This is a genomic window from Providencia sp. PROV269, from assembly GCF_028477785.1.
Lineage (GTDB): Bacteria > Pseudomonadota > Gammaproteobacteria > Enterobacterales > Enterobacteriaceae > Providencia > Providencia rettgeri.
In genome coordinates this window covers 287,741-403,083 of sequence record NZ_JAMPLV010000002.1, presented here as the reverse complement: position 1 = coordinate 403,083, position 115,343 = coordinate 287,741, and the positions used below count along the sequence as shown (strand labels likewise).

111 protein-coding genes and 3 tRNA genes (2 of these 114 running past the window's edge) are annotated in these 115,343 nt (G+C 38.9%); 47 read left to right on the top strand and 67 right to left on the bottom strand.

The window, feature by feature from the left end; genetic code table 11:
* The 4 genes from PR683_RS03265 to PR683_RS03250 form a co-directional block, all read right to left on the bottom strand.
* On the bottom strand, positions 1 to 1,468 hold the beginning of the coding sequence (locus PR683_RS03265; RefSeq protein ID WP_161769673.1) for a TrlF family AAA-like ATPase. It extends 1,616 nt beyond the left edge of the window; only the first 1,468 of its 3,084 coding nucleotides appear in the window; it begins with the start codon at positions 1,466 to 1,468; its stop codon lies beyond the left edge, outside the window.
* 324 nt (positions 1,469 to 1,792) lie between these two features.
* Positions 1,793 to 3,295 (bottom strand): hypothetical protein, encoded by a 1,503-nt coding sequence (locus PR683_RS03260; RefSeq protein WP_226891791.1) that lies wholly within the window; start codon positions 3,293 to 3,295, stop codon positions 1,793 to 1,795.
* Between the two features lie 371 nt (positions 3,296 to 3,666).
* A complete protein-coding gene (locus tag PR683_RS03255; protein WP_196723364.1) occupies positions 3,667 to 4,773 on the bottom strand; it encodes a hypothetical protein in 1,107 nt (368 codons plus the stop codon).
* Positions 4,774 to 4,857: 84 nt separating this feature from the next.
* A complete protein-coding gene (locus PR683_RS03250; protein ID WP_048608170.1) occupies positions 4,858 to 5,055 on the bottom strand; it encodes a helix-turn-helix transcriptional regulator in 198 nt (65 codons plus the stop codon).
* A 268-nt stretch (positions 5,056 to 5,323) separates the two neighbouring features.
* Between PR683_RS03250 and PR683_RS03245 the strand changes: the two genes are divergently transcribed.
* The gene (locus PR683_RS03245; protein ID WP_048608172.1) at positions 5,324 to 5,920 is read left to right on the top strand and encodes a hypothetical protein; all 597 of its coding nucleotides are present in this window, start codon (positions 5,324 to 5,326) and stop codon (positions 5,918 to 5,920) included.
* An 11-nt stretch (positions 5,921 to 5,931) separates the two neighbouring features.
* On the opposite strand, the gene PR683_RS03240 is transcribed toward PR683_RS03245, so the two are convergent.
* The 5 genes from PR683_RS03240 to PR683_RS03220 form a co-directional block, all read right to left on the bottom strand.
* Positions 5,932 to 6,453, bottom strand: a complete 522-nt coding sequence (locus PR683_RS03240) for a hypothetical protein (RefSeq protein WP_196723363.1) — start codon at positions 6,451 to 6,453, stop codon at positions 5,932 to 5,934.
* Between the two features lie 70 nt (positions 6,454 to 6,523).
* The gene (locus PR683_RS03235; protein ID WP_166686489.1) at positions 6,524 to 6,958 is read right to left on the bottom strand and encodes a DUF2787 family protein; all 435 of its coding nucleotides are present in this window, start codon (positions 6,956 to 6,958) and stop codon (positions 6,524 to 6,526) included.
* Between the two features lie 279 nt (positions 6,959 to 7,237).
* Positions 7,238 to 7,555: a hypothetical protein gene (locus tag PR683_RS03230; protein WP_166686488.1), complete on the bottom strand. Its 318-nt coding sequence runs from the start codon at positions 7,553 to 7,555 to the stop codon at positions 7,238 to 7,240.
* Between the two features lie 9 nt (positions 7,556 to 7,564).
* Positions 7,565 to 7,948: a hypothetical protein gene (locus tag PR683_RS03225; RefSeq protein WP_166686487.1), complete on the bottom strand. Its 384-nt coding sequence runs from the start codon at positions 7,946 to 7,948 to the stop codon at positions 7,565 to 7,567.
* Positions 7,949 to 8,006: 58 nt separating this feature from the next.
* Entirely contained in the window at positions 8,007 to 8,291 is a 285-nt protein-coding gene (locus PR683_RS03220; RefSeq protein WP_163837154.1) for a helix-turn-helix domain-containing protein, read from the bottom strand.
* 137 nt (positions 8,292 to 8,428) lie between these two features.
* On the opposite strand from PR683_RS03220, the gene PR683_RS03215 reads away from it, so the two are divergent.
* Entirely contained in the window at positions 8,429 to 8,845 is a 417-nt protein-coding gene (locus PR683_RS03215) for a hypothetical protein (protein ID WP_140171336.1), read from the top strand.
* A gap of 61 nt (positions 8,846 to 8,906) precedes the next feature.
* Positions 8,907 to 9,704: a DNA translocase FtsK gene (locus PR683_RS03210; protein WP_166686485.1), complete on the top strand. Its 798-nt coding sequence runs from the start codon at positions 8,907 to 8,909 to the stop codon at positions 9,702 to 9,704.
* 130 nt (positions 9,705 to 9,834) lie between these two features.
* Here the strand turns inward: PR683_RS03210 and PR683_RS03205 are convergent, their stop codons facing one another.
* Positions 9,835 to 10,728, bottom strand: coding sequence for a hypothetical protein (locus tag PR683_RS03205; RefSeq protein ID WP_272581670.1), 894 nt, complete (start codon positions 10,726 to 10,728; stop codon positions 9,835 to 9,837).
* Between the two features lie 951 nt (positions 10,729 to 11,679).
* On the opposite strand from PR683_RS03205, the gene PR683_RS03200 reads away from it, so the two are divergent.
* Positions 11,680 to 13,671, top strand: a complete 1,992-nt coding sequence (locus PR683_RS03200) for a DEAD/DEAH box helicase (RefSeq protein WP_272581669.1) — start codon at positions 11,680 to 11,682, stop codon at positions 13,669 to 13,671.
* A 32-nt stretch (positions 13,672 to 13,703) separates the two neighbouring features.
* The gene (locus PR683_RS03195; RefSeq protein ID WP_166686483.1) at positions 13,704 to 14,306 is read left to right on the top strand and encodes a hypothetical protein; all 603 of its coding nucleotides are present in this window, start codon (positions 13,704 to 13,706) and stop codon (positions 14,304 to 14,306) included.
* 540 nt (positions 14,307 to 14,846) lie between these two features.
* Here PR683_RS03195 and PR683_RS03190 read toward each other — a convergent pair.
* The gene (locus PR683_RS03190; RefSeq protein WP_123382012.1) at positions 14,847 to 16,460 is read right to left on the bottom strand and encodes a GMC family oxidoreductase; all 1,614 of its coding nucleotides are present in this window, start codon (positions 16,458 to 16,460) and stop codon (positions 14,847 to 14,849) included.
* A 456-nt stretch (positions 16,461 to 16,916) separates the two neighbouring features.
* Between PR683_RS03190 and PR683_RS03185 the strand changes: the two genes are divergently transcribed.
* A complete protein-coding gene (locus tag PR683_RS03185; protein ID WP_110731894.1) occupies positions 16,917 to 18,095 on the top strand; it encodes a calcium:proton antiporter in 1,179 nt (392 codons plus the stop codon).
* Positions 18,096 to 18,164: 69 nt separating this feature from the next.
* Here the strand turns inward: PR683_RS03185 and PR683_RS03180 are convergent, their stop codons facing one another.
* Positions 18,165 to 19,058 carry a LysR family transcriptional regulator gene (locus PR683_RS03180; protein ID WP_110731893.1) on the bottom strand — a complete coding sequence of 298 codons (894 nt, stop codon included), beginning with the start codon at positions 19,056 to 19,058 and terminating at the stop codon, positions 18,165 to 18,167.
* A 124-nt stretch (positions 19,059 to 19,182) separates the two neighbouring features.
* Here PR683_RS03180 and PR683_RS03175 point away from each other — a divergent pair, with 124 nt between their 5' ends.
* The gene (locus tag PR683_RS03175) at positions 19,183 to 20,832 is read left to right on the top strand and encodes an alpha-keto acid decarboxylase family protein (RefSeq protein ID WP_164529350.1); all 1,650 of its coding nucleotides are present in this window, start codon (positions 19,183 to 19,185) and stop codon (positions 20,830 to 20,832) included.
* 38 nt (positions 20,833 to 20,870) lie between these two features.
* Here the strand turns inward: PR683_RS03175 and PR683_RS03170 are convergent, their stop codons facing one another.
* On the bottom strand, positions 20,871 to 21,851 hold the full coding sequence (locus PR683_RS03170) for a Gfo/Idh/MocA family protein (RefSeq protein WP_196719534.1): 981 nt from the start codon (positions 21,849 to 21,851) through the stop codon (positions 20,871 to 20,873).
* A 464-nt stretch (positions 21,852 to 22,315) separates the two neighbouring features.
* On the opposite strand from PR683_RS03170, the gene PR683_RS03165 reads away from it, so the two are divergent.
* The 3 genes from PR683_RS03165 to PR683_RS03155 are packed head-to-tail and all read left to right on the top strand — an operon-like array spanning position 22,316 to position 26,304.
* The gene (locus PR683_RS03165) at positions 22,316 to 23,038 is read left to right on the top strand and encodes an IclR family transcriptional regulator (RefSeq protein WP_004910559.1); all 723 of its coding nucleotides are present in this window, start codon (positions 22,316 to 22,318) and stop codon (positions 23,036 to 23,038) included.
* A 25-nt stretch (positions 23,039 to 23,063) separates the two neighbouring features.
* Positions 23,064 to 24,479, top strand: a complete 1,416-nt coding sequence (locus tag PR683_RS03160; protein ID WP_272571252.1) for a YfcC family protein — start codon at positions 23,064 to 23,066, stop codon at positions 24,477 to 24,479.
* A gap of 4 nt (positions 24,480 to 24,483) precedes the next feature.
* The gene (locus PR683_RS03155) at positions 24,484 to 26,304 is read left to right on the top strand and encodes a CocE/NonD family hydrolase (RefSeq protein ID WP_272568456.1); all 1,821 of its coding nucleotides are present in this window, start codon (positions 24,484 to 24,486) and stop codon (positions 26,302 to 26,304) included.
* Between the two features lie 74 nt (positions 26,305 to 26,378).
* Here the strand turns inward: PR683_RS03155 and PR683_RS03150 are convergent, their stop codons facing one another.
* From PR683_RS03150 to PR683_RS03115, 8 genes are all read right to left on the bottom strand, one after another.
* Positions 26,379 to 27,524 (bottom strand): ABC transporter substrate-binding protein, encoded by a 1,146-nt coding sequence (locus tag PR683_RS03150; RefSeq protein WP_109911294.1) that lies wholly within the window; start codon positions 27,522 to 27,524, stop codon positions 26,379 to 26,381.
* A gap of 18 nt (positions 27,525 to 27,542) precedes the next feature.
* The gene (locus tag PR683_RS03145; protein WP_109911293.1) at positions 27,543 to 29,666 is read right to left on the bottom strand and encodes a TonB-dependent receptor family protein; all 2,124 of its coding nucleotides are present in this window, start codon (positions 29,664 to 29,666) and stop codon (positions 27,543 to 27,545) included.
* Positions 29,667 to 29,922: 256 nt separating this feature from the next.
* Complete coding sequence (locus tag PR683_RS03140; RefSeq protein WP_272571253.1) at positions 29,923 to 30,777, bottom strand: dimethyl sulfoxide reductase anchor subunit family protein; 855 nt, start codon at positions 30,775 to 30,777, stop codon at positions 29,923 to 29,925.
* Between the two features lie 11 nt (positions 30,778 to 30,788).
* The gene (locus PR683_RS03135) at positions 30,789 to 31,331 is read right to left on the bottom strand and encodes a DMSO/selenate family reductase complex B subunit (RefSeq protein ID WP_004264054.1); all 543 of its coding nucleotides are present in this window, start codon (positions 31,329 to 31,331) and stop codon (positions 30,789 to 30,791) included.
* A 13-nt stretch (positions 31,332 to 31,344) separates the two neighbouring features.
* A complete protein-coding gene (locus PR683_RS03130; protein WP_210782621.1) occupies positions 31,345 to 33,927 on the bottom strand; it encodes a molybdopterin-dependent oxidoreductase in 2,583 nt (860 codons plus the stop codon).
* Between the two features lie 28 nt (positions 33,928 to 33,955).
* Positions 33,956 to 34,645 (bottom strand): TorD/DmsD family molecular chaperone, encoded by a 690-nt coding sequence (locus tag PR683_RS03125; protein WP_109911290.1) that lies wholly within the window; start codon positions 34,643 to 34,645, stop codon positions 33,956 to 33,958.
* A 10-nt stretch (positions 34,646 to 34,655) separates the two neighbouring features.
* A complete protein-coding gene (locus PR683_RS03120) occupies positions 34,656 to 35,999 on the bottom strand; it encodes a radical SAM protein (protein WP_123382020.1) in 1,344 nt (447 codons plus the stop codon).
* 648 nt (positions 36,000 to 36,647) lie between these two features.
* Complete coding sequence (locus PR683_RS03115; protein WP_115167334.1) at positions 36,648 to 37,121, bottom strand: Lrp/AsnC family transcriptional regulator; 474 nt, start codon at positions 37,119 to 37,121, stop codon at positions 36,648 to 36,650.
* Between the two features lie 160 nt (positions 37,122 to 37,281).
* On the opposite strand from PR683_RS03115, the gene PR683_RS03110 reads away from it, so the two are divergent.
* Positions 37,282 to 37,893 (top strand): LysE family translocator, encoded by a 612-nt coding sequence (locus PR683_RS03110; RefSeq protein WP_117161969.1) that lies wholly within the window; start codon positions 37,282 to 37,284, stop codon positions 37,891 to 37,893.
* Here the strand turns inward: PR683_RS03110 and PR683_RS03105 are convergent.
* Positions 37,890 to 38,456, bottom strand: coding sequence for a HutD/Ves family protein (locus tag PR683_RS03105; RefSeq protein WP_226537837.1), 567 nt, complete (start codon positions 38,454 to 38,456; stop codon positions 37,890 to 37,892). The genes PR683_RS03110 and PR683_RS03105 overlap by 4 nt on opposite strands.
* 95 nt (positions 38,457 to 38,551) lie before the next feature.
* On the bottom strand, positions 38,552 to 39,976 hold the full coding sequence (locus tag PR683_RS03100) for an aminotransferase-like domain-containing protein (RefSeq protein ID WP_004910542.1): 1,425 nt from the start codon (positions 39,974 to 39,976) through the stop codon (positions 38,552 to 38,554).
* A gap of 247 nt (positions 39,977 to 40,223) precedes the next feature.
* Here PR683_RS03100 and PR683_RS03095 point away from each other — a divergent pair, with 247 nt between their 5' ends.
* From PR683_RS03095 to zinT, 5 genes are all read left to right on the top strand, one after another.
* Positions 40,224 to 41,561 carry a cytochrome ubiquinol oxidase subunit I gene (locus tag PR683_RS03095; RefSeq protein ID WP_109911286.1) on the top strand — a complete coding sequence of 446 codons (1,338 nt, stop codon included), beginning with the start codon at positions 40,224 to 40,226 and terminating at the stop codon, positions 41,559 to 41,561.
* Positions 41,551 to 42,561, top strand: a complete 1,011-nt coding sequence (gene cydB / locus PR683_RS03090) for a cytochrome d ubiquinol oxidase subunit II (RefSeq protein ID WP_123382021.1) — start codon at positions 41,551 to 41,553, stop codon at positions 42,559 to 42,561. The genes PR683_RS03095 and cydB overlap by 11 nt, the downstream gene beginning before the upstream one ends.
* A gap of 4 nt (positions 42,562 to 42,565) precedes the next feature.
* Positions 42,566 to 42,697: a DUF2474 domain-containing protein gene (locus PR683_RS03085; protein ID WP_004264009.1), complete on the top strand. Its 132-nt coding sequence runs from the start codon at positions 42,566 to 42,568 to the stop codon at positions 42,695 to 42,697.
* A gap of 213 nt (positions 42,698 to 42,910) precedes the next feature.
* Complete coding sequence (locus PR683_RS03080; RefSeq protein ID WP_004910533.1) at positions 42,911 to 43,750, top strand: siderophore-interacting protein; 840 nt, start codon at positions 42,911 to 42,913, stop codon at positions 43,748 to 43,750.
* A gap of 217 nt (positions 43,751 to 43,967) precedes the next feature.
* Complete coding sequence (zinT, locus tag PR683_RS03075) at positions 43,968 to 44,612, top strand: metal-binding protein ZinT (protein WP_109911338.1); 645 nt, start codon at positions 43,968 to 43,970, stop codon at positions 44,610 to 44,612.
* 74 nt (positions 44,613 to 44,686) lie between these two features.
* Here the strand turns inward: zinT and phoH are convergent, their stop codons facing one another.
* The 4 genes from phoH to PR683_RS03055 all read right to left on the bottom strand — a co-directional run bounded on the left by phoH (position 44,687) and on the right by PR683_RS03055 (position 48,492).
* Complete coding sequence (phoH, locus tag PR683_RS03070) at positions 44,687 to 45,472, bottom strand: phosphate starvation-inducible protein PhoH (protein WP_004910528.1); 786 nt, start codon at positions 45,470 to 45,472, stop codon at positions 44,687 to 44,689.
* A gap of 495 nt (positions 45,473 to 45,967) precedes the next feature.
* Positions 45,968 to 46,942, bottom strand: a complete 975-nt coding sequence (locus PR683_RS03065; RefSeq protein ID WP_442959607.1) for an endonuclease — start codon at positions 46,940 to 46,942, stop codon at positions 45,968 to 45,970.
* A 276-nt stretch (positions 46,943 to 47,218) separates the two neighbouring features.
* Entirely contained in the window at positions 47,219 to 47,689 is a 471-nt protein-coding gene (locus tag PR683_RS03060; protein WP_004910523.1) for a threonine/serine exporter, read from the bottom strand.
* Positions 47,680 to 48,492 carry a threonine/serine ThrE exporter family protein gene (locus tag PR683_RS03055; protein ID WP_004910522.1) on the bottom strand — a complete coding sequence of 271 codons (813 nt, stop codon included), beginning with the start codon at positions 48,490 to 48,492 and terminating at the stop codon, positions 47,680 to 47,682. The genes PR683_RS03060 and PR683_RS03055 overlap by 10 nt, the downstream gene beginning before the upstream one ends.
* 199 nt (positions 48,493 to 48,691) lie before the next feature.
* Between PR683_RS03055 and PR683_RS03050 the strand changes: the two genes are divergently transcribed.
* Positions 48,692 to 49,333: a TetR/AcrR family transcriptional regulator gene (locus tag PR683_RS03050; RefSeq protein ID WP_004910519.1), complete on the top strand. Its 642-nt coding sequence runs from the start codon at positions 48,692 to 48,694 to the stop codon at positions 49,331 to 49,333.
* On the opposite strand, the gene PR683_RS03045 is transcribed toward PR683_RS03050, so the two are convergent.
* On the bottom strand, positions 49,330 to 49,728 hold the full coding sequence (locus PR683_RS03045) for a hypothetical protein (protein WP_231136489.1): 399 nt from the start codon (positions 49,726 to 49,728) through the stop codon (positions 49,330 to 49,332). The genes PR683_RS03050 and PR683_RS03045 overlap by 4 nt on opposite strands.
* Positions 49,729 to 49,974: 246 nt before the next feature.
* On the opposite strand from PR683_RS03045, the gene PR683_RS03040 reads away from it, so the two are divergent.
* Complete coding sequence (locus PR683_RS03040; protein WP_036958707.1) at positions 49,975 to 50,268, top strand: DUF5339 family protein; 294 nt, start codon at positions 49,975 to 49,977, stop codon at positions 50,266 to 50,268.
* Positions 50,269 to 50,321: 53 nt separating this feature from the next.
* Here the strand turns inward: PR683_RS03040 and PR683_RS03035 are convergent, their stop codons facing one another.
* From PR683_RS03035 to sra, 7 genes are all read right to left on the bottom strand, one after another.
* Positions 50,322 to 50,759: a universal stress protein gene (locus PR683_RS03035; protein WP_004910514.1), complete on the bottom strand. Its 438-nt coding sequence runs from the start codon at positions 50,757 to 50,759 to the stop codon at positions 50,322 to 50,324.
* 170 nt (positions 50,760 to 50,929) lie between these two features.
* Positions 50,930 to 51,265: a hypothetical protein gene (locus PR683_RS03030; protein WP_004910512.1), complete on the bottom strand. Its 336-nt coding sequence runs from the start codon at positions 51,263 to 51,265 to the stop codon at positions 50,930 to 50,932.
* A gap of 125 nt (positions 51,266 to 51,390) precedes the next feature.
* A complete protein-coding gene (locus tag PR683_RS03025; protein ID WP_004910510.1) occupies positions 51,391 to 51,819 on the bottom strand; it encodes a universal stress protein in 429 nt (142 codons plus the stop codon).
* 114 nt (positions 51,820 to 51,933) lie between these two features.
* On the bottom strand, positions 51,934 to 52,371 hold the full coding sequence (locus PR683_RS03020; protein ID WP_004910509.1) for a hypothetical protein: 438 nt from the start codon (positions 52,369 to 52,371) through the stop codon (positions 51,934 to 51,936).
* A gap of 80 nt (positions 52,372 to 52,451) precedes the next feature.
* Complete coding sequence (locus PR683_RS03015) at positions 52,452 to 53,381, bottom strand: Gfo/Idh/MocA family protein (protein WP_109911283.1); 930 nt, start codon at positions 53,379 to 53,381, stop codon at positions 52,452 to 52,454.
* A 330-nt stretch (positions 53,382 to 53,711) separates the two neighbouring features.
* Complete coding sequence (locus PR683_RS03010) at positions 53,712 to 54,491, bottom strand: YaeF family permuted papain-like enzyme (protein ID WP_196718502.1); 780 nt, start codon at positions 54,489 to 54,491, stop codon at positions 53,712 to 53,714.
* A 226-nt stretch (positions 54,492 to 54,717) separates the two neighbouring features.
* Positions 54,718 to 54,906: a stationary-phase-induced ribosome-associated protein gene (sra, locus tag PR683_RS03005; RefSeq protein ID WP_004910503.1), complete on the bottom strand. Its 189-nt coding sequence runs from the start codon at positions 54,904 to 54,906 to the stop codon at positions 54,718 to 54,720.
* A 284-nt stretch (positions 54,907 to 55,190) separates the two neighbouring features.
* Here sra and PR683_RS03000 point away from each other — a divergent pair, with 284 nt between their 5' ends.
* On the top strand, positions 55,191 to 55,835 hold the full coding sequence (locus PR683_RS03000; RefSeq protein ID WP_272581667.1) for a glutathione S-transferase family protein: 645 nt from the start codon (positions 55,191 to 55,193) through the stop codon (positions 55,833 to 55,835).
* A 48-nt stretch (positions 55,836 to 55,883) separates the two neighbouring features.
* Here PR683_RS03000 and PR683_RS02995 read toward each other — a convergent pair whose 3' ends face one another.
* Positions 55,884 to 56,225 carry a hypothetical protein gene (locus tag PR683_RS02995; protein WP_181937006.1) on the bottom strand — a complete coding sequence of 114 codons (342 nt, stop codon included), beginning with the start codon at positions 56,223 to 56,225 and terminating at the stop codon, positions 55,884 to 55,886.
* A gap of 363 nt (positions 56,226 to 56,588) precedes the next feature.
* On the opposite strand from PR683_RS02995, the gene PR683_RS02990 reads away from it, so the two are divergent.
* From PR683_RS02990 to PR683_RS20375, 3 genes are all read left to right on the top strand, one after another.
* Positions 56,589 to 57,284, top strand: coding sequence for an aspartate/glutamate racemase family protein (locus tag PR683_RS02990; RefSeq protein WP_272571255.1), 696 nt, complete (start codon positions 56,589 to 56,591; stop codon positions 57,282 to 57,284).
* 333 nt (positions 57,285 to 57,617) lie between these two features.
* Entirely contained in the window at positions 57,618 to 57,854 is a 237-nt protein-coding gene (locus PR683_RS02985; protein ID WP_117161971.1) for a helix-turn-helix domain-containing protein, read from the top strand.
* A 92-nt stretch (positions 57,855 to 57,946) separates the two neighbouring features.
* Positions 57,947 to 58,183 carry a CatA-like O-acetyltransferase gene (locus tag PR683_RS20375; protein ID WP_226537835.1) on the top strand — a complete coding sequence of 79 codons (237 nt, stop codon included), beginning with the start codon at positions 57,947 to 57,949 and terminating at the stop codon, positions 58,181 to 58,183.
* A 135-nt stretch (positions 58,184 to 58,318) separates the two neighbouring features.
* Here PR683_RS20375 and PR683_RS02980 read toward each other — a convergent pair whose 3' ends face one another.
* Positions 58,319 to 58,459 carry a hypothetical protein gene (locus PR683_RS02980; RefSeq protein WP_162598825.1) on the bottom strand — a complete coding sequence of 47 codons (141 nt, stop codon included), beginning with the start codon at positions 58,457 to 58,459 and terminating at the stop codon, positions 58,319 to 58,321.
* Between the two features lie 261 nt (positions 58,460 to 58,720).
* On the opposite strand from PR683_RS02980, the gene ttcA reads away from it, so the two are divergent.
* On the top strand, positions 58,721 to 59,635 hold the full coding sequence (ttcA, locus tag PR683_RS02975) for a tRNA 2-thiocytidine(32) synthetase TtcA (RefSeq protein ID WP_004910491.1): 915 nt from the start codon (positions 58,721 to 58,723) through the stop codon (positions 59,633 to 59,635).
* Between the two features lie 259 nt (positions 59,636 to 59,894).
* Here the strand turns inward: ttcA and zntB are convergent, their stop codons facing one another.
* Both zntB and PR683_RS02965 read right to left on the bottom strand, forming a co-directional pair.
* On the bottom strand, positions 59,895 to 60,878 hold the full coding sequence (zntB, locus tag PR683_RS02970) for a zinc transporter ZntB (protein WP_004910490.1): 984 nt from the start codon (positions 60,876 to 60,878) through the stop codon (positions 59,895 to 59,897).
* A gap of 351 nt (positions 60,879 to 61,229) precedes the next feature.
* A complete protein-coding gene (locus PR683_RS02965; RefSeq protein WP_196719544.1) occupies positions 61,230 to 62,852 on the bottom strand; it encodes a peptide ABC transporter substrate-binding protein in 1,623 nt (540 codons plus the stop codon).
* A 705-nt stretch (positions 62,853 to 63,557) separates the two neighbouring features.
* On the opposite strand from PR683_RS02965, the gene tpx reads away from it, so the two are divergent.
* A complete protein-coding gene (gene tpx, locus PR683_RS02960; RefSeq protein WP_004910486.1) occupies positions 63,558 to 64,061 on the top strand; it encodes a thiol peroxidase in 504 nt (167 codons plus the stop codon).
* Between the two features lie 78 nt (positions 64,062 to 64,139).
* On the opposite strand, the gene PR683_RS02955 is transcribed toward tpx, so the two are convergent.
* The 8 genes from PR683_RS02955 to pspA form a co-directional block, all read right to left on the bottom strand.
* Entirely contained in the window at positions 64,140 to 64,514 is a 375-nt protein-coding gene (locus tag PR683_RS02955; RefSeq protein WP_042851578.1) for a hypothetical protein, read from the bottom strand.
* A 322-nt stretch (positions 64,515 to 64,836) separates the two neighbouring features.
* Positions 64,837 to 66,396, bottom strand: coding sequence for a transcriptional regulator TyrR (gene tyrR, locus PR683_RS02950; protein ID WP_004910482.1), 1,560 nt, complete (start codon positions 66,394 to 66,396; stop codon positions 64,837 to 64,839).
* A 239-nt stretch (positions 66,397 to 66,635) separates the two neighbouring features.
* The gene (locus tag PR683_RS02945) at positions 66,636 to 67,691 is read right to left on the bottom strand and encodes a YcjF family protein (RefSeq protein ID WP_272581666.1); all 1,056 of its coding nucleotides are present in this window, start codon (positions 67,689 to 67,691) and stop codon (positions 66,636 to 66,638) included.
* On the bottom strand, positions 67,688 to 69,085 hold the full coding sequence (locus tag PR683_RS02940; RefSeq protein ID WP_196718504.1) for a YcjX family protein: 1,398 nt from the start codon (positions 69,083 to 69,085) through the stop codon (positions 67,688 to 67,690). Before PR683_RS02940 ends, PR683_RS02945 begins: the two co-directional genes overlap by 4 nt.
* Positions 69,086 to 69,167: 82 nt before the next feature.
* On the bottom strand, positions 69,168 to 69,347 hold the full coding sequence (locus PR683_RS02935; protein ID WP_109911275.1) for a hypothetical protein: 180 nt from the start codon (positions 69,345 to 69,347) through the stop codon (positions 69,168 to 69,170).
* A gap of 82 nt (positions 69,348 to 69,429) precedes the next feature.
* On the bottom strand, positions 69,430 to 69,786 hold the full coding sequence (gene pspC, locus PR683_RS02930; protein ID WP_109911274.1) for an envelope stress response membrane protein PspC: 357 nt from the start codon (positions 69,784 to 69,786) through the stop codon (positions 69,430 to 69,432).
* The gene (gene pspB / locus PR683_RS02925; protein WP_004910474.1) at positions 69,786 to 70,016 is read right to left on the bottom strand and encodes an envelope stress response membrane protein PspB; all 231 of its coding nucleotides are present in this window, start codon (positions 70,014 to 70,016) and stop codon (positions 69,786 to 69,788) included. The genes pspC and pspB overlap by 1 nt, the downstream gene beginning before the upstream one ends.
* An 80-nt stretch (positions 70,017 to 70,096) precedes the next feature.
* Positions 70,097 to 70,762 carry a phage shock protein PspA gene (gene pspA, locus PR683_RS02920; RefSeq protein WP_164528911.1) on the bottom strand — a complete coding sequence of 222 codons (666 nt, stop codon included), beginning with the start codon at positions 70,760 to 70,762 and terminating at the stop codon, positions 70,097 to 70,099.
* A gap of 270 nt (positions 70,763 to 71,032) precedes the next feature.
* On the opposite strand from pspA, the gene pspF reads away from it, so the two are divergent.
* From pspF to sapF, 7 genes are all read left to right on the top strand, one after another.
* The gene (gene pspF / locus PR683_RS02915; protein ID WP_164528912.1) at positions 71,033 to 72,049 is read left to right on the top strand and encodes a phage shock protein operon transcriptional activator; all 1,017 of its coding nucleotides are present in this window, start codon (positions 71,033 to 71,035) and stop codon (positions 72,047 to 72,049) included.
* Positions 72,050 to 72,543: 494 nt separating this feature from the next.
* Positions 72,544 to 73,149 carry a hypothetical protein gene (locus tag PR683_RS02910; protein WP_004910472.1) on the top strand — a complete coding sequence of 202 codons (606 nt, stop codon included), beginning with the start codon at positions 72,544 to 72,546 and terminating at the stop codon, positions 73,147 to 73,149.
* A 361-nt stretch (positions 73,150 to 73,510) separates the two neighbouring features.
* A complete protein-coding gene (sapA, locus tag PR683_RS02905; RefSeq protein WP_042851809.1) occupies positions 73,511 to 75,196 on the top strand; it encodes an ABC transporter substrate-binding protein SapA in 1,686 nt (561 codons plus the stop codon).
* Positions 75,193 to 76,158 (top strand): putrescine export ABC transporter permease SapB, encoded by a 966-nt coding sequence (gene sapB, locus PR683_RS02900; protein ID WP_004910469.1) that lies wholly within the window; start codon positions 75,193 to 75,195, stop codon positions 76,156 to 76,158. Before sapA ends, sapB begins: the two co-directional genes overlap by 4 nt.
* Positions 76,145 to 77,035 carry a putrescine export ABC transporter permease SapC gene (gene sapC / locus PR683_RS02895; RefSeq protein WP_004910466.1) on the top strand — a complete coding sequence of 297 codons (891 nt, stop codon included), beginning with the start codon at positions 76,145 to 76,147 and terminating at the stop codon, positions 77,033 to 77,035. Before sapB ends, sapC begins: the two co-directional genes overlap by 14 nt.
* Positions 77,035 to 78,030, top strand: a complete 996-nt coding sequence (gene sapD, locus PR683_RS02890) for a putrescine export ABC transporter ATP-binding protein SapD (protein WP_004910464.1) — start codon at positions 77,035 to 77,037, stop codon at positions 78,028 to 78,030. The genes sapC and sapD overlap by 1 nt, the downstream gene beginning before the upstream one ends.
* Positions 78,031 to 78,834 (top strand): putrescine export ABC transporter ATP-binding protein SapF, encoded by an 804-nt coding sequence (sapF, locus tag PR683_RS02885; RefSeq protein ID WP_004910462.1) that lies wholly within the window; start codon positions 78,031 to 78,033, stop codon positions 78,832 to 78,834.
* Between the two features lie 58 nt (positions 78,835 to 78,892).
* On the opposite strand, the gene PR683_RS02880 is transcribed toward sapF, so the two are convergent.
* Entirely contained in the window at positions 78,893 to 79,759 is an 867-nt protein-coding gene (locus tag PR683_RS02880) for a DUF817 domain-containing protein (RefSeq protein ID WP_042851575.1), read from the bottom strand.
* Between the two features lie 306 nt (positions 79,760 to 80,065).
* Between PR683_RS02880 and gstA the strand changes: the two genes are divergently transcribed.
* Positions 80,066 to 80,671, top strand: a complete 606-nt coding sequence (gene gstA, locus PR683_RS02875) for a glutathione transferase GstA (RefSeq protein WP_004910457.1) — start codon at positions 80,066 to 80,068, stop codon at positions 80,669 to 80,671.
* 54 nt (positions 80,672 to 80,725) lie between these two features.
* Here the strand turns inward: gstA and pdxY are convergent, their stop codons facing one another.
* The 4 genes from pdxY to anmK all read right to left on the bottom strand — a co-directional run bounded on the left by pdxY (position 80,726) and on the right by anmK (position 85,054).
* Positions 80,726 to 81,589, bottom strand: a complete 864-nt coding sequence (pdxY, locus tag PR683_RS02870; RefSeq protein WP_164528913.1) for a pyridoxal kinase PdxY — start codon at positions 81,587 to 81,589, stop codon at positions 80,726 to 80,728.
* 233 nt (positions 81,590 to 81,822) lie between these two features.
* Positions 81,823 to 83,097: a tyrosine--tRNA ligase gene (tyrS, locus tag PR683_RS02865; RefSeq protein ID WP_109911271.1), complete on the bottom strand. Its 1,275-nt coding sequence runs from the start codon at positions 83,095 to 83,097 to the stop codon at positions 81,823 to 81,825.
* A 161-nt stretch (positions 83,098 to 83,258) separates the two neighbouring features.
* Positions 83,259 to 83,912 carry a pyridoxamine 5'-phosphate oxidase gene (gene pdxH / locus PR683_RS02860; protein WP_004910451.1) on the bottom strand — a complete coding sequence of 218 codons (654 nt, stop codon included), beginning with the start codon at positions 83,910 to 83,912 and terminating at the stop codon, positions 83,259 to 83,261.
* Between the two features lie 20 nt (positions 83,913 to 83,932).
* On the bottom strand, positions 83,933 to 85,054 hold the full coding sequence (gene anmK, locus PR683_RS02855) for an anhydro-N-acetylmuramic acid kinase (protein WP_109911270.1): 1,122 nt from the start codon (positions 85,052 to 85,054) through the stop codon (positions 83,933 to 83,935).
* A 533-nt stretch (positions 85,055 to 85,587) separates the two neighbouring features.
* On the opposite strand from anmK, the gene PR683_RS02850 reads away from it, so the two are divergent.
* A complete protein-coding gene (locus tag PR683_RS02850; RefSeq protein ID WP_004910448.1) occupies positions 85,588 to 86,055 on the top strand; it encodes a glycine zipper 2TM domain-containing protein in 468 nt (155 codons plus the stop codon).
* A gap of 446 nt (positions 86,056 to 86,501) precedes the next feature.
* Here the strand turns inward: PR683_RS02850 and slyA are convergent, their stop codons facing one another.
* Entirely contained in the window at positions 86,502 to 86,936 is a 435-nt protein-coding gene (gene slyA, locus PR683_RS02845) for a transcriptional regulator SlyA (protein WP_109911336.1), read from the bottom strand.
* A gap of 535 nt (positions 86,937 to 87,471) precedes the next feature.
* A complete protein-coding gene (locus PR683_RS02840; RefSeq protein ID WP_004910445.1) occupies positions 87,472 to 87,711 on the bottom strand; it encodes a DUF1289 domain-containing protein in 240 nt (79 codons plus the stop codon).
* A gap of 166 nt (positions 87,712 to 87,877) precedes the next feature.
* Here PR683_RS02840 and gloA point away from each other — a divergent pair, with 166 nt between their 5' ends.
* Positions 87,878 to 88,285, top strand: coding sequence for a lactoylglutathione lyase (gene gloA, locus PR683_RS02835; protein WP_004910442.1), 408 nt, complete (start codon positions 87,878 to 87,880; stop codon positions 88,283 to 88,285).
* Positions 88,286 to 88,412: 127 nt separating this feature from the next.
* Entirely contained in the window at positions 88,413 to 89,057 is a 645-nt protein-coding gene (rnt, locus tag PR683_RS02830) for a ribonuclease T (protein ID WP_110731883.1), read from the top strand.
* A 99-nt stretch (positions 89,058 to 89,156) separates the two neighbouring features.
* Here rnt and PR683_RS02825 read toward each other — a convergent pair whose 3' ends face one another.
* Positions 89,157 to 89,504, bottom strand: a complete 348-nt coding sequence (locus PR683_RS02825; protein ID WP_004910439.1) for a Grx4 family monothiol glutaredoxin — start codon at positions 89,502 to 89,504, stop codon at positions 89,157 to 89,159.
* Positions 89,505 to 89,983: 479 nt separating this feature from the next.
* Between PR683_RS02825 and sodB the strand changes: the two genes are divergently transcribed.
* Positions 89,984 to 90,562 carry a superoxide dismutase [Fe] gene (sodB, locus tag PR683_RS02820; protein ID WP_110731882.1) on the top strand — a complete coding sequence of 193 codons (579 nt, stop codon included), beginning with the start codon at positions 89,984 to 89,986 and terminating at the stop codon, positions 90,560 to 90,562.
* Positions 90,563 to 91,002: 440 nt separating this feature from the next.
* Positions 91,003 to 92,028, top strand: coding sequence for an HTH-type transcriptional repressor PurR (gene purR, locus PR683_RS02815; RefSeq protein WP_004910435.1), 1,026 nt, complete (start codon positions 91,003 to 91,005; stop codon positions 92,026 to 92,028).
* A gap of 9 nt (positions 92,029 to 92,037) precedes the next feature.
* On the opposite strand, the gene punR is transcribed toward purR, so the two are convergent.
* On the bottom strand, positions 92,038 to 92,943 hold the full coding sequence (punR, locus tag PR683_RS02810) for a DNA-binding transcriptional activator PunR (protein ID WP_004910433.1): 906 nt from the start codon (positions 92,941 to 92,943) through the stop codon (positions 92,038 to 92,040).
* Positions 92,944 to 93,065: 122 nt separating this feature from the next.
* Between punR and punC the strand changes: the two genes are divergently transcribed.
* From punC to PR683_RS02795, 3 genes are all read left to right on the top strand, one after another.
* Positions 93,066 to 94,292: a purine nucleoside transporter PunC gene (gene punC, locus PR683_RS02805; protein WP_110731881.1), complete on the top strand. Its 1,227-nt coding sequence runs from the start codon at positions 93,066 to 93,068 to the stop codon at positions 94,290 to 94,292.
* Positions 94,293 to 94,603: 311 nt separating this feature from the next.
* Positions 94,604 to 95,362, top strand: a complete 759-nt coding sequence (locus tag PR683_RS02800) for a helix-turn-helix transcriptional regulator (protein WP_226537834.1) — start codon at positions 94,604 to 94,606, stop codon at positions 95,360 to 95,362.
* Positions 95,363 to 95,386: 24 nt separating this feature from the next.
* Positions 95,387 to 95,659 carry a putative quinol monooxygenase gene (locus PR683_RS02795; protein ID WP_004910428.1) on the top strand — a complete coding sequence of 91 codons (273 nt, stop codon included), beginning with the start codon at positions 95,387 to 95,389 and terminating at the stop codon, positions 95,657 to 95,659.
* Positions 95,660 to 95,872: 213 nt separating this feature from the next.
* Here the strand turns inward: PR683_RS02795 and PR683_RS02790 are convergent, their stop codons facing one another.
* Positions 95,873 to 96,538 (bottom strand): riboflavin synthase, encoded by a 666-nt coding sequence (locus tag PR683_RS02790; protein WP_004910425.1) that lies wholly within the window; start codon positions 96,536 to 96,538, stop codon positions 95,873 to 95,875.
* 276 nt (positions 96,539 to 96,814) lie between these two features.
* Here PR683_RS02790 and PR683_RS02785 point away from each other — a divergent pair, with 276 nt between their 5' ends.
* From PR683_RS02785 to PR683_RS02760, 6 genes are all read left to right on the top strand, one after another.
* Positions 96,815 to 98,188 carry an MATE family efflux transporter gene (locus PR683_RS02785; protein WP_004910423.1) on the top strand — a complete coding sequence of 458 codons (1,374 nt, stop codon included), beginning with the start codon at positions 96,815 to 96,817 and terminating at the stop codon, positions 98,186 to 98,188.
* A 158-nt stretch (positions 98,189 to 98,346) separates the two neighbouring features.
* Positions 98,347 to 98,423, top strand: a tRNA-Val gene (locus tag PR683_RS02780).
* A 30-nt stretch (positions 98,424 to 98,453) separates the two neighbouring features.
* Positions 98,454 to 98,530, top strand: a tRNA-Val gene (locus PR683_RS02775).
* Positions 98,531 to 98,561: 31 nt separating this feature from the next.
* Positions 98,562 to 98,638 (top strand) — tRNA-Val (locus PR683_RS02770).
* Between the two features lie 418 nt (positions 98,639 to 99,056).
* Positions 99,057 to 100,469 (top strand): pyruvate kinase PykF, encoded by a 1,413-nt coding sequence (gene pykF / locus PR683_RS02765; protein ID WP_004910422.1) that lies wholly within the window; start codon positions 99,057 to 99,059, stop codon positions 100,467 to 100,469.
* 416 nt (positions 100,470 to 100,885) lie between these two features.
* Positions 100,886 to 101,122 (top strand): major outer membrane lipoprotein, encoded by a 237-nt coding sequence (locus PR683_RS02760; protein WP_004263789.1) that lies wholly within the window; start codon positions 100,886 to 100,888, stop codon positions 101,120 to 101,122.
* Between the two features lie 97 nt (positions 101,123 to 101,219).
* Here the strand turns inward: PR683_RS02760 and PR683_RS02755 are convergent, their stop codons facing one another.
* From PR683_RS02755 to ydiJ, 9 genes are all read right to left on the bottom strand, one after another.
* Complete coding sequence (locus tag PR683_RS02755) at positions 101,220 to 102,284, bottom strand: L,D-transpeptidase family protein (protein ID WP_004910418.1); 1,065 nt, start codon at positions 102,282 to 102,284, stop codon at positions 101,220 to 101,222.
* A gap of 389 nt (positions 102,285 to 102,673) precedes the next feature.
* Positions 102,674 to 103,090: a cysteine desulfuration protein SufE gene (sufE, locus tag PR683_RS02750; protein WP_004910417.1), complete on the bottom strand. Its 417-nt coding sequence runs from the start codon at positions 103,088 to 103,090 to the stop codon at positions 102,674 to 102,676.
* A 33-nt stretch (positions 103,091 to 103,123) separates the two neighbouring features.
* Complete coding sequence (gene sufS, locus PR683_RS02745) at positions 103,124 to 104,362, bottom strand: cysteine desulfurase SufS (RefSeq protein ID WP_209101399.1); 1,239 nt, start codon at positions 104,360 to 104,362, stop codon at positions 103,124 to 103,126.
* A 5-nt stretch (positions 104,363 to 104,367) separates the two neighbouring features.
* Positions 104,368 to 105,675 (bottom strand): Fe-S cluster assembly protein SufD, encoded by a 1,308-nt coding sequence (gene sufD, locus PR683_RS02740; RefSeq protein ID WP_196723493.1) that lies wholly within the window; start codon positions 105,673 to 105,675, stop codon positions 104,368 to 104,370.
* Positions 105,650 to 106,396: a Fe-S cluster assembly ATPase SufC gene (gene sufC, locus PR683_RS02735; RefSeq protein ID WP_272581665.1), complete on the bottom strand. Its 747-nt coding sequence runs from the start codon at positions 106,394 to 106,396 to the stop codon at positions 105,650 to 105,652. Before sufC ends, sufD begins: the two co-directional genes overlap by 26 nt.
* Before the next feature lie 45 nt (positions 106,397 to 106,441).
* Entirely contained in the window at positions 106,442 to 107,941 is a 1,500-nt protein-coding gene (gene sufB, locus PR683_RS02730) for a Fe-S cluster assembly protein SufB (RefSeq protein WP_109911264.1), read from the bottom strand.
* A gap of 16 nt (positions 107,942 to 107,957) precedes the next feature.
* The gene (sufA, locus tag PR683_RS02725; protein WP_004910405.1) at positions 107,958 to 108,326 is read right to left on the bottom strand and encodes a Fe-S cluster assembly scaffold SufA; all 369 of its coding nucleotides are present in this window, start codon (positions 108,324 to 108,326) and stop codon (positions 107,958 to 107,960) included.
* A 409-nt stretch (positions 108,327 to 108,735) separates the two neighbouring features.
* Positions 108,736 to 109,152, bottom strand: a complete 417-nt coding sequence (locus PR683_RS02720; RefSeq protein ID WP_109911263.1) for a hotdog fold thioesterase — start codon at positions 109,150 to 109,152, stop codon at positions 108,736 to 108,738.
* Positions 109,152 to 112,205, bottom strand: coding sequence for a D-2-hydroxyglutarate dehydrogenase YdiJ (gene ydiJ / locus PR683_RS02715; RefSeq protein ID WP_109911262.1), 3,054 nt, complete (start codon positions 112,203 to 112,205; stop codon positions 109,152 to 109,154). Before ydiJ ends, PR683_RS02720 begins: the two co-directional genes overlap by 1 nt.
* A 256-nt stretch (positions 112,206 to 112,461) precedes the next feature.
* Between ydiJ and ydiK the strand changes: the two genes are divergently transcribed.
* Positions 112,462 to 113,577: an AI-2E family transporter YdiK gene (gene ydiK, locus PR683_RS02710; protein ID WP_109911261.1), complete on the top strand. Its 1,116-nt coding sequence runs from the start codon at positions 112,462 to 112,464 to the stop codon at positions 113,575 to 113,577.
* A 711-nt stretch (positions 113,578 to 114,288) separates the two neighbouring features.
* On the opposite strand, the gene ppsA is transcribed toward ydiK, so the two are convergent.
* A protein-coding gene (gene ppsA, locus PR683_RS02705; protein ID WP_109911260.1) for a phosphoenolpyruvate synthase crosses the window boundary here: on the bottom strand, positions 114,289 to 115,343 show its 3' portion. Its footprint extends 1,324 nt past the window's final position; the window shows 1,055 of its 2,379 coding nt (coding positions 1,325–2,379); its start codon lies off the right edge, out of view — the gene reads right to left on this strand; its stop codon occupies positions 114,289 to 114,291.

Sequence of the window (115,343 nt, the reverse complement as noted above, 5' to 3'; positions counted from 1 at the left end):
GAACAGTATCATCAGCGTGAGAAAATATTACAGCACGAAGCTCTTTTTCAAACGCGTCCGATTTCCCAGATACATGAGCATTACAAAGCTCTTCAAAATGCCCTTGGGGGATATATTTAACTAGCTCTACACTTTCGATTGTTGGGTTATCATTTAGGTTTTTTTCCATCTTCTGACCATCAGCCCATGTAGACTCAGCCATGAAATGTTTAGCTGGCTCACCAGTTTTTCCTCTAAAACGATTCTCTTTCAAGAATGAAAAATGGTGGTTTTGCTTTGAGTTTCCTAGCAAAGCGGTGATATCCGCCAACGCGCTTTTACCACTTCCTTTATTTCCAATAATTGCTACTAAATCAGGATTTAAACTCAGCTCAGTTTTATTAAGCCACTCGTCAACAAGAACAGATCCTACAACTTTGTTTATTTCTATTTTATCAATAAACAGGCTTCTATTAGAATTGAGAAGTTTAATTTTAGGAGGTTGCTCTCCAATATACGAGCGCTTGGCAGGCTCTTTAATTGTTTGCAGTAGACCTTCGAAAGTTGGGTTGGCTTTAATCCAAGTGACTTTTCCAGATGGGTAATCTCCATAACCTCGTTTATCATTATTACCAAGCTCACCTACAAAACAGTGTGCATCACTTCCAGATACTGCCAGTCTCGGGATGTTGTTAAGAGCAGTTTGAAATTCATTAATCCAACCAGAGTTTTTATCTGTCTTTATTCCAGAAAATGCTTCCCATAGACTAATATTTCGCGTTTCGAAAATAGGAGATGATTTAAAGAGACCTAATACATATGCGTAGTGCTCATTTCTCTCTATTTCAGTGAGTCCATCACTGGTATCAAAAGGCATAAAACCAATTGCCCGATTATCTTTGACTTTAGAAATAGCTTGCTTATAGCTATCACAATTTAGCTCAGCCATTATTGAGCCTGCCGCCAAAGCATAAGAATCATCTTCTACGATTTTATCTTTATCCAAGGAGTGATGCTTCAGTTTATCGGCAGGAACAGAGCGAGCGTATTCTCTCAATGCGTTATTTGAAAGTTTTCTAGCAGGTTGACCGGGAAACTCTATTAGAAGGTCTGACATAAAGTCCATTAATTCTTGGTCATCAATTTTGTCAGAAAACAAAACGTGAGCATTCAGTCGCCCTTTCATTGGAGCCATTAACCGTAACTCAATGCCAGGGAAAACTGTCTTTTCTAACTTAGGTGCACCTGTTTGGGTGAGTCTACGCTTAAGAGCAAACCAACCATCAAATGTCCAATAATCCATAATCGCAAATACAGCTGGTTCCGCAGCATTTAAGGCATGAATCATTTCATCGACAAGAGCTATATTCTCAGGACAGTCGCGGTCAGCCTTAAATCGTTGTCCATTCCAGTGAAACGATGCAGGGGTATGTATATGAAGATCCCACTTCCGCCACTCAGAACCACGATTATATTTTAGAACCGTCATATAAAATCCTTATCATTCAACTAATGCTAAAAATAGATGTGCACGCATTGAGTATGCGTAAATTAATGTATGAGACACTACATCGCTTTTTCTAAACTTACAACATGTTATAGGCACAATTAATATTTGCATTTAGAATTAATGTGGGTGTATCTGTGTAACAGGCACCGGCGGTATTCTGGACAGGATTGGATATTTTCAGGGCTTAAGATTTGGTGATTAATTGAACTCACAGCACAGAACTGCCACTTAATTAAGTATGATTCTGTGCCATGGAGATAGTACCAGCCAATCCCCCAAATTAATTTTAATTCCGATTTACTACTAGCAGCTATGCTTGCAGTCAATCTCCAAATACTCGTGTTTCCAATCACCATCAAGCTCATGTAAGCTCACAAATCCATCGTGTTCTAGTGCACAGACACCGTTGTGCGAGCTTACATAATCATAAACTGCCCTGCTCTCTAAGCCTTGAATCATATGGGCGAGTAGCTTACGTCGCATCACATCACGACGCCACGCCTTCCACTCCCCATTTTTTGTTTTTCGCTTTGTGGTATTGAATGGCTGCCCAACCGCATTCACGACAGAAAGCCCATACCTATTCCCCTTTCCTATTTTTAGATACTCGTCAAGGAGCTGATTTATGCTTTCCCATAGCTCTGTTGTCTCTAATTTCCAATGTTCCAGTATTTCTGATACATAATCGTTGGAATAGAGCTTTTGTAGCTTTTTCACCATACTTCCCTTCGCTGACAAACTGACAGAGCCTGCGTTAAATATAGTACCGTAGCGGATAGTTTTAACGAGATTATCATCTACCCCTAGCGTGTCTTTGATAAAGTCGGTTTCTAATACTGATAGCGAATCGGTGCTAATACCGTATTTCTTGAACTGTTGCTCTAGAATAGCCAATTGGCACCCTTTAATATCATAATTGTACCCGTTGGCTAAACATGCCCATTTCATCTTGCTGGGTAAATATTGAAAACCTGTACCTATCTCAAAAGAACGGCTACCCACTTTGGCTGTTTTATACGCTTGTCGATACTCAACGATTAGCGGCATTTCACTCATCACCTTGACGCCCACATCCATCAAATGAGAGATAAAATTAAAATAAAAGCTCTTATTCTTTGCAGTAGGATGGTCATTACAATATTCTTGTAGTTTATCAAGGTTGATCGGTAATGCTTCGAGTTGTTGATACACACCGATAATACGCTGTCTAAAATTGGCATTTTCGATGGCTCGTTTCGATGTTTTATGCTTAGGAGGCTTTACATTATAAGAGCTTTTTAACATCAATTCATACAGTGTTTCGGGTTTCTTACGCTTATCAAAAATATTCGTCAAATAGGTATAGCGATCTGTACGTTTAAGATAATCCTTTCGTTTACCGGGAAATAAGGCTTTAAGGACACTTTTAGATAAAGCAAATTCTCGGCACTTATGGATTCCATAGCTATGTTGGATAATCTTAATAATTTTAGCTTGTTCTAAGCACTCTAAGCCGCGTTCTATGCCTAAATCGCGACTTTGCTTAAAAATCATAGGGAATTTCTCTTTCCCCAGTTCAGCGGAAAATGGCACAGAGTACGTCCACTTTTTATCTCCTTTAAACCTCGCTTTTTTCTTCGTATTTTTGCTAACCGTCGCACTACAGATAATATGCTGTAAGAATAAGGCAATTTCACTGTAATATTGAGGTTTATGACGTTGATCGACGGTATTATCAAAAGGAACGCTCAAAACAATCGCTTTATAGGCTTCAACTGTAGCTTCTGTGACAAGAATGTTATCTTTGGTGATATATGCTGCTGTCATTTCAATTTACCATGTTGTTAATAGTAAATTGAATTACGCAAATGCATTTTTAATGGGGTTACCGCTACCCCCATTTTTTAGTAGATGATTAGAAAAACCGAGAAAGCGTCAAATACCCGTGCCAGCTACTCAAAGCGATCAGTTAAGACCAACAACTCGCGGTCTAGGCGAAAATAGCTAATCCCAATATCCCCATACTATAGCCATATATAGATAGCGTTATTATTCATACACATTATGCTTATGATGCTTGCTAAACTTGCTGTTATGCTGGTAACCAGCATTGATATATATTCATAATATTGTTATATGTTGAGCCGCCACACTATACTGCCGCAGCGACCCAACACCATCACCCTAAATGCGGGTTATTAATACCCGTGTTTGAGAGCCCACTTTTCACGTAAACTCTTCTGCCAAAGAGCTGGAACTCCGAGAATGCCGAGCTTCTCAACCAATAAATGAAAGTCGCACCAAATTTCATCTTTATCGAAAAGATCAAATTGATTGCTTTTCAATCTATTGTCTAGACGTTTAAAGATTTTTTTAACCTCATTTGGGTAGGTTTCCTTCACATAATCGCGTAACTCAGGTAATGTCTTGTTCGACAGTAGCGACTCCCAATCTAAATCCCCTTCTTTGGTGCGCAATGGCTTTTTATAGAAACCAATACGTTCCAACAAATTGTGAAGATTGCGAATATCTCGTAATAATAACGCTTTACTTCTCGGTTTATAACGAACTTCTAAGCGCAGGAAACGACGGTAATTCTGTATTTCGCGCCAATTAGCGGTTATCAGTTGTATGTCGCCATCACTAAGAGAGTCTAAATCATCACCAACATCCAGCTTCTCATAGCACGCGGCATGATACTCTGATTTATTGCTACCAAGCCGTTGCCCTTGAAACTCGTCTTCACTTGAGTAACGTTCGCCACAACATGCCCCCTTAAAACCAATATGATAGTCTGAGAGACGCATATCATATATGTCTAAAGCATAATCAATGCGAGTCACCCATGCGCTTTTCAATATTTTATATAGATACTTACCTAGGCGCTTCTTCTTTCCTAAATAAAGAACTAATTTATTAATATCATCAAAAGAAAAATGTTGAGGACTGAATTCAAATCTAACAGCACCTCTTCCTTGATATTTATCTGTTTTCTTGAAATCGATTTCAGTCGGCATATAATAAATCATAAATGCTTGCTTCGGATTATATTTGTTTTTTATTTTAATTTGATAGCGATACAATTTCTTAATATATTTACTTTTCGTTTTTCGTCTTTTCATTGAATAAATAGGATTACCTTTCATCTTATTTAGCCTATCGAACAATTCATCGGTATCATCAATTTCAAGATCACCTACAATGCTAAGTTTATCTATCCTTTGCATCATTTCGTAATGACCTAATTCATGAGGAATAGCAATTGATTTCTTCAAATTATCAAGCTTCTCTTTAGAGATAGACATAGCTACCTCCATTACTCACTTGTTCACTATTACTCTGTATATCATAATATAAAGGGGCTAACGCAGGCTTACAGAGCAGCATAGTTATTGCCCCCCTTTTTTTACGCATTTTTCATACCACTGATTTATTTGACTAGCTTTCCAACGAACCGAGCGCCCAGATGCAGTCAATGAATATTGCGCAGGAAAATCCCCCGCCTTAATCCAACGGTATAAGGTCGCGCGTGAAACCTGAGTGATTTCTAAAACTTGTTTGAGAGTCAAAAATGTATCTTGTTGCATAACTAATCCTTAATCGTAATGCATCACGACGATGCGATTAGTTTTTACAACCTCTCAGGCCAAGGACTTTGTGACGGTCACAAAAATCAAAAAGTTAAATTAAGTGACGGTCACAGTGATCTTCTGAAATAAATCTGCTAAAATTTTTTAAAACTTTAGTGACTGTCACAAGAAATCAAGTCTTCTATAAATTATGACAGTCACAATTACTGGTGTACTTTTAGTAAGTCACTGAAACATTGAATGACAGTCACAAAGGAAATTCGTTATGGCAAACCCAAGAAAAGGCAAAAAGAAAGATGATCGCGAAAGAGCGGAAGAAAGCAGAAATAACAGGAAGGAGGATTTAGGTCCACCATTTACCATTAATATGCAAGATAAAAATAAAACAAGATTAAGGGAAATCTGTGTTTATTTTGGACATAATGGAATGATGGAAAGAGAAAAAGCCACAGGACGAATTTTCAGTCAAACAATTATGAATGTTGTCGACTACTATTATATTACCTCAATCATTAACCCTAAAAATGAAAACAAAAAATTATTAATAAAAACATTTAAAATTATCTGGAAGCTTGCTACTTTTAAAAATAACAATTTAGTTCTTAAATATAAACACTTACTTATTATTAAGAATAAAAATCTTGATGAGAAAATCAGTCTCATAAAAAATGAAAAAGAGAGAAAAAAAGTTGAAGAAATACTGAAATTAATCGCAAAAAAAATGACTGAAAAAGGATATTATATCCCTCCATATTTATTTAATAATAAGTTTAATGGAAGAGGTAAAAACGAATGGGAACCTAAGGATGTTTTATATTTATTAGATACTCAAGATGTTATCAGTAAAATACAAAAAATGTAAAAGCTATCTACTTATAAAGGTGATATTTCAACCCAATATAATGATTCACTATACAACCGCCGTACCTTGTTACCCCTTAATCCATAACGGGCGCGGCTCACTCTTTCTTGCTGGTGGCTATCAAAGAAATAGAGATATTCACTATCCATACGCTCCACCAGCGACCAATGCCACTGATCACCCAGAAGGATAAGCCGACGTGACGTTGTATGAGCGTCTAAGAATACCTGACAAGCAGACAGTATTTTTTGTGTGGTCAATCCATCTTTGTAACGAAATGGCGTGGTGACGTGTAGAGGGGCTTGTGATGGGTATTTTGAGGTTAGGCGCTTAATCAAGTAATCCATTTCAGGAATATCAATACCTTGGGTTAAACACTTGTACAGTGACCAGTATTCGCTGTATTCACGCAAAAGATAATTAAATAACGGGCGGGGCTTAATGCGGTCGCCATAGAACCATGTACTCATATTCACCAGACTGTAAATCCCACAGAGGCAATCTAAATCCCCTTGCTTGGACGGTATCAACATCAACTCAAACCTTCTATTGATTGTACTGTACTTAATGGAATCACCAGCGCTGGTATTATTTTTTAATTAATTAGTGGGTTTCCCACTGAATACTGACTTCATAACATTTCATTTTGTGGTATTGAATAAAATTACGTTGCCACAGTTCAAACAGTGCTCCGCCCTCTTCTTCATCAATATCCCCCATCATAAAATGATAAACATAACCTTGCGACCAACAAATATCGAGTTCCTTTTCAAGCTCAGGATAATAGTTCCCCATGAATGAAAAATCAGTCACATAATCAAACTGCCATTGCTCATGCTGCCGCAACAAACGTATTTCGACAGGATGGAAGCCGCCTGTTTCAGCACTATACAATGGGTCTCGAAAATTTAAGGTAACCGCCCGAATAAGAGTTAAATCAATCGCTGAGTTAATGACTGAATTATCCAGTTCATTTAATAACAATTGGCTAAATACTTGTGCGATAGGCAAGCGTAGCCCTGACTGATGAATAGTCATATAAAGCTGCCTTTAAATAAAAAAGTGGAAATAAACTGTTAAGCACAGCCCAATCATATTTGGGTGTAGTGCCATGCTTATATTTTACCATAACCACTAGCAAAGTAAAGTTTTTTATTGTTTATAATCAGATGGTTACATGCATTTGGCCATCATTGCTATTTTGATGTACCTATCGTGATTTTTATTTATGGCGGGGAATATTGATGTAGAAAGTGAATGAAAGAATAGAAACGTCAAAAGGTAAAATGCCAACCTAATAATAGGCTGGCATAACGATTAACCGTTGAGTAACGTCACAACAAAACTTTTTTTATCATCCGTGACCTGCACGGAATAAATTACCGTGACAGCGCCTGCTTTTCCCGTTGCTTCGGCAGCACAGAGATAAACGCCTCGTTGTGTATTTTGACGTTGCGTTCGCACATTCTCAAGCTGCTCATACATTGCCCAACCGACATGTTGATTGACCACTTGTAACGCTAATGCTTTTGCACCATCACTATTACAATTAACAGTGCTCTCATTACATCCCGTTAAACCAACCATCGCAGTTAATATGCTAAATTTCATCCACTGGTTAAGTTTCATTTTCACATTGTCACCTTACAGCAGAAAATTTACGGTTATTCCTGCTAATATATCGAGTGCAATCACCACCAACGCCACGTAATACCACGCTCGACGATTCGGTATTTTCACGATAAAGTAAAAACAGCAAACATCCCAAATGAGAATCAATGCTTCCACTTTATTTAATGTCACCTTTTTAGTAATAAAAAATTCAACGATATTTAAGAATAAAATCGGTAAAAACCAAAATAGCCAAAAGGTTTTTGCTAATCCAAAGCCACCACTTAACAAACGCTGTTTAAATAAAGCCGGATCATTTAATCCTTTCGCATCGTTTTCTTCTCGGATTTTTTGCAATTTATTTTTGATAGACATGAGTGTTCCTTCAATTAAATGAATTAAGGTTTTTTTTTCCATGATGTTGACGCCAGAATGGGTGTAATGCCTTACCGATAGGCAAAGGTAAATATTTAGGCTATTTCAATGACCTTCTATGATTATTAGATGGTGATTTACTGGCGTAACGACTCGGCCATATTGTTTCAGGAGCCGTGCCAATCACATCCGCAATGATCTGTTCAGCTCTTGGGTACGCTCTCTCTAGCGCATTATTTAACGTCCGAGAAGAAAGACCGTGCTCACGAGATAATTGCGCTAGTGTGACCCCTTTTTTATGCAAAGCCGCCACAATATCCGCACGGTGCCAATCCGCAGCGCTTCCTTTTCGGGGCTTTTTTTGAGATGCTACAGGGTTAGACATAGTAATAACTCCACTGTTTAATTCCTCGTCTATTAAAAACCAATTAAAGGGAATTATCAATAGATATCTTTATGATTTTAACATCTTTCTAGTGCGGTTATTTTATCCTTTTGATATGTATGGAATTTATAAAAATCATGACTGATAAAAAACAACTAACTGAAATGGATAATGCGCCCAAGCTCTGGTTTACCAGTGGGGAGCTAGCTGCTATAGGAAAAGAAAAAGCTGACGATCCAACACGTTACCCTGAATATAAAGATATGGATATCCCTACCACCGCGAAAGGCGTTAGAGTACGCCTAGAGTCAATCACAGCTCTTCATCCCCACTTTCGCAAGAAGAACCCTAATAAGCGTGGCGATCTCTATCATATTGATGCATTTAAGGTGATCCTAAACACGGATGAAAAAGAGCTCATCAAGCAAAACACGCTATCTTCTGAAAGTGCAGATCTTAACCTTTTACTTGAAATCTACAAATCACTGTCAGTTGAGAAAAGAAAAGCGTTATTAAAGAATGCGCTCACAATGAAACAGGAAGATTTGGATTAGTATCTTTTGATACCTTTTGCTATTTTAATAACTGTATTTTCGTCACTGACTCAGAGGCATTATGCAGTTATCTCACCACAACACGTTAGACAGCAGCTATGACCCATTGACAGCTAAAGCCATTGATTATGTCATTCTCATTAGCAGAGCGTCACCGAGACGTTTACAGCGCCATTTTCGGATAGGATTTCACCGTGCTGAACGCATTATTTATCAACTTGAATATTTGGGTGTGGTTACGCCTTTGAATCAGTATGATTATCGTGAAGTGCAGGGATACCCAACTCACTACCGATCTTTTGATGCATCAGCCTTTGCAGCACCTATTGAGACAGCACAGACACCATTATTCACTGATTCACCACTAGATCCGCAATCCCTAGAATACCGTTGCTTGATTCAAGCTATCGTCTGGCAGCGTATTGTGGTCTGGGTCGAAGAAATCGAGATTGAGGGCGGTACAGCCAATATCTTGAAATCTGTTTCGCCGTTTGAATACCTGATTGATACCCACAGCGATGACATTTATCAGGATACACTCCGCAACAACGCCAGTTCTTACCGTTTCCTTGCCACGCTGCGTCCTGAAACTCCATTGGACGTGTTACGACAACATGGACGAATTAGTTATCAGCCCTGTTGGAAACTTCCTCGTATAGCACAGGAAGAGTGGCAAGGTTTATGGGTGCTGAATGAGGCTGGCTGGGAAAGCCTAAGTGAGGAAAATATTCATCAAACAAGAGGAATTGGTGAGTGGCCTGATTTACCCCATAAAAGCATGAAACCTTTGGTGAATGGGCTGCAAGAAGATGGAGGGGATTATTTGCGATATTTGATTTATTGGAAAAGCCAAATTTAGCCTCACAATTAAATCTGACAGTCTGGTTTGAGCGATAAGCGGACATTAACGCCTTGCTCACCGGAAAATTGGGAGCGCAGCGAGTAATTTTTTCTGGGGGCAGCCACTTCTTATAAGCGGCGATAAAACCTTAAACAGGAACTAAAATGGAGTTTTCGTTCTTATATCCTTTAATTTCACTACCTTGAGCATCCGATATGGGGCCATCAGGTTTTGAATAGCCACGATACCAATCAGACACATATTCGCTGTAATCATCAATCCACGGCTGTCTAATAGAAAGCTGTTCTGGGCAGTAAATCCTGCTCTCTAGATAAACTCTTTGATTACGATCAATCAGACTTCTTGAATACATGTCCCTAATCAAACGCATGCATTTGTTATAGCTATGAATCCCATCGTTATGTCGCAAGCAAGTCAAAACATGAGCATAAGTGTTATTTAATATCTTATCTATAATTTCACTTTGCTCATTACATGTAATTGCTTTGACTTGTATACCTGCCTCAATTCTTGTATTAACAATAGTTTCCACCTCTGGCTCAGAATGCTGTTCATTCATATAATAGAATTGGATATCGAACCTGTGTGTAATGTTATATAGCTGGGGCAAGCTTTGCCTTGTAGTGATAAATCCTCTTCCAAAGGCTTTGATTTTATTTAACGAATCACTTCGTACTCTTTGCCTCTCCGTACACCATTGATAAGCGGCCTTACCTATTGTTTCCATATTGTCATTACAAAGTCTTACCAACAAGGCTTCAAATACAAAGCCTTTAAACACTGACTCACTCTGCCTTGAACGATAGATCAATTCCCCATTGCGATTAAGTTCTAAGAGTCCGGTTTCCAGTCCATCGGAAATCAATTTATTATGGTACTTTTCTTTTAAGACTCGCTTTCTCTGCTCTTTTGTCAGGCTAGGGTGAGCAGCATCTAGAAAAGTGTATGGAACTGTTAATAAATTCTTTAGCTCATCATCATTTCTGTAATCATTTCTTGATAAGAGTATTATGTCGCTCATCTACACCTCATAAGTTTATAACGTTGAGCACGAGCGAGCGAAACGCAGTGAGCGTCGCTGCGTCCGCAGTCCGCAAGTGCCGCGATGTGTTAGCCAAAAGCCTGAACAAAGCCATCTACCCTAGTGTTGGCTGCCAAACCTACCGAAAACTTTAAAAGCGATTTATGGCTAACATTTGTATATTGTGCTGGCACATTATTTTTTCTTTGGCCTGTTATTTTTAGGTTAAATCACTCTAACCATCTAAATTATATTGCTTTTCCTTCTACAATAACAAATAAAAATGTCTGATGATTTGCTCAAAGCATGCCTGTTTTATGCTTTACGTAGATAACACTGTGTATTCGTCCACATATACAATCAATGTCGACTTCTGACACGGAACGATCAAACAGAGGGGCTGGAGGTCCGTTAGGAGCGAAAAGTAGACCTGCGAAATCATTGATTCCAGCTCATTCTGAAAGTAAACCTAGTGTTGCATCGACCCGTTGAACTCACAGCGAGAAGCGGAAGTTAAATGGTTAGACGTTAGCATCGACTTACACAAGCCCAACCCTATGCTGTAGCTTTATATTTTTAAGATGTTCCTTCTCAACAACAAACATCAAGCTGTAACGAGCTCGGGTATGACTCTGGTCCAAAATCAGCACAGTGCTAAATCAGAGATCTTCATCTTTCTGGAGACTTCTCCGACAAGAGTACCGGTTTCGGACTATTTCAACGCCAATGCGATCTATTTTTCAGTATAACGGATCTTTTTCATGGCGATCTGCTTCTTTGTGAGATGGAAGAAAGACTGGAGACTTCAGTTTAGACTGGTACTGTTTTCAGGGCGAAGATCACTAATTGCATACACTTGATTGGAAGTTCCCAAAATTTGTTAGATAATAACCTATAGGTTTATCCACCAATTACGGTGGTTACTATTAACATTATCAGGTGACTAGCCGCATGCCAAATAGTTTATTTTATAATCATATAGAAAAGAGTGAATTGAATACAAATGTTATTCAAAATATCGAGGAGTATGCTGAACAAAACCCAACTGAACAGTTATACTTAATAACAGCCCCATTAGGTGAAAACAAATATAGCTACTCTTATTCAGAAAACACTATAGTAATACTTTCGCCAAAGCACAAAATAATATTCATTGATTTAAAAAATGATGAAGATGAATTTGATGAATATTACGAAGATTTTATGGAAGATGTTAATTCTATATCTGATAAATATAGGTATCAAAAACATATAGGAAGAGCTCGAAAATTAAAAGAAGGTTTCACGAGCAAGGTTACGCTAGATAACGACTTTGATTGCTCAGAAATTTTGAAAAAGAATCAACTTAATGAAGCTGATTATAGAAAGTGTGAGCTTTTGATATCATTAATTACGGGTAGTATAAATAATATAGATATGATTGGAGTTGAAACTCCAAAAACACTTCTTGAAAAAGTAAAACATAATATAATTTTATTTGATGGTGAGCAAACTCGATTTATATACAAGCAACTACCAAATAAAAGAATATCAATCCAAGGTTTGTCTGGCACGGGTAAAACCGAACTATTAATGCATAAGCTAAAAGAAATATATGCATCGGAAGATAAGATTAAAATTTTCTTTACGTGTCATAATAAAGCATTATCTCATACACTGAAAGATAGGATTCCAACGTTTTTTGACTTTATGAAAGTCGAAAAACAAATCAAATGGAATAATCAGTTGTGGGTTGATAGAGCATGGGGTTCTAAGCAAGATAAAGATTCTGGGTTATATAGTTATATCTGTGATTTTTATGGCATTCCTTTTTCAAGGTGGAGCAGAAACACTAGTTACCATGAGATCTTTTCTAAGGCATTAATTGAAATTAATAAAATTGAAGACTTGGAATATGCATTTGATTATATTTTAATTGATGAAAAACAAGACTTCCCTGAAGTATTTTTTGAGTTGTGTGAAAAGATTACTAGACATAAGGTATACGTAGCTGGTGATATTTTTCAGGATATTTTTGAAAATAACATCAAGAAAGAAGTTGAAAATGTCGACTATGTACTTAACAAATGTTACCGAACGGCACCTCGGATTTTAATGTTTGCACATGCTATTGGAATGGGACTTTTTGAGGAAAATAAACTCAATTGGTTAGAAGATAGTGAGTGGGAAAGTAGTGGTTATACTATCAATAAAAAAAACAACGAAGTGACACTCTCTCGTGATTCTATTCGGAGGTTTGAGGATTTAGAAGAAACAAAAATATCGAACATGAATATCATGAAACATGTAAATGAGTCACAAGTTATTGATATTTTAAAGTGTATTAAACAAGATAATCCAACAGTAGAATCAAATGATATTGCTATAATCATGTTAGATAAAGATAATTACATCTATGATTATATGAATCGTTTAGAGTTTAAAGTTAAAACTGAGCTTAAATGGGATGTTAATAAAGCAGTAGAGACTAAGAAAAAAATACCAAATCAATTGTTTATTTCAAACGTTAATAATGTCAAAGGATTGGAATTCCCTTTTGTTATTTGTGTAACAAAGGAAATTAAAGATAATTATACATATAGGAATAGTCTTTATACAATGTTAACCCGTTCATTTCTTCAGTCTTACTTGTTGGTTGAAAACTATGAAAAAATCCAATGCCAACTTGATGGTTTAGATATAATTAATAAACAAGATGTAATTAAAACAAAAGAGCCAAGTAAAAAAGAAAAAGAAAGAATACAGAAGCGTATTATTAAAGTTAAAAGTCAATCTAACGTCTCCTTCTATGATTTTATTAATGATATTTTAACAAGAGAAGGAATTGAAAAGAAATATTGGAAGAAGTTCATCCAATCTTTACCTGAAAGTTATAAAGAAGATTTTGATGAGGATGGGATTGTTGAATTTATTAACGATAACAAAAAGTACTACTGCAGATGATTGAGTACACATTTGATATAGATGAATCTTATATGGATAGATTTTTTAATCCGATTAAAAATAAAATCCAGATAATAGAACTATTGATGAATAGTATTAAGTATATGCTTATCAATCCGACAATTAAAGAAAGCAACGCTAAGGGTAAGATTATAGTTAGAATTGATAAAATGAGTAGAATATTTTATGTGAAATCTGATAAATATTTCTCAATTATGTTCCCATTTAACATTAAGAAAAATGAAGGCTACTCATTCAAATTTAGAAACAAGATGGAAGTTGATAGTCGAATTATATCTGAGGTTATATCATTAATAAATGAGCCGAGTTTTCATAGTGGCTGTAGCTTGGAATTTATTGAGAAAATATACTCATATCAAGAGGATAGTTATAATGAAAATTATTGGAATTTTTTGAAAGAGTTACTCATGATGGAAGATGGATATTTAAGGTATGACTATGATAAGGTTAACTATGAAAAACATGGTAAAAAAGACATACATCCCTTGCATCACTACGACTTGTTTTATGATAGCAATTCTACTTTTAAAATTGGATTGAGACAAAAAATATCAGAGGAAGATTTTTTAGACTTGCTGAACATAAAAACCGATTGTAAGTTTATTAATTGTTAGAAAATACAGAGGGAGGGACATTATCCTGTCACCGATTGAATTAGCTATATTTGTTAATTTTCTGCTGCAGGGTACCCCTCCCCGAAAAAACAATGTAGGTATAAGTAGAATATTACTCTAACCTGAATCCAACGGGGTTTCTATGAAATGATCACGTTCACCGGCAGCAAGATAATTTTCATTTACACCGATAAGTAACTTAAACTTGATCATCAATTTCCGCTATTGGCACCAAGCTGCCTGTCAGATTATGTTATACTCTATGCAATAGATTAGTGTTTTATACTGATGTAATTTTACTTTGATAATCTTATAATTACTATTTTAGCAGACACCTTGTTCTAAATGAGTACACCGCTGAGTACAAAATAAATAACTTAAAATTAAATCATTATAAATCAAAATTATACAACATAAATTTAGGTTTAATGTGTAGTACCACAATTGGTCTATAACGTACCTTAAGTTTATTGAAACAGCATAAAGCTCAGGTGTTACCTTGGTTTTATGCTATTTTTTCTATATCAGCCTATCACAAGGTTAATTTGCGTTCCTATCTTCTATAATCATCGCTGCGGCGCGTTCTGCAATCATTATCGTTGGTGCGTTGGTATTGCCACTTGGAATTTCAGGCATCACAGAACAGTCCACGACACGTAAGTTTTCAATACCATGTACACGTAACCGCAAATCAGTCACTGATGTTGTGGTATCCGTTCCCATACGACAAGTTCCCACAGGATGGTAAACCGTTTTACAAAAATTTCGGACAAACTCTTCAAGTTGAGCGTCATCATGACGTACAGAAGCAGGTGGCATTAGAACCTCTTTGCTTAGCACTTGTAATGAAGGGGAGTCCAATACATCTAAGCCAAACTTAACCGCACGTTTGCAACCTTCCATATCTTCGGGTGAGGCAAGATAATTAGCGTGAATTTTTAGTGGGGCTTGTGGGTCTGTGCTGCGCAATAAAACTTCACCACGGGACTTAGGTTGTAAGTACCCGACCTTTAATGAAAAGCCGTGGGCTGCGGGCAGAGGCTCACCAGGAACATCATCCCAGCTATCTAAAATAGGTAAAAAGTGAATTTGTACATCAGGACGGCCTTGGTTGCAGCTGTCTTTAAATGCAGCGCCTTCTAAAACGTTAGAGGTGAGCAGTCCACTGCGAAATACCATCCACTCGACCCCGTGTTTAATCGCATTTAAACCTTGGTCTGCGCCGAATAAACTTATTGGCTGCTTAGTCGTGACGTTAATTGACATATGTAGGTGGTCATGAAAATTTTTACCAACAGGTAGATTCGCATGAGTATGGATCCCCAACGAAGACAAGTGCTCCTCTGGCCCGATACCTGATAGCATCAATAATTTTGCAGAGCCCATCGCACCCGAACAGACCAATACTTCGCAACTGGCAAATGTCTCAACTTCATGACCATTTTTCCCTTGATAGGCAACACCAATCGCGCGGCCATCGCGAATGATGATACGGTTCACTTGAGTGCCAAGCTTTAATGTCAACTTATCACTCTTTTCCACTGATTTTAAATAGGTTCTTGATGTACTGGCTCTTTCTCCATTATGCGTTGTCGTCTGGTAAAAGCTTGTTCCTTGCTGGCTTTCCCCATTAAGGTCATTGACATAAGGAAGACCATGCTCTTGCGCTGCACGAATAAATGCCATTGATAATGGGTGCCGGTATCTATTTTCACTGACAGGAAGTGGGCCTTCTGTTCCATGGTATTCTCCTGTCAGGCTTTCATTACTCTCTGCCTTTTTAAACCATGGCAATACATCCGAGTATCCCCAGCCTTCACAGCCGTAATTTAGAGCCCAATTATCATAATCTTGTTTCTGGCCTCGGATATAAATCATTCCATTGACAGAACTACTTCCCCCCAACACTTTCCCTTGGGCAATTTGCATTTTACGGTTATTCGCGTGAGGCTCTGGCTCAGTTTCATAAGGCCAACTTTTTTGGGCAATAATTTTCGCCACGCCAGCTGGCATACGAATAAACAAGTGGTTATCGCTACCACCCGCTTCAATAAGTAATACTTTGGATTGCGTCTCTTGGATCAACCGAGCAGCAAGAACACAACCGGCAGAACCCGCACCTACAATAATATAATCATATTTTACTGCGCTCATTTGTCACCCCGTCAAATAAAACAAACAATCTATTTTCATTTTTTTAACAATAGCGCTTTTAATTCATTAATGTATGAACAATATTCCACATATGTGATTAAAATCAAAAATAATTTCTTATGTAATTATTATTGGCTCTTAATAAACATTGTTTATTCAAGAAAAATTTTAAGCAAAGTCAATAATTAAACCTAATCCAATCTTTATTAATAAATGAATGTTTATAGCTAGCTAATAAGTAATCTGTCATATAGAAATATCTTATTTTATCGTGTTTAAGCGAGTCACAATCCCCTTCGATGTTATCAGCGCGACTATAAAGCTTATTTCCATGCAGGAGTTGCAAGATAATAGATGAATGCTATAGTAATGACCGATTAATATTCTTTCGGCTTGAGGACGACCTCAAGTGCGTATCAGCAACAGGGACGGCCCTTTCTTCTAAAGGAAAACAATATGGGGCGCTTCTGTTTCAATAGTCCACTCATCCCGTTAACAACTTGGAGCCGGTTAATCGGCTCTTGGTTAGTCGTCATTTTCTTTATTTTAAGTGGCGAAACATTACTTAATGACAGTCTTTCTGCATTTAGTGCAACTTGGATTTTTTTACTGCTGTTCATTACAATTCTCACCGCTTCCTTTGGTGTCGTTAAAGAGGCTGACCATCTTGCTGAACAATTGGGTGAGCCATACGGAACGCTGATCCTGACTTTATCTATTGTCTTAATTGAAGTCATTCTTATTGCCTCGGTTCTACTAGGTCCCGGTGATTTTCCAACTATTGGGCGTGATTCCATATTCGCCGTGATGATGATTATCATGAACCTCGTCGTAGGTATCTGCTTACTCGCAGGTTCAGCTAGAAATGGTGAACAAGAATATAATACGCAAGGAACCAACAGTTATCTTTCAATGATCGTATTACTGACTGGTTTAGCGTTAATCCTACCAAATTATACCTCTAGCCAAGGGGAGTATTCCCATACGCAAGCCATTGGTATTTCAGGTATTACTATACTTATCTATGGTGCTTTCTTGTGGATGCAGATGCGAGGTCACCGACGATTTTTTATCCAGCCGCCTAAAGGGCTGATGAATGTCCCAGAACAATACATTTCAGCTAGCGATGCTTTGGCAGACAATAATGTCGAAAAGAAAGATAACCACGCTGAGTCAAACAAAAAAACGATTATTATTCGTTCTTGTGTGTTAATTGGGCTGATACTCCCTATTGTGTTACTTGCGCATTATTTAGCCATCGTGACTGATTACGGAATTGAAGCCTTAGGAGCACCAGCAGCAGTCGGTGGTGTCCTGATCGCCATTATCGTATTTACACCTGAATCAATCACAGCAGTAAAAGCGGCAATGAATAATGAAATGCAACGAGCGATAAACCTTTGCCAAGGCGCATTTGTCTCAACGGTAGGTTTAACTGTGCCAGCAGTATTAATTATCGGCATTATTACCGGTAAACAAGTCATTATGGGGATTTCTAACGCGGAAATTGTTTTATTCGCAATCACCATGTTACTGACTATGCTTTCATTTAATGGTCAGAAAACATCTCCCATTCAAGGCTGGATACACCTTGCCATCTTTGCTGTATTTGGGCTTATTCTATTTTATCCGTAGTGGCTGACAAAACGTGAAGGCTGCATAAGAAAATACTCGATTGGGTATCAAATTTTATGTTAGCCTCGCTCACACTTTCCTTATTCTTAACATATCCAAAGCCAAATCATGCCATGCTTGTGCACGACGGCTTTGATGGTGGTTTTTTACTGTCGCTAAAGCAATGTCGTAAGCCAATATTGGCTCAATAACTGGAATAACAGATACCCCCACTGAACTGGTGTTCTGCCACATACTGTCCGGAAGTAGCGTTATCCCTACCCCAGCTCTTACCATGGCTGTCACCAAATCTAAATGACTACTACGCCCAGAAATAGTGGGTTTTTTACCATAAACACCGCAAGCACTAACAACAAGTTCATTAATTAGAAAATCATCAGAAAAGAAAATAAAAGGCTCATCGGCTATTTCACTAAATTTAACAAATTCACGTATTGCAAGTGGATGTTGGTTGCTAACCAATAGCATTAATCGGTCGGTTGAAAAAGGGTGTACTTCAAAGCGGTCATCAGCAAAAGGTAACATCACGGCGGCAGTTTCAACTTCACCATTTAGCATTGCCTCTCGCATTTTGCGTGTACCCAACTCAAGAATTTTCAGTTCCACCTGTGGATAACGTCGGCTAAAAGCCATAATAATATCAGCAAAATAGGTCGATGCTATCACGGGTGGTAGCCCCACGGGTAGTACTCCAGATATAGGGCCTGACCTTTCCAGTAACGCTTTTTTCATACTGCCAAATTGTGAAAGAATTTGTCTAGCATGAGCCAATAAAATATCCCCTTCCTCCGTTAATTTAACGCCATCGACTTCCCTAATCAGCAAAGTATAACCAAGTTCATCTTCTAATTTTTTAATACTACGGCTAACCGCTGGTTGCGTTACAAATAAACTTTCTGCCGCGCGGCTAAAACCATTGAGCTGCACAACTTCAACAAAATAACGTAATGAACGAATGTCCATTTCGCCCCCTATAATTTTTAGTTATAGATAGAATGAGTTTAAGTGATTTCCTTTAAAGCATAATAAACGATAAAAATAATTCAACTTAGAACTATAAGCTAGACGATTAATGGAGATCAGCATGATGAATAAGACGGTTATCGAATACGTATTAGATAGACTTTACCAAATCGGTATTCACGATATTTTTGGTGTTGCTGGTGACTACGCATTCCCTATTGAAGATGCAGTATGTGAAAGTGAAAATATGCGCTGGATTGGCAACTGCAATGAACTCAATGCCTCATATGCTGCGGATGGTTATGCCCGTGTGAAAGGTGCCGCAGCGTTATCAACCACTTTTGGTGTCGGCGAACTCAGTGCCTTAAATGGTATTGCTGGCGCTTATGCCGAACATCTTCCCGTTTTTCATCTTGTTGGTATGCCAGCAAGCGGAGTTCAAAAAAAACACCGTTTAGTTCACCATACCCTAGGAAATGGTGATTTCGATGTGTTTTATCAAATGAGCCAACATTTAAGCTGTGCTCACGCTATTTTAACGCCTGAAAATTGTATTGCCGAAACAGAACGTTTAATTACAACCGCTTTACAAGAATCTCGACCCGTTTATTTAGGTTTCCCTTCTGACTATGCTGTTATGCCAATTAAAGCAGATGAAACACCTGAAACTATCACTATAAATAAAAGTCATAGCAAGTCATTATCAGCTGCGGTTACCGCTATTGTTGAAAAACTCACATCGAGTACAAAAGCCTGTATTATTCCTGGGATTTTAACGGCTCGTTTCGGCTTAACGACTGATGTTGAGGCTATTATTCAGAAAACTGGCCTACCTTATGCCACCATGTTTATGGATAAAGGGGTATTAAGCGAATCTAACTCTCAATATATGGGGATTTATAATGGAAAACTAATGAACCCTGATGTGCGAGAATTCGTCGAGAGCTGTGACTGTGTTATGGGGATCGGTGCAGTATTAACGGACTTCAACACCGGCAGCTTTACCGCAACGATTGCCCCTGAAAGCTGTATTAACATTCTTTCTGACCATGTGAAAGTGGGTTCCGCTATCTACCCGAATGTATTGATGAAAGATGTGTTAGATAAATTAAAAGAACTTGCGCCCTCACTTAACCATGCCGGGCTCAAAGCTCAAGGATTAGGATCACCGCAGCAAGGTGAAAATGGCCAAATTACCGCCTCATATTTGTACCCTCGCCTAGAAAAAATGTTCCGTAAGGACGACATTATTATTGCAGAAACGGGAACAGCATCTATGGGGTTAGGTTTTGCTTTATTACCTGAAAATGCACAATTTCACAACCAAACATTATGGGGATCTATCGGCTGGGCCACTCCCGCAGCCTTTGGTGCAGCAATTGCAGAGCCACAGAAGCGAGTTATTTTAGTGACTGGGGAAGGTTCTCACCAACTCACGGCCCAAGAGATTAGCCAGTTTGCCCGCTTTGGTTTAAAACCGATTATTTTCGTCCTAAATAATGATGGCTATTTAATTGAACGACTTCTGTGTAAAAATCCTGAAGCCTATTACAACGACTTACCCCAATGGAATTATGCACAGCTCCCCGCCGCATTAGGTTGTAATGATTGGTATTGTCAGCGTGTAACCAACTGCAATGAATTAGACAATGCGATTAAGCAGGCCGAACTATCGAACCATGCGGCCTATATTGAGGTAGTTATGGATAGATATGCCGCATCTGAGCTTGCAGAAAAACTTGGTAAATCAGTAGCATCTTTATATTCATTTTAAATTGACAAATTATGGCAGCCATTGCGCTGCCAATGTCTTTATGATGTAAATACCAGCCCTACATCGTTTCGTGATTGGTGCAATATTTTTGAGACAATTAATGCTAATTCAAGCAATTCATCGCATTTAGCATGGTTTTTACTAGCAATTTGCTCACGAAAGAATGCAAACTCATAGACCATATGATTGATTGTTGCATCCCGAGATACGTTGGATATTTCCCCATCAATACAAACCTCGACTGACTGGCAAAGGCTTGGGGCTCCAGTGATACGAATATGCCCTTTGGTGCCTTGAATAATAAAGTAACCGGGGCTCGCCGAATCTTTCGCTCCCACACAAGATGCAACTAAACGCTCAAAATGGGCCGTTAGTACCCCTGATGTATCAATTCCATTAAATCCTTTATTACAAATATAGTGGCTACTATCGGGTGCTCCCATCAAGGCTGATAACAAATAAATGTTATATAAATTAATATCATAGAGCGCACCGCCTGCTTGCTGTGGGTCAAAAGCAGCATGAATACGGCCTTGCAAATAGTCATTGTATCGACTTGAATATTGGGAATAATTACCGTGAATCACTTTGATTTCACCTATTTTATCAATGTGTTGCTTGATAAAGTGAAATTCAGGGGTATGAATAGACGTAATGGCTTCAAACAAAAAAAGCCCCCTAGTCTGTGAAATGGAAATTAACGCCTGTAACTGTTGCCAATTTGGTGTAAACGGTTTTTCGCATACCACATGTTTGTCAGCCATCAATGCATCAAAGGTATACTGATAATGTAAATGATTTGGCAAACCTATGTATATCACCTCAACATCAGGGTCTTGTAACAACTTTTGATAATCAGTATACAACTTTGCTATACCGAATTGTTGGCAAATAACCTGTCCCTTTTCAATACTTTCCGCCCGAACACACAGTGCGACTAGCTCTATCCCTTGCACCTGTATTAAAGCATCAAGAGCCGACATGATTATTTTTCCAGAACCAACCAGCGCTAGTTTCATCTCTATTATCCATTAAGAAAAGTGAATTTCATTTTGCCATAAGGCTCATTATTTAAGAAATATCTTCGATGCTTTTTGATAATCTCTGCCATTCCCGTATTTTCTCCTTAAAAATTCAATAAAAATGACACATTTTTTCACTGGAGGTTCTTTTATTTATTACTGATGTACGAGCCAATTTCACTAGGTGAACCAAATAACCGCCATAAATGACGATTAGCTTCCCATTTACAATAATTTCTATTCACGTTGTCAGCAAAACTCTCTCATTTTACGTTTTATATAACCAATTGTTTTATCTTATAAATATTTCATTTTTCTTTTTTTCACTGACATAAACCTTTTTAAAACCCTAACTCACATCACAATTTATTAACAACTCTCTTGAATCATTTTTTATTATTCTCCATGCTAATTTTATCAAATAAACCAATGGTTTACTGTATAAACCAACCGAGGTTAAGATGAAAGAGAATATTGTCACTGCCGTTGATGATGCTTTATTGTTATTGATGCTATTAGGTGAAAAAAACAATCTTGGATTAAGTGAACTTGCACGCTTATCTGGCATGAATAAATCCAAGGTATACCGTTTATTATGCACGTTAGAAAACCGTCATTTCGTGCAAAAAAATGAAAACCCAGTGACCTATCATTTAGGCCATCAATTATTAAGCTTGGGGAATTGCGCTCGCCAGCAAATAAACTATATCCAAGTCGCAGAAGTTGAAGCAGAGCAACTCCGTCAACGTTTTGATGAAAACATTCAAATGCGTATACGTGACAACGGTGAAATTTTACAAGTTCTTCATAAGCCATCAGGGCAATCACTTCAAGTACGCAGTGAAGCTGGCAATCGCCGGCCGTTAGGATCTGGAGCGTCAGGTAGAGTACTATTGGCTTACTCCCCTAAAGATGTTCAAGCACATTTTATTGAAAAGAATCCCTCAATTGAAAAATCAATTGCCACCATACGCTCACAAGGTTTTGCCATTACCCGAGGCGAATTAACCGCAGGTATCGGTGCTATTGCCGCACCTATCTTTTCACAACACGGGGAATGCATTGCTTCACTGAGCATTAGCTTACCACTAAGCCGTTTTTCTGATGAAAAAGAACAAGATATGACTGAACAACTGCTTCTGTCTGCTTTACGCATATCAAGGCAGCTCGGTTACGACTCATAATTAATACAATAAAAGAGACAACACCATGCAACCAACAAACAACACTATACAAACTCCATCGTCACCACCAGGCTGGCAAATGAATCCAGTTTTAGTAATGTTAACTATTGTTATCATTGCCTTTTTAATGACTTATTTTGTTAATTCAGGCCAATATGAGCGCGATGGTAAAAAAGTCATTCCGGACTCTTACCAAACTATCACTAAAGACATTACGTTAGAGCAATTATTAGGTACTGAAAAATCAGCAGAAGGTACTGCCGCTCCCGTCAGTTTACCTCAACTGTTTAAAGCGATCCCCGAAGGAATTGTTAAACAATCACCGCTTATTTATATGGTTCTATTCATCGGAGGAATGTTTGGAATTCTCAATAAAACAGGGGCAATAGAATCAGGGTTAGAACGGTTGCTTCACGTCACCCGAGGCAATATCTATTTGTTGATCCCTTTCTTAATGATTGTATTTTCCATGGGAAGTACCTTTATGGGGTTAGCCAAAGAGTATCTTTTGGTTATTCCCATGGTTATTGCCTTAGTGAAACGCGTTGGGTTGAATGAACTTATTGGGCTTGCCATTGTAGCGATTGCGGTTAAGGTAGGATACCTCGCCTCCATCACCAATCCATATGCACTTTCTATCGCACAACCGCTTGTTGGTCTACCGGTTTTTAGTGGTTTAAGTATGCGGATTGCAGCGTACCTTATTTTTATTACACTCGGTATTTTATTTATTTTCTATAGTATTCGTAAAACGACACTCACAAGCTATGTGGTTGAAGAACATAATCAAACCACACAATTAACCCATCGTCATAAACTTATGTTAATTGTCTTAGCTATCGGTGTTGCATTTTTAGTCTATGCATCTAATCGCTGGCATTGGAAAAATAATGATTTATCTGCTTACTATTTATTCTTAAGTGTCATTTTAACTTTTTTTAGTGGTTTAACCGCAAGTGCTGCTGCTAACGCATTTGTCAGTGGAATGAAAAAAGTCCTTATCGCAGGAGTGTTAATTGGGTTAGCGACTGCGGTCGAAATTATTCTTTCTCAAGGTAAAATTCTCGATACCATTATTCATCAATTAGTTGGACTAGTCGGTAATCACGGTCCTTATGTTTCATCATATAGCATGTTTATTTCTCAACTATTATTAGACATTGCCATTCCATCAACGTCTGGGCAAGCCGCTGTCACAATGCCAATTTTAGGCCCCGTTGGTGAAATTTCTGGTGTTTCTCCTCAAACAACCGTTTTTGCATTTTTAATGGGTAATGGGCTGACTAACATGATCACACCAACATCCAGTGGGTTATTAATCTTCTTAGCTACGGCAGGCGTAAGTTGGACTACTTGGGCGAAGTATATTTTACCGCTATTTTTAATTTTTATGGCAATCAGTATCGGCTTACTGACTATCGCCGTGACCATAGAGTATTAATAAAATGGATATGAAGAATTACCGGATAAAAATGCGTGATGGAATAATGCTATCTACCGATGTTTACTTTCCACAAACTCAATCAGCTACGTCTTTTCCCGTTATTATAGAGCGAACCCCCTATGATAAAAGCGCACCTTCTCGTTCGGAAAAAACGGTATCAGGCCAGCAAATAACACGCCAAGAAATGGCGAAATACTTCAATGAGTATGGTTTTATTGTTGTGTATCAGGATTGCCGTGGACGCTATGAGTCCGAAGGAAAGTTCACAAAATATATTAATGAAGCCGAGGATGGTTTTGATACATTACAATGGATTATGGAAAAACCCTGGTGTAATGGCAAAATAGGTTCAATGGGCCTCTCTTATGCCGCTCATACACAATTAGCAATGGCGTGTCTAAACCCACCAGGCTTACACACGATGGTGCTGGATTCCGGTGGATTTGCCAACGCCTATCAATGTGGGATCCGTCAAGGAGGCGCTTTTGAACTCAAACAAGCAACTTGGGCATTTAAACAAGCTAAACTAAGCCCACTCGCCCAGCAATCTCCTGATATTTTAGCTGCACTCGAACAAGAAAATATCCATGAGTGGTTCACAACAATGCCATGGTATCAAGGACAAACATTGCTTAAACACGTCCCTGAATATGAATCGTATTTATTTGAACAATGGGAAGAAGAGTGTTTTTCCGATTATTGGCAGAAAATCGGCATCTATGCTGAAGGCTATTATGATCAAATACCTGATATCCCAGTATTATTCATGTCCAGTTGGTATGATGCCTATGTCAGTTCAACATTAGATAACTATCATGCATTTGTTACTAAAAAACAATCACCTCAAAAATTAATCATGGGCCCTTGGCTCCATGGTGACCGCAATATCACGCATAGCGGTGACGCAGAGTTCGGTGATATCGCCGCATTTGATAACAATGTCAGTGAAAGTTGGCTTTCTTGCCGGTTGAACTGGTTTGAAGCCCACTTAAAAAATGAAAATTCCAAAAACAATCATGAAGATGTAACGATATTTATGATGGGTGGTGGAAGCGGTAAACGTAACCGACAAGGGCGTATAGAGCATGGTGGAAAATGGCTTAACTGCCATCAATGGCCTTTAGCAAATACTGAAAAAACTGCATATTATTTGTGGCCAGATAACAAATTATCTCTTCACCCCTACACTAAAACAGCCTCAATATCCTATTGTTATGACCCTAAGCACCCAGTCCCTACCATTGGCGGCGCCTTAACTTCAGGCCAACCGATATTTTGGGGAGGAGCTTTTAACCAACGTGAATTACCGCAATTTTTTGGTAGTAAACAAAATAACCTACCTCTTTCTGCCCGTTGTGATGTCTTAGTTTTCGAAACCGAAGAATTACAAACAGATGTCTGTTTAGCTGGTGAAATAGAGGTGTCGCTTTGGATCAGTAGTGATGCTTTAGATACGGATTTTACTGCAAAGCTTATTGATGTTTACCCACCTAGTGCCGATTACCCACAAGGTTATGCCATGAATATTACAGATGGCATTATTCGCTGCCGTTTTCGGCATGGATATGAGAAAAAGGAATTATTAACACCCAATGAAATTGTCGAAGTGAAAATTAAGCCCTTTGCCTGTGCAAATCGTTTCGCAAAAGGGCACCGTATCCGATTAGATATTTCTAGTAGCAACTTCCCTAAGTATGACTTCAATACAAATACAGGTAAAACTATCGCAGGTGACAGAACGTGGAAAATAGCCTGTAATAGCCTACATTTTTCTAGTGAGCACCCGTCAAAAATTATTTTGCCGGTGATCAACGAGGCTTAAACTATTATTAGCTAATAAACTATTTGCCCACTTTAGCTGCCAACAGCGCTAAAGCGGGCTACATGAGAAGATAATTATTCCGCTTGAACCCAAAACACACCATCACCTTCTAAGGCAGTGAACGTTTTATGTAAGTAATCGCTATCTGCTTGCGGATCAAGGTCTGCAAACAGCTCAGGGTGGATGAATTTTGCAATTGCTTCCACCGCAATAATATTAAATGGCGTATCATAATATTGCTGATAGAGTGCCAATACTTGTTTGTTTTTGAAGGCAGATAATGAACGAAATTTAGGGCGATCCATTAGCTTATTCAGCCTAGCCAAAGAAGTTTGTTTATTTCCGGTATATCCTAATGGCACAGAAGCACTACCTTTACGAGTGTTATCCCAATCTGCTGCCGTCATTAAATAGTAGTCCGGGTTGCTGTGAATCAGTTGTTCTTCACTGATTTCTCCCCCCATTCCAATACTGAACCATTGGGAACCTAGGTTATTTCCACCAGCTGCTTCAACAAATTCACCAAAATTGCCATTACCAAACGTTTTACAGCAATAATCTTCACCTTGGATACCAGCGGCTCGTTCAATAAATACGCTTGGACGTTGCTCTTGACTAAGTTTAGCCACTCTTGAACGGATTAAGTCTAACTTTTGCTGGTAAAACTGATTAAATGCTTGCGCTTGTTGTTCCTCACCAAATACTTGGCCCAATAACGTCATACTCGGCAGGGTGTTTTTCAGTGGATATTGTCTAAAATCGATAAAAATCACAGGTAAGCCACTTTTTTCCAATAATGATAGAGTGCCACTTTCTGTGAGCTTACTCTTTAAGCCAATATCAAAAATGAGCAAATCTGGCTGTGCAACCAACGCTTTCTCAACGCTAAAGTCCGTTGTATACGGGTTTGGGAAAACAGAGATCTTGCTTAATTCTGGGAATTTTTTACTATAAGCCACACTCAGGTCAGGCGCTTTTTTTATTAACGCATCATCCCAAGCAATAATCCCTTTTAGTGGATTTTGTGGATGTAATATATTCAGCGCAACCAAAACGCGGCTATCTGCCAGCATCACTCGAGATACCGGCGCATTCACGGTTACGTCCCTACCCGCTATATCCGTCACCGTGATAGGTGCGGATAAGCTACTAGTCGAAAATAGTAGGCTAACTACGCCAAGAATCAGCACGAATATATTGATAATTTTTCTCATTATCATTGTTTTGCCTTGTATTTATTAAAATTTTACGGATGCTTGAACATAGTAAGTTCTTGGCTGCCCCACATAGATACCATAATTATTATCCGTAGAACGTGTAAAATAGGTTTGATCAAAAAGATTTTTAATACCAGCAGATAACGTTAAATCAGATAAACTTTTACCAAAATGGTACTCACCTCGTGCATCCCATACCATATAACCGGGGATTGTTCCGTATCGACCATCCGCACTGGGTTTTGTTACATAATGGCTTGATGTTCCTGGCGATTCTTGGGTAGATTGCGCATAGGTATTTAAGTTCCATACCCAATTTCCCGTTTCATAACGGCCACCTGCGGTAAAGACCTGTCGTGAATAAAACGGTAAATCTTTATGGGCAAAGTCACCTTTTTTACTAACCGCTTTCGTGTAGGTATAGGTGCTGTATACACTGATACCATCCAATTTATCGCTCAGGTCAGACAGGTTATACCTTGCCGCCAATTCCACACCTTGGTGAGTTGTGGCGCCCAAATTTGTCCAACCCGTTGTATTTTCAACATAAAGCAGTTGGTCATCAAAATCGATATAGAATAAGGTCGCCTCAAGGGATAGCGCGGTATTATCGTATTTAGTCCCCACTTCGTAGTTATGGGCTTTTTCTGCACTTAACCCATTCGCAGGGGAATTCCCAACCCCTTTAGTATTCAATTGAAAGTACTGTAAACTGCCGAATGACGTACTCGCATTGGCAAATAGCTTCCATTCATCATCAATATGATAGATCACGGCCAGCGCAGGAAGTGGTTCGCTATAGCGCTTACTTCTATTTTGGTTTTTAAAACTATCATTTAAATGAATATTAATGTTCTCATAGCGGATCCCGGGGATCACTGTCCAGTTGCCAACATCAATAGTGTCATCAAGATAAATCGCATGGGCTTCTGTTCCACCCGATGTGTGTTGATAATAATCATTGGTACTCGGCCGCGAACTTTGAGTACCCGTTTGGTACCAATTTGAACGGTAAGCTTTTTCGTCTGCGGTCTCATTTAAATAGCGATACCCCACTGTCACTTCGTGTGAAATATCATTAAAACGGAATAATTGCGAATAACTCGGTTCAATGGCATAAGCGGTATAGTGGCGAGGGTAAGAAACTAAACGCCTTTCATTCGCTTTATCTTTATGCTCACTTTCTATGTAACTACCCCGATAACTTTTACTAAACCATGTCATTAACTCAAATTGCTTGTCATCTTCTTCATGTTTGTATTTCAATGACATATCTTGTCGATTGCCTTCAAAACGGTCATAAGGCCGTGTTGATTGGAAAGGGTCCGCATTATATTGCGCTTGAGTCAACCCTCCAGGCATACCTGACATCGCATGATAGTAATGAAAATTAGCCAGTAGTTCGTCGTTATCTGTTATGGCATAACGGGTTTTTAAAATCAGGTCATCAATATCAGTATTATCGTTGCTTTTACGGTAGCCTTGCCCGTGTAACCCTGAGTACAGCAATAGCGCTCCCGCTGAATCATCCGCTTTTGAGCCCCCTACGGACGCATCCACCAATGTCTTTAACCCACCCGTTTTAGCTCCTTGAGTTTGTAACGAAACACCCCCAGAAAAGTCTTTTGGAATAGGCTTAGTCACAAAGTTAATTACACCACCCACATTTTGTGGCCCATAACGCACAGAAGCCCCTCCACGGATCACATCAATAGATTCAATACTACCTAGTGATAATGGTGACATCGACAATTGAGGTTGACCATAAGGCGCAGCGGCTAATGGCATACCATCGAGTAAAATCGTTGAGCGCGGTGAAAGACGTGAGGTTAACCCTCGTACCCCTACATTTAAGGAAACATCGCTCCCCCCTGTCCCATTACTTTCGCGTACCTGCACACCTGGGATCCCTTTTAAAGCATCCCCGATGGTTTCACTGCCCGATTCTTTAATTTGCTGTTGAGATCTTACTGTTCGAGCACCTGGGTGATTAAATACCACCTCACCATCTTCAGTATTTTCAAGCCAATTACCTGTAACTGTAATTTGATCATTTCTTGAATTATCAACAGCGAAAACATAATAAGGCGCTAATGTAGCTGAAATTGCTAATGGTATGAGTAGTTTGCTAGTTTTTAAATTCATAAGGAATACGTAACAAAGGAGATTAAGAGCAATAATGATAATTAGAATCTTACAGATAATCAACTTAATTTACTATTTATTTTGAAATTACTCTAGCTTAATTCCTTATTATATAAAGGGTTATTGTTTTTGATTTAGAATGAAAAGAACTGAAGAAAACTAAAAAATCCGAGGGAAAATTTCCCCTCGGAGCATATTACTTAACGACATCATATGGTTAAAAGCAAAACAGATAATATTTTACTTCTAATAAGAACTAACCGCCTAGTGAGAAAAACACTACCCGACCAACTCCCTCGCCAATAAAAATACAGAGTGTTGCCAGTGACATCACGAATGTTGCATTCACATTGTGCCCATTTTTTTGACACAGTAAACGACCAACAAACAATACCCCTAATGCAATAAGTATGATTCTAACAATACTTAAGTTCACTAAACCATCAGGGAGTTCACGTGGCGTCATTCCCATATAAATCGGCTCTCCCATATTCCCTAGTAGAGATAATGCGCCCAGAAACATGAGTAAAATTCCTATAACACCCATACCTAGCGCAATTTTGACCACACGTTTTAATTGCTCTTCTTTGCCATGGCGACGTAAAGAACCTACCAGTAACAATGCCGCTACCACACCACCAAGCAATAATACCGCACCAAAGAAACTGGCGTAGGTAAATAACCCATTCCATAAGTTAAACAAGGTATTAGTGTATAATGCTGACATTGCGTACATATAGATAATACCGGCTAACGCACTCAGCAGCAGTAGCAACGCATTCGCATTTTGTTTAAGCAATAGCAGTGCGATACTGAAAAACAAGAGCGCCATATAGATTGCCGTCGCCCACACTTCACGGCTCATCCATGAGGTCGACACATGCAGCATGGTGTAAAACATGTGTAGCGGGTTACCCATATGAAATAGTGAGCCTAACAACCCAACACAGCCCAGAATAAAACTTGCTAAAATAGGCAGTTTAATAAACTGGACGCTTTGTCGGTTATTTCCGCCTTCAAGTACACGAAAATAGCACACCAATGAAACTAACAAGCACCCTACAGAAGCTTGCATAAATAAGGTGAAAACCACCAATGGAAATTCATGCATGATAATTCTCCTTATCCTTTTGTACCGACAACCAGGTTCGGTTTAGTAATACTTGAGCTAGGTAACCCTGCAATATCTGCATTCGAGCCATATTTTTTACGTAACTCACTAATTAGACCGAATTCAATCGCACGCATAGGACAAGAATCAACACACATTGGATTCCCGCCCTTTTCACGAAGATCAAGACAAGTGTCGCACTTAGTCATCATTCCAATACTGGCATCGAACTGAGGTGCCTCGTATGGACAAGCCCATGTGCAATAGCGGCACCCCACACATTTATCATGGTCGACTAATACAACGCCATCTTCCTCTCGTTTGTGCATTGCGGTAGTAGGGCAATGGCTGACGCATTGCGGGTCATCACAATGGTTACAGGCAATAGACAAATGCCAAGTCCGAGGTCGTGGATATTCACCTACTTCAATATCATACACACGACGAAAGTTGCGCCCGACCTCAAGATCATTTTTGTCTTTACACGCAACAACACAGGTTTTACAACCAATGCAAGTGGCAACATTAATATAAAATCCAACTTGTTTATCCATTTCTTATTGCCCCCTAAAAAATAATACGCTGTGGAATTGCAGCATCTGGAACTAGCTGGTCTCCATGCCATTTTTCAATATTACATAGCATCGTGTTCCACCCTGACGTCCCAAGCCCTGTAGGGACCTGAATAGTTAGCGTATTGTCGGCTCCCGCCATATCTATCCCTGTTTTTTCATCAACATTTGTCCAACTTCCATGTGGTAATGCCACCACACCCGGCTTCATCGTTTGTGTCACCAATGCGGGACGCACAATTTTTCCCTGTGGGCTCGTTATCAACACAGTTTCACCGTGTTTAATACCTAAACGTTTAGCATCAGACGCATTGATATAAATTGGACTTGGCCACTGTTCACGCAACCAAGGCACGTTATCAAGCGTGCTGTGAGAGCGACGTAAGTAGTGTGGGTTATAGATTTGGAATGGATAATCCCCTTTTTCCTTCTTCGAGAAGTCGCTAAAACTTGCCTCATAACCGCTCGCGGATGGGATATATTCAGGAATTGGAGGTAATTTCGTCCAACCACATTCATCGGCTTTTTCGACTAATGTTTGGCAGTAAATTTCGAACTTACCACTCGGTGTTGGTCGTGGATTGGCTTGAGGGTCGCGAATAAAATCTTCATAGGCAATATAACCATAGTTATCACCAGAAGTACGCTTGACTTGGTATTTCCCAACAGTAAGAAATTCGTTGAGGGTAATTCGGCCTTGCTGTGGCTTACCTGTTACTTGCCATTCATCAATATCCGCTTGGGTAATGGTGATTAATGGCTCTGTGGTCTTACCATCTTCACCAATAATCGTTGCGCCATTGAGTTTATTAAAAAATTGTTGTTTTTCCGAAACAGGAAAAACCTCATCGACATCAATCCCCAGACGTTTACCTATTTCTTTGGCAATCCACTGGTCACTTCTCGCCTCATAAAGTGGCGGAGTTACATTCACCGCAGCTATAATAACTTCGCGGTTACTTGGATTTAATATGGTTCCTTCTCGTTCCCACTCTGTCGTCACGGGTAAGACGATATCCGAATATTTAGCACAAGTATGTGGAACATATGCTGCAGTTACAATCAGTTCCACATCTTTACGATAAGCTTCAACACTTTGCGAAATATTAGCTCGTGTTTGCAGTGTCGCATTAAACGGGTGAATTATCATTTGGATATTTGCATCGACATCCCCTACACCACGTTGGCGGAATCTTTTCTCTAATAATGCACGGTTAAGCTCATTGTGATTAATTTTCAAGCTAACCGGGTTTGGGATTGAAGGTAACCCACTTGCTCCGGCCATTACGAGCCGCGTGCCATTATTTCCAGCTGCGAAGTGGCAGCTGACCCCAGTCATGCGACCAGGCCTTCCCATATGGCCAGTCATAAAGCCTAATGTTGAGAATGCTTGCACCCATCCTTCACCGTTATGGATTCGAGCAGGCGCCCAACCGGTAAGCAATGCGACTCGGTTAGTGCCGCCGATTTCACGCGCTAACTTGCGAATATCGCTAGCTGACAGACCACAAATATTAGAGGCCCACTCTGGTGTTTTAGGCTCTCCCGTGTAGGTGCCTAACAGATAATCTTTGAAGTTACCTTTTGGGTCAGCGCCTGCTGGCATATTATTTTCATCAAAACCAACCGTACAACGGCGTAAGAAATCCCAATCAATCAATGGGTTGTCAGGGCTATCCATTTCTAATAACGCAGACATGATACCCAGAGCTAAAGCATGGTCAGTACCGGGGTTGATAGGGTACCAGTCTGCATCCATTAACTCTGCCGTGGTCGTATAACTTGGGTCAATACTAATAAAGCGCGCTCCCGCTTTTTTCGCTTGATAGTAATTATAGGTTGGGCTACCAGGGCTGCTCCACGCTGGGTTTGCTCCCCACATCACGATTAACTGGGAGTTACGCATATCAAAGCGGTCATTGGTACCAAAAGTATAAAACCCTTCAAGTAACCCTAAATGCGCCGGTGTTTCAAACCATGCCCCCCATGAGGTTGTTCCCCAATCGCCAACAAATCCCCCGGCTTTCGCATAAACGTTTTGGATATCAACACCATTACCGCCAGTGATCCAAATCGATTCATTCCCATATTTTTCTTTAATACGTTTCGATTCTGATGCCACAATATCTAATGCTTCATCCCAACTGATGCGCACCCATTGGTCTCGGCCTCGCAAGCTTTTATCTCCACCACCGGGAGCCCAGCCTTTACGCTTCATTGGATATTTTAAGCGATCTGCGCCAAAGACTTGTTTACGTTGTGAACGGCCACGTAAACAACCTCGTTGTTGTGGGAAATCAGGTGAGTCCGCAACTACATCATCGGTTTTTTGCCTAACAACTACGCCATCAACCACCAATGCTTTATTAACACAGCGGCCACCACAGTTATGCCAGCAGGCCACGGGCTTCCATTTCCCTTGAGTGACCGCATCAGTTGCTTGCTCAACCGCTTTTTCTTCCTCTGGTGTTGCCGCATATAATTGCTTACTCAGCGGTAACGTAGCCATCACTGATGCCGCCGATGTCCAAGCTATAAATGAACGGCGACTCAAGGCTATTTTCTGTCTTTCTGACATTGCTCTTACCTCTTCATTTTGTTTATTATTATAAATTGACTAATTCATTGATTTTTTTAATATCATTGCGTAAGAAAAGCTCAACTAATGAACTTAATTGACGATAGAATAATGTGTCTGCATGGTTATGCATTGAGCGGCAAAATGGCGTAATAAACGCCAATAGATGGGTATTTAAAAATGTGGCAGACCCGAGCAACAACGCGTTTACGTTAACCCAATCAACGGTTTCATTTTCGCTATCAATAAGTTCAGTAATACGCAGGCTTAAATGCCACATAAAATCTAACTCATAACCAATATGGTCAGCGGCTTCCCTATCCCCTTCCGGTAAATGAACGCCATACTGTTCATAAAAGGATTTCACTGCTGAGGTACTTTCTTGAAATAACAGTTTGTCACGGGAAACATAAGTTGACTCCCATGGCGCTGCTGGCGGGGCTTCTGGGCCAATAAATAAGCGAGTAAAATCCCAATGCAAGTTTTCAAAACCCTCAGTATTGGCTTTTAGCTGCCTATTGTTTAAGTCTTTATGCATGTCATTTATGGTATTTCTCATCGCGGGTAATGCTTCATCACAGGGAAATAACAGCAATCCTGAATCTCTCAAATAACTTAATAACTCTGGCGTTGGTTCTTCCATAAACAAACGCCGCAATACGTCATAAGCAAATTGACGCGCATACAGAAAATCTAAAATTTGGTCGTCATTAGTCATAAATGTATCCCTACAAGTCAGTCAGTAAAAATTCAGCGGGTGTAGTGAGTTCAATTTGCACTTCTTTAATTAAAGGATTGCCCTGTTCATCGGGCTCAACAATGTGAGAGGTCAACGCAATAGGTAGTTTGTCTAGCGAGGTTAATAAGTAAATTGCTTCAGGGTTAAATTGCAAAAACCCATGTAACAAATCTTGATAATAAGAAACGCCTGTTTGTTTCAGTAAAACCGCCACCTTTTCACAATCATCACCAAAAACTTTGGCGCTTTTAAAAAAATAATCTTGAGAAGAGAAGAAGTAATGTTTTCCTAATATTTTTTCATTGTGTTCAAAAAAAGCATTACTTTGGTACACTTGCCCCGTATGTTTATTTTCTAAAGAGCAATAATGCACCCCAAGCGATAATTTATTTTCGAGTGCAAAATTAAGCACTCGAAGGCAAGCTAATTCACTCTGTGCAACCGCCAATCCACCAGCATACCAATAGTTGTAATACACCTCATAAGGTGGATTTTTAAGTTCGAAGCCTCGAGCTTGATACGCTTCACTATTTGTTAGTGGGAAACAAAACTCTAATAAATTGATACCATCAATACCAATGTCATCAAGCTGAGTTAATAGCTGATACATTTGCTGTTCTGTACCGGGGATCACCGGCATTTCCACCATAACCGCTGGAAAAATTTCACGAGCTAACGCGATGCGGTACAAAACTTTGGTGATGCGTTCTTTTGAATCATCAATTTTGATGCTAAAACGGATTTCTTGTAGGCCTGCCTTCGCTAAAGCTAATGCGGTATTACGGTCTAATGGGTCACCAGCGGTATATAAACGGCTATGAGCCTGAGGTAATTTCTGTTGGACGGCTTGGAAAAATTCGATACTTTCTTGGCGAAAAAGTAGAGGCTCCCCGCCTGTTAGTGCGATATGGGTCAGAGGGTAACCTTGCTCGGCAATTGCATCAATTTCCCCAATCGCATCACGCATTTCCTGTTGATAACCCTGATAATTTTCTTGGTTTGGGTTAAAACAAAAATAACAATCGCGGTGGCATTTTAATGACAAAAATGTCGTATAACTCCCTTCTCCCGTACGACATTGCACGCAAGCACTCGAGAGCCAATTACAATGTATACTCTTCCCATTATTGGCAAAAGTTGCGCCATGATTCTTTATACTTAGTTTGAGTTTCTCAATTTCATGTTGCTGTGCAAAAGGGGCTTCAAAATTAAGGCCATATTCTATGATTGCCTGCTGTGTTTGCTGTTCGATATCCAAATAGCGAATAGCGTAGCGCTTAAATTTTTGATTATTTACTGTCGATATTGTTCTATCAGTAATAGGATAGATCATAAATTTCCCTTCAATTTATGAGCAAACAGTTCCTATTATTCAGTGAATTTTCAATTAGGTTCAGAATGTAAATAATCAATTAATAGACTGTCATTATAATGCCAATAACAATTAGAAATATGCTTATAAATACTCACATCATTACCGAGCAAATTGAAAATAATTTTAAATAAGAAACATTCGCATTATATTATTTTGATTTTTAATTAATATCAGTATAGGTAAGTGACGTAATATGGTGTTGCGCAGGATCAAAAAAACTTTCCTTTCATTATTTATATATCAAATGATTAGCTATCGCTGTCGTTATGGCTAGGTTATTACTCAATCATGTTCTCATTATATGAGAATTATCTCTTTAAAAATCGCCATATAAAATTCAAATACCTCATTTAATAGCATTCTAAAATAATATTAAACTAACCTTTCAACATTAAAAGAGAGGAAATAATATTTCAATTTGTAAAATTAAACTTCAAAAAATGTTCAGCTATTCATATTTATCATATTTAATTTCTTTTATTTTATAAACCTCTCTAATAAATACAGCATAGTTATTATTTATCTTTTTATCATAATTAAAGATATAATTATAATTCATCGTTAGACACTCCCAACTCGTCACTATCACGCGGTTGGTCATTATCGTCAAAGTGGTAAAGCATAAGTCACCTTAACCGTTTCCATTGGCACCTCCGTCTTTATACTCTGAATGCTGCTAATTTGCGTTAAATGATCTGCATGAAATCGACGATAAGAGGCTAAGTCTTGCGTTACAATACGGATCAAAGCATCACATTCCCCTGCCATTAGATGGCATTCAACGACTTCAGGCATCTGTTTAATGTCTTCAACGAATTGGTTGATGGTCTTGGCATCTTGTGTTTTAAACCAAATACGTGCAAATAAAGAAAGACCGGCTCCAATTTTACTGCCATCCAATACGGCCACATAACGTTTGATAACCCCGGCTTCTTCAAGCAATTTCACACGACGCAGACAAGGGGACGGGGAAAGCCCCACTTCTTTAGCTAATTCAATATTCTGAATTTTTCCATCTCTTTGTAAAATCTGTAAGATGCGTCTATCAATGGCATCCAATTTTAGCCTATTTTCTTTCATTGGTACTCAACCTCAATTTAATATTAATTTTTGATATTAAATACCAATTATTGTTTATTTTAAAGCAATAAAAAAATCCAATATCATTGGATTATCGCTATAATTTTATTGCTACTGGCCAGTTGCGTGAATTAACAATAAACAATAATGAGGAATTGAAATGGAGTTACAGACCTTGCTCTTATTTAGCGCAACCGTAGTCCCTTTAGTCTGCACACCAGGCCCAGATATTCTTTTTATTTCCGCACAAGGATTATCAGGAGGCACCTCTGCTGCCTTGAAAGCTAATTTAGGTATTATACTGGGCTATATAGCGCATGCGATTCTGGCTGCACTTGGTTTAGCGGCAATTGTTGCGGCTTCCCCTATGATTTTCCACACCATTAAATGGGTTGGAGTGACTTATGTCACTTATCTTGCTATCCGCATGGTATTATCTGCGATGAAAGCGGGAGACTTAAAAATTCAAACGGTGTCAACAAAGGCAGTAATAGCTAAAGCATTTCTGACGAGCTTTCTTAACCCTAAAGGGTTATTGGTGTATTTCGCTATTTTGCCGAATTTCATTAAGCTGACAGAAAGTGTGGCAGTTCAGTCTTTGATACTTTCAGCTGCTTTTATACTTTCGTGTGTCGTAATCTATGGTGTGATAGGTGCATTATTTGCTTCCATGCATAATAAGCGAGCTTATAATGATAAAAAACGCCGTATAACCGAGGGGGTTGCAGGCGGTATGCTAACACTCGCTGCTATCGGTTTAGCTACTAGTTAGCGAGGCAATAATTCAATCCAGATTAACTTGCTATCGGTGCTAAGTGGTTTTATCACCCCTTCACCGATATCAGGTAGCCACCAGGCTCCTTGTCCTTGCGCCATAAGATGACAATTTGCGCCAGAAATTTCCCATTCGCCATTGAGTACATAGACTAACCCTGCTTGGTTAGCTGGTAATTTACACTCTTCAGTGATGAAGTAGTTTTTAACCGCCCACCTATCATCTAGAAAAATAAAATTCATTAACTTAACTGATGGCTTTGGGACTTTTACCATACAAAATTGCTGGGCTGAAAATTGGACATGATCACCTGCATGCTCTAATCGGCACTCAAATGCTTTGGTATCGGTTAACAGAAGCGGCTGGTCATTCAACAATATTGCCAACCTTTCTCCTTCCGCATAACGTTTTAAATAGCTCTCTTGCTTAATGGTTGCAATACTTGCGCGTAGTGAATAGTCCGATGCCACTGGCCAGCAAAATACTTCTTGGCTGGCCCCCCCGCCATCATGCCAATCCAGGATAGGTAACTCCATTGTGTCAAAACATTTTATTTTCACATTACCTCCCATTTATTGCTGCTAACACATTTAGATTTATACTTAGATTGGCAAAGTTAATCTTTCAAGGCAATGAATTAACAATGATAATGTGACTAATCACGCCTCTCATTGATTAAAAAGTGACATAAACGGCCTAAAGTTTTCATTGCTTCTTCCACCCTTTCACTCCATGTAAACGATGCATTAAGACGAAATGCATGATTAAACTGATCACTAGTGGAAAACATACTTCCCGGTGCGATGCTGATCCCCTCTTTTAGTGCGAGTTGGTACAAACGAATAGCATTAAATGGCGGTTCAAATTCTAGCCATAAAAAATACCCACCTTTTGGTGTATTAACTTTTACTGACTGAGGCATGTATTTTGCTATTGCACTCAACATTTGGTGCTGACGTTGTTCCATCGTTAAACGCAGTTTACGAAGGTGGTTGTCATATCCCCCTAATGATAAGTACTCCGCAATAGCTAATTGCGTGGGAACGCTAGCAGAAACGGTGCTCATCATTTGTAAATGTTGAATTTTTGTCGCGTGTTGACCCGCGGCAACCCAACCCACTCGATACCCCGGCGCTAAACATTTCGAAAACGAAGAACAATGAAAGAAATTTCCTTTAGTATCTAGTGCCTTTGCGGGTATTGGCTGTTTGTTACCAAAATAAAGTTCCCCATAGACATCGTCTTCAATTAATGCAATTTGCTGCTTATTCAGGATATCGACCAATCGTTTTTTGTTCGTTTGCGGCATCGTACCGCCTAATGGATTTTGATAATGTGTCATCAGCCAACAGGCTTTAATTGGATATTTGCTTGCAATATCCTCTAACGCGTCAAGATCAATACCAAATAGCGGGTCTGTTTTAATAGCAATTGCCTTGAGTTTTAACCGCTCAATTGCCTGAAGTGAACCATAGAATGCAGGTGATTCGATAACGACCCAATCCCCGGGCTGAGTGACTGATTGTAAGCTCAGAACTAAAGATTCCATGGCTCCTGCTGTAATCACGATTTCATCAGGAGCAACATGGATCCCTTGAGTTGCATAACGCTGAGCAATGTTTCGACGCAGTTGTTCATTACCAGGCGGCAAATTAGCTGGTGTATTAAATTTCGATAAGCGCCTAGCGACAGACGCGAGTGATTTCGCGAGTTTTGGGTCATCTAATAAGGCGGGCTCTGGAAATGCGGAGCCAAATGGGATAATATTCGGGTCCTTACAAGCTTGTAAGACACCAAAAATAGAGGCGTTAATCTCTACATTTTCATTCAAATGTAGCCCTTTACCTCCTTTTGCGGCAGCAAATGCGTTATTGCGGTTTGCCACGTAATACCCTGATTGCGGGCGAGCAACGACCCATCCTTGGCTTTCAAGCAACTGATATGCTTGCACAACAGTCATTAAACTTAAACCAGACTGTTTAACACTTTCCCTCAATGAAGGTAATCTGTCGCCCACTTGCCAGATATTGTCTTCAATTTGCTGACGAATTTGCGCTGCTAATTGTTCGTATCTCGTCATAGCCGCCTCAACTGTTATAGTTAATATCTCAATAATTGTTACTATTATAGTTTATCGTCTCATGTTCTACTTATCCACACATTCACCTGACTTTTTTTTAACTATAAGCACAAAACATTTTTCGTTGGATGGCGATTATTTTGCACTCAGGTGTGAGCAATCTCTTTTGCTAAGGATTAGCGCCTCAATTGCTCTCATCAAAACGTTGAATGTTGCGTGTCATTAACATATCCACTCAGGGGTCAATATGTTTGGACTAACTGCGCTGGAACTTGCCCGTATACAATTTGCGTTTACGGTCTCGTTTCATATTATTTTTCCAGCCATTACGATTGGGCTCGCAAGTTACCTTGCGGTGCTACAAGGTTTATGGCTTAAAACTCGTGATCAAGACTATATAAAACTGTTCCATTTTTGGTCGAAAGTTTTTGCGGTTAATTTCGGAATGGGTGTTGTTTCTGGCTTGGTTATGGCATACCAATTCGGCACTAACTGGAGCTTTTTCTCAGATTTTGCGGGAGGTATTACAGGGCCATTACTCACTTATGAGGTTCTTACGGCCTTCTTCTTAGAAGCTGGTTTCCTCGGTGTTATGTTGTTTGGGATGAACCGTGTAGGTGAAAAATTGCATTTCTTCGCTACTTGCATGGTTGCGCTAGGAACGATTATTTCCACATTCTGGATTTTGGCCTCCAACAGCTTTATGCAAACACCACAAGGCTTTGAAATTATTGATGGGCGCATTGTTCCCGTTGATTGGTTTGCCGTTATTTTCAACCCCTCTTTCCCTTATCGATTACTGCATATGACTACAGCAGCTTTCCTTGCTGCAGCATTTTTTATTGGGGCTTCCGCCGCTTGGCACTTGCTCAAAGGCAACAAGTCCAGTGCCATGAAAAAAATGTTTTCCATGTCCCTGTGGTTGATTTTAGTTTTAGCCCCTGTTCAAGCTTTAATCGGGGATGCTCACGGCCTAAACACACTTAAACATCAACCGGTTAAAGTGGCTGCAATGGAAGGTCACTGGGAAAACAAACCCGGAGAAGCCACTCCGCTGATCTTGTTTGGTATTCCAAACCAAGAAAAGGAAAAAACAGAATTCGCTATCGAAATCCCTTATTTAGCAAGCCTGATTTTAACACACAGTATTGATAAACAAGTCCCCGCGCTAAAAGAATATGCCCCAGAAGATAGGCCTAACGTGTTTATGGTGTTTTGGTCATTCCGCGTAATGGTCGGGCTTGGCTTATTAATGATAGCGGCTGGAGTTTGGGGTTTATGGCTTCGCTACCGTAAAAACCTTTATGAGTCGAAAACATTCTTACGTTTTATGTTTTTAATGGCACCTTCTGGGCTGATAGCCATCCTTGCAGGTTGGTTTACAACAGAAATTGGCCGCCAGCCATGGGTTGTTTATGGGCTACAACGAACCTCTGATGCGGTCAGTGCACATGGCGAAATGCACATGAGCATCAGTTTAATCGCCTTTTTTGTCGTTTATGGCGGTGTTTTCGGGATTGGCTATATGTACATGATGAAATTAATTCGTAAAGGTATCGCGGAGGACGCAGCTCATGGGCATTGATTTACCTCTCATTTGGTTTGTCATCATCGTATTTAGTATGTTGATGTATATTGTCATGGATGGGTTCGATTTAGGCATTGGGATCCTTTACCCTGCGCTGAAAGACAGCCAAGACCGTGATCTGATGATGAACAGCGTTGCCCCAGTGTGGGATGGCAATGAAACTTGGTTGGTTTTAGGTGGAGCCGCTTTATTTGGTGCTTTTCCTCTCGCTTATGCGATTGTCCTTGATGCCCTGTCAATTCCATTAACTTTCATGTTATTGGCCTTGATTTTCCGTGGTGTTGCCTTTGAGTTTCGCTTTAGAGCGGATGAATCACACCGCCGCCATTGGGATCACGCCTTTATTTGGGGTTCAATTTTTGCCACCTTTGTTCAAGGAGTGGTCGTTGGTGCCTTTATCCAAGGCTTCCATGTAGAAAACCGTGTTTACATGGGGGGTTATTTCGATTGGTTCGCGCCTTTCCCACTATTTTGCGGATTTGGCCTTGTTGTGGCTTATGCACTATTAGCTTGTGGGTGGTTGATCATGAAAACTGAGGGCCACTTACGTAGCACGATGTATCGTGTTCTACAGCCATTAACATTACTGATGTTAGCGGTAATTACGGTGATCAGTCTCTGGACTCCGATGTTAAATGAGGCCGTTTTTGAGCGTTGGTTCTCTCTGCCAAACCTGTTCTTCTTTTTACCTGTTCCGTTACTGGTATTAGGCTGTACTTGGTTGATCCTAAAAAGTGCTAAGCGACAACGATTCGATAGCGTGCCATTCTTAGCGGCTTTAATGTTGATTTTCCTTGGGTTTACTGGCCTAGGTATCAGTATCTGGCCAACGCTCATTCCACCCGCAGTCAGTTTCCGTGATGCCGCTGGCCCATCCGAAAGTTTAGGCTTTATGTTAGTCGGTGCGTTATTCATTATTCCTGTTATTTTGGTTTATACCTATTGGAGTTACTATGTCTTCAGAGGAAAAATTACCCCAGAACAAGGTTACCACTGATAACGTGGCAGCCTCCCCTTGGTGGAAAAAACTCGGTTGGATGGCCATTATCTGGTTCGGAAGTGTATTGGCGCTATTTGCCTTCTCTTCCGTGTTTAAATTGATGATGACCGCAGCCGGAATGAAAGTGAAGTAATCTACCTTTCGATATGCCGTATGCTAAAAATCATACGGCATTTTTATTAAAATCAACAATTCATCACTGTAAATTGCCTCCCTACTGTTGAAAATCTCTCTTTATAAATATCCTCTTCCAATCACTCACTAGCGGTTGCAACTTACAAAGTTATTCATGATAATGATAATAATTACCATATAATAAAATTATCATTAATAAAGGAGATTGTCCGTGGCCACTGAACAACCCGTTGAAAAAAACATCTACCGCCCGGCTCCACCACAGCTCATTCAAGTCAAATCCATTACCGATATCACCCCATCTATTCGCAGCATTACTTTCACCGGTGAAAGACTCAATACATACCCAACTGATTGTGAAGGTGGGCACCTGAAAATATTTTTAGCCCCTGATTTAATCAGCCAGCCCGCACTCCCTATCCTAAGTAAAGAAGGCCGTAGCTGGCCAGAAGACAAACCTCGTCCATTTGTTCGTACCTATACCGTCAGAGCCATCCGCCCTGAAGTTAGCGAGATAGATATTGAATTTGCTATGCATGATGGCGCAACTGGCCCTGCATACCTATTTGCACGTGATGCAAAACCAGGAAATTGGATGGGGATTACCAATCCGGGTGGCCCAGACCCATTATTGCCTGCCAGACAACATTACTTCATGGCCGGTGATTCAAGTTCTCTACCCGCTATTGCCGCATTATTAGAAAAAATGCCAGCAAATGCCCAAGGTAAAGTCGTACTACGGTTAGATAGCCCAAAAGACGTGCGAGAACTGAAAAAACCTGAACACGTTGACGTAATTTGGATCTGTGGTGATATCACCAAAACAGCTGAATTAATTAGCACGTTTAAGTCTTGGGACATTCCAAACAATGATTGCGCTTTTTGGATTGCGGGTGAAGACCAAATTATTCGTGATTTGCGTCGTTATATTCGTCGAGAAAAAGGTTTTGGTCGTGATGATATCTATGCAATTCCTTACTGGCGATATGGTTATGATGAGGAAGGTTATCACCATGAACGCCATGCTGTAATGGACAACCCTGACGACTAACTTCGGTTCAAATAGTTAGCTCGCTTATTGATTATAAACTCTACTAAGCGAGCTCATATCCTGCTCCTATCTGCCTTCATCACGTTTTTAGTCATTATATTCCTCATCAATAAACTAGCTAAAATACTTTTCATTCTTACATTTGTTATGTTATAACATAATGGTTTTTTATGGTCGTTATATTCACTACAAAAATAGGAAAACCACTGTGTACAAAATGGCAATTTTAAAAACCAGTCTTTATGTCGCATTAGCTCTCACTAGCTATACAGCAGCTGCTCATGGCTCACATAGTCACTCTCATCCACAATCAGAGAAAGCACTCCAAGCTTCAAAAGGGATTTTTGAAGATGCTGACGTCAAAGATAGGTCTCTTAGCGATTGGCAAGGCATCTGGGAATCGGTTAATCCATTACTATTAAATGGAAAGCTCGATGAAGTTTTAGAAAGTAAAGCAAAGAAAAATAAAGATAAAACGGTTGAAGAGTATCGTGAATATTATAAAAAAGGCTATGCCACCGATGTTGACAGCATTGGAATTGAAAATGATGTTATTGAGTTTACCCAAAACGGTGCCGTAAGCAGCTGTAAATATGACTACGCCGGTTACAAAATTCTTCATTACACTTCAGGGAAAAAAGGCGTCCGTTACTTGTTTGAATGCAAAGATGCTAACTCAAAAGCGCCCAAATTTATCCAGTTTAGCGACCATATTATTGAGCCACAGGCCTCGGGGCATTTCCACCTGTATATGGGAAACGAATCTCAGGAAAAATTATTAAGCCAACTAGAAAATTGGCCAACCTATTACCCATATACCCTCACAGATGAGCAAATCGTACATGAAATGCTCTACCACTAATCAATTGCCTCTATAAAGATTTAACCTATACCCCGCGAACAAATCGCGGGGTATATAATTAATAACAAAACTAATTAATAGTTATAAGCCAATAAGGCTTTATGGCACAATTGTGATCTCACACAATCCTCAATAGTAAAATTCACCATCGAAACCATTTCATCAGTACTAAAACGTTGTAATGCATCGGTTAACCCTGAGGACACACCTTCAGGCAAATCACACTGGGTCACATCACCATTGACAATCACCGTCACATTTTCACCAAGCCGAGTTAAAAACATTTTCATTTGCGTGACAGTGACATTCTGCGCTTCATCTAATATCACGACGGCATTTTCAAATGTTCGACCTCGCATATAAGCAAATGGCGCGATTTCCACTTTAGCAATTTCGGGGCGCAAACAATATTGCAAAAAGGATGCGCCGAGCCTTTTCACCAATACGTCATAGACAGGACGAAAGTAAGGCGCAAACTTTTCTGACATATCACCCGGTAAAAAACCGAGATCTTCCTCCGCTTGAAGAACGGGCCTTGTCACAATAATCTTATTGATATCTTTATGAATTAACGCATCAGCTGCAAGTGCAGTGCTGATATAGGTTTTACCACATCCCGCTTCGCCATTCGCAAAAATTAATTGCTTATGTTTAATGGAATTAATATAGAGTTTTTGAGCTTCATTTCTGGGCAATATAGGGGATTCATCACGACGTTCTTTTGCCATACCGATAGCTTCAATGCCAGTAAATTCAGCAAATGATGCGACGTTATTGATATCAAAACGACCTGAGCGATCTTTGCGTGATGAACGTTTCATTTCACGACGTGCCTTTGTTGCAGCTTTCTGTCTACTCATAGTATTAACCCTTCCAGGTATCAGTGATGTCAATTCAAATGACGGACTATTCAAAACAGAGGTGAGCTCCCTTCAAGCTCAAAGTTAATATCAAACATCTATTATGTGGCTGTAACTCCATGCAATAACTCGGCTAATAAAAAAACCGGTTACCAATCTCACCATGAAAATTTCATGATGGAGTGGTAACCGGTTTTGTACTCGCGTGTATAAACACTTATTTCCCATTAGTTTCTCCTGTAACAGCGATACTTTTAAACTAATGAATCTATATGACAGTAATATGACAAGCAGCAATATTTTTAGTGCATCAATGAGTCCATGTTTTTATTGCAGTTTTCATCTGCTTTAAATATAGCGTCATTTTTTTTGATAAAGCAACATTTTTCTAACAAAATTTTGGGCGTTTATTAAAATTTTTCGTTATCACACATAAATATAAAAAAATAAAACCGCAATAATCAGTTAATTAACTATTGCGGTTTTAAAGGATAATTAGCGTATTTTACAATTTCCCGCTAACTCAAAACCTGCGGCTTTAGCCGATTGTTCGTCAGTGAAGATGACGGCATTTTTATCAGCGATGGTATTGAAGCTAGCACAATGTGAAAAATGATATTTTTTAGAATTGCGATTACCTTTAATTTCAACCGTATTTGGTACAATAGATTTATTTTCTATTACTTGAGGCTGATTTAAAGGTGAGACTGGTGAAATATTAACACCCTCTGCGCTATTTTTATGATTTAAACTCCATTTTTTCTCCCCTGTCACAAATGGGTTATGATGGCCCATCACCTTAGCGACTCGATTATCACGCTGGATTTCCCAAGGGGTTGGAGGATATTTATTATCCCAAGCCATCAGTAACTGTTGTTGTTGACGTGACATAGATAAGTTATAGCGGTCATGCATATAGAAATATACTCGGGCTACTTGCCCTTTGGCCTCATCTCTTGGTTCAAAGATTTTTTGTTTAAAATCAACTCGACTGCGGCACATTCCGTATGGATATGGCGTATTAGCGGGTAATTGCCCAAAACTAAAATTGCTTCTATCACCATTCACCTCACCAATAGAAGGCGCTAAATTATGCAGATCGGCTTCCATTTGGCCAAAAATAGGGTCACTAGACACACAGTTTTTTCGCCCACCTTGTTGCCAACATTGTCTTTGATGACCAAACACCCATGCCGGAACAATATGCTCCCATTCAATGCGTTCGGCTCGGTTCTGTTGTTTACGCACTTGATAACCACAAGAGGCTAAATCGACTTTTCCTCCGCTTTTTCCTGCCCATTCCCACTGGCACCCACAGTATATTGTTCCCTCACCTTGGTGATTTTGATCTGCATAAACCTGAGTTTTACTCAGTGCTTTGGCTTCAGTAAATGAACTTGGTGCAGAAAATGAAAAAGCAGAAAAAATAAATAATAGAATCGAAAAAACGAATTGATAATATTTGGACAAGCTAAATTGTTTCAAAATAACACCACTAATAAGAATATATGCGAAGAATTGAAATGAATACGTTAGTTTTTCCTCTAACACATTAATGCATAAGAAGAAATATCACATATTCTAATCAAATAGTAGCATTAATGATATCAGCGATGACTCAATTTTATGGTTAACACCCACATCAGAATTTATGCAGCTTTAATAGAATATCTAACTCTTATTAGTAAAAGAAAAAAGTATGGCTTACGGATATAGCAAGAATACCAGCAAGCCATCCCTTAAAAATTACACGCTTGGTCTTTTGCGATATAACCATAAACCAGGTAAAGAAATACCAATAGACAAGGCTCCAACAATGAAAGACGCTTTTAAGAAATTAGTCACTAGAACCTCAACTAATTCAGGATCATAGCCAAATTGCGATATTTTAACGACTGAAATCATTGCAATATAGGCACTAATACCTGGAAACATTGGGATCACGGCAGCAACAGTAAACACTTTAGGATGAGCTAACCACCAGCGCGACCACTGAATACCGATAATACCGATTAAAATTGCTGCAAGAAAACTTGCCCACTCGATTTGCAGCCCTAGTGTCATCAATATCATTCTAAAGCCATAGCCAATAGCACCTAATAAAGCGCAATATTTCAATGCTCTAACAGGCACATTAAATACCATAGCAAACCCAACTGCTGGTATAGCCGCTAGTAGCATTTTCTCACATAAGGAGAACAGAAATTCTATGCCCATTCTTTTAAACCCCAGATTGTCATTGCTAATACAACCCCAATACAGGTAGCCAAAGTAAGGAGACTCGCCATTGTCCAACGCGCTAAACCTGTATTAACATGCCCTTTAAACATATCAGCGACTGCATTAATTAATGGAAAGCCCGGAACTAAAAGCAATACGCTGGCAGCCATAGAAATCGTTTCAGTGACTGCTAAATACGGTATTTTCAGTAATAATCCAGAGACCGTTGTCGCAACAAACGCAGTGATACAAAAATTAATCAATGGGTTCATTTGATGAGAAGTTAACACTTGTCGCACATACATTGCACAGCCACTGGCTAAAAATGTAATTAATGCACTTTCCCATCCCCCTCCATTCAACTTGCTGAAACAAGCACAAGATAAAGCCACCATCAAAACCATTAACCATCGAGGATATCGCAACGGTTTAATCGATGATAATTTCTTGTGTAATTGTTTTCGGTCTAGTAAATGATGTTCGACGAGAATGACCGCATGCTGGACTTCGGTGACAACATGCATATTAATACCACGGTCAATAATACGCCGTGTTGACGTTAGGCAGCGGCCATCAATTATGGTGGTTAAAACTAATGAGTTAGATGAGATTGCACTATCAACTTGATTTGCTCCAAGTGCAATGCCCAAACGGGTTGTCAATTGTTCAACGAGCATACTTTCAGCGCCATGTTGCAATAACAATAAGCCACACTCAATACATAGCCGAGTTACCTCACGTTGCTGATCAACAGGATCATTTTGGTCTATTTTTTGTTCATTCAATGCATGCTCTGCCATCTTGCCCCCAATATTGTGACAACCATTCAGATATCATCCTAAACATGTTAATCTTTATAAATATCATAAAGACAAATATCAGCTTAAATGATGATCTCTTTCAGGTAAATCTGTGATTGAGGTAACGTGATTTAAACTATTTGGTAAAATTTGTTATGTTATTTTCTTATTTGAAGACAAAGAGTAGGATTAGCCATTCATGAGTAGCACGCTTACAGCTAAAACCCCAAAAGGCCGACGTCGTCATCAGGCTTTGATCACTGCCGCAACTGAAATTTTTCTGCAATATGGGTTTGAAGGTGCAACTCTGGATATGATTATTGAACGTGCTGGAGGCTCTCGAACGACTTTATATAAAAATTTTGGTGATAAAGAAGGGTTGTTTGCCGCTGTTATTGCATCTATGATTGATGATATTTTTCAAGAACCTAACGAAAAAACACCCTCACTAAATACGATTGAGTCCATACTTTCTTTTTATGGTTCTCGATTTTTATTGAATGTTCTTAAACCTGAATCCATCGGGTTATATCGGTTAATTTTAGGTGAATACAACCGTTTCCCTGAAATAACCCATGCATTTTTTGAGCAAGGCCCTGTAAAAAGCTATCGCTTGTTAACACAGAAATTGGCTTTACTTCCTGATGTTAAAGTAAATGAAACAACATTATTAAGTATTTCTTCACGCTACCTAGAAATGCTAAAAGCGGATGTGTTTATCACCACTTTTTGTGTTGCCGATTTCAAGCCCAGCGATGAATTTATTCAACAGCAAATTGCTATGTCCGTCGATATCATCGCCAGTTATATCCGTAAAATCAGTAAAACCACAATCGACTAAGCTAAAACTGATTGGGCTTGCTCTTTTGCAGCTATTGCATCCGTTGCGATTAAAACTTGAGGACCATACAACGCAGACAACATGGGAGCCATGCGTTCCATCTCCTCTTTATCTCGGCCATCAGGTTGTAGCGTAACAACTAGAGCGCGACAATGCTGTTCCATTGCTTCTTTTGCATCTTTCAACCAACGACGCACATATTTCATACTTTGCATATCTTCTGATGATGGTTTTTCTTTTTTAACCACTGGAGGATATATCAATACAAATTCATTTCTTCTCGCCAATAACATATCCATTTCCTCTAACCATAAACGTGTTTCATCCATAGTTGATGGAAATATATTCATCTCGCAGATTGGCCAATTTTCTGTTTTTATCATATTTTTACTCATCACAATCATCTCTGTTGTCATCATTAATTAAAGTGTACTTGAATGTACACTTTTCTATCATCCATAGTCAAGAATGATTATCATTTGTATTTTGCAAATTATGCTATTTCTGACAGTGACTAACAGGAATATTCTTAATATGCAGAAAAAGTTTATTAGTTAAAAACATTCACGTGTTCGAGTGGTGCGTTTTTGAATATGGAATGTTATTCTGACGATATTATGAATTTTAAAAGCGAAAATACGATGAAAAAAACTCTTCCAATTGCGTTTAGCCTTTTAATGGCTTTCACTGCATTTAATGCAAATGCAGGTGCAACCTGTGATACTTATTTCAAAGAAATGAATGACCTTGTTAAGCAAGCTGAAGAACAATATAAAGATGAAGCCAATGCAGGTGAACAAATTGCATTAATGAAGTCACAATTAGAGGAAGCGAAAAAAGCCCTTGCTAGCTACCCAGATGATGCACAAGAGCAAGCTTGCAGCCAAGCACTTAAAGCAATTGAGCAAGCCAAAGAAGCGGTAAAAACACCCTAGAATTGTTCGCTTTTAATAGATAAAAAAATAGCCTGCTCAGCAGGCTATTTTATTTACCGAACCACGAGAACCGAGATCTTCGCATAGGAAACAATCCCAGAAGCATTTGAACCTAATAAATGGGTTGAAATACTTGGATTGCGTGAGCCGATAACAATAAGGTCAGCATCAATAGCCTCAGCTTCTGATAAAACTTTATCTCTTGGTGAACCAAACTCCACCTTATAAGAGATTTTATCTGACGGATAATCAATCTTTTCAATAATTTCTTTTAGCTGCTCTTCAGAGCGCTCAAGTGCTTTTTTAGCAAATGAAGACAGTAAATCATAATGATAACTATAACTCATTGAAAATCTTGAAACATCTGGAACTGAGTGAAATAAGTGAATTTTCGCATCTGAAATTTTTGCTAAATAAATAGCATGTTTTAATGCGTTATCTGTTAGTACATCTTCAGATATATCCACGGGAACCAAAATTGTTTGATACATATGATGCCCCTTATTAATTATGTTGACGTTTTTATTCAAGTTATATTGTTGCGTATTTTTACAACTTGGTTATTAGGCGTAGCGGGTGAATATTTTCCTTTTTAGTCTTTAGAAGTATAGCCTTACTGCACTAAAAAAGCTGTGAAGCCCCTTACTATTACAACAAAAAATTATTCTTCTAAATGCCATTTATGCAAAATACGATGAATAAAAGGAGTTACAATTAATCCAATACTGATAATAAAAACACTTTGTAAAAATAAACCATAAATAGCGATAAAGAAACGGCCTCCCCGTGTAATTGGAGCCGGCTCAATAGCTTGCCCACTCAACATAGACAACGCATTAAGCATTGACTCAACAGCTGAATGGCCTTCAATAAAATAAAAACCGATTATACCGGGTAATAACCCAAGAAAAAAAATCAAAAGCCCGAGTAAATAAAAACGTAAAACTCTCAGAACAAAGTGTTCAACACGCAGTAATTCTTGTGAAAACTTTTCCATACTGACTCAAATTCACCTTGTTATAAGTAAGATCAATTAACTTGAGTGCTAAAACTGATTGAATTGGCAATACAAATAATGAAATAAAAAAGAACCTACCCATTGAGCAGGCTCTTCTCTAATTATTAACGTACAACCAGCACTGATGTTTCAGCGTAACGTACTATACCCGCCGCTGTTGACCCTAAAAGATGAGTTGTAATATTTGGGCGACGAGAGCCAATGACAATAATATCGGCATTAATGTCTTTTGCTGTATTAATCACTTCATCTCGTGGAGAACCAAACGTTATAGTATAACTAACGTCATCATGAGGTAAATCAATTGAATCCATTAACATTTTCATGTCTTCTTCCGCTTTCACCGTCGCACGGTCTTTTATTTCCATGTAACCTAAAGCATACGCATTAATAATTGCTGAAGAAATTGGCAAAACATGAATAAGATGAATTTTAGCACTAGATTGCTTTGCAAGATTAACAGCATGACGAACGGCTTTGCTGGTTAATTCATCTTCTGTTAAATCGATAGGGACCAGAATCGTTTTATACATAACCCCTCCTAAAATAGTTAAAATGAAGTTCTACAACAAAATTATAAACAATTACTAATAAATGTCTCTTATCCACAAAGATAAATGAGATCTCTAACTACAAATAAAGGCAGGCTATTCTCTTAGCCATGGCGTCACAGTTAAACCAATTAACATGCCTTCAGGGCTTAATAACCTTGTTACGGTTTGCCCCCAAGGCTCCATGCGATTATTAACTAATAAGACATAGCCTTCTTTCAGACAAATATCCGTGATCTTCTCGATGTCTGAAACCTCAAACTCCATCCAACTTTGCGGAGTGAGTATATTTTCAGGCCACTCATTTTGACTAAAACACGATTGGGCAGCTTGCTCTATAGGCCAAAGTGCAAAATGTTTAACACCTTCTAGCCCATCTTGCTCACAAGTTAAATATTGGCTTCCTTCTTCTATTGGCTTCAAAGGTAACTTTAACAACTCAAGATAAAAAGAATGACTTTTTTTGTAATCTGTCACTATCGGCCCAAACCCTGCAACAAATAATACATCAGAGCTATCTTGGAAAGGTATCATCCTGTGTTCCTATAACGTGATGAGCTACTAAAATTTTACCGTTTAATAAAATCGATAATTACTTTTACAAAATAAGATAATTAACCACTGACTTTATTCATTGTAGAGATCATTTTTTCAACCATTCTTTGAGCCTTCAAGCCCTCTTCTCCACTGATCAAAGGTTGAGTTTGGTTTGAAACAGAATCAATAAAATGCCGAATTGCACCATCAAAACCGCGTTGAACCAAAATGGAGTCCCAATTAGCCGGTTTTTTCTCGCTGATCCCAACGGCATTTTCACTCCACCAATGGTTCATATTGGTTATTTGATGAATACTGTCCTCAGCAATGACAACAAGTTGCTCTTGTTGGCTTCCGGCTTTGCGATGCATCGATGTTGTTAACCAACATTGGCCAGCTTGCATATGGTGCTCGGCATAAAACAATTCATCAGTATTTGTTTTGTGAATGCTACCACTGATCAGTTTTGCATTACTTTGTGCAATCCACATTATAGTATCAATGACATGCAAATAATCATCTAATAACGTAAACCTGAAGTCATTCGGCCCTACGCTATCCATACGGTGTTTATCCATACGAATAGACGCTATATTTTTAATATCTTGTTTAATTGCCAAATAAAACGGCGAGAAACGGCGGTTAAATCCAACCATTAACATTTTTTGACGTCGCGCTGCTAACTGAATTAATTGCTCCGATTGTTCAATTAACTCAGTCAATGGCTTATCAACATAGACATGAACGTCAGCCTCTAATAGCAGCTTGATTACCTCAAAATGGCTTTTGGTCGCACTGTGAACAAAAATAGCATCACATTGCTGTGCTAGTGCGTTAATACTGCTAAACAGGGGCATTCGATAACTATCACACACCAATTTTGCCTTTGATTGATTTGGAGAAAAAGCACCAACCAACTCCCAGTTTTCCTCTTTAGTTAAAATTGGTAAATACGCTTTTTGTGCAATAGAACCTAAACCAACTACACCCACCTTTAATTTTCGCATCGTAAACACGCCTGTTAATGGTTAATCTCTGCAAGAATAATCTCATTAATATCAATTAAAAAAATTTTTTTTTGTTAAAAAAACAATTTTGATGAGAAATAAATACACAATAGATTGTTTTATATAAACAAAAAATGAAAATAAACAGGGAGAGTGAATAAGTAACTGCATAAAAAAAAGGGTTGATTTCTTAAATGAGAATGGTTATCTTTTACCTCGTGAATACTTGAGTAAATCACTCAAGTTTATCACAAACGACATTGCTCACATTGCTTCCAGTTTAGCAGGCCAACTTCATATGTTGGCCTTTTTTTTATTTAAAATAATCTATTATTTTCTGCGTATTGCACTACTAAAACTCCATGATTTCAAATGCCCAACATATGCTAGGCGTTGAGTGGGCATGAAAGTCGGCACATCACCGGTTCGCATATGCAATATATCCGCAGGTGTTATCCACGATGAATTACCTTCAAATAAGGGAATACCCGCATACTTATAAGCATCTAGGACAAACTGCGAACAAAAGAAACCATTAGCTTGGTCCACATTATCGCCTAACTGAACTTTAGCTAAGGTTTTTAAGCAAAAATTACGTATCGTTTCACCAATTAACGGAAGTTCACATACTCTTTTAGTGATCATCCAAGGAGCAATCATCACAATGCCTTTATAGTTATACTTGTTTCCATTATTTTGAACTGAAAATTCGCGTAATTTTTCTGCATGTAATGATGTTAAGCCTGCTTGTCTCAATACCACCATGTTATTAGAATCTTTCACTGCTTGGTCTAAGGTAATGATCCTAACGCCACTTCCCACAGATTCAGCAACTTCGCCCAAGCCTAGATAAATAGATGCATGGCTTACTCCGCTAATACTAAATAACCGAATTCCCCATGAATTTAACCCTGTAGCAGACGATAAAAGAATATCTCCGGGCAACATATCAGAAACTGCCAACGGTTCAACGGAATCCTCAATAGGAACCGTATTTGCGTGTTGAATATTAAATTTTAAGCGATTAGTTTCTTCATCTGATTTAAATTGAGTAGAACACCCTGAAAGAGAAAAACAAAATAAAAATAGTAGGCAACAATAAAATTTCATTTTACAACACCCAATAGTGATCTTTCTTTTTAGTTTTTAATTAATGCAGATAATATCCTTTAATCTATTTTATGACTACCGTTTATTTTTATAATAAGAGGCTCTGAATGTTACGCGTAGGAATGGTGTATATTGAAGTGAGTTAATGTAAGTTAATAAGAAAAATCCAATTTTAATTAAATAGCATCAACCCCCTAGTGAATACTAGAGGGTTACATTCATTCAATTAACTAATAACATATTCTGGGTAAAAAACAGTTACTGAATGATATGTTTTCTTTTCTGTCGCTTTATTCTTTTGTACTGCAACTGCGGCATTATCTTTAGAACTTAGCGAAACACGTATGTTTTTCTTAGAACGACTTAATTTATAAGGCATACCTAACAAACGACGTGCATTATTATTACTAACCATTATCGACTCCTTAAACTACTAAATTAAAAATTCATTAAAAAAATGAACATCAAAAAACATAGTCATCGTTGACCACAAAGGCTTTTTTGTTTCATAATAATAACAAAACAAAGTGTAACTTAATCAGTATAACACTAAACTAGTAATATATAATCCAGTTTTATTTATTAGTTCCCAATGGTTACTATATATTTTACGTTAAAATTATATTCGGTTTGCTTGAAAGGCTATTTTAATAAAAAACATGTTATTGGGTTATTTCATACGACTAAGCAGAGGTGTAAATGTTAAAAATATTAGGCCGCACTTCGTCAATTAATGTCCGAAAAGTATTATGGACTGCATATGAGCTTGATCTTAAATTTATTCATGAAGATCACTGGGGAAATCATGAGAATTTAATTCAAGTCGATTTTTTAAAATTAAACCCCAATGCGCTTATTCCAGTCCTTGTTCATGAACAAGGCTCATTATGGGAGAGCAACACAATTTGTCGGTATCTAGTGGCAAAATCCCAACGGACGGATTTATTACCCGAAGAGCCACTTGCTAGGGCTGAAATAGAAAAATGGATGGATTGGCAAATCTCAGAGCTCAACCCAGCATGGCGAGCTGCATTTATGGCACTAGTAAGACAGGATTCTTTTTTTCTACAACAACCTGAAATCGTGGAAAAAAGCATCCATTTATGGAATGAAAAAATGCAAATAATTGAATCTGTGTTATCAAAAAATCAGCCCCAAAAAAATCATCAGAACTATCTCTATGGAAACCATTTTTCTCTAGCGGATATCGTTATCACATTATCAATCCAACGTTGGCTATTAACCCCGATAAAACGCCCTAACACACCATTTTTACTTGACTATTATAAAAAAATGATAAATCGCCCTGCAGCATTAAAATGTATAAACCAACAGACCGCATAACAAATAACCTAAAAGCGTGTGCTACAAAATTTTAGCACACGTAGTTCCTTATTCGAGCGGTGAAGCAGGACTTGAGCACTTATCTTTCCAAATTTGGTTAACCTGTTCAGGCAATAATATTTCATGTCCTCCGTCAATAAACGGAATAGAAATATCCATGCGGCCTTCATCATTGGTATAAGATTTAACAATAAAACGCTTAAATCCGTCAGGCTTATCATTTTTATATCGATACACCTCCCCACAAACATAACCAACCTTACCATTATCCGCAGTGTAGCGAGAAAAATGATATTCAATATTTCTAAATTTTGCTGCTTGTGGGTACGCTAAAACATCATAAACATTCTTTTTTACTTGCTCAACTAAACTCAATTGAGTTGGTTTCATATATAGTGCCCCTAACAGAAATGCAGCACCAAAAATAAGTATCGCAATGATTACTTTAAAAAAATTCATTTTTATTCTCGCCATATATGACCAAATTTATTGAAATAATGTTCATTATGATGATAACCAGATATCAATTAAAATCCATCTTTAAAACGTAAATATTCTTATATTTATCATTTTGTTATTTAAATAAGTTCAACATTAAAACCTTATTGTGTGTAATGTTAAGTTGAGTTTAATATTACAACTGTTTTTTACTCTTAATCCCCTAGAAAATTTCTCGTTTCTATTGTGATCCTCTGTAAACAATCAGTATAGTAAGAAAAATAATAACACTGCATGATAATAGGAAGTTGAAAAATGAAAACAATAGGCCTCATTGGTGGTATGAGCTGGGAATCTACATTACTATACTACCAACAACTTAATGAAGGAGTGAAACAGCAGTTAGGTGGCCTACATTCTGCTAAAATTGTTTTATATAGCGTCGATTTCGCTGAGATAGAACAGTATCAGTCCAATGAGCAATGGGATTTGGCAGCACAATGTTTAGCAGATGCAGGAGAGCGTTTAAAGCTTGCAGGCGCTGATTTTCTGGTTCTTTGCACCAATACTATGCATAAAGTAGCACCACTAATTGAATCTCAAACCGGTCTTCCATTATTACATATAGCTGATGCAACAGGTGAACGGATAACACAGTCAGGTATAAAAACAATTGGACTCTTAGGAACTGCGTTTACGATGGAGCAGCCCTTCTATAAACAAAGGTTGATTGATAAGTTTAATTTGGATGTTCTAGTACCTAGCGCTCAAGATAGAAAAATAATTCATGATATTATTTATAATGAACTATGCTTAGGAAAAATAAACAAAGAATCTAAACAGGAATATCAACGTATAATGACATCTCTGGTAGAAAAAGGTGCTGAAGGTATCATTTTAGGATGCACTGAAATAACATTACTTGTTAATCAACATGATACTACAGTAAACATATTTGATACCACCGCCATTCATGCACAAAAAACAATTGAAGTTGCGCTATCTGCTTAATCATTATTATCTAATAACAGACGCTGTCTTCAATAATTATTGTTAAGATAGTTTCTGTTAAATAATGGTAGCAAAATTGACATATCATCTAGTTAAAAATCACATTTTGCACTATTAAATAGAATTTAATATTAGCCAATTCTCACCTTTTGATTATAAAATACAATAATGCTATTTTTTATCGTTTATTGCACTAACTCTATTCTTATAAGAGTTAGTTTAACTTAACCACCTTAGATTTGTTTTTTATTAAATTTACAGATTATTACCCATTGAATATTAATTCTCATCTAAGATAATAAAAAATTAAGATTAAATTTTTGACAGGTTATTATGTATAAAAATAATGTTGGTAATGTTGTATTAGGCGGATTTATTAAACAAAAACGTATAGAACGTCAAATTACGACAAGAAAAATGGCTGAACTAATATCTATTTCTGAAAAATCATACATAAAATATGAAGATGGAACTCTTTCAATATTTATTGACCACCTTGTAATGCTATCTAAAATACTCAATATAGATGTCAAAACATTATTTGATATCTACGTCAACGCACAACCATGAGCCTGAATATATTGTACTATCACAAAAATTTTGCTTTATATTGAAAGGGTTAAATATAGGACTTAGACAAGAGTTATCACCAGCAATTAACGTTGTATAAAGATAATCTCAGTTTGCATCCTCAATCACAGCAAATTGAGAATGTATTGTATGTGTCATCTTTACCTTGGGTTTCATTTGACAGTTTTAATCTAAATATTGCAGATATTACTAATGTCTTTACCCCTATATTTACTATGGGAAAATACTATAATGACAACAATAAAACATGGTTGCCTCTAGCAGTACAGGTACATCATGCTTGTTTGCGATGGCTTCTATGTTGGTAAATTTTTAACTGAATTACAAAAATTATGTGATAAGCTAGCTCATTAGTACCATAAATTACTCACCGTTATGAAGGAAACTAGCCCTTCCTTCATTTGTCGTGGGTTAATCTCGTTATAATGGCACTCTCAGTATTTTTAATTCAAAAATAATAAGCTCATATAAATGGCATCCCCAATAGTACCACTTTGAAAAAAATATTCCGTTGGCGTAATTACCATTTTAATAGTGCTGGTGAGTAAAGACGAAACCAATTCAATAGGATCAGTTGCAGGCATAGTTCCTCCATATTTTGTCATACACTACGTTCTAAGTAGTGCTTATACAATGAGATAAAGGCTATAAAGAAGACGCCATACCCCAACAGATTTTCACCTCTTTTAACGAACTGGTATCACTCCCCCCCCAGCTTCTGCTATTATGAGCCTCTTTTTATAGATCTCGCTGATTAGGCTTTAAGCACAGAACAATAATAATTTAACAGCTGAAAGTACAATTAACCATCAGCAACATAAACCCCAGAAGCAGAACAATATAGAATGACAACCAATAAAGAACAGTACAACTTAAATAAGTTGCAAAAAAGAATTCGCCGTGATGTTGGCCAAGCAATCGCTGACTTTAACATGATAGAAGACGGTGACCGGATAATGGTTTGCTTGTCTGGAGGTAAAGATAGTTACACATTGCTTTCCATCCTGCAAAGTTTGCAAAAAAGTGCCCCTATCCAATTTTCATTAGTTGCGGTTAATTTGGACCAAAAACAACCTGGCTTCCCTGAGCATATTTTACCTGCATACCTTGATAACCTTGGTGTGGAGTACAAAATTGTTGAAGAAAATACCTATGGGATCGTAAAGGAAAAAATTCCTGAAGGGAAAACAACTTGCTCATTGTGCTCTCGTTTACGACGTGGAATTCTGTATCGTACAGCAACTGAATTAGGTGCAACTAAAATTGCACTTGGTCACCACCGTGATGATATTTTACAGACCATGTTCCTAAATATGTTTTATGGCGGTAAGTTAAAAGGCATGCCTCCTAAATTAATGAGCGATGACGGAAAACACATTGTTATCCGACCACTCGCTTACTGCCGAGAAAAAGATATTGAGCGCTTTGCACAGGCTAAAGAATTTCCAATTATCCCTTGTAATCTATGTGGCTCTCAACCAAACCTGCAACGTCAAGTTATTAAAGAGATGCTACGTGATTGGGATAAGCGTTATCCTGGCCGTATCGAAACAATGTTCCGCGCCACTCAAAACATTGTGCCGTCTCATTTATGTGATACCGAATTATTTGATTTCAAGAATATTTCTCATGGAGATGAAGTTATCAATGGCGGTGACCTTGCGTTTGACAAAGAAGAGCTGCCTCTCCAACCTTTTATAGAGGAAGATGATAAGCCCGACTTTGCAGCTGAACGCCTTGATATTATTGAAGTTAAATAATATTTATTATAACCTCCTTGTTTGGAGGTTATTTTTTGCTCGGATTTAATGCAAAAAAAAGCCGATGTAAATTACATCGGCATTACAGTGGTCAATTATTCTGTATAAGAACTCAATATGAGAAAAACTACAATTATGGAGCACAACGTTCATCGCTCAACGTTGCATTCACCTGCAGGACTAATACTGCACTAAAACCTCAGTAGTTTTATTGATTTATCTCAAACTAGGTCCGGTTATAGGAAATAAGTCATCAATATTAGAGCCATCGGCTTTTTCTTAGCCACCATAAGACGGTTGCGATTAAAACGGCTAATAAAACGCAAAAGACACTAAAGGCAAAGCGGAATTCATTACCGGGGATCCCTCCTAAATTCACACCAAACAAACCCGTTAAAAACGTTGTTGGTAAGAATATCATGGCCATTAATGACATCGTATAAATACGCCGGTTCATCATTTCAGTCATCATATTCGTTATCTCATCAGAAATAATCGCTGTACGTGCTATAAATCCATCGAGATCTTCAATGCAACGCCCTAACCGGTCAGAAATCTCTTGAATTCGACGACGATTAGTTTCATCTAACCAAAGTAATTTTTCCGTTGTTAAGCGAGAAAACATATCTCGTTGTGGAGCCATATAACGGCGGATTACAATAATTTGCTTACGGAGTAATGCAAATTCTCCTCTATCAGGAATTTGGCCATTTAATATGGAGTCTTCCATATCAATTAAACGCTCATGCAAAGAATCTGTAAAATCACTTATTTCATCTGTAATAGAATCAGCAACCTCTACTAGCCAATCACCTGTGCTTTGCGCACCTACTCCCTGTTTTAAGTCATCAATAACAGAGTCTAAAGAGTTTACTTTTCGGTGACGGCTAGAAATAATTACCCGGTTATTAATAAATACTCGAAATGCAACTAATTGCTCAGGACGCTGGCCAGTATTGGTATTTAAAGTTTGCAATGTTAATAAAATGCCATCACCAACACGTATCAAACGCCAACGCCCTGAATGCCCTGATAGCGCAGACTTAACTTGGTCATTAAAGAGGTCTGATTGCTGAATCCAATTAAAACTTTGAGGATCTTTATAATCATAATGAAGCCAGAACGGAGACTGCTGGCTCGCACTCGCATTCACATCAATGGGAAGTAATCCACCGTCTCCATTTAACTGAAATGCATGTACAGGATTTGAATTTTGGAATAAAGAACCATAAATCAGCCCCATGCAATATCTCCCTTTTATAATCAATACGGTATTTGTAGTCGAATAAATAATTCTTTGCAATTATTTCAAGAATCACTTCCACAATACATGAATAAAACAACAAAGAAAAAAGATTGAGATTAACATCTTATAAAAACAGACAATTCCTCATAAATCACAAAATATCGCCATTTTTGCTAAATAAAACCACATAATTGACACAAATGAGCAATAAAATTTACGATGAGTTTTTTATTATAAAAAGGTAGTGTTTATTCCTTTTTTTGGTCCTCCTTCCCATTCTCCAGAGGAAGGAGCTTTTTTCTTTTTGTCAGAAAAACAGTCCACAACATGTGCAGGCTGAGATCTTTTTTAATGTTTAATAATATAAAAGCTATGGCTATATGCGACATCTTCAGGGTTGTTAATCGGGTAACCTTTTAGCCAAGGCTTAATTAGGCGTGCATTGGTATATTGATAAATAGGTGCGATTGGCGCTTCTTTTGCAATGATAGCTTCTGCATTATTATAATAACGGTTGCGTAATTGCGCATTTGTTTCAATACTCGCCGATGCGATAACCTCATCATATATAGGGTTGTTGAATTTTGGTATATTACCACTATGCTGAGAAGTGAGCAGAGACAAGAAGGTTGAAGGCTCATTAAAATCCCCTATCCATGATGCGCGTATAACATCAAAATTTCCTGTATTACGGCTATCTATATAGGTTTTCCATTCTTGATTAACTAGTTTGACCTCAGCACCTAGCTTTTTCTTCCACATAGAAGCAATTGCTATAGCAATTTTTTGATGGTTTTCTGAACTATTGTATAATAACGTTAATTCTAATGGGTGATTTGGACCAAAACCAGCTTGTTGTAATAACACTTTTGCTTGCTGGTCTAACTCTTTTTGTGAATAGCTATTATAAAGCCCTTTTTCAGGCTTAAAGCCATCAGTGACATCAGGAGTAAAATAATTTGCGGGCTTCTCCCCTGTACCTAATACCTTATTCGCAATTAATTGGCGGTCAATCGCCATGGATAATGCTTTTCTAACACGAACGTCATCCGTTGGTGCACGTTGAGTATTAAAAGCATAGTAATATGTCCCTAATTGGTCTGGTGTAAAGACTTCATTAGGAATATCTTTTAACAATTTTTGATAGCGTTGTTTTGGAAATGATTCGGTAATATCTAGGTCACCCGCTAAATAACGATTAGTTGCATGAGACTCTTGGTTAATCGGGACAAAAGTGACTTTAGTGATGACTGTATTTTGATGATCCCAATATTTTTTATTTGGTACCAAAACAATTTTTTCATTAACCACTCTGTCTGATAAAACAAAAGCGCCATTTCCAACTAAATTTCCGGCTTTTATCCAGTCATTACCAAACTTTTCAACGGTTTTTTGGTGAACAGGAAATAAACTAAAGTTAGCCGTTAACGAAGGAAAATAAGGTACCGGCTTATTTAGAGTAATCTTTAGTGTGTGCGTATCAACCGCTTCAACACCTAGTTGCTCAACTGGCAATTTACCATCAATAATATCTTGCGCATTGTTAATGCCTGCTAGTGCTGCAAACCAAGCAAATGGTGATGTTGTTCCAGGTGAAACAAGTCGCTGCCAGCTATAAACAAAATCTTGAGCCGTGACAGGGTCACCGTTTGACCAATGTGCGTCAGATCTCAGTGTAAATGTCCAAATACGATTATCAGCCGTATCCCAGCGTTGAGCTACTCCAGGGATCGGCTTTCCATGATCATCTTGGTTAACCAGCCCTTCAAATAAGTCACGCATGACTTGTGCTTCTGTTAACCCCACTGATTTTACTGGATCCAAAGATGCGGGTTCGTCTTTTAAATGCCGTGTAACTTCTTGGTTTTCAGCTAAAACTGTACCTGTAGGTATCACGGCACTAATAGCTGGTGTAGTAACAAAAACTGAAGAAATCAAAATCGCTAAAGATGTAAATGAATGTTTATGCATTATATTTTCTATCTTGTTAATATAAATAAAGGTAACTAAAAGCCTAGTTAAATGATTTCAAATGAAGATGCTATTATTAACAACGTTACTGCATTTACTGATTAAGTTTCATTTCGGTAATTTGAATGTTGGAAAAACCTACTATGCCAATAAAAACATAAACTTATGATGTAAAAAAACCATATCTATCATAGGTAATATCAAGTCATAATTACTCTGTAGTTTATCTTAATTTATCATATGCTTTCATATTTTAAATATCCACATTTCTCGTGTAATTAATTGATTTCCTAACTCAAATATACATAAATTAATACTCATATTATAGAACCATAACCCTATCTCTATCATTTTTCAGGTAATTAAATAATGACTCAAGAAACCAATACAGATCGATTTCCTTTTGTTACACTTCATAGGTCAGTTTAAAAAGTGCATAACAAAAAACGCAAGCATTGATAAAGCTTAGTAGTTATATAATGATGATGCACCATACTGTAATAAAAAGTAGGTAAAATTATCTTGTTTTGCCCCATATAGGACTCAAGGTAAGAGATAAAGTTTCCGTATAAAATTTGGTCATTAGTACAATGTAAAACTCAGCACTGCGTAACTGCACATTAAAAAACCTTTAATCGCAAAGATTTTTTATTAGAAGATAGATTAAGTTATCAGTGACTCACTTTATGAATGGGAGAAAAATTCATGTCGCAGACAGTTAAGTTAAAAGGTAATGACATCACAGTTAACGGTGTCTTTTTACAAGCGGGCTCAAAAGCTAAACCTTTTACCCTTGTCACCAAAGATCTCAGCGAAGCAACGCTGGAAACCTATGAAGGTAAACGAAAAGTTTTAAATATCTTCCCAAGTGTCGACACTGGCGTATGCGCAGCGTCAGTTCGCAAGTTTAATAAGCTCGCAAACGATTTGGATAACACTGTTGTATTATGCATTTCTGCTGATCTACCTTTCGCACAAGCGCGTTTTTGTGGTGCAGAAGGTTTAGATAATGTTGTTACGCTATCTTCTTTCCGTAGCGGCTCGTTTGCGAATGACTATGGTGTTGATATTGCTAGTGGCCCATTAAAAGGCCTGAACGCTCGTTCCGTTGTTGTCCTAGATGAAAACAATAACGTTATTTATAGCCAATTAGTTCCTGAAATAACTGAAGAACCTGATTACGACAGCGCATTAAATAGTTTGAAATAAGCTTTTGTCATATTTAGTTCACTGTAGTTAACAATAAAGCGGGAATTTCCCGCTTTATTGAATAATATAAACACCACTCTAATCTACGTGAGCCCAATACAATGGTTGGTGGTTCTTTGCATTAACAACATTCGCAAATAACTTGTTGTCACTCATTATAGAAATCAAAGTATGAGAGAGCGTACTCAATACTTTTAAGGCTTGGTCCTGGGTAACAGGGCAGCAAGATGTCAAAATATCAATAATGAGGTCTCGAGGCTTATGGCCATTTTTTACCAGCGCCTCCCACGTAAAACGATTTTTCTTCGCTAAATATTTTACTGCAGCTTTATTCATCAGATAAAGTTCGGCGGCTGAGGCGGCAGACTCAAACATATCATTTTTATAATGACTCTGGCTCATGTATTCGCGTAGCTTACGATTTACAACGAAATTAATAGTGAATTGATCCATGGCAACTCCTTGTAGGCTGAAACCCATCAGATGAGATTACGATACCCTAAAACAGCAGCTGTCTTTGTTATATAGCAGGAAAATTCACCAATTAGCAATAGTATTAGCAGGGTTTTGCCATATCAAACACAAGATAAAAAAGATACGTCTTTAAAATAAGATTGAGTCAATGCCCCATTTTCATAGACTTCATCCATTGTTCGCACTACATATTGGCAATACTTATTCAAACCGTCTTCCGGTATTGTTGTTGCTGTGCCAGAGCCACTTAAAACCAGCCCTATTATTGCGAATACGTAAGTTATTCTTTTATACATTTAATTTAATTTTGCTCTTTTTTCGTATTAAGGCCATATTCTCTCAATTTATTGGCAATTGCCGTATGAGAAATATCCAAACGTTTAGCTAATTTACGGGTACTCGGATAATCGCGATACAAACGTGCTAATACCGATGCTTCATAACGTTTAGTGATTTCATCTAGCGAGCCATTGAGTGAATCTAAAGCGAGTGCGGGGGTATTAACTACATCAGGTAATTGGATATTATCTGCATCTAATATATTGCCATTAAGTTGCGTTAACCCTTGATAAAGAGCATTTCTCAGTTGCCTTACATTACCCGGCCAATAATAACTACTTAAATATTCTATCAACGAAGGTGCCAATTTAGGTTCAGCAATATGAAGCTCTTTGGAAAAACTGGCGACAAATGTTTTGGTCAGCGGTTGAATATCTTCTTTACGTTCACGCAATGGAGGAATAGTTAATGTCAGTACATTCAAACGATAGTAAAGATCCTCTCTGAATTTCTTTTCGGCAACCAATTCAGGTAAATTTTTCTGTGTTGCACAAATCACACGAACGTTCACCTTAACTTCTTTTTCTTCCCCAACACGCCTAAATGTTCCATCATTTAAAAAACGTAATAACTTAATTTGCATTTGTGGCGACATTTCAGCAATTTCATCAAGCAACACCGTTCCGCCATTGGCTTGTTCAAAAAAACCCTTTTTGCCTTCAACCGCATTTGGATAAGCACCCGCTGCATAACCAAATAATTCACTTTCTACGACATCATCCGGCATCGAAGCACAATTTAAGCCTAAAAACGGTTCTTTTCCTCTCGCACTATGCAAATGACAAGCTTTCGCTAAGATATCTTTCCCAGTCCCCGTTTCACCGACAAGTAATAATGGCTCATCCAGCATAGCAATACGTTTGGCTCGTTCAACCACATTTGCCATGACAGGGCTAACAGCAATAATTTGTTCAAAACCGCTGCCATCTACCTCAATAACTTGTTGGCGTTGCTTATCTAAAATTGCAGCCGATTTCAACAGTAATACCGCACCAGTACAATGGGATTTACCATTTTCATCAGCCAAAATAATAGGTGTTACTTGCATCAAATAGTCTTGGCCTTTAATGACAACTTTCTCGGTGTACGCCTCTGGTGACTCCCGTTCAAACCAACGTACTAGTCCTTGACTACCAACTAACTGTGAAAAGGTTTTTTCTCGAATTTTAGCCTCATCATAACCAAATAACTGCAATGTCATTGGGTTAATCAACTCAATATTTAGCTTGTTGTCGATGGATAAAACAGGTTCTGGAAATGAGTTTAAGAGCGCCCAAACGGCTTTATGTTCTCTTTCTGAAGGCATAAAATAAATTCGGCGAACATCAATAACACCATTAATACGGCGTATTTCTGCCATCAATGTGCTGAATACCTGAAAATCTACAGGTGTAAAGTTGAGGTAAATCCTACGTTGAGGAGAGATTTCAATACCTTTTAAATCAATATTTTGTAGAACTAAAAGGTCAAGTAATTCACGCGTTAAACCGATACGGTCTTGGCAGGTCACTTCGAGGCGCATAGGTAAGAACCTTCATCAAAAAAGCCGAGAGAATAAAGGTATTTTAGCCTTAAACATTAAGGGAATACAGTGTTTGTGTCACAAATTGTTGACAGCTTGTAAGCTTTATAATCATCAACAAATAAAATCACGGTTTTCCTTTATTTTTTAAGGCTTGAAATAAGAATAAACACATTAATCAATAAATGATGCTGCAGAGTGAGCAAAAACTGTCAACTCACCCTGCCAATGCGATTGTTTTACGCTTTTTCTTTTTTGCTGGGAATGACATTTTTTAACTGGCCAATTAACTGATGGCGAAAATCGGCTAAACGTAGCTTGTTTTCTATCCAAGGTAGTGGTCGACATAATTCCATCGCCTTAATACCTAAACGCGCAGTTAACAAGCCTGCTCCAATACCTTGTGCTGCTCGTGTTGATAACCGTGCGGTAATGTCTTGAGATAGCCAATCCATCCCCACTTCACGAATTAATTCAGACGCTCCCGCAAAGGCAATATTAATGAGCACCATGCGAAATAGCCGAATTCGGCTATAGTAACCGAGTTCAATACCATAGATTGCCGCGATCCGATTAATTAGACGAATATTTCGCCAAGCAATAAATGCCATATCCACCAGTGCTAGCGGGCTCACCGCAATCATGATGGCCGATTCTGCGGAACAACGACTAATTTCTTTACGAGCTTGTTCATCAAGGATAGGCTGAACCATTCGACTATACAATTCAACAACTTCCCTATCATTATGAGAGTCATGAAGAGTGGCTTGCCAATTAGCAATTGCAGGATGTTGCATCGATAACGCAGATTGTTTAGCCAGTTTTTCACAAAAAGCCTTTCCTTGCCCCATACCATGACTGTGCAATAATTCGCGAGCAAAGTCCCGTTCCTCCGCACGTTCTCTCAGGCGATACAACCGCCGCCATTCGCCAACAACAGACCCAACACCCGCCACAACGATTAAACCGCCCGCGGCAGCGACACCTAACGCAGTCCAATCTTGTGTTACCCATGATTGGTGGATCCAAACGCCGAGCTGAGCAACGACACTGACCCCAAAAATTCCCGCAGCCGCGCCAACTAATTTACGCCAAAAACTCCGTTTTGGTTTTAACGCTTCGTTAATCAGGCTTTCAACCTCACCTTCTTGGTTGTCCTGCTCTGTTTCCAAAGACACTGGTGTAAATTTTTCAAGTTCACGTTCATCAAAAACTTGGGCTTTTTTTAGCGATTCTTTCGTCTTATTTTCACTATGTTCAGCAAAATCTAAACGCTGTTTTAAGGGTTCATTCATTTCAGTTTATCTCCCAACAAAAATTCAAGCGCACTGTCCATACGAATGTGTGGCAATGGTTGATCCATTGGCGTTGGCCTTGGTCTGAAATCTTCAAATTGAAAACCTTGAGTTTGCCAGAATTGTTCATTCGGCAAGCGTTTTGGCACTTCCCCTGGGTAAAACATTAACGGTTGACCATCACTTAGCCGATTCCCTTTTAACGCAGGTAATTTTTCACCTTTATAGTCTACCAGACCACTTTCGGTAGCTTGTATTGATGCTAGACCCACACAATCCATGCTGATCCCCTCAAACGCAGCATGCTGCCATGCCTCTTGCACTAGCTGTTGCAACAAAGCCACTAAATTTGCATGTTGGTCTGGTGTTACGTGATCTGACTTACTTGCGGCAAAGAGTAATTTATCAATACAAGGTGAAAATAAACGCCTCAGTAGTGTGCGCTTTCCATAATGAAAACTACGCATTAATTGCGTTAATGCCATTCTCATATCATTAAAAGCATCAACACCACTATTTAGCGGTTGTAAGCAATCAACTAACACAATTTGTCGGTCAAAACGTTGGAAATAATCACGATAAAAGCCCTTTACAACATGCTCACAATAATATTGATAACGTTGCTGTAGTGCGCCAATATTGGTGTTTTTACCTGCCTGTGCGAACTTTTTGTCGCCATATTTGGCCACATTCGGCCATGGGAAAAATTGCAGAGCCGGCGCTCCTGCTAATTCAGCGGGTAAAACGAAACGTCCCGGTTGAATAAAGTGCTGCCCTTGGGCCTTGCATTCCACTAAATACTGAGTGTAGGCAGCGGCAATTTCAGCAAGCAAATTTTCATCAACTGGCGCTAAAGGGTCACATTTTTCACACAATGCCAGCCAAGGTTGGGCTAAATGTGCGCGTTCCCCCTTGATTAAGGTATTCATTTGTTCAGACCACGCTAAATAATTTAAATCTAGCATGGGTAAATCCAACAACCATTCACCGGGGTAATCGACAATCTCTAAATATAATGATGAGTTATCAACAAAATGACGCAAAAAAGAGTCTTCTGAGCGGTAATGTAATTTAAGGCGTATTTCACTGACTCCCCTTGTTGGTGTTGGCCATTGCGGGGGCTCCCCATAAAGAGAAGCAATACCTTCATCATACGCAAAACGTGGTACTGACAAATCACGGTGAGGTATCCGTTTAACACCTAGTAACCGCTTATCTCGCGCAGCAGAAAATAAAGGCAGCCGTGCCCCGGCATTCACATTCAATAGTTGATTCACCAGTGAAGTAATAAATGCGGTTTTTCCACTACGGCTAAGCCCTGTTACTGCGAGCCTAACATGACGATCAACACTTCTATTCATCAAATCCGTTAATTCACTGTGCAGTCGTTTCATGCTCCTCCCAAGACTTATCCTTTCAATTTAAACCCATTTTACGTCATATTGCGTACTATAATTTAGCATAAAACAAATTGTATTAGGTTAACCGTTTAATTAGTACATTGAGCAACCATTTACTCGTCAATAATTTAATGATTTTACCTACGACTCCGGCTGGGCCATATGTCATAAGTAATACCGCAGCGATTCGAATACTTTTTTGTAGAATAAGTTTCTTTACAAATTTTTTGATTCGATAACGAACGTTATTTGCCATATGTCACTCACTTATTGATAAAAAACAAAAGGGATTTGGTTTTGAAACCTAATCCCTTATCATGTGATGGCGATACGATTTGCTATAGATTTCGAAATTTACTGTTCACTGTATAAGTATCTGAAGTAACGTATCTTTCAATCTGGCGTAACTTCATTTCACCGGATTTTAATTGTGTATCAATTTGGTTAATAAGACTACTCACTTCTGGGCCAATATCTTTCTGTGAACGGTAGCCACTTGGTGCCGCTTCGACAACAAAGCACATCACGATGTACAAAATCAAAGTAATACCAAAGCTTACAAATAAGGCTAATACGGCTAATGCTCTGACCAAAGCAACCGGAAGTTCTAAGTACTCAGCAATACCCGAACACACACCACCGAACACACGTCTATCCGTTAAACGATAAAGTTTGCGGTTGCGAAATTGAGTCATTATTTTTGCCTCCAATTTGGGTGTTCTGCATCCAAAATATCTTCAAGCGTTTTAATGCGTTGCTGCATCTGTGATGCTTGCTCTGCTAATTGCATCAAACGTTGTACTTCATTTTCAGTTAGCTGACTCCCCTGCCCATTATTTTTTTTGCTGTAATGTAGCCACAGCCAAATAGGCAGAATAAAAATGAGAAAAATAATTAATACGAGAGACAGAAAAACGTAGCCCATCACATATCCTTATACATATGGTTAACCTATCTATGGCACTGATACGATATTGCTAACGTACCAGTGCATCAAAATAACTGTTACTGATCTTTATTGATTTTAGCTTTAAGCGCCGCTAATTGCGCGCTTATTTCATCGTCTGCTTTTAACTCTGCAAACTGTTGTTCCAGTGATTTTTGTTTACCAATACCATAACTTTGAGCTTCACCTTCCATATGGTCTATACGGCGCTCAAACTGTTCAAAACGAGCCATTGCTTCATCCAGTTTGCCGCTATCCAGTTGGCGACGAACATTACGACTAGATTGTGCTGCTTCCATACGAACAACCATTGATTGCTGTTTCGCACGCGTTTCTTGCAGTTTGTTTTCTAATTCAGTGATTTCACCTTTTAAACGGGTCAAGGTTTCATCAACAATAATCAGCTCGTGTTTTAAGGTATCAACCATTGCACTCACTTTTTGCTTTTCAATCAGTGCTGCACGCGCTAAATCTTCTTTATCTTTCACCAGTGCTAATTCTGCTTTTTCTTGCCAATCAGCAACTTGTTTTTCGCCCATTTCAATACGGCGCTCTAAGCCTTTCTTTTCAGCTAAAGTGCGTGCTGATGTAGAACGGATTTCAACTAGCATGTCTTCCATTTCTTGAATCATCAGACGGATCATTTTTTGCGGATCTTCTGCTTTGTCTAACAAAGAAGCGATGTTTGCATTAATGATATCGGCAAAACGTGAAAAAATACCCATTATTTATATCCCCTTGATGGATTTAATCATTCTGTAGCGCCTCGACCTGATTTGGCTTCCAACCCATACCTGACGCTCCGTTAGTCAAACAACAAATAGCATGTTGTATTTAGCTATTACAATTCACATATTGCAACTCACGTGCCAACTTTAAACAAAAATTCATATCACAATGATTTTAAATAAAATAATTATAAACTTTCTCTAAAATTCATTTTAGTTTATAGTTAAAACATCGGTATTTCCAACCAACTATTGGTAAAAAAAACCATGAAAGAAACCAACGAACCTATTCTTGGCGTTTCAAGTAATTTTCTCGATGTACTCGAACAAGCTTCTGAACTTGCTCAGCTCAATAAACCTGTTTTGGTTATCGGCGAACGCGGTACGGGTAAAGAACTTATTGCAGATAGACTTCATTACCTCTCCCCACGCTGGCAAGAAGCTTTTATCTCTCTCAATTGCAGTGGACTCAATGAGAATTTACTGGATTCTGAATTATTTGGACATGAAGCCGGTTCTTTTACAGGTGCCCAAAAACGCCATCAAGGGCGTTTTGAACGAGCAGACAAAGGCTCTCTTTTTCTTGACGAGCTCGCTACCGCACCGATGTCCGTTCAAGAAAAATTGCTGCGAGTCATTGAATATGGTGAACTTGAACGAGTCGGTGGAAGCCAAGCATTACACGTCGATGTTCGTTTAATCTGTGCTACAAATGCCAATTTACCTGAACTTGCCAAACAGGGCCGTTTTCGAGCTGACCTCTTAGATAGGCTGGCTTTTGATGTTATTCGCCTCCCCCCACTGCGTGAACGGCAGCCTGATATCTTATTATTAGCAGAACATTTTGCCATTTTAATGTGTGGTGAATTAAAACGTTCACACTTTACAGGTTTTACATTACATGCCCAACAAGCTCTGCAACACTACCCATGGCCAGGTAATGTACGCGAATTAAAAAATGTTATTGAGCGCTCAATATACCGCCATGGAAACTGTGCTGATCCCGTTGATAATATTATTTTTGACCCATTTGGCGAAAAACTTGCTGAGCTACATGAATCACCAAGTTCACTCCCCATGCCACATACCCAACAACAGAATACAATTTTGCCTTCATTACCATGTGATTTACGTCAATGGCAACAACAATCCGAAAAAGCGCTATTAGAACAAGCACTAACAGATAGTCATTTTAATCAACGTAAAGCTGCACAACGGTTATCATTAAGTTATGACCAACTACGAGGCTTAATAAAAAAACATCAAATAAACATTGAGAATTAATAATACGTAGTTCAAATAATTTGAATTTATTGTTTGAACTACTGTATTATACTTAAACATCAAAAATTCAGGATTAAAGAATTTGGGTTATTACTTATTACTAAACATTTCCAATTTTATATTTTGGTTTCAAAAATCATTTATTCATCTCACTAAAAAAAACATATTTTCAATAGGGAAAATCAAAACAAAAATATTCAATATAAATAAATTTATAAGCAAAAACAACAAGTAAGACAATATCACCTTTTCCAAAAACATACAGAATTTAAATAAAAATAATTATATCTAGTAACTTATACTAATTAGTATGCATAAATAATGATTTATTTTAGCACATTTAGTTAATTATATAATCATAACTATGTTTATTTTAATCATGTTAATGTCAACCAATTAAATTATTTTTACACCTTGTCATATTTAACTACTGTGCGAAATATATTTATATGATATCTCTATTAATATGATATTTATTATATGAGGAGCCTATTATGAAGAATATAAATATACTTGCTATGACCTTTTTTCTTCTCGGCTTATCTCCTACAGTCAGCGCAGAATCATTAATGAGAACATTCTCTTACTGTGATGCGACTTTTTTCGAGAAAATGAAAGAGTATCCCGCTTTAAATGATGCATCTAATGCATTGAAAAACATGAAATTAGATGATGGTGAACAAGTTTCTGTTAATCTCAATTTTTCACCTACTGGAATTGTGACTTTTAATCGTTTTTTTGTTAGTCATAGTAATTTCGATAAATATGATGACTTCACCTATTTAGGCTTACGTGGCCAATACTATTTTTGGGGATTTGAAACCACTCAAAGCTTTGAAGAGGTTATCCGTTATACTTCATCAAGAATTGCTATTCTAAAGGTGGGAAATACTTATATCTACTCACCCATGATCCGCCACAATTTGCAAGGCCAATGGGTGTTTAACGAATACGCAACGCAAGACTATAACTTGGCCCCAAATGCAGCTGAAAAAATGCTGATTATTGAAAAGGATGAACAAAGAGGAGTGGTTCGTTTCTTATGTACACTCCAAGGTAAAGTGACCGATGAAGACCTACACTATGTGGGTTTAGAGTAATAACGAGAAATGAAGCTAAACGACCTTGTTGATACAAAAAAAAAAGCCAGCACCCAAGCTGGCTATTAAATAAAACACTGGAAGCAATGTGAGCAATGTCATGCCTTGTCTACATAAGCACTTGGCTTAAGTGACAAAACGAATGATAATCGTTATCAGTGTCATTTGTAAAGCTTTTTAATGAGATATTTTCTCATTAAGACATACTTCAATGATTAATTTAATAATTTAAGTTAAGCATTATATTAATAACTTCCTTTTTAGCTTAATTTTCATGCTTTTTGGGGCTAAATTTTGCTTATACCCTGTCCCCCCATTTTTAGGCTACAATAGGTCAATTCTAGTTAACGATGTCAGTGGTATGCGCCTATTAACTCTTTGGTTTTTATTTCTCATTTCTGTGTCTGCACAAGCGCTTAATAACCAAGAGCGCTTTACCGATATTGTGGCTAACGAGGTTCCTGCAGATATACGCCAAAAAGGTTTTATTTACTGTGTAAATGGGATCGTAACGACATTTAATCCACAACTAGTCAGTAGCGGGTTAATTGTCGACCCTCTCGGTGCTCAAATTTATGATCGCCTATTAGATGTTGATCCATTTACCTATCGTTTGGTTCCAGAACTGGCTGCTAGCTGGGAAGTTCTCGATAACGGCGCAACCTACCGCTTATACCTGCGTAAAGATGTAAAGTTTCAAAACACAGCTTGGTATACACCAACGCGCAATATGAATGCTGATGATGTCGTGTTTAGCTTTTCTCGCATGTTTGAGGTAAACCATCCTTATCATTATATCAATGGGGGACGTTACCCTTATTTCGATAGTTTACAATTTGCCAATAGTGTCCAAAGTATACGTAAAATTAATAACCATACGGTGGAGTTCCGCTTAAATTCACCTGATGCGTCTTTTTTATGGCACCTAGCAACACACTATGCTCCTGTCCTTTCATCCGAGTACGCTGATTACCTTTCAAGTATCAATCGCCAAGAGCTAATTGATTGGCGACCTGTGGGTACGGGGCCATTTCATTTAGATGACTACCAAGCCGGGCAATTCGTTAGACTTCTCAGAAATGACAATTACTGGAAGGGTTTACCGCGTATGGAAGAAGTGGTTGTTGATATGGGGGCCGGAGGAACTGGTCGCATTTCGAAATTACTCACCGGGGAATGTGATGTTTTAGCCTACCCTGCAGCAAGCCAATTAAAAGTATTACGAGATGACCCACGTTTGCGGATTTCTATGCGTTCTGGGATGAATATTGCCTATCTCGCATTTAATACCAGTAAACCACCATTAGATAAACTAAAAGTACGTCAAGCAATTGCTTATGCAATTAATAATGAACGTCTAATGCAATCAATTTATTACGGTACAGCAGAAACAGCTGCATCTATTTTACCTAGAGCCTCATGGGCTTATGATAATCAAGCAAAGATCACTGACTATAACCCCGAACGTTCCAAAAAAATGCTCAAAGAGATGGGGTTAGAAAATCTAAAACTGGATTTATGGGTGCCGATCGCTTCGCAATCATATAACCCTAGCCCACTAAAAATGGCTGAGCTTATCCAAGCAGACTTGGCACAGGTTGGTATTGTTATGAATATCCGTTCTGTTGAAGGCCGCTTCCAAGAAAACCAATTAATGGATAGAACCCATGATATGACATTAGCAGGTTGGACAACTGACAGTAATGACCCTGACAGTTTTTTCCGCCCGCTACTAAGCTGTGCGGCGATTGGTTCCCAAACCAATTTAAGCCATTGGTGTAACCCCGCTTTTGATGAAATCTTACATAAGGCACTATTGACACAGCAATTAGCCGCACGTATAGATTATTACCATCAGGCACAGCAAATTTTAGGGGAAGATTTACCTGTCTTACCCCTTGCCTACTCTTTACGTTTACAGGCCTATCGCTATGATATAAAAGGGCTAATGATCAGTGCGTTTGGTAATACCTCATTTGCCGGTGTGTATCGGGAAATGGAACAGGCTGAAAAAGTTTCTCCGAAAAAACAGAGGCAGCAACCATGATAATTTATTCACTGCGTCGTTTTTTGCTTTTATTAGTCACGGTATTCTTTCTATCACTAGTCAGCTTTAGCTTAAGCTATTTTACGCCTAATGCACCACTGAGTGGCGCATCACTTATCGATGCCTATATTTTTTATTTTGAAGGCTTACTTCATTTTGATTTTGGCGTTTCAAGTATTAACGGGGAACCCATCACCGAACAATTAAAAGACACATTCCCTGCCACCATGGAGTTATGCATTTTAGCGTTTATTTTTGCTTTAACGACAGGTATTCCACTTGGGATTATCGCTGCTTTTTGGCGTAATAAACCAGCTGATATTGCTATCAGTGTTTTTGCTTTATTAGGATTTTCTGTCCCTGTATTTGTACTCGCACTCGTTTTAACCCTCTTTTTCTCATTACATTTAGGGTGGCTACCTGTATCGGGTCGAATTGACCTATTATACAATTTAAAAACAGTAACTGGCTTTGCCTTGGTAGATGCATGGCTTTCGGATTCACCCTATCGTAAAGATATGATCATCAATGTACTTGAACACATGGTGTTACCGGTTCTGACTTTGGCACTCGCACCAACAACCGAGGTTATTCGGTTGGTACGTAATAGCACCGAAGAAGTCGCCAGTGAAAATTATATCAAAGCAGCCGCTATTCGAGGATTGTCACGAATTAAAATCATCCGCCGCCATATTTTTCATAATGCTATCCCCCCCATTATTCCTAAGCTTGGGCTACAGTTTTCTACTATGCTGACACTGACCATGGTAACTGAACTCGTTTTTAACTGGCCAGGGCTTGGCCGTTGGTTAGTTACTGCTATCCGCCAAGAAGATTACTCCGCAATATCCGCTGGCGTGATGCTAATTGGCGCACTAGTGATTACTGTAAATGTGTTGTCTGATATTTTAGGCGCCATGATGGACCCATTAAAACATAAGGATTGGTATGTCCTCAGATAATTTTTATCGTGAACAAAAAATGCCATCCCCAACACGAGTGGTATGGAATATCTTCTCATCAGATGTGGTTTCTATGGTGGGATTTTTTGGTGTGTTAGTTTTATTAATTTTATGCTTTGTTGGCTCTTATCTAGCACCTTATGCACTAGACCAACAATTTTTAGGTTACCAATTAACACCACCGTCTTGGTCACATTATGGTGATGTTGCCTTCTTCTTTGGGACTGACGACCTTGGCCGCGATATTCTGAGTCGGCTATTAATTGGCACTAAATCAACGTTTGGTGCAGCTATTTTAGTCACACTGATTGCAACACTAATTGGATTAGTTCTCGGCTGCCTAGCGGGAATGACTCGCGGGTTAAAATCTGCAGTTTTTAACCATATACTCGATACCTTGCTATCAATTCCATCCTTATTACTCGCTATTATTGTCGTCGCTTTTATGGGAGCTAGTTTAGAAAATGCGATGCTCGCTATTTGCCTTGCATTAATTCCGCGAATGGTAAGAACCATCTATGTTGCTGTACATGATGAGTTAGATAAAGAATACATCGTTGCCGCACGCCTAGATGGCGCTTCAAACATTTTTATTTTATGGTATACCGTACTGCCAAACATTACTCCTATTCTCGTCACTGAACTAACTCGGGCACTTTCAATTGCCATTTTAGATATTGCCGCTTTAGGTTTTCTTGATTTAGGTGCACAACTTCCATCTTCTGAATGGGGTGCCATGCTAGGAGATACTTTAGAGCTTATCTACGTTGCTCCCTGGACGGTTATCTTACCCGGTGTTGCTATCATGATAAGCGTGCTTTTTGTTAACCTTTTAGGTGATGGGCTACACCGTGCCATCAATGCGGGAGTTGAATAATGCCACTACTAGACATCCGCAATTTAACTATCGAATTTATGACTGCCAATGGCCCAGTCAAAGCTGTTGATCGCGTATCAATGACATTATCTGAAGGGGAAATTCGAGGTTTAGTCGGCGAATCAGGTTCCGGTAAAAGCCTTATTGCAAAAGCTATCTGTGGCGTAACGAAAGACAACATTCGTGTGAAAGCCGACCGTTTTCGCTTTCAAGACATTGACTTACTAAAACTCAGCCCACGTAAACGTCGTAAGTTAATTGGTCATAATATCTCCATGATATTTCAAGAACCACAATCTTGTCTCGATCCAGCCGCTGATATAGGCAAACAGCTTATCCAATCGATTCCTGGATGGACATATAAAGGCCGCTGGTGGCAACGTTTTAATTGGCGTAAACGCCGTGCAATAGAACTGTTACACCGTGTGGGGATAAAAGATCATAAAGATATCATGCGCAGTTACCCTTATGAACTCACCGATGGTGAATGTCAAAAAGTCATGATAGCGATTGCGATAGCTAACCAACCACGGTTATTAATCGCCGACGAACCCACCAATGCGATGGAGTCTACCACTCAAGCACAAATTTTCCGTTTACTGGATAAATTAAATCAAAACAATAATATGGGAATTTTGCTCATTAGCCATGATATGGAAATGATGTCAAAACTTGTTGACCGCATCAACGTACTCTATTGTGGGCAAACGGTTGAGAGCGCAACACCAGAAGATATCCTACAGCGACCACGCCACCCTTATACCCAAGCGTTAATCCGTTCAATCCCAGATTTTGAAAGCCCTCTTCCCCATAAAGGGCGGTTAAATACGTTACCCGGTGCAATTCCTTCTCTTGAACATTTGCCGATTGGTTGCCGTCTTGGCCCCCGTTGCCCTTATGCACAACGTACTTGCATCAATGCGCCTCAACTGCGCAATATTAAAGGCCACCTCGTTGCTTGCCATTATCCGCTAAACACCGAGGAACAATCTTAAATGGAAACCTTACTTGAAGTCCGTAATCTCACCAAAACTTTCCGTTTTCGTGAGGGCCTATTTCATCGGCACGAATTGCAAGCTGTTAAGCCTGTTAGCTTTAACTTACAGGCAGGCCAAACATTAGCCATTATTGGTGCCAATGGCTCAGGAAAATCAACTCTTGCGCGAATGTTATCCGGCGTTGTAGAACCCACCAGCGGCGATATTTTTATACACGGACAACCACTTAATTTTGGTGATTATAGCTACCGTTGCCAGCGTATTCGTATGATTTTTCAAGATCCAAGTACGTCCCTAAATCCAAGGCAGCGTATTGGTCAAACGCTTGAACTCCCTTTAAAATTAAACACTGACTTAACTGGCATAGAACGTGAAAGGCGCATTATTCAAACGCTTCGCCAAGTCGGGTTACTTGCTGACCACGCTGAATATTACCCACATATGTTAGCATCGGGGCAAAAACAACGTATTGCACTGGCAAGAGCGCTTATTCTACAACCCGAAATTATCATTGCTGATGAAGCACTAGCTTCGTTAGACATGTCCATGCGGTCACAGATCATCAACTTAATGTTAGATTTGCAAGCAAAACAAGATATTGCATTTATCTATGTTACCCAGCACTTAGGGATGATGAAACACGTCAGCGATAAAATGCTTGTGATGGATAAAGGTGAAGTTGTCGAACGTGGTAATACAGCAGAAGTTTTAGCCGCCCCTCTTCATGACGTTACCCGACGACTAATTGAAAGCCACTTTGGTGAGCCTCTGTCAATAGATGCCTGGCGACAAGACTTATAATGGCTTTTCCATTGTCTGTGATGAATTTTACTCACAGACAATGAACTAAACTCGTTATTTAGCGTGATATCGTGACATTAGCCTTAATATGTTTAAGGTGAACGACTATCGTAAATGTGACAATCACCAATAGTGACCATGCTCCCCATTTGCCTGCATGTACCATTGACCAAGCTCCAATCTGGTTTGGATATTGCCAAACACCAAAAAATGTCCCAAAATTCTCAGCCAACCAAATAAAAAAGCCAATTAGCATAAATGCGAGCAATAATGGCATTTTTCGTTCTTTATCTAGCGGAGTATAAAAAACCACACTACGGGCATACAACCCCATAATAAATGCAGCTAAATACCAGCGATAATCATCAATATAATGATGACTAAAGAAATTAATATAAATAGCTAATGCAACTAATGTTGCCATCCAATAGGGTGGATAGTGTTCAATTCTTACTTTAAAAAATCGCCAAGATTGAATGATATAGCTCCCTACAGCGGCATACATAAATCCAGTAAATAAAGGAACTCCCCAAAGCTTAGTGTAAGCTTCATCTGGATATTGCCATGATCCAATCGTTGCTGACGTTTTAAACAACTCCATCATAAAACCAACTAAATGGAAAACACAAATAGCCTTTAACTCATCCCAGGTTTCCAGTTTTGACCACACTAACAAGGCTTGAAAGGCAACTGCAAAAATCAATAACAAGTCATAGCGAGGGATGCCAATTAGCCCTTTAGCTGGTACCAAAAATAGCGCCAGAAAGAAAAAACCAGCGAATAAACAAGAACGAGCATTAATTAAACCGAAAAACCAAAACTCTAATAGAAAACGTTTAATGCCATGGCTATTATTCGGTTGATGTGCCATTAAAATTTGGTCTAATTTCCCTAACACATTCAATTTTTGACACAAACTGGTCATTTATTTACTCACCTAATTTTTTATTATTTTGTATGTTTTCTTTCATAAGACAAGGCGAGGAGTTTAACAAAATAGTTATCCCCTACATAAGGTAACTATCTTAGATTTATGCATTTTTATTTTTTATAGTTTTAAGCGCTGGGTTTACACTACCTATTAATATTAACGATACTTTCCATCCGATTTTAGGTTTTATTTTTTAACTCGCACCTGATGGCAATTCGTTAACAAAAAGTAATGATATACTTAAATGATATGTGTTTATTTGCTATATGAATGCCAATCCAACAATTTAGGAGTTTTATGATGAAATTATATTACGCTCCCGGTGCTTGCTCACTTTCTCCCCATATCATTCTGCGTGAAACTGGTTTAGATTTCAGTATTGAGCGAGTGAATATAAAAGAAAAAAAGACTGAGAAAGGTGAAGACTTTTTAGCAATAAACCCAAAAGGACAGGTACCAACCTTAGTGCTAGATAATGGCGAACAACTCACTGAAGGTGCTGTTATTGTTCAATATATTGCGGATCAAAAACCGGATCGTAACCTGATCGCACTTCCAGGTTCGATGAAGCGTTATCACCAACTAGAAGCCTTGAATTTTATTTCAACAGAGCTACATAAAACGTTCTCACCTTTATTCACTCCAGGGACACCAGAAGAGTATAAAGATACTGTCCGTAAGGTATTGTTTAATAAGTTTGAGTATGTTGATAGCGTGCTCGCTAAACAAGCTTTCTTTGCTGGAGATACTTTTAGTGTCGCTGATGCCTATTTATTTACGGTTAGTAATTGGGCAAAACACGTTGGGCTTGATTTGACTAGCTTAAACCACCTGCAAGATTACAGTGCTAAAATAGCTAAACGCCCTAATGTTCAAGACGCATTAAAAGCGGAAGGCCTAATCTAATCTGTAAAATAGCGCTCTTTCAGTAGAGCGCTATCTTTGATAATACAAATCAATTTAATCTAATTGTGTTGCACAGAAATTATGTTTTGGGTTAACCATTTTGTCTTGAGCAGCAACGAGTTGTAATTCGTATTCTTCCATTTCTTTGGTTTTTATCATCACTTCATATACCGCAGCTGCGACGTGCTCTAATCCCTTATCTAAAGGCTCACCTTTCAATAAGTTAACCAACATTAAACCACTGGTCAAATCACCAACACCAACAGGTTGTTTTTCACCAAAATCAACTAATGGACGACTAACATGCCAGCTATGTTCCGCAGTAACCAAAATCATCTCAAAACGATCAGCACGATATCCCGCACGATTTAAATGCTTAACAAGCACTATTTTAGGGCCTTTGTGGCACAATTCACGGGCAGCTTGCGCGGCCTCGTCGACATTTTTAATGGTTCTACCCGTTAAGGTTTCTAGTTCTAGTAAATTTGGTGCGATGACATCACTAGCAGCCAGTGCGCGCTCACAAAGGAATTCAGCAACCCCAGGAGCAACAATGCAACCCTTCTCAGGATGCCCCATGACTGGATCACAAAAATACAGGGCTCGGGGGTTTGCTGCTTTTACTCTTTGCACGATAGCAAGAATATCATTCCCTTGCTCTGCAGACCCAATATAGCCACTTAATACAGCATCACAAATTTCTAATTTATGGATTTTAGCTAAACCATCAACGATATCGGTTAAGTGCTGCGCTGGAAAGACACTTCCAGTCCATTGTGAGTACTGTGTATGATTCGAAAATTGTACGGTATTGAGTGGCCACACATCTACGCCCATTCGGCACATAGGAAATGCAGCAGCACTGTTTCCTGCATGGCCGAAAACAACATGGGATTGAATTGATAATACGCTTTTCATTGAGAACCCAAAAAATTGTTATGTCGAATGAAGAGAAATCAGTGATTACCCATTGCAAATATGAATACACTCCAAATAATCCAAGTCATATATAGGTGACATAAGAAAATAAGCCGAGGACATACATCAGTATGCAATTCAGAGAGCCTAGCGAAGTCAACACCAATACAGTTTGAATTATGACGAGTATAGCCCGGAAGATTCCGGGCTGATATTACAAAGGTTAGTCAGAGCTATTTCCAATTAATTAAACAGTCGTTTTTCTTACCGCGACGGATCAATGTATAACGCCCAAACAGGCGGTCTGCATCAGAGAAGACATACATTGGCTCAGTTTGTTTCTGGCCATTAATAGATACCGCGTTAGAACTAATTGCCGTTCTTGCTTGCCCACGAGAAGGCGTTAACTCTGAATCTACTAAAGCTTGCTGTAAATCAGCACCTGCTTCTAAGGTAATACAAGGAATACCATCTTGAGCTAATTGTTCAAAATCAGCTTCAGTTAAATCAGATACTGCACCAGAGAATAAGCTTTCAGTAATACGTTTTGCAGCAGCAAGCCCTTCTTCACCATGTACCAGTTTAGTGACTAATTCTGCCAATACATATTGAGCCCGAGGCGCTTTTCCGCTGTTTTTATCTTCTTCTTCCAGTGCATTAATTTCATCTATTTCCATAAATGTGAAGAATTTTAAGAAGCGATAAACATCGGCATCTGCAGTGTTGATCCAGAACTGGTAGAATTTATATTGACTAGTTTTCTTGGAGTCTAACCAAACTGCACCACCCTCAGTTTTACCGAATTTAGTACCGTCTGCTTTGGTAATCAAAGGTACCGTCATGCCAAATACTTGGTTTTGGTGTAGACGGCGAGTTAAATCGATACCAGAAGTGATGTTACCCCATTGGTCAGAACCACCAATTTGCAGTTCCACACCCATCTCTTTGTTCAAATTTGCAAAGTCATAACCTTGTAAAAGGTTATAAGCAAACTCAGTAAAAGAGATACCAACGTCATCACGATTTAAGCGTTGCTTAACAGACTCACGGTTAATCATTTGGTTAACAGAAAAGTGCTTACCAATATCACGCAAGAAAGTCAGTACATCCATTTTGCCAAACCAATCATAGTTGTTAGCAAGGCGTGCACTGTTATCACCGCAATCAAAACTTAGAAATGGTGAAACTTGGTTACGAATTTTCTCTACCCACTCTTGAACGGTTTCTGTGGTGTTTAATTTACGTTCAGTAGCTTTAAAGCTCGGATCTCCAATAAGGCCCGTTGCGCCACCGACCAACGCCACAGGCTTGTGCCCGGCTAGTTGGAATCGTTTTAAACACAGCAAAGGAACCAGATGTCCCAAATGCAAGCTATCAGCGGTAGGATCGAAGCCACAATAGAGAGAGATAGGGCCCTGCGCCAGTCTCTCTGCTAACGCATCCTCATCCGTTACCTGGGCAACGAGGCCCCGCTCTTGCAATTGTTTAATCAGGTTATTGCTAGACATCAATGACTCCATCAGTTGTATTTTGTCTATCTATATTGGTTTAAATGACCAGTAAGTTTGAGAGGTTTGTCAAAAACTCACCAGTGTAATTTGTCAGTTTTCTTAAATGAAGCTATAGCATAAAGCGCATATCAATTAAGTGCCAGCTAAAAAACATGATCCTAAGGGGCTAATCTGTCAATTTTCCAGCCACTCTCTTCTCGCTGGTATAAAAAACGGTCATGCAAACGGTGGGCACCACCTTGCCAAAATTCAACACTATCAAATACCACTCGATATCCCCCCCAAAAACTGGGTAGTGGGACGTCACCATTCTTAAACTTTTGTTTTAGCTCTAAGAATTTCCCTTCTAAAATACCACGCGCAGAAATTTTAGAAGATTGCGCTGATGCCCATGCTGCAATTTGGCTATCTTTTGGCCGACTATGAAAATATTTAATTACTTCAATAGGGTTTAAACGTTCGGCAACGCCTATGAAATTAACTTGGCGCTCTAATGGATACCATGGAAAATGCAGGCTAATTTTATTGTTTTTTTCTAAATGCTGCGCTTTTCGGCTACCTAAATTGGTATAAAATACAAGGCCTTTATCATCAAAATGTTTTAATAGTACGATACGCTGGTAGGGTTGCCCGGTTTCATCCACCGTAGCAACACACATGGCTGTTGGATCACTCAAACGAGCTTCACATGCCTGCTTCATCCATAGTTCGAAAAGGGTCAATGGGTTTGGTGTTAAATCATGGCGTCTTAACCCACCTTTTGTGTATTCTCGACGTACTGCTGCGAGATCAATCTCACCTAGTTCGTTCATTTTTGCATCCTTAACCACAATTATTTTTTATTGCTATTTTTAGGGTATATCGCCCCAAGCACAGTTTCTTGGCTTGCACCAGTTACAGAAGCCAAATTCCCTGAAAGCCCAGAAATGGTTCGAGCAGCTAACCATGCAAATGCCAAAGCTTCCATATCATCCCCACTCAGACCAAATTTATCACTTGGCGCCACTTCAATCCCAGGCAGTAAGGCTGCCATCCGCTGCATTAAAAAGATATTTTTTGCTCCGCCACCGCAGACTATCAAACGCTCACAACCGCCACATAGTAACACTTGCTCTGCAATAGAGGCTGCTGTCAATTCGCATAACGTTGCTTGCACATCATCGACTGAAATTGAAGGAAAATGAGCCAAATGCTGTTCTAACCATTGTGTGTTGAAATACTCTCGCCCCGTACTTTTCGGTGATGAACGCCTAAAGTATGGGTCACTTAGCATCGCTTTTAGTAATGCATGGTCAACTTGACCACGACTGGCCCATTCACCATCTTTATCGAATGCCTTTTGCTTAATACGCCAACTCCAGGTATCCATTAACATATTGCCAGGTCCAGTGTCATAGCCTTTGACATAAGCACCAGGTAACAAAGCTGTCACATTAGCTATTCCACCAATATTTAGTACAATTCGTTTTTCTGTAGAATGCCCTAAAACAGCTAAATGAAATGCAGGAACTAAAGGTGCCCCCTGCCCCCCATAAGCCATATCTCTTCGCCGGAAATCACCTACCGTTGTGATCCCCGTTAAAGCCGCAATACGGTTATTATCACCTAACTGCATAGTAAAAGGTTGCTCGCCATCAGGCTCATGCCAAACAGTTTGACCATGGCAACCAATGGCAATGATATCTTCGGATGTTAGCCCTGTTTGAGTAAGAAGCTGGTTTATTGCATCTGCATATAAAGAGCCTAGCTCTCTATCAATTTTACCAACCTCTGATAGCGTTGTTACTTGTCCTTGGCATATATCTAAAATTCTTTTTTTTAATCCAATAGGAAATGCAACACTCAAACTGGATTGCTCTGCGACAAATTTGTCACTAATTGCAGCAAGAACGACATCAACACCATCTAGGCTAGTTCCTGACATAACCCCTATGTAACGACCTGATTTCATCATTATTCTTGTTCCTTCAGAGTGCACATTGACTTTACAACGCTCGACTACAAAAGATTGTGCTTTGATGACAAATTTTGTCAACAATTCGATGCAATTTCTCGGCGCGCTTCGCAGGAATAATAAATAAATGCTTTAAAACTCAAAATTGCTAGACAACCCAAATAAAAAAGACGTTTTGTAATACCTGAAATTTTCATTTCCAATATAATGGTACATAATATATTTATCAGCTCGGCATTACGGTTCTGTACCTCAGCTAAAGTTTTAACACCTTATTTCTGTTTGGCAACGGGTGCGAAAAGATGCTCATAAGCTGACTACCCTATTGAATATTTAACAAAGAGTGCCTTATTGAATGAAATAATCGCGAATTTGAGATATTTTACCTAGTGTTTACACTTTATTTAAATCAATATCGGTAATCTAACCATCGCTTTTTAATACCATTATTTTGATACTTGTTGTGTTTATGGTGAAAACAAATATACGATGCTATGTTAGTGCCACAGACAGCAAATCTCATAGGAGTTCTTATGCTTAAGAAAGTTTTTGTAGGTGTTGTAGCAGTTGCAGCTTTATCAGGCTGTGTCAATACCAGTACGCTTTCTGGTGATACTATTTCAGCCAAGGATGCGAAACAGGTACAGACTGTGACTTATGGTACTGTTCTGAATGCTCGCCCTGTGACTATTCAAGCTGGTGAAGACGGCAACGTAATTGGCGCCATTGGTGGTGCAGTACTTGGTGGGTTATTAGGTAACACTATCGGTGGTGGGACAGGTAACACATTAGCAACTGCTGCGGGTGCTATCGCTGGTGGCTTAGCTGGCCAAGAAGCTCAAGGCGCATTAAATAGAAGCCAAGGTGTTCAATTAGAAATCCGCCTCGATAGCGGCAAAAACATTGTTGTAGTTCAAAAACAAGACCCAAACACCTTCCGTAATGGTCAACGCGTTATGATTGCGAATAGCGGAAATACCGTTACTGTATCTCCTCGATAATCTTACGGTTACTAAATTAGGTATGCTCACCGGCTATTGCCGGTGAGCATTTCTTATAAAAATATTGCTGAATAATATAATAACTTTATGTTTGATAATCATATTTTATATTTATCATGCATGGCTTTTAAGTAATGTAAATTCTTGTTTACACATAAATGCCTTGCTTTCAAACCAATAAACTTATTTTAGCCTATCCCCTCTAATCAATTGTTTGTTATTAATTAATACACACCAATGAATTAGCTAATAAAAAAACAAAAGCAACATCAAGACATACAATTTACAACTTTAATTATATTTCACAGCAATCATTCAACAAGAACAATAACCGAGTGTGATTGCTCATCCTATTATTACCCTATAAAAATTGCATGATCCAATTATTTTTATTACCAATTTAATAATTAGCATATCATTTATTAGCTAGTCATATTATTTTCACATCAAGAATCATTTTGCAGTCTTAAAATATTCTTTTCAAGCTTCAGAAGTAATTGTGACAACTGATAAAGCTCATCTTGGCTAATGTTATTCAATATTTCTAGACGCGTATTATTTATGACTTGATCTACAGTTTTAATAAAAGGTTCAGATTCTTCAGTTAATTTTATTCTTTTAGCTCTCCTATCATTTGTGCAAGTATGCCTAGAAATAAGTTTTTTTTCCTCCAACTGATCTAGAGTTCTTACTAATGAAGGCTGTTCAATACCAATCGCTTTCGCTAACTGTATTTGTGATTGTTCAGGTGGTAGTTGACTTATATTATGTAATGTAACCCAATGTGTCTGTGTGAGTTTAAGAGGCTTCAAACGATAGTCGATTAATGCTCTCCACATGCGAACAACACGTGATAACTCTGTCCCAATTTGTGATTCCAATTTACCCTCCTTTATATAATTATAATGTCTAAAAAACATACCGTCTTCATATTATTTTTTGAATTATATATTAATTTCCTTTTATATTTACAACTTTTTATTTATACATTAGCTATTAAATACCTATTTCTAGTTATAATGACTGGTTTATTATGTGGTATAACTCCCATTAATACTTCGCAAACTCATCCATTATCTCAATCCAGGCTTAATAAGATAACCTATCAATTATCTTATTAATAAGAATAGCCGCACTCTCCTTTTTGATCTATCTATTTTACCTCTTATAGTAGTCATGAATAACAATAAAAAAAACAACGACAAATAAACCTTTAAAAAACAAATGAATATAGTTAATCTTAAAATCATGTTAATTACAGTCATTTTGATTTAACCTATACTAATTTTTAATAAATAAAATTTCATTGAAATATAAACCAAGAAATAAATAGCTTATCATTAATTCCAGTTGAATTAATTCACATTAGGAATAAAACATTTGTTTTATTCCTAATGAAATTTAAGAAGCTGGGGATTAAAAGAGTCGTTGTTGCTTATCGATGATTTTTTCTTGATCTGGTTTTTTATTTAATATTCTTAAATAGCGTTGGCGACATAAACGAAGTACATTTCGTTTTTCAGTATCCGAGAATTTTAGCCAATTAAAGCGTTCATCACGAGTGCGGTAACAACCTCGACAATAACCTTGCTCATTACTTTGACAAATACCACGGCAAGGGCTGGGGATCTCAAAAAATTCAAGTTGTTCGGCCATAAGTTTCCCCTTCAAAAGAAAAAATCACATTAAATCTGTGATATACTCCTAAAAATGAGTATTACCATTATTTGTTCAAAAAACAAACTGTAATCATTGTATTTATTAATTTAAGCACGTTATATTAATAGGTAAATCGATTCAGGCTGATTCTTAGAGGTTTAAAATGCGCTTACTCCATACTATGTTACGTGTTACTGATATGCAGCGTTCTATTGATTTTTACACAAAAGTGTTAGGCATGCGCTTATTAAGAACGAGTGAAAACACAGAGTATAAATACTCTCTCGCGTTTGTTGGTTACAGCGATGAAAGTGAAGGCGCCGTCATAGAGTTGACCTATAACTGGGGTGTTGACCAATACGATATGGGTAATGCATATGGTCATATCGCTCTAGGCGTCGATGATGTTGCAAAAACGTGCGATGATATCCGTAACGCAGGTGGAAACGTCACACGTGAAGCGGGCCCTGTTAAGGGCGGAACCACTGTGATTGCATTTGTGGAAGATCCTGATGGTTATAAAATTGAACTGATCGAAAATAAAAGCGCAAGTAAAGGCTTAGGCCATTAATTCGCGATATGATTTAGAAGTTTAGGTACCTAACTTAGCACCTAAACTTCTATCACCGTTTATCTGCAAATTTTTACTGGTTTTGGCATAATGTCATCCAACTAGAAAACTAAAATCGAAAGTCCTAATGTCTGAAAAAAACAATCCAAACGCCCTAGTGAACCGCTTTAGGGGATACTATCCTGTCGTTATTGATGTTGAAACTGGTGGGTTTAATGCAAAAACTGACGGCCTGTTAGAAATTGCTGCCATCACCTTAAAAATGGATAAAGACGGCTGGCTCTCCATGGATGAAACATTGCATTTTCATGTAGAACCTTTTGAAGGGGCGAATCTTGAACCGTCCGCTCTTGCCTTCACCGGAATTGATCCAACAAACCCTCTACGCGGTGCTGTTAGCGAATATGACGCCCTTCATGCGATATTTAAAGTCATTCGCAAAGGAATGAAAAACACAGATTGTAATCGCGCAATTATTGTCGCTCATAATGCTAATTTTGATCACAGCTTTGTCATGAATGCGGCCGAGCGAGCAGGTTTAAAACGTAATCCTTTCCATCCATTTGCGACCTTCGATACTGCAGCACTGAGTGGCCTTGTATTTGGTCAAACAATTCTGGCAAAAGCTTGTGTTTCTGCGGGTATCCCATTCGATGGTAAACAAGCTCATGGCGCACTGTATGATACGAATCGCACGGCTTTGCTATTTTGTGAAATCGTTAATAAGTGGAAAAAAATGGGTGGTTGGCCAATTATTGAAGACAGTCAATAATCTTTTAGTAAATCACCATGACAGAAAAAACCGTATTTGATGTAAAGCAAAAATGCCTTCGTCAAATACGGTTTTTACGTCTTTTATTTGTGGCTTAATTTAGTCTGCGCTAGCTTCATCTGCTGGACGATATTTATCCGCAGTTTCTTTGATTAGAGACTGGAGCTCACCACGCTGGAACATTTCCATGATGATATCACAGCCACCGACCAGCTCACCATCCACCCATAATTGTGGAAAAGTCGGCCAGTTTGCGTATTTTGGCAATTCAGCGCGAATATCTGGGTTTTGTAAGATATCAACATAAGCAAAACGCTCACCACAAGAAGACAGAGCTTGTACTGCTTGAGCAGAAAAACCACAGCTCGGAAGTTTAGGAGAGCCTTTCATATATAATAAAATTGGGTTTTCTTTAATTTGGCGCTCAATTCTTTCAATAGTTGTCATTTTTAACTTCCTTAAAACAAAGATGCAGGTTTGCAGTCAGCCGGTAACTGAGAGTCTACCGCAACTTAACAGAATACATTGACTGATATAATAAGAAACTGAATTGTTTCATACAATATGCCAGTTTTATAGGGGCATTACTATAGCATTCCAAAAAGTAAAAAGGCATCTTTTCTATCTTCTCTTTACCTAAGTCAAACAAGCAGCTATTTCTAGTTAAAAATGCATATTTGATATATTCAGGTCATCTATTCGGAATATCCATATGATTTCTATGTGTAACTCCCCTATTTATTTGTTAACATTTGAGTAACGCTATTACCTTTACCTTTGTAAGGTTTAACGTGTTATCATTAATATATTAAATATCATATCGCCGATAGGCGAAACTCTAATGATAAGCAGTAACCGACTATTTCGCTCATTTTAAGAGCAAACACCCTAAGTTTTTTGATATAAAAGCAATCAAGGAGTACGCAATGTCATTTGAACTACCCGCTTTACCGTATGCAAAAGATGCTTTAGAACCTTATATCTCAGCTGAAACCTTAGAATATCACTATGGTAAGCACCATAACACGTACGTTGTTAACTTAAATAACCTAATCAAAGGCACTGACTTTGAAGGAAAATCTTTAGAAGAAATTATCAAAACTTCTGAAGCCGGAGTTTTTAACAACGCAGCACAAGTTTGGAATCACACTTTCTATTGGAATTGCTTAGCGCCAAATGCAGGTGGTGAACCAACAGGTAAAGTAGCTGATGCAATCAATAAATCATTCGGTTCTTTCGCTGAATTTAAAGCTCAATTTACTGATGCAGCAACCAAAAATTTTGGTGCAGGTTGGACATGGCTGGTGAAAAAAGCAGATGGTAGCCTTGCTATAGTGAATACATCTAACGCTGCAACACCTATTTCTGGTGATGATAAGCCCGTGTTAACTGTTGATATTTGGGAGCACGCTTACTATATCGATTACCGTAACGCTCGCCCTAAATATTTAGAAAACTTCTGGGCACTGGTTAACTGGAAATTTGTGGAAGAAAATTTAGCATAACAATTTCTGCTTGTTGCTAAGTTTAGATACTGCAAGGGCGAGATATACTCGCCCTTTTAAATTCACCCTACTCAAGGCTGAAATAAAATCAGAAAATATGCGCAGCAAGAAAGATAATTAATGCTAATGAGCCCAGCGCAGCAAGCAATCCATATTTAACATCTGTATCCATGAGTTCCTCTCATTCTAATGTAATTGAATTAATAAATAACCATGAAACAATAAAGGTTATTAAGTATACATATCCAAAAAAGTAAAACTAGTGTCTATATCACATGTTATAACATCAATTATTTCTTTCGTTTTTGCGCTAGATCAGACAAAATCGACAACAAATCGCTAAATTATTGCCAGCAAAGGATCAATGCATCAATATGCAGGTAATTTTTTAACAAGAATTCTTATAGAGACCGGTTATTGGTCAGGAGTTTTTTTCCCCCATGGCAACGATTAAAGATGTGGCGAAGCGCGCTGGCGTATCTACCACAACCGTATCCCATGTTATTAATAAAACGCGCTTTGTAGCTGATGACACTAAGGCTGCGGTTTGGGCTGCAATTAAAGAGCTCAATTATTCGCCAAGTGCGGTTGCCCGTAGTTTAAAAGTTAACCACACAAAGTCGATTGGGTTGTTAGCAACTTCCAGTGAAGCGCCTTACTTCGCTGAGGTGATCGAATCTGTTGAAAATAGCTGTTATGAAAAAGGCTATACGCTGATTCTTTGTAATTCTCATAACAATTTGGGAAAACAAAAAGCGTATTTACAGATGCTAGCACAAAAGCGCGTTGATGGCTTACTTGTGATGTGTTCCGAGTACCCTGATACCTTAATTGGTATGCTAGAAGATTACCGCAATATCCCAATGGTAGTCATGGACTGGGGAACTTCTCGTGGCGATTTTACAGATAGCATTATTGATAACTCGTTCCATGGTGGATACCTAGCAGGTCGCTATTTAATTGACCGTGGGCATCGCGATATTGGAGTGATCCCTGGTTCACTTGAAAGAAATACAGGTATTGGACGTTTAACTGGCTTCAAAAAAGCAATGGAAGAGGCCAAAATTACACTAAAAGAAGAATGGATAGTTCAGGGGGATTTCGAACCTGAGTCTGGCTATAAAGCAATGACGCAAATTTTAAGCCATAAACAGCGCCCTACCGCTGTATTTTGTGGTGGTGATATCATGGCAATGGGAGCAATTTGTGCCGCTGATGAAATGGGATTACGTGTTCCACAAGATATTTCAATCATTGGCTATGATAATGTGCGAAATGCGCGCTATTTTACACCGGCATTGACCACAATCCACCAACCCAAAGAGCGTTTAGGGCAAATGGCCTTCACAATGCTGCTCGATCGTATCGTCAATAAGCGCGAAGATGCTCAAACAATCGAAGTCCACCCTCGCCTTGTAGAACGTCGTTCTGTTGCAGATGGTCCATTTATCGATTACCGCCGATAGTACGAATAACTAGGTTGAAAGCCACTCTGCGTTAAGCGTTTCGTTATCGCCAAGGTAATCTAACAACCAGCTGAGCGCTGGTGATGTATTATTTTCCACCCAAGTTAAACAGCAAGGACTGGGTGGAAAAGGCTGCGCTAATGATAGTTCAACTAATTGGCCGTTTTCACAAAGCGGAGCCGCTCGATGCTCAGGTACCATCCCAACACATAACCCATTAACTAAACAAGCTAAGCCATTTTCCCAGTAAGGCACAACAAGCCGACGCTGGTTATCAAGAGCCCAAGTATCACGTTTGGGTAGGTTACGTGAAGTATCTTCAAGGCACAAACTAGGGTACTCTCTCATTTGATCATCGGTCAGTTTTTCACCTATTCTGGCTAATGGGTGCTCTGGGCTTGCAACACACATCCACGACATAAAACCCATATCACGGAAACTATACCTTTCACCAATTGGAGATGCTCGAGTCGCACCAATCGCAACATCTACACGCCCATCAGCAAGTGCATCCCACACCCCATTAAACACCTCTGGATGAATAAAGAGTTCGATATCAGGAAAATGACGATAAAAATCAAGAATTAGCTGTTCTGTCCGCTGTGGTTTGACAATACAATCAACGGCAATACTAAATTGACCACGCCAACCATTCGCAACTTGCTGACACTGGTGACGAGTATCTGTCATTTTTTTGATAACAGAACGGCTCTCCTTAATAAATATCGCCCCAGCTTCCGTTAGCACAACATCACGATGTCGACGCTCAAACAGAGGAACCGCAAGCCATTCTTCAACTTGCTTAACGGTATAGCTGATTGCAGAAGGTACACGGTGCAATTCTTCAGCAGCACCACTAAAGCTTCCAGTTCGAGCAACTGCATCAATCACTTCGAGTGCATGCGCAGACCACATAACTTCTCCTTTCAAAAATTTTGATAACAAGATCCAAATATTACCGTTTCACAACCTAAAAAAATAGCCTATACAATGGCGTCATCATTAACATTTTTTTAAATATCAGATAAGTAATAATTATGTCGAATACTGTGAAAAAAAACGCCCCTGGATTTATGGTGTACCTTGCAGGACTTAGCATGCTGGGGTTTTTAGCCATTGATATGTATTTACCTGCATTTGGTGCTATGCAAGACACCCTGCATACATCCGAAGGCGCGATCAGTGCTTCTCTCAGTATCTTTTTAGCTGGTTTTGCCTTCGCTCAGCTATTATGGGGGCCATTATCAGACAAACTTGGCCGTAAGCCTGTTCTCATTGTGGGCTTAACTATTTTCATTTTAAGTAGCTTAGCTATTTATTGGGTGGAAACCGCAACACAGCTATTAACACTACGTTTTTTACAGGCGGTTGGAGTCTGCTCCGCGGCTGTTTTGTGGCAAGCACTAGTTATCGACCGCTATGATGAAGCAAATACCCAAAAAGTTTTTGCTTCTATTATGCCGCTAGTCGCGCTATCCCCTGCTTTAGCGCCATTATTAGGTGCATGGGTTCTTGAGCACCAAACATGGGAAGCAATTTTCCTGATCCTAATGGCGGTGGGTATATTACTTTTATTACCAACGCTCTTTTTGAAAAATGTTTCAGTTAAAACAATAACTGATGACAACCAACCACAAGCTAAGATTTCTTTCTCAAATTTGCTCAGTTCCCCTGTTTTCAGCGGCAACGTACTAGTTTATGCATCCTGTAGTGCAGGTTTCTTCGCTTGGCTAACAGGTTCTCCCTTTATTTTACGCAATATGGGCTTCAATCCTGCTGATATTGGTTTGAGTTATATTCCACAAACTCTAGCCTTCATTATTGGTGGATATGGCTGCCGTATTTTATTAGCAAAAATCCGAGCAGAAACAATATTTCCATTGTTACTTCTTGGTTACGCGCTAAGCATGTCCATTTTATTTATCATGGCTATCTATACCACACCATCATTAACCATGATCTTGATCCCATTCTGCTTTATGGCAGCAATGAATGGAGCCTCTTACCCAATTGCAGTATCTAAAGCACTAAATACATTTCCTAGTGCGAGTGGTAAAGCAGCTGCGTTACAAAATGCCTTACAATTAGGGCTATGTTTTTTAGCAAGCCTACTTGTTTCTGCCTTGACCTTCGATCCATTGTTGGCAACAACCGGGGTCATGGCAGTCACAATTATTCCAATGGCCATTGGCTATTTTATGCAACGTTGTGCCAGCAAAAACAATCAAACTCTTAAGCAAGTCGATTACCAAGCGAATTCATAAAGTGTAGTTTACTGAATCAACCATGCCGATAAGACTCGGCATGGTTTTTATTTTAGTGAATTCAAGAAAATGTTCCTTCAGTGTATAGCACTTGTGAGGATACGGTAATATTTATTAAGTATGTTGCTATATAACCCATTATTCTTAACTTACAACCCCTAATATTCTCTCATCAATTTTCTTTATTCAAAGCGGATTTCACTAAAAAATAAGGCTTTTATTTTGTCATCTACTAAGATATAGATATTTCTTGGTTAATTTTCTTGTTAAAAAACGTTATCATTGCGACATTAAATAATGAGTGCTCAAAAATGATGTTAAAACAGTATTATCCACCAGATGAATTAAAATCCTTTGTTAGTTCTATTTTGATAATCAAAGAGTTTACAGAGGCAATTAAAATTTTCCCTGGAACTGGTGCTGAAATCTGGGTTTCATCAGATGCTTTTTGCATGACAACAGAGAGCGACTCAGTCGCAGACTCATACCAACTTATTATTCCTAGGGTTAATACGTTTACTGCTAGCCCCAATCATTCTAAAGTCATGGTATTACGTATTCGTCATGATGCCTTACGTTTTTTACTACCTCAAAGCACACTAAATTATACGGATAAACCCATCGCATTGAGTGGCATATGGGAAGACCGCTGGTTTGAAGCTTTAGCTAATTCTTCATTTAAAGAGCTGTTAGAGTGTTTTAATAAGACAAAAGCCAAGAAAAAACCTCATTTCATAGATGAAATCTTAGAGTTGCTATATCGTAACCCAACTAAAAAAATCACTGAAATTGCCGAAGAGACCGGCTTACATGTCCGTGTCATTCAAAAAGAGTTTCTAAAAGAATATGGTATTACGCCAAAAAGGTACCAGATCAATTGTCGCTTAGAACATGTTTTAAAAAGTATGGTAGTAGAACAAGACACCTACCGCTGGTTTGAAACAGGCTATTATGATCAATCCCACTTTTACCGTGATTTTAAAAGATACTTTACTATGACGCCGTCGGCATTTTTAAAATCGAGTTATTCGCTTTTTTACAATACAAAAACTAAGTACCCATTAAGATAGTTCTTAATACATAAGGAGAACGGAATGAGTATTGTTGTGTATGCCCAAATTACAACAGAAAGGACGGATGGGTATTTAACGAAAGAAATCGTTCGTGACTTAGCAAAACTAAGCCGCCGAGAGAAAGGATGCATTCAATATGATCTTATGGCTAAAGAGAATGGTTACATTGTTTTCGAGGAATGGGAAGACACTCAGGCATTAGAGATGCATAAAAATAGCCCTCATTTCAGGCGTTTAGTTGAAGCAATTGAACGTGATAACGCCAGCTTTTCTGTCAATTTTAGTGAAAGATGATCTATTAATAATGAAAGCTAGAGCTAGTTGTCATTTTTGAGAATTTTAATCATCTTTATTTAATAGAACTTCATAACCTACATTCAAGAAACAAAGATTGAACGTGTTTCATTCAGGCTATAGCATAAACCATTATTGCTATAGCCTACCTGACTGTTTATGCCGCTATTTATCTTTCAAGCACGAAACACGGTTATTACTTTGCATGCCTATTTACTCTGTTTTTGCTGCGTCAGCCAATTCTTCTGCTTGTTGTAATAATCTTTCTTGTTCTTTTTGATTTAAAACACGCTCAACAGTATCAACAATCGCCTGAGTTTGTGGATCTATCTCAATATTTATTTTATCACCCAAACGTTTTTTACCTAATGTTGTTCTCTCTAATGTTTCAGGAATGAGATGCACACAAAAACGATTATTGATCACGTCACCGACAGTTAAACTAATACCATCAATCGCTACAAAGCCTTTATGTAAAATGTATTTCATTAATGGTTTATCATGAATTGACAACCAAATTTGATGGTTATCTTCAGATGTGAAGATTTTACTAATTTCAGCGGTTGTCATAATATGACCAGAAACAACATGCCCACCTATTTCGTCACCGTATTTTGCGGCACGTTCGATATTAACAACATCACCTTCTTGCAATTCCCCCAAATTAGTTAATCTCAGGGTTTCTTTAATTAGATCAAAACTGACTCTTTCGCCATCAATTTTTGTTACCGTCAAACAACAACCATTATGCGCAACGGAGGCCCCTGTTTCTAAACCTTTCAGCAATTCTGGGGTAAACTTCATTACATGAGTTCTAAAGTTGGCTCTTTCTGTAATTTCAATAATAGGAGCAGTCGCTTGAACAATGCCTGTAAACATAATGATTCTCAGTGTAGTGGATTAATAGACTCAGTTTACATCAGAATTTTTAGAGATCTATCCTATTTGAGTGGTAAACAACACGATAATAAACCTTATATTCAGTAATATATTAGGCTTGAAAATGCTCTTTTATAGTTTGTTACCATATCATTATTGGAATCTATTTAGAAACGGGATAGAATGAGCGGTTTTTAATAATCAATGAGTTTTAAGTAACTCACTTATTTTTCTAATTTTTTTCCTCTTACTTGCTTTTATTACAAAGGTGTATGCGTGCAGAAATATTTTACAGAAGCGCGTAGCTTGTTGGCACTTGGTATTCCTATCGTTTTAGCTCAATTTTCACAAACTGCGATGGGGTTTGTGGATACAGTTATGGCTGGAAGCGTTAGTGAAATTGAGATGTCCGCAGTTGCAGTTGGTTTTTCCATCTGGCTGCCAGCTATTCTTTTTGGCCAAGGGATTTTAATGGCATTAACCCCAATCGTTGCACAAATGAATGGGTCAGGTCGTCGTAACTTAATTGGTGACCAAATTCAGCAGGGCCTGTGGTTAGCGCTACTTTTAGCCTTAGGTATTATGTGCCTTCTTTATAATAGTCAGCTAATTATTAGTAATATGCCCCATATTGATAAAGAATTGGCGGATAAATCTGTCCGTTTTTTACATGCTATTATGTGGGGTGCGCCAGGCTACTTATTTTATCAAGTATATCGTAGCCAATGTGAAGGGCTTTCAAAAACCAAGCCGGGGATGGTGATTGGTTTTCTCGGCTTAATGATTAATATTCCCATTAACTATATCTTTATCTATGGTCACTTTGGTGCCCCCGCTTTAGGTGGTGTTGGTTGCGGTGTCGCCACCGCATCAGTGTATTGGGCTATGTGTCTGATGATGAGATGGTATGTGAAACGTGCTACTGCGCAGCGTGATATTCGCCCTACACTCTCTTTCACATCGCCAAATCCATTAATCTTGAAGCGAATTATTGTGTTAGGTACACCAATTGGTCTGGCACTTTTCTTTGAAGTCACTTTATTTGCTGTCGTTGCACTGCTAGTCGCTCCATTAGGTGTTGTCGCAGTAGCTGGTCACCAAGTTGCGTTGAATTTCAGCTCTGTGATGTTTATGTTCCCATTATCATTAGGAATAGCTGCAACCATTCGCGTAGGTTACAACTTGGGACAGAAATCAACTGAAGCGGCTAAAGTTTCATCTTATACTGGCATTGCTGTTGGCTTAATGGTCGCTTGTTTTACCGCGGTTCTCACAGCCGTCTTCCGTGAGCCGATTGCAATGATGTATAACAAAAACCCCGAGGTGGTTGTTTTAGCTAGTAGTTTAATGCTATACGCCGCTATTTATCAGTTGTCAGACTCTGTGCAAGTTATTGGTGCGGGCATTTTACGTGGCTATAAAGATACGCGTTCTATTTTCTTTATTACCTTCACTGCATATTGGTTACTTGGCTTACCTTCCGGCTATATCTTAGCGTTAACTGATATCATTGCACCGGCGATGGGGCCTAAAGGCTTCTGGATTGGCTTTATTATTGGTTTGAGTGCGGCTGCAATAGGAATGGCGACACGAATTATGTGGATCCATAAGCAGACAGAGGATGTTGTTTTACTTCGTTCAGCGCGCTAATCGACGGTTTTTTAAGCTTTTTATTATGGGAGAAGATGTATTTCGCACCAGATAGTTTTAAATACGAGCAAACTATCACGAAAATACATTTTCCCCTTGCCAGATGAACTTCATAACGTTAATATTCATCCCCGTTGTCACCTAGATAACTTTTAGATGCGTCCGTAGCTCAGTTGGTTAGAGCACCACCTTGACATGGTGGGGGTCGGTAGTTCGAGTCTACTCGGACGCACCATTTCTAGTGAACACAATGTTAATTTTCAGCGCGTCCGTAGCTCAGTTGGTTAGAGCACCACCTTGACATGGTGGGGGTCGGTAGTTCGAGTCTACTCGGACGCACCATTTCAAATTAACACAAATCAAGTCTCTCAGTGCGTCCGTAGCTCAGTTGGTTAGAGCACCACCTTGACATGGTGGGGGTCGGTAGTTCGAGTCTACTCGGACGCACCATTTAATTTATCTTCCTACCCCACTAAAATTTCTCTTGATTGTCTATTATTATTCCCTTATTTTGTTGCGCAACAAATTAACAGCCTAATATCAACTGAATTTTTGATCTGAACGCCTTCTTCTTTTAATTTAATAAAATTTGATTTGTCTCACAGTTTTTTGTTGTCTATAATACTCACATTGGCTGAAAGGTTTCAACAGTAATAAATCAATACGTTAGCTTTAATTGAATTTGTCATCTACACTATAATAAGAATCAAAATGTGACAAATTTAAGTGTAAAAATGCATTAAACACCAGACTGTCGCCTATTCTTATAAATGAGTTGCGCAACAAAATTTACCCTGCGCACGACTTATTAAATGTACTAAGCATCGGCGGCAATACCGATTTCCTTTATAACATTAGATAGACTGCCATGAAAAAAACCAAAATTGTTTGTACTATCGGTCCAAAAACCGAATCAGAAGAAAAACTGACCCAACTCCTTGATGCAGGCATGAACGTCATGCGTCTCAATTTCTCTCACGGTGACTACGAAGAACACGGTCAACGTATCAAAAACCTTCGCGCTGTTTGTGCAAAAACAGGTAAACAAGCTGCTATTTTGCTAGATACTAAAGGGCCTGAAATCCGCACCATGAAATTGGAAGGTGGTAACGACGTTTCTCTCGTTGCTGGTCAAACTTTTACATTTACTACCGATACCTCTGTGGTAGGTAATAAAGATAAAGTTGCGGTGACCTATGCGGGTTTAACTTCAGATTTGAAAGTTGGCAATACCGTATTAGTTGATGATGGCTTAATTGGTATGAAAGTGACTAATGTCACTGCAACTGAAGTTGTTTGTGAAGTTTTAAATAACGGTGACCTCGGTGAGAAAAAAGGGGTTAACCTGCCAGGCGTTTCAATTGGCCTTCCAGCATTAGCAGAAAAAGATAAAGAAGACTTAGTCTTTGGTTGCCAGCAAGGTGTTGATTTTGTTGCTGCTTCATTTATTCGTAAGCGCTCAGATGTTGAAGAAATTCGAGCTCACCTGAAAAAACACGGTGGCGAGAACATCCAAATTATTTCTAAAATTGAAAACCAAGAAGGTTTAAATAACTTTGATGAGATTTTAGAAGCCTCTGACGGCATCATGGTCGCTCGTGGTGATTTAGGCGTTGAAATCCCAGTTGAAGAAGTTATTTTTGCACAAAAAATGATGATTGAAAAATGTGTTGCAGCACGCAAAGTCGTGATCACAGCAACCCAGATGCTTGATTCAATGATCAAAAACCCACGCCCTACTCGCGCAGAAGCGGGTGACGTTGCCAATGCTATTTTAGATGGCACTGATGCGGTTATGTTGTCTGGTGAAAGTGCTAAAGGTAAATACCCGGTAGAAGCTGTTACCATTATGGCAACTATCTGTGAACGTACAGACCGTGTAATGCAAACTCGCATCGATAACCAAAAACCAAGCCAACGCCTACGTGTCACTGAGGCTGTATGTCGTGGTGCGGTGGAAATGTCTGAAAAATTAGATGTCCCATTAATCGTTGTTGCAACTTATGGCGGTAAATCGGCTAAGTCTGTCCGTAAGTATTTCCCTACTGCACCAATCTTAGCGTTAACTACCAATGAAGAAACTGCACGCCAGTTACTGTTAGTTAAAGGTGTGATCCCAATGATAGTTGGTGGTTTTACTTCTACAGATGACTTTTATCGTGAAGGTAAACGCGCAGCTCTAGAAAGTGGTTTAGCTGTTTCTGGTGATGCGGTTGTAATGGTCTCTGGCGCATTAGTACAAAGCGGAACAACCAATACATCTTCAGTTCACGTACTTTAATTAGTCTTTAATTGTCTTCTAAAAGGCCGATAGTGATTATTTTAGCTATCGGCCTTTTTATTTAGATTTAACATTTAGTGCTGCCTTGATGTAACTATCCCTTTATTTACTTTTCTCTAGTAAATATCTTATTGCATTTTAAGTGTAATATCATAAACCCCACTTAAATTGGTCAAATAACAACCTTCATTGATCTTAATTTAAATTTTTCTTCTTTTTCCTAGTACTAAATATAAAGTATTTCTAGCAAAACTTCATATTTAGTACTAGCATAAGACATAGTAAGTGCCATACCCTAATTTTCATTAGGTTGTTTTAAAGGGATATAGCAAGCTTTAAGATAACAAGCTTAGCTCTATTGTTTGGTGACTTGCTTTTTTATATTTTCAAGATAAATCAATCTAGAGGGTAAAATAATGATTCGTACTAAAATTGTACTGGGCTCTATCGTATTAGCTTCAGCATTACTAGCGGGTTGTTCTAACAGCACTGAAGTGCAAAAACTCTCTTCAGATGTGCAAACTCTGAATGGTAAAGTTGATCAACTGAGCAACGACGTTCAGTCTCTGCGCTCTGACGTACAGACAGCTCAAGAAGAAGCAGCACGTGCTAACCAACGTCTGGATAACCAAGTTCGTACTTACAAAAAATAAGTTCGATTTGGCGATAATCTAGTCTTAAAGATCCTTCTTTGAAGCTAGTAGCATTTATGAGGGCCTATGAAAATAGGCCCTTATTATTTGGTCAGGGTTATTGAGTTACAACAGAAGAGCGGTATTTCGCAGGTAGCAAGGCCCCAACTTTACCGTCATAGATGGGTTCTGGCTGTGAAATCGAGAATGGCTCAATAGGTACTAAACCTTGGTGTTGTGTTTCATCTTCAGGGATACCATTACTCTGATCATTATTTACACGCACAGGCATACCAGAACGCCTTGCTAGCTCTTTTTCCACTAAAGCCTTATCAATCCCTTCATTTTCTAGAAAACGCTTGAAATCGTCAGACAGCTTGATTGGCATGGTTTGTGGGTCATCACCGCTTGTTCGTGACAATGGCTGATGCACCTCAATGTAATAACTGCCATCAGTTTCTTTGGAGTATTTGACAGGCTGATCAATAACTTGGACACGAGTTCCTTTTGGTACTGTTTTAAATAATGCTTCGATATCATCAGGACGTAAACGAATACAACCGGAGCTCACTCGCATACCAATACCAAAATCCGCATTAGTGCCGTGTATCAGATATTCACCACGCCCATACGCTAGGCGTAATGCATACAAGCCCATTGGATTTTCAGGCCCTGCTGGAACGACGGCTGGAAGAGTTATACCTTCTTTAGCGTAATTTTTACGGATATTCGCCGTTGGTGTCCATGTAGGATCTTTAATTGACTGACTTACTGAAGTCACCATTTCAGGTGTGTCGCGACCTAACTGGCCGATACCGATAGGATAAACAATCACTTCCTCACTGTTCGCAGGGTAATAATATAAACGCAGCTCCGCCAGGTTAATCACAATTCCCGTTCTTGGTGTTGATGGTAACAACATTTGTGCTGGAATGATGAGTTCTTTACCCGCTTCAGGAAGGTACGGGTCTGTTCCTGGGTTTGCTTCAAGCATACCGAGTAGACCGATTTGGTGCTCACTTGCAATGGCCTCCAATGGTCGCCCATCATTGGGGACGATATACGTGTAATTTTCCCCGATAAGACGAGTGTTACTGTCAGGTAATGGATATTCTTTTGCTTGAGCTGGAGCCAATAAGGCGCTCATGACAAATAAACTTGCCACCGTCAAAACTCTTTTCATACCTACTCCAAGGAAAATAGTGTTCTTACAATAATTCAATGATTATTGTTCATAATAGCAACTATCCTTCATATCTTTAATACTAATTAAATATTTTTATTAAGTATTAATAAGGTAGTAGTCTTTTTATGATAGCCAAATACAATCACTTTAATGGACTGGTCGAATAAAAATAATAACCAAGAAGTAAAATAAGTAAGGGAGCATAAAGCTCCCTGCAGACTTGCTGCCAAACATATTATGTTTGGCAGCAAGTCTAATAGGTTATTGAAAATAAATTAGGAAAATCAATAAATTGATTTTCGGCTGATAACACAAAGCGGGAAAAACCACGCTTTTATCCCGCTTTGTCAACAACCTCAAGGGAGCATAACGCTCCCTCGGTAGGATCATACTAATTGTGCCGCACGCGATAAAATTGTACGGATCATCGCATTTAAACCTTGAGTTCGCGAAGGTGTTAAATGTTGCTCCAATGCAAGTTGTTCAAAAAATGACTTCACATCGAGTGCGAGTATTTGTTGCGCCGTTTTGCCTTGAAAAAGGATAATCACAATAGCAACTAACCCTTTAACGATTGCTGCATCGCTATCACCTGCAAACGTAATTGTCCCGTCTGCTTGTTTTTGCATATCAATCCACACTTGGCTTTGGCACCCTGCGATTAAATTATTATCGCTTCTTTGTACCTCTGAGAGTTCAGGTAAACGTCCCCCTAGCTCTATCATATAGAGATAGCGTTCCTCCCAGTCCTGACAACGGGAGAAATTACGTAATAACTTATTTTCATCGGGTAATGCGGGCATGCTCAGTTCCTTTACCATATATTTCTTATGTGCTTAGCCTAACAATTTTTTAATGCGCTGTAACGCATTGTATAAAGAATCGATTTCTTCTTTCGTGGTGTATATACCCACAGAAGCACGGCACATAGCAGGAACGTGATAATGTTCCATTAATGGTAAAGCACAGTGATGGCCAGTACGGATAGCAATACCATATCTATCTAGAAAAGAACCCACATCATAGGCATGGTGCTGGCCTAGATTAAACGCCAAAACGCCTTCCCGTTGGTCATTGCCATATAATATAACTGATGGTATTTCTTGCAATTTCTTAGAAGCATATGCCATTACTTCAGCTTCATGAGCAAATACATCAGGTAAATTAAGTGCGTTTAAATAATCGAATGCCGCCCCTAACCCAATAATTGCGCTAACGTTCGGTGTTCCTGCTTCAAAGCGCCATGGCGCATCAGCAAAAGTGATCCCTTTGGTCAGGCTGACTTGACGGATCATTGCCCCACCGCCCTCCCATGGTGGCATCATATCCAAAATAGCTTTTTTGCCATAAAGGATACCAATACCTGTCGGGCCATATAACTTATGCCCTGAAAACACATAGAAATCACAGTCTAAGGCTTGCACATCAACCTGCTGATGCATTGCACCTTGCGCGCCATCGACCAATATCGCGATCTCTCCACCTTTTGAAGCCGCAATCGCTCGAGCTTGTTTAATGATATCCTGTACGGGATTAACTGTTCCCAATACATTAGAGATATGTGTAAAGCTCAATAATCGCGTACGTGAATCAATGACATCATTTAATACATCTAATTGCAGTCTACCATCGTCAGAAATTGGGATAATTCGAATTTCAAAGCCAATTTCCTCAGCTAACATATACCAAGGTACAATATTCGCATGGTGCTCCATTTCAGTGATGACAATATTGTCCCCTTCATGGAAATACTTTCGACCAAAACTATTTGCAACAAGGTTAATACCTTCCGTTGTGCCTTTAACAAACACGATTTCTTCATTTGAAGCTGCGTGAATGAAAGCGGCGGCTTTTTGACGAACCTCCTCCATCATTGTCGTCGCATTTGCACTGAGAGTATGTATACCGCGGTGAACCGCGGCATACTGATGTAACGTAAACTCACTTTCTATTTCAATAACTTGCAAAGGCTTTTGTGCACTTGCGGCGCTATCTAAATAAACCAGCGGATGATTATTGACTGACTGTGATAAGGCAGGAAAATCCTGCCTTACTGAAGCGACATTGAATAGCATGGATATTAAACCTCCGCTAAGCGCTGGCGGATGTTTGCCATCACAGCGTGTTTTAACTCTTCCGATTCAATAGATTCCGTAAGTTCCGCAGCAAATGCGATAATAATCATATGTTTTGCTGCCTTACCCTCAATTCCTCTTGAGCGCAGATAAAACAGTTGTTCGTCATCAATACGACCGACCGTTGCACCGTGACCACACTTTACGTCATCTGCATAAATTTCAAGCTGAGGTTTAGTATCAATTTCTGCTTTTTCACCTAACAACAATGTGTTGTTAGTCATTTGACCATCTGTTTTTAATGCGTTGGGTGCGACTTTGATCATGCCATTAAAGACAGCTTTACTGCTATCCATCGCAATCACTTTATGTAATTGACGGCTATTGCAGTAACCTTTATTGTGCTCTAAATACGTACGAGTATCAGCAATTTCATTGCCTTTAGGCAGCAGTATACTGTTGAGTTCAAACTCAGTATTTTCACCGTCAAGGCGAGCACTTGTATGGTTTCGTGTTAATAATGCGCCAAGTAAAAAACTGGTACTTTTCACACGGCTATCGCGCCCAATAACAATATCATTGTGAGCAAAATGCTGAGCTTGGCCATTTTCAACATTTAACTTAAAGTGACTAAAGTCTGCGTTATCACCGACTTCAACTGTTAAACGGCTGCCAGTCATGTGTGTTTGCTCATTCAAACTGACATAATGCTCAATAACTTGGGCTTTACTGTTTGCATCCAAGGTTAAATGGTACCGATACTGGCTAATATTGGTGGTCTGTTTATCGTCGCTACCCGTTGAAATATTGAGCAGGTACAATGGCTTTTCTGCTATTTTATTTGCTGCAAGATGGACGACTAACGGTTGTACAGCCAAGCTTTCGGTTAAATGCAAAAAAATCTCGCTATTTACAGGCGAAGGAAGCAAGTCTTGGTTATCAAGTAAAGCCACTTGGAATGGCCCCATATCAATAGAGCTCAATGCAGAACTATAACGCCCATCAATTAAAACAAGGCGATATGCATCAATTGGCAGAGCCAGTGCTTCGCAGTCTTGTGCTACAACATCACCATCACTAAAACGATACTGAGTCTCAAGTACAGTATTTAGTGGAGTATAGTGCCAATCTTCATGGCGAAACACAGGTAAACCAACTTGTTTTGCTATTTCCCAATGGGTTTTAGCATGTTGAGAATTCGCACCATGTCGTAGTTCAAATAATTCAGAAAAACGTGACATTGCTTGCTCGTTAAGCTTCGCAACTTCCGCACGTTTTTGTGCTCTTTCACTGTTGGTCAATAAGCCAGCCATAACCCTGCTCCTCCAGTTTTTTCGCTAAACTGAAATCACCTGATTTGATGATTTTCCCTTGATATAACACGTGGACAAAGTCAGGCTTCACATAATCTAAAATACGCTGATAGTGGGTTACGATGATAAAAGAACGCTCAGGCGAACGTAATGAATTCACGCCATTAGCCACAATTTTCAACACGTCAATATCTAAACCAGAGTCAGTTTCATCGAGAATACACAATTGAGGCTCTAGAGCTGCCATCTGTAAGATATCATTACGTTTTTTCTCACCACCGGAGAAACCTACGTTGACAGAACGCGCAAGTAAATCTTCTGGCATTTCTAATAATTTGATTTTGTCTTCAATAAAATCTTGAAAATCGAAACGATCTAATGCTTCTTGCTGACGATATTCTCTAACCGCATTGACTGCCGTTTGTAAGAAAAATTGGTTACTGACCCCTGGAATTTCAACAGGGTATTGGAATGCAAGGAAAATACCTTCCCCTGCACGCTCTTCTGGATCTAGTGCAAATAGGTCTTTACCTTTAAACGTCACTTCACCGCTATCAATTTCATACTCTTCGCGGCCAGCAAGTGTGGCGGATAATGTACTTTTACCAGAGCCATTTGGCCCCATAATGGCGTGAACTTCCCCAGGTTTTACCTCCAGAGATAACCCTTTTAAAATCTCATTACCTTCTACACTCACGTGTAAATCTTTAACACTTAACATATTTACATGCCTTTAGCGCTTTAGCGCAAATAAACTCGATTAGGATCAGCCAACGCTGTGCTCTAAGCTGATCGCCAGTAATTTTTGTGCTTCTACGGCAAATTCTAATGGAAGCTCCGAGAACACATCTTTGCAGAAACCATTTACAATCATTGAAATTGCATCGTCTTCGCTGATACCACGTTGTAAACAGTAAAATAACTGGTCTTCCCCAATACGTGAGGTTGTCGCTTCATGTTCAAGTTGTGCCGTATTATTCTTAACTTCCACATATGGGAATGTATGTGCACCACATTGGGTGCCAATTAACATAGAGTCACATTGGGTAAAGTTACGAGCGTTATGTGCACTCGGTAGAATTTTCACTAAACCGCGATAACTGTTTTGGCTTTTACCTGCAGAAATACCCTTAGAAATGATCGTTGAACGGGTATTTTTCCCGATATGGATCATTTTCGTTCCTGTATCCGCTTGTTGATTGCCGTTCGTTAATGCAACGGAGTAAAATTCACCGACAGAGTTGTCTCCTTTAAGGATAACGCTTGGGTATTTCCATGTGATGGCAGAGCCAGTTTCTGACTGTGTCCATGACATTTTTGAATTATCACCTTCACACAATGCACGCTTAGTCACAAAGTTTAGGATCCCACCGGCTTCGCTATCTCCACCGGAGAACCAGTTTTGGACAGTCGAATATTTAACTTCGGCATCTTTATGAATAATAACTTCAACAACCGCCGCATGGAGCTGATAACTATCACGAACAGGTGCAGAACACCCTTCGATATAGCTCACATAGCTACCTTCATCAGCAATTAAAATCGTGCGCTCAAACTGGCCGGTTTTGGCTGCGTTGATCCTAAAATACGTTGATAGCTCCATTGGGCAGTGTACGCCTTTTGGTACATACACAAAGGTACCATCTGAAGCCACTGCCGCATTTAATGCAGCAAAAAAGTTATCATGGCTCGAAACGACTGACCCGAGATATTTCTGTACCAGTTCAGGGTATTCTTGAATAGCCTCACTAAACGAACAAAAAATAACACCATGTTTCGCTAAGTCATCACGGTAAGTTGTAGATACTGAGACCGAGTCAAAAATGGCGTCAACCGCAACGGCCTTCCCTTCACGTACAGGAACGCCTAATTGGTTAAAGGCTTCTTCAACTTCAGCCGTTAAATAATTATTGGTTTCCGCCACACCTGTGCCTTGTGTAGCACCAGATTGCGAACCACAGGTATCATCACATGAGCCACAAGATGGCGCAGAGTAATAGCTATAGTCTTGGTAATCGAGATTTGGGTAATTTGCTTTAAGCCAATGAGGTTCTTCCATGCCTTTCCAGTGATTAAAGGCATCAAGACGGAATTGGAGCATCCACTCAGGCTCATTACGTTTAGCTGAAATTGCACGAATAACATCTTCGTTAATGCCTTTCGCCATTTCATCCGTTGCGACTTCGGTAAAGAAGCCTTCTTTATAACGCTGGTCATCAAGCCAGCTTTGAACATCATCGCCAACTTCTACATTGCTCTGTGACATAATCTGACTTCACATGTTAAACGCCGAAGCTTTCACCACACCCACAGGCATGTTGGGCTTTCGGGTTATTAAATTTGAAAATTTGATTCAGCCCTTCTTGGACAAAATCAACGACTGTGCCATCAATAAATGGCATTGCTTCTTTTGGCACATAAAGATGTGCGCCATCGAGTTCAAATAACAGGTGTTGGTCTGTTGGGTTTTCGATCATTTCAAACACATAACCGAAACCTGCGCAGCCAGACTGTTTTACGCCGAGTGAAAGCCCTTTTGTATTTGGGTTTTGCACCATCAATTTTTTGATTTGTTTTGCAGCGCTTTGTGTCAGGCTAACTCCCTGCCAATTGTTTTCATCAAATGAAAATGTCTCTACACCGTCAGTCATATTGACCCCACATTTCTTATGGCTTTTCAGCCTGTTATCAGGAGATTAACTCTGCCTACCCTATGGTAATGATTAGCTAATTGACTTCAACCATTTGTTTTAAGAGGTTATAGCTATTATAGCTCTTTTTTTGTTCATTTTCAGATTATAAAACAAACAAAATTACAAAAAAACAAGCTTAACCCATTGATAAACAATAAATAAGTAGAGTTGTGTTTTTTATTTAAATTTGTACTAAATAATACACTTAATGACACAAATTAATAAAGGTGCATTTATTATACAACTTAATTAACTTGATAAAAAATGAATTTATAGAAAGAATGGGCATAAAACCATACAAAATAAAGGGTTTTATCGGGTTTTCTGACCTTTCCTTAGCCAAAAAACCCTGCAATTAAAATGGTTATTATTCAAATAATACGGCGGTTGTCAGGCGAGAAGTACAACACAATTTGCCTTGCTCATTGAAAACCTCAATATTCCATACCTGCTGACGGCGCCCTAAATAGATAGGTTTACAAATACCCTTAACAACCCCTGAGCGAGCAGCACGAACATGATTGGCATTGATTTCCAACCCGACCACCTTTTGTTCTCCTTCCGAGCACATATAACCCGCAATTGAACCTAAGGATTCAGCTAATACAACAGAAGCACCGCCATGCAATAACCCAAAAGGCTGTTTGGTGCGATGATCAACAGGCATTATCCCCTCTAAATAATCATCGCCAATTGCCGTGATTTCAATACCGAGATGCCCTAACATGCAGGTTTTTGACATTTCAGCGAGTTGCTGCAAATTAAATTGACGTTTCCAAATCATTAAACTATCTCCAGCAGCGCTTGAATCGGATGTTTTATCGATACATTTTCCATGCGTTTAACTTGGCTACGACAGGAATAACCTGAACTTAAACAACGTTCTTTTGGCAAAGAAGACATCGCCTCCTTCCACGATAAGTTATATATTCCTTTTGAATTTTCAAGATTGGCCACTTCGTGCCCATAAGTCCCAGCCATGCCACAACAGCCAACACTAACATTATTTAATGTTTGCCCAAAGCGTGCAAATAACACCGCCCATTGATTCGCACTATTAGGTAAAGCCGTTGATTCAGTACAATGACCGAAAAAATACCACGGCTGGGTCGATGTGGTTTGCACATTGTGTGGTTCAGGCAATGTCATTAACCATTCATGCGCTAACATCACCGTAAATTGGCAGTGGTCTTTGCCTAAAATTTCATGATATTCATCGCGATAACAAAGTACTAGTGCGGGGTCAACACCGACCATTGGCAACTGCAATCTTGCCACTCGATTTAAAAAATCTGCCGTCTTACGAGCCGTTTTAGCAAACTTCGCTAAAAAGCCTTTGATGTGTTGTGCTTTTCCATTCGGCGAGAACGGTAGCAACACAGGCTTAAGACCTAATTTCTCAATTAAATGGACAAAATCTGCCACCACTTTGGCATCGTAATAACTAGTGAAAGGGTCTTGAACCACCAGCACATGTTTTTCACGTTGTGAATCCGTCATACTTTCAAGTTGTTCAAGCGTGACAGAAACCGCTGCATGACCTGAAAGTTCTTGTTTTAATGTTGGTTGAGAGAACAACGGCAAATCCACCATACCGATAGTATGTTGACTCAGTTTTTGCACCACCGGTTGACGCAAAAAGAAATTAAATACGCCGGGCACTTTGGAAAATAAAGGTGCACTCGCTTCAACATTTGCAACAATATAATCGCGAATAGGACGCAAATAACGCCCATGATACAACGCTAAAAACTTAGCTCTAAATGATGGGACATCAATTTTAATTGGGCATTGCGTTGAGCAGGCTTTACAGGCAAGACATCCTGCCATTGAGGCTTTCACTTCATGAGAGAAGTCATAGTCACCTTGTTTAGCGCGCCAAGTGTTACGTGTTTTTTCTATCAGCCCACGCAATGACGGTTGGTCTTGTGTAATGCCCTTTTCAAGGTGTTCTGGTGTAACACCTTGTTCAGCTAATAGCCTTAGCCACTCACGAACAAGTGTCGCACGGCCTTTTGGAGAATGAATTCGTTGACCACTCACCTTCATGGATGGACACATCGGGCTCTTCACATCAAAATTAAAACACAGCCCATTACCATTACACTCCATTGCACCACGGAATTCTTGGCGCATTTGGACTGGTATCTGTCGGTCATACGTTCCTCGTTTGATGCCATCAACCTGCTTCATCGGTGCATCCAACCCTGCAGGTGGGCAAATTTTACCCGGATTTAAGCGGTTATCGGGGTCAAATGCCGCTTTGATATTGCGCAACTCACCGTATAGCTCATCACCAAAAAATTCAGGACTATATTGTGCACGAAAACCTTTCCCATGTTCCCCCCACAACAACCCACCGTATTTAGCAGTTAATGCAACAATTTCATCAGAAATTTGTTTCATCAATACTTCTTGTTGTGGATCGCACATATCCAGCGCTGGACGAACATGTAATACTCCTGCATCCACATGACCAAACATGCCATAATTTAAGTTATGACTGTCTAATAACGCACGAAATTCCACTATATAATCAGCAAGATGCTCAGGAGGAACGCAGGTATCTTCAACAAATGGAATTGGCTTCGCCGCACCTTTACTGTTACCCAACAGCCCCACGGCTTTTTTACGCATGTTATAAATACGCGTAATATCTTCAAGATCATGGCAAGTTTGATAGCCAATCACCCCAGCTTGATTATTCGCCATTAATTCATCTAAGCGTTGGCACAAGCTTTCAGTCAATTGATTGATTTCATCTTCATCATCGCCGCTAAATTCAACGATGTTTAACCCTAACATTTCTTTGTTTGGCACATCCGTAATTAAGGCTTTAACAGAATGCCAAACGATGTCTTCTTTCGCTAGGTTAAGCACTTTTGAATCCACAGTTTCAACTGATAGCGCTTTGGCTTGCACCATAAAGGGGGCATTACGCAGTGCAGACTCAAATGAGTCATATTTCACATTCACTAAACGACGTACTTTAGGAAGTGGCGTAATATCCAATGTTGCTTCAGTGATAAAAGCAAGAGAGCCTTCTGAGCCAGTGAGAATGCGCGTAAGGTCAAATTCAGTTAACTCATCATTAAACACATGACGTAAATCATACCCTGTCAGGAAACGATTTAATTTGGGAAATTTTTCTTCAATTAGAGAACGTTGCTCTAAACAGCGCTCTAACACCGTTTTATAAATACGCCCCACTGTAGAATCTTCTGACGCAATCGTTTGGGCGAGTTCGATAGGCATAGCGCGCGTATCTAAGCATTCTCCCCCTAAAACCATGGCTTTAACGCCTAACACGTGATCAGAGGTTTTACCATAGACTAATGAACCTTGGCCTGATGCGTCAGTGTTGATCATTCCACCTAGCGTTGCTCGGTTACTGGTAGATAGCTCCGGTGAAAAGAAATAGCCATAAGGCTTGAGATATTGATTTAATTGGTCCTTGATGACCCCTGCTTCAACCTTAACCCAACCTTGCTCTGGGTTTATTTCTAAAATTCGATTCATATAACGGGACATATCCACAACAATCCCTTCGGTTAAGGATTGCCCATTAGTTCCCGTTCCCCCTCCCCGAGGGGTAAAGCTAAGCTCACGAAATTTCGCTTGCCCCGCAAGCCGAGTGATTATTTGTACATCTGCACTCGAACGCGGAAACACAACCGCTTGGGGTAATAGTTGGTAAATACTATTATCTGTCGCCATGGATAAACGCTCAGCATAGCTGGTGCCGTTATCCCCAGTAAAACCGTGTTCTTGTAGCTCATGCAAGAACTCAATAACTAAATGACTAAGATGAGGAGCTTCTGATATACGCGGGATCATTATTAACGATGACTCTTGTTGTTTAGTGTTCGCATTACTCGTTATGTACTATCTTTATTTTAAGTTGCACAATAGTGTCTGAGGTCTATGATGAGTTATCTTCACAGCCTGTAAAGACAGCACAGCCGCTGATGACATTGTCATCATGAACCATATCACAATATTGTTTTTTTTAACCGTGAAAAATAATTACGTTATTTTCACCTAAAAATTTGCTAGACACGCAGAATTTTCATTTGCAAAGGATCAATCATTAATGGAAAAATCTCAAAAACGCTTGGATCTTCCCAAACTTATTTTCGGCCTATTATCCATCGTTTTAATGATAGCAGCCTGTTTTTGGGTACTTAATCCATTTATTCTTGGCTTTGTATGGGCGGGAATGATGGTAATTGCAACTTGGCCACTATTATTAAGACTCGAAGCTCGCTTATGGCGCAAGCGCTGGTTAGCTGCATTAGTGATGGTTCTTCTTATATTACTATTATTCGTTATCCCATTAGGTATCCTAATTGGCAGTATTATTGAAAATAGTACTCCACTTATTGATTTAGCTAAATCACCATCAAGCCTAACGCTGCCTGATTTAGAATGGCTAAATACTATCCCGATGGTAGGTGAAAAAATTTACTATGCATGGCATAGCTTAGTTGCCAGTGGGGGTAATGCTTTACTTGCCAAAATTCAACCCTACTTTGGCCAAGCCGCAGGTTGGTTTGCCACACAAGCTATTAGTGCAGGAAGATTTGTTTTTCACTTGATGTTAATGCTGCTGTTTAGTGGTTTACTCTATCTTAAAGGCGAATCAGTCATGGTTGGTATCCGCCACTTTGCTGTGCGTCTTGCAGGGATCCGTGGAGATGCAGCTGTCGTATTAGCCGCACAATCTATTCGAGCCGTTGCGTTAGGTGTTGTTGTGACTGCACTCATTCAAGCCATTGTCGGTGGCATTGGCCTCGCTCTTTCTGGTATCGGTTACGCAGCAATCTTGACTGTTCTATTGTTTATTTGCTGTGTGGCTCAATTAGGGCCTTTATTAATCATGATCCCCTCCGTGTTATGGCTATTTTGGACAGGTGATACGACCTGGGGGATCATCTTGGCTATTTGGGCTGCCGTTGTCGCTACTATGGATGGCGTTCTTCGCCCATGGTTAATTAAAATGGGCGCAGACTTACCCATGGTTCTAATCCTTGTTGGTGTTATTGGGGGAATTTTATCATTTGGTATGATTGGTTTGTTTATCGGCCCGGTTGTATTAGCAGTTTCTTACAGCTTATTAAAAGCTTGGATGAACGAAGTCGCTGTTCCGAATGAAGACTTAACAGAAACTGAAAAGTTTCTAGAGGAAGAGTTTTCGATTAAAAAGTAGTATACCGCCAATTAGTCGCAGGTATGTTTAAGCTATACATGCTTGCGAACTTAATAAATCTAGTTCCATTAATATTTAGAAACAATATTTAACATTCTAACGTTAGTATTTAGTCTAATTTATGTTAACATAAATCTATTGAATTAATTCTCTTTAAGTAACAATGAGTAATATTAATATTGAGAGTGTTCTTAATGATTGTATAATATGAATAGTTTAATATTCAATTATTGAATCATATGAATCTAAGAAGCCGCGCCCTTCCCCCTTTGGGCGTTGCTTTATTAACTGAATTGCTGTGTGTAGTCTTTGCCTGTCAGCCCATGATAGGCTTTTTTTTTATCTTTATTTAATATGAATACTATTCATGTCATAATCAGAACATCACTTTATAATTATTGATTAACATCAATTTTTGTCATTATTATCCGTTATAATACTCCTTTGGCGTTATATAATTTATTAACTTACGTTACTCTTATTTAGCATATACTTGCCTGTTAAATTTAATACACATAATAAGGGTAATTATATTTAGCTTATTGTTTGTTTATGCCTAAAAAGCATTACACAACCACTTATTCAAAACTATTTAATATCAAACTACCTATTATAGAATTTATCAATTTCTATAATAGGTAGCTTTGATTAAGTAAACACAAAGGCTGAATGCTATTCACATTCAGCCTTGATAATTAAAAAACTAAATAGTTATTGATTTTCAGCTATCGTTAGCCATGTTTGCACAACGGTGTCAGGGTTTAAAGATAAACTATCAATACCTTCATCAACCAACCATTGAGCGAAATCTTGATGGTCGGATGGCCCTTGCCCACAAATGCCTACATATTTATTTTGGCGTTTTGCAGCCTGTATTGCCATGGATAACATCGCTTTCACGGCATCATTTCGTTCATCGAATAATTCAGAAACAACACCCGAGTCCCTATCAAGACCTAATGTTAACTGAGTCATATCATTCGAACCGATAGAGAAACCGTCAAAATGTTCGAGGAATTGATCAGCCAGTAAAGCATTTGATGGGATTTCGCACATCATAATAACTTTTAAGCCATTTTCACCACGTTTCAAATCATGTTTAGCCAATTCTGCAACTACGGCTTCCGCCTGTGCAACCGTGCGAACGAATGGGATCATGATTTCAACATTTGTTAGGCCCATGGTATTACGAACACGTTTAACCGCTTCACATTCCAATGCAAAACAGGCACGGAAGCTATCAGACACATAGCGCCCTGCACCACGGAAACCTAACATTGGGTTTTCTTCTTCAGGTTCATAAATATCCCCACCGACTAAGTTGGCATATTCGTTTGACTTGAAGTCAGATAAACGGACAATAACGCGTTTTGGCCAGAAGGCTGCGGCTAAAGTCGAAATTCCTTCGGTTAATTTACCGACATAAAATTCAATCGGGTCATCATAACCTGCCATCATTTGGCGAATTTCTGCTTGTAGCTCAGGAGATTGCTTATCAAATTCCAGCAACGCTCTTGGGTGAACACCAATCATACGATTGATGATAAATTCAAGCCTAGCTAAGCCCACGCCTTCATTAGGTAAACAAGCAAAATCAAATGCACGGTCAGGGTTACCGACGTTCATCATAATTTTGACATCTAGACTTGGCATATCACTCACTTCAGAGCTGTGAATTTCAAATGCAAGTTTACCTTCATATACAAAGCCTGTATCGCCTTCAGAACAAGAGACAGTCACCTCTTGGCCTTCTTGCAAACGGTCAG

What these genes read in the sequence shown, in the direction of transcription:
- pspB (WP_004910474.1), bottom strand. Translation starts at nt 70,016, where the DNA reads ATGGGCTACGTTTTTCTGTCTCTCGTATTAATTATTTTTCTCATTTTT.
- PR683_RS02795 (WP_004910428.1), top strand. Translation starts at nt 95,387, where the DNA reads ATGAGTATTGTTGTGTATGCCCAAATTACAACAGAAAGGACGGATGGG.
- PR683_RS02755 (WP_004910418.1), bottom strand. Translation starts at nt 102,284, where the DNA reads ATGAAAAGAGTTTTGACGGTGGCAAGTTTATTTGTCATGAGCGCCTTA.
- PR683_RS02825 (WP_004910439.1), bottom strand. Translation starts at nt 89,504, where the DNA reads ATGACAACTATTGAAAGAATTGAGCGCCAAATTAAAGAAAACCCAATT.
- PR683_RS03235 (WP_166686489.1), bottom strand. Translation starts at nt 6,958, where the DNA reads ATGACTATTCATCAGTCAGGGCTACGCTTGCCTATCGCACAAGTATTT.
- PR683_RS03245 (WP_048608172.1), top strand. Translation starts at nt 5,324, where the DNA reads ATGGCAAACCCAAGAAAAGGCAAAAAGAAAGATGATCGCGAAAGAGCG.
- pdxY (WP_164528913.1), bottom strand. Translation starts at nt 81,589, where the DNA reads ATGAAAAGCGTATTATCAATTCAATCCCATGTTGTTTTCGGCCATGCA.
- PR683_RS02790 (WP_004910425.1), bottom strand. Translation starts at nt 96,538, where the DNA reads ATGTTTACAGGCATTGTTCAAGCGACTGCTCCTATTATTGAAATTACA.
- PR683_RS03175 (WP_164529350.1), top strand. Translation starts at nt 19,183, where the DNA reads ATGAATAAGACGGTTATCGAATACGTATTAGATAGACTTTACCAAATC.
- PR683_RS02945 (WP_272581666.1), bottom strand. Translation starts at nt 67,691, where the DNA reads ATGAATGAACCCTTAAAACAGCGTTTAGATTTTGCTGAACATAGTGAA.
- PR683_RS02965 (WP_196719544.1), bottom strand. Translation starts at nt 62,852, where the DNA reads ATGCATAAACATTCATTTACATCTTTAGCGATTTTGATTTCTTCAGTT.
- sapD (WP_004910464.1), top strand. Translation starts at nt 77,035, where the DNA reads ATGCCACTACTAGACATCCGCAATTTAACTATCGAATTTATGACTGCC.
- PR683_RS03140 (WP_272571253.1), bottom strand. Translation starts at nt 30,777, where the DNA reads ATGCATGAATTTCCATTGGTGGTTTTCACCTTATTTATGCAAGCTTCT.
- PR683_RS03185 (WP_110731894.1), top strand. Translation starts at nt 16,917, where the DNA reads ATGGGGCGCTTCTGTTTCAATAGTCCACTCATCCCGTTAACAACTTGG.
- PR683_RS03160 (WP_272571252.1), top strand. Translation starts at nt 23,064, where the DNA reads ATGCAACCAACAAACAACACTATACAAACTCCATCGTCACCACCAGGC.
- PR683_RS03200 (WP_272581669.1), top strand. Translation starts at nt 11,680, where the DNA reads ATGCCAAATAGTTTATTTTATAATCATATAGAAAAGAGTGAATTGAAT.
- gloA (WP_004910442.1), top strand. Translation starts at nt 87,878, where the DNA reads ATGCGCTTACTCCATACTATGTTACGTGTTACTGATATGCAGCGTTCT.
- zntB (WP_004910490.1), bottom strand. Translation starts at nt 60,878, where the DNA reads ATGGGGCTGATTTATGGTTCTTTATTCCAAAATTCAAATCCTGTACAT.
- PR683_RS03060 (WP_004910523.1), bottom strand. Translation starts at nt 47,689, where the DNA reads ATGGGCATAGAATTTCTGTTCTCCTTATGTGAGAAAATGCTACTAGCG.
- sapF (WP_004910462.1), top strand. Translation starts at nt 78,031, where the DNA reads ATGGAAACCTTACTTGAAGTCCGTAATCTCACCAAAACTTTCCGTTTT.
- PR683_RS02990 (WP_272571255.1), top strand. Translation starts at nt 56,589, where the DNA reads ATGAAAACAATAGGCCTCATTGGTGGTATGAGCTGGGAATCTACATTA.
- PR683_RS03020 (WP_004910509.1), bottom strand. Translation starts at nt 52,371, where the DNA reads ATGATACCTTTCCAAGATAGCTCTGATGTATTATTTGTTGCAGGGTTT.
- PR683_RS02935 (WP_109911275.1), bottom strand. Translation starts at nt 69,347, where the DNA reads ATGGCAAATAACGTTCGTTATCGAATCAAAAAATTTGTAAAGAAACTT.
- PR683_RS02910 (WP_004910472.1), top strand. Translation starts at nt 72,544, where the DNA reads ATGAAGAATATAAATATACTTGCTATGACCTTTTTTCTTCTCGGCTTA.
- gstA (WP_004910457.1), top strand. Translation starts at nt 80,066, where the DNA reads ATGAAATTATATTACGCTCCCGGTGCTTGCTCACTTTCTCCCCATATC.
- sufB (WP_109911264.1), bottom strand. Translation starts at nt 107,941, where the DNA reads ATGTCACAGAGCAATGTAGAAGTTGGCGATGATGTTCAAAGCTGGCTT.
- PR683_RS03145 (WP_109911293.1), bottom strand. Translation starts at nt 29,666, where the DNA reads ATGAATTTAAAAACTAGCAAACTACTCATACCATTAGCAATTTCAGCT.
- PR683_RS03215 (WP_140171336.1), top strand. Translation starts at nt 8,429, where the DNA reads ATGACTGATAAAAAACAACTAACTGAAATGGATAATGCGCCCAAGCTC.
- PR683_RS03015 (WP_109911283.1), bottom strand. Translation starts at nt 53,381, where the DNA reads ATGCGAAAATTAAAGGTGGGTGTAGTTGGTTTAGGTTCTATTGCACAA.
- PR683_RS03180 (WP_110731893.1), bottom strand. Translation starts at nt 19,058, where the DNA reads ATGGACATTCGTTCATTACGTTATTTTGTTGAAGTTGTGCAGCTCAAT.
- ttcA (WP_004910491.1), top strand. Translation starts at nt 58,721, where the DNA reads ATGACAACCAATAAAGAACAGTACAACTTAAATAAGTTGCAAAAAAGA.
- PR683_RS02955 (WP_042851578.1), bottom strand. Translation starts at nt 64,514, where the DNA reads ATGGATCAATTCACTATTAATTTCGTTGTAAATCGTAAGCTACGCGAA.
- PR683_RS03190 (WP_123382012.1), bottom strand. Translation starts at nt 16,460, where the DNA reads ATGAGCGCAGTAAAATATGATTATATTATTGTAGGTGCGGGTTCTGCC.
- PR683_RS02760 (WP_004263789.1), top strand. Translation starts at nt 100,886, where the DNA reads ATGATTCGTACTAAAATTGTACTGGGCTCTATCGTATTAGCTTCAGCA.
- PR683_RS03125 (WP_109911290.1), bottom strand. Translation starts at nt 34,645, where the DNA reads ATGACTAATGACGACCAAATTTTAGATTTTCTGTATGCGCGTCAATTT.
- PR683_RS02840 (WP_004910445.1), bottom strand. Translation starts at nt 87,711, where the DNA reads ATGGCCGAACAACTTGAATTTTTTGAGATCCCCAGCCCTTGCCGTGGT.
- sapB (WP_004910469.1), top strand. Translation starts at nt 75,193, where the DNA reads ATGATAATTTATTCACTGCGTCGTTTTTTGCTTTTATTAGTCACGGTA.
- PR683_RS03010 (WP_196718502.1), bottom strand. Translation starts at nt 54,491, where the DNA reads ATGAAATTTTATTGTTGCCTACTATTTTTATTTTGTTTTTCTCTTTCA.
- pspA (WP_164528911.1), bottom strand. Translation starts at nt 70,762, where the DNA reads ATGGGTATTTTTTCACGTTTTGCCGATATCATTAATGCAAACATCGCT.
- PR683_RS03260 (WP_226891791.1), bottom strand. Translation starts at nt 3,295, where the DNA reads ATGACAGCAGCATATATCACCAAAGATAACATTCTTGTCACAGAAGCT.
- ydiJ (WP_109911262.1), bottom strand. Translation starts at nt 112,205, where the DNA reads ATGATCCCGCGTATATCAGAAGCTCCTCATCTTAGTCATTTAGTTATT.
- PR683_RS02980 (WP_162598825.1), bottom strand. Translation starts at nt 58,459, where the DNA reads ATGCCTGCAACTGATCCTATTGAATTGGTTTCGTCTTTACTCACCAGC.
- cydB (WP_123382021.1), top strand. Translation starts at nt 41,551, where the DNA reads ATGGGCATTGATTTACCTCTCATTTGGTTTGTCATCATCGTATTTAGT.
- PR683_RS02985 (WP_117161971.1), top strand. Translation starts at nt 57,618, where the DNA reads ATGTATAAAAATAATGTTGGTAATGTTGTATTAGGCGGATTTATTAAA.
- sodB (WP_110731882.1), top strand. Translation starts at nt 89,984, where the DNA reads ATGTCATTTGAACTACCCGCTTTACCGTATGCAAAAGATGCTTTAGAA.
- punR (WP_004910433.1), bottom strand. Translation starts at nt 92,943, where the DNA reads ATGTGGTCTGCGCATGCACTCGAAGTGATTGATGCAGTTGCTCGAACT.
- ydiK (WP_109911261.1), top strand. Translation starts at nt 112,462, where the DNA reads ATGGAAAAATCTCAAAAACGCTTGGATCTTCCCAAACTTATTTTCGGC.
- tpx (WP_004910486.1), top strand. Translation starts at nt 63,558, where the DNA reads ATGTCGCAGACAGTTAAGTTAAAAGGTAATGACATCACAGTTAACGGT.
- PR683_RS02800 (WP_226537834.1), top strand. Translation starts at nt 94,604, where the DNA reads ATGATGTTAAAACAGTATTATCCACCAGATGAATTAAAATCCTTTGTT.
- PR683_RS02720 (WP_109911263.1), bottom strand. Translation starts at nt 109,152, where the DNA reads ATGATTTGGAAACGTCAATTTAATTTGCAGCAACTCGCTGAAATGTCA.
- sufE (WP_004910417.1), bottom strand. Translation starts at nt 103,090, where the DNA reads ATGCCCGCATTACCCGATGAAAATAAGTTATTACGTAATTTCTCCCGT.
- PR683_RS03030 (WP_004910512.1), bottom strand. Translation starts at nt 51,265, where the DNA reads ATGGAAAAGTTTTCACAAGAATTACTGCGTGTTGAACACTTTGTTCTG.
- tyrS (WP_109911271.1), bottom strand. Translation starts at nt 83,097, where the DNA reads ATGTCTAGCAATAACCTGATTAAACAATTGCAAGAGCGGGGCCTCGTT.
- zinT (WP_109911338.1), top strand. Translation starts at nt 43,968, where the DNA reads ATGGCAATTTTAAAAACCAGTCTTTATGTCGCATTAGCTCTCACTAGC.
- sufA (WP_004910405.1), bottom strand. Translation starts at nt 108,326, where the DNA reads ATGACTGACGGTGTAGAGACATTTTCATTTGATGAAAACAATTGGCAG.
- PR683_RS03155 (WP_272568456.1), top strand. Translation starts at nt 24,484, where the DNA reads ATGGATATGAAGAATTACCGGATAAAAATGCGTGATGGAATAATGCTA.
- PR683_RS02850 (WP_004910448.1), top strand. Translation starts at nt 85,588, where the DNA reads ATGCTTAAGAAAGTTTTTGTAGGTGTTGTAGCAGTTGCAGCTTTATCA.
- PR683_RS03110 (WP_117161969.1), top strand. Translation starts at nt 37,282, where the DNA reads ATGGAGTTACAGACCTTGCTCTTATTTAGCGCAACCGTAGTCCCTTTA.
- rnt (WP_110731883.1), top strand. Translation starts at nt 88,413, where the DNA reads ATGTCTGAAAAAAACAATCCAAACGCCCTAGTGAACCGCTTTAGGGGA.
- PR683_RS03195 (WP_166686483.1), top strand. Translation starts at nt 13,704, where the DNA reads ATGGATAGATTTTTTAATCCGATTAAAAATAAAATCCAGATAATAGAA.
- tyrR (WP_004910482.1), bottom strand. Translation starts at nt 66,396, where the DNA reads ATGCGCCTCGAAGTGACCTGCCAAGACCGTATCGGTTTAACGCGTGAA.
- PR683_RS03120 (WP_123382020.1), bottom strand. Translation starts at nt 35,999, where the DNA reads ATGATCTATCCTATTACTGATAGAACAATATCGACAGTAAATAATCAA.
- pdxH (WP_004910451.1), bottom strand. Translation starts at nt 83,912, where the DNA reads ATGAACGAACTAGGTGAGATTGATCTCGCAGCAGTACGTCGAGAATAC.
- pspC (WP_109911274.1), bottom strand. Translation starts at nt 69,786, where the DNA reads ATGACTCAATTTCGCAACCGCAAACTTTATCGTTTAACGGATAGACGT.
- punC (WP_110731881.1), top strand. Translation starts at nt 93,066, where the DNA reads ATGTCGAATACTGTGAAAAAAAACGCCCCTGGATTTATGGTGTACCTT.
- PR683_RS02995 (WP_181937006.1), bottom strand. Translation starts at nt 56,225, where the DNA reads ATGAAACCAACTCAATTGAGTTTAGTTGAGCAAGTAAAAAAGAATGTT.
- sufS (WP_209101399.1), bottom strand. Translation starts at nt 104,362, where the DNA reads ATGCTATTCAATGTCGCTTCAGTAAGGCAGGATTTTCCTGCCTTATCA.
- PR683_RS03220 (WP_163837154.1), bottom strand. Translation starts at nt 8,291, where the DNA reads ATGTCTAACCCTGTAGCATCTCAAAAAAAGCCCCGAAAAGGAAGCGCT.
- PR683_RS03165 (WP_004910559.1), top strand. Translation starts at nt 22,316, where the DNA reads ATGAAAGAGAATATTGTCACTGCCGTTGATGATGCTTTATTGTTATTG.
- pspF (WP_164528912.1), top strand. Translation starts at nt 71,033, where the DNA reads ATGAAAGAAACCAACGAACCTATTCTTGGCGTTTCAAGTAATTTTCTC.
- PR683_RS03115 (WP_115167334.1), bottom strand. Translation starts at nt 37,121, where the DNA reads ATGAAAGAAAATAGGCTAAAATTGGATGCCATTGATAGACGCATCTTA.
- PR683_RS03095 (WP_109911286.1), top strand. Translation starts at nt 40,224, where the DNA reads ATGTTTGGACTAACTGCGCTGGAACTTGCCCGTATACAATTTGCGTTT.
- PR683_RS03100 (WP_004910542.1), bottom strand. Translation starts at nt 39,976, where the DNA reads ATGACGAGATACGAACAATTAGCAGCGCAAATTCGTCAGCAAATTGAA.
- sufD (WP_196723493.1), bottom strand. Translation starts at nt 105,675, where the DNA reads ATGGCTGGCTTATTGACCAACAGTGAAAGAGCACAAAAACGTGCGGAA.
- phoH (WP_004910528.1), bottom strand. Translation starts at nt 45,472, where the DNA reads ATGAGTAGACAGAAAGCTGCAACAAAGGCACGTCGTGAAATGAAACGT.
- PR683_RS03150 (WP_109911294.1), bottom strand. Translation starts at nt 27,524, where the DNA reads ATGATAATGAGAAAAATTATCAATATATTCGTGCTGATTCTTGGCGTA.
- PR683_RS03135 (WP_004264054.1), bottom strand. Translation starts at nt 31,331, where the DNA reads ATGGATAAACAAGTTGGATTTTATATTAATGTTGCCACTTGCATTGGT.
- PR683_RS03000 (WP_272581667.1), top strand. Translation starts at nt 55,191, where the DNA reads ATGTTAAAAATATTAGGCCGCACTTCGTCAATTAATGTCCGAAAAGTA.
- pykF (WP_004910422.1), top strand. Translation starts at nt 99,057, where the DNA reads ATGAAAAAAACCAAAATTGTTTGTACTATCGGTCCAAAAACCGAATCA.
- PR683_RS03210 (WP_166686485.1), top strand. Translation starts at nt 8,907, where the DNA reads ATGCAGTTATCTCACCACAACACGTTAGACAGCAGCTATGACCCATTG.
- PR683_RS03035 (WP_004910514.1), bottom strand. Translation starts at nt 50,759, where the DNA reads ATGTATCAAACAATTTTGGTTCCCGTGGATATATCTGAAGATGTACTA.
- sufC (WP_272581665.1), bottom strand. Translation starts at nt 106,396, where the DNA reads ATGTTAAGTGTTAAAGATTTACACGTGAGTGTAGAAGGTAATGAGATT.
- PR683_RS03025 (WP_004910510.1), bottom strand. Translation starts at nt 51,819, where the DNA reads ATGTATAAAACGATTCTGGTCCCTATCGATTTAACAGAAGATGAATTA.
- PR683_RS03225 (WP_166686487.1), bottom strand. Translation starts at nt 7,948, where the DNA reads ATGGAAAAAAAAACCTTAATTCATTTAATTGAAGGAACACTCATGTCT.
- PR683_RS03250 (WP_048608170.1), bottom strand. Translation starts at nt 5,055, where the DNA reads ATGCAACAAGATACATTTTTGACTCTCAAACAAGTTTTAGAAATCACT.
- PR683_RS03050 (WP_004910519.1), top strand. Translation starts at nt 48,692, where the DNA reads ATGAGTAGCACGCTTACAGCTAAAACCCCAAAAGGCCGACGTCGTCAT.
- sra (WP_004910503.1), bottom strand. Translation starts at nt 54,906, where the DNA reads ATGGTTAGTAATAATAATGCACGTCGTTTGTTAGGTATGCCTTATAAA.
- PR683_RS02880 (WP_042851575.1), bottom strand. Translation starts at nt 79,759, where the DNA reads ATGACCAGTTTGTGTCAAAAATTGAATGTGTTAGGGAAATTAGACCAA.
- PR683_RS03205 (WP_272581670.1), bottom strand. Translation starts at nt 10,728, where the DNA reads ATGAGCGACATAATACTCTTATCAAGAAATGATTACAGAAATGATGAT.
- PR683_RS03045 (WP_231136489.1), bottom strand. Translation starts at nt 49,728, where the DNA reads ATGAGTAAAAATATGATAAAAACAGAAAATTGGCCAATCTGCGAGATG.
- anmK (WP_109911270.1), bottom strand. Translation starts at nt 85,054, where the DNA reads ATGATGAAATCAGGTCGTTACATAGGGGTTATGTCAGGAACTAGCCTA.
- PR683_RS03170 (WP_196719534.1), bottom strand. Translation starts at nt 21,851, where the DNA reads ATGAAACTAGCGCTGGTTGGTTCTGGAAAAATAATCATGTCGGCTCTT.
- PR683_RS03055 (WP_004910522.1), bottom strand. Translation starts at nt 48,492, where the DNA reads ATGGCAGAGCATGCATTGAATGAACAAAAAATAGACCAAAATGATCCT.
- sapC (WP_004910466.1), top strand. Translation starts at nt 76,145, where the DNA reads ATGTCCTCAGATAATTTTTATCGTGAACAAAAAATGCCATCCCCAACA.
- purR (WP_004910435.1), top strand. Translation starts at nt 91,003, where the DNA reads ATGGCAACGATTAAAGATGTGGCGAAGCGCGCTGGCGTATCTACCACA.
- PR683_RS02940 (WP_196718504.1), bottom strand. Translation starts at nt 69,085, where the DNA reads ATGAAACGACTGCACAGTGAATTAACGGATTTGATGAATAGAAGTGTT.
- PR683_RS03130 (WP_210782621.1), bottom strand. Translation starts at nt 33,927, where the DNA reads ATGTCAGAAAGACAGAAAATAGCCTTGAGTCGCCGTTCATTTATAGCT.
- PR683_RS03040 (WP_036958707.1), top strand. Translation starts at nt 49,975, where the DNA reads ATGAAAAAAACTCTTCCAATTGCGTTTAGCCTTTTAATGGCTTTCACT.
- sapA (WP_042851809.1), top strand. Translation starts at nt 73,511, where the DNA reads ATGCGCCTATTAACTCTTTGGTTTTTATTTCTCATTTCTGTGTCTGCA.
- PR683_RS03255 (WP_196723364.1), bottom strand. Translation starts at nt 4,773, where the DNA reads ATGTCTATCTCTAAAGAGAAGCTTGATAATTTGAAGAAATCAATTGCT.
- PR683_RS03240 (WP_196723363.1), bottom strand. Translation starts at nt 6,453, where the DNA reads ATGTTGATACCGTCCAAGCAAGGGGATTTAGATTGCCTCTGTGGGATT.